This window comes from Actinokineospora sp. NPDC051303, from assembly GCF_055586285.1.
Genome location: NZ_JBVJIN010000006.1, coordinates 1 through 115,343 on the forward strand (window position 1 = coordinate 1; position 115,343 = coordinate 115,343).

Consider the following 115,343-nt stretch of genomic DNA (forward strand, 5'->3'; position numbering starts at 1 on the left):
CCCCCCCCCCCCCCCCCCCCCCCCCCCCCCCCCCCCCCCCCCCCCCCCCCCCCCCCCCCCCCCCCCCCCCCCCCCCCCCCCCCCCCCCCCCCCCTGCCCTACACCCGTTGCGCCGGACGAGGTTCCGGTGCCGGAGTCAGCCTGCCGGACCGGGCCAGCGCCCGGACCGACCCGGCGCACAGCAGCCCCAGGCAGGCCAGGGCCACCCACGGCAGCCACGACAGGCCCGCGGCGCGCGCCAGGTCGAGGGCCGTGCCGGTGAGCAGGTTCCCCAGCAGGATGCCGACGCCGACGATCGTGTTGTAGAGGCCGTAGTGCGTCGCGACTAGACGGTCGCGGGCCAGCGTGACGATCATGTCCAGCTCGAACGGGAACACCACGATCGTGCCCAGCGCCAGCAGCGCCGCGCTCAGCAACAGCGCGGCCGAGGGCAGCACCGGCGAGGTCCACGTGCCCGCCGAGGTGAGGGCGGGCGGCACGAACGCCGCGCCCATCAGGGCCACGCCGGTGATCAGGCTGCGGGTGGGGCCGAGCCTGCGGGTGAACCAGGCCGTCACCTTCAGCTGCCCCGCGATCGCGAGCCCGCCGGACACGACGAACACGGCGGTGACCAGCACCGTCCCCGCCGTCGCGTCCCCGGCTATCCGGCGGGCCTCCAGCGGGAGCGCCAGATACACCTGGAACGACAGCACCGATGAGCCGATCATCGCGGCCGCGAACAGCAGGAACGGGCGGTTGGCGAGCACGGACTGCCAGACCGCGGTCACCGGTTCCCGCTCCGCCGCCTGTTCGGCCTTGGCCGAGGGCAGCGCCCTGATCTGCAGCCCGGTCAGCACGGCGAACACCGCGGCGGCGACCAGGCAGGTGAGCCGGAAGTCCACCGCGGTCAGCGCCAGCCCGACGACCGGCCCGAGCAGGACCCCGGCCTGGTAGAAGACGTTGAACAGGGCGAACGCCTCGACCCGCCGGGCGCCGGAGTCGTGCGCGAGATAGGCCCGCACCGCCGGGTTGAACAGCGCCCCGGCGAACCCGGTCGCCACCGAGGCGACCAGCAGCGCTGGCACCGCGTCGGCGATCCCGAGCAGCGCGAACCCCGCCGTGCGCAGCGTGCAGCCCGCCACGATGAGCGGCTTGTAGCCGATCCGGTCGGCGAGCGTGCCGCCGATGAGGAACATGCCCTGCTGGGCGAAGTTGCGGACCCCGAGGATGAGCCCGACCGTCCATCCCGCCAGCGCCAGGTCGCCGGACAGGTGCACCGCCAGGTAGGGCATGAGCATGTAGAAGCCGAGATTGATGGTGAGCTGGTTGAGCAGCAGCAGCCGCGTCGCGGCCCCGAACGACCGGTAGCCGGAGAGAATCCCGGTCACGTGCCCGCCCTCTCGCCGGGAGCGACGACGGTGGCGCACCGGGTCCAGCGGGTCACCACGCGGTCCGTCGGCCGGTCCAGGTGGTCGGGCTCGCTGGGCGGCGGGCCGTCGAGGAGGCCGTGCGCGGCGCAGAACTCGTCGTTGTAGACCGTGTCGAAGTACCGGAGCGGGCCGTCGGGGAACACGGCGGCGATCCGGGTGTGCGGGTCCGCTGTCCTGGCCAACCACCCGGCGACCAGAGCGACCGCCCCGACGCTCCAGCCGCCGCTGGCGTGGTGGGACGCCGCCAGCGTCCGGCACGTCCACACGGCCTCGGCCGGGGCCACCCAGTGCACCTCGTCGAACGCGGCGCGGTCGACGTTGCGCGGGTGGATGCTGGACCCGAGCCCGCGCATGAGCCGGTGCCCAGCGGGCTGCCCGAAGATGGTCGACCCGACCGTGTCCACGCCGACGAGCCGCAGATCCGGGAAGTGCTCCCGCAGCTCCCGCGCGATCCCGGCGGAATGCCCCCCGGTGCCCACCGAGCACACCAGCACGTCGATCCGCCCGAGCTGTGACACCAGCTCCGCGGCCAGCGGCGCGTAAGCCGCCACGTTGTCCGGGTTGTGGTACTGGTCCGGGCAGTACGCGCCCGGGTTCGCGGCCATGATCGACCGCACCCGCGCGCGCCGCGCCTCCTGCCAGCCGCCCACCGGGTGCGGCTCGGTCACCACCTCGACCCGGGCGCCGTACGCGCGCAGCATCCGGTGCAGGATCGGCTCCAGCCCTGGGTCGGTCACCAGCGTGACCGGGTGGTCGTGGACGATGCCCGCCAGGGCCAGGCCCAGGCCCAGCGTGCCGCTGGTCGACTCCACGATCATGGCGCCCGGCCGCAGCTCGCCCCGGGCGCGCGCCTGGGCGACCATGTGCAGGGCGGGCCGGTCCTTCATCCCGCCGCCGGGGTTGAACGCTTCGAGCTTGGCCCAGAACCCCCGGCCCGCCGGGGACAGCGGCCGGTCCACCCAGAGCACCGGGGTGTTGCCCACGGCGTTCGCCGGGGTGCGGCAGGTCGCGGCGGCGGGCAGCACCGGCGCGGGCCCGCCCAGGAATGGGGGCACGGTTGTGGTCATCGTGATCTCGATTCCAAGGTTTTCCGCCCCAACGCGCGGGCGGAAGCGAACGTGACAGGCCGCTCGGCATCGTCCGAGACGCGGATCGCGCGTCGGTCGAATGCCGTGGCCCTGTCAGCTCCGCGCTATCGAGATCTCGATCAGTAAGTCGCGCCCGGAGAGCACCGTCCCGCGCTCGACGCGCGCGGGCAGCCCCGGCCGGGCCACCGGGTGGCTCACGGGCGCGGGCAGGGCAAGGGCGGGGAGGTCCGCGCCCGGGTCGCCGGTCTGCGGGCCGCGGGGGGCCGCGCACACGGCGTCGGCCGCCGGGTGGTGCTCGTCGTGCCCGGAGGCCCCGCAGTCGTGGTGCCAGCCGGTCTGGGCCGCGGTGGGGTGCGCGCCGGGGACGCCGTCGCCGATCGGGCAGCAGGCCATCAGGAGGGCGATCGCCACCGCGACGAAGACACGGGTGATCACCGTCCGCCGCCGGTGCCTGCTGGCCGGTGATGCCCCCACTCGGCCAAACGTACCAGTGGACGGTCGGCGGCGGCGCCGACGTGTCGCGCGCCTCAGTGGACCCGGAGACGACCGACGGCGGCCGCGTTGATCACGGTCCAGTGCCGGGTCAAGATCACTACGGCCGGGGTCTGCGGTTCGGTCACCGGCAAGAAGATGACGTGGCACACCGTCACCGGCTGCCGCTACAACCTGTCCGGCGGCGGGGTCGGGTGGGGCGCGCGGGCGCGGTGGATGGCGGTGACGATGTCGAACGCCCAGTCGGCGGGGTGCTGGGCGTCCAAGAGGGCGCGGAGACCGTCGGCGTGGGCGCGCCGTTGGTGTGGGGTGAGGCTGAGGGCTTGGTGCAGGACGTCAACGAGGTCGGTGGGGGAGTGGGGGTCGGTCAGCAGGGCGGCTGGGCCGAGCTGGGTGGCCGCGCCGGTGTGCCGGGACAGGACCAGGACGCCGGGCGGGTCAACGGCCGCCTGCGCGGCGATGAACTCCTTGGCGGTCAGGTTCATCCCGTCTTGCAGGGAGGTCACCCAGAAGACATCGGCGGCGAGGTAGTGGTCGACCACTTCGGCGAAGGGCAGGCTGTGCGGCAGGTAGTCCACGGGGCGCCAGTCCGCGGTGCGCCAGGCGTTGTTGACCTCGGCGACGCGGCGTTCGAGGGCTCGCCGGGTCGTGTCGTGGGCGGTGATTCCCGGTTCCGGCGGCGGGCACACCAGGCGGAACCGCAACCGTCCGCGTAATCGGGGGCATCGGGTGAGCAGCGCGTCGACGGCGTCGACCTTCCGCACCGGGGCTTTGGCGTAGTCCAGCCGCTCGACGGCGAGCACCAGCGGTGAATCCGGCGGTCGGACGGGCTGTTTTCGGGCGCGGGCCAGGGTTTCGACGGCAGCGCGGTCCACCCCCAGCGGGTGCACGCCGACGCGCGGCTGCCGGGCGGAGCCGGAGAGCGTGCGGCGGAAGTGGTCGGCGAAGACCAGGGTGTGGAATCCCGCCCAGTCAAGGCATTCCAGGGAAGCGCGGATCTCGGCGGCGACGGGCAGCGCGGCGAAGACTTCCGGTGGCGGGAAAGGGGTGTGGTGGAACAGCCCGATCCGCAGGTCTGGCCGAGCCTGGCGGAGCAGGCCCGGGGTGAGCCAGAGGTTGTAGTCGTGCAGCCAGACGGTCGCCTCCGGCGCGGCCAGGGCGTTGATGTGGTCGGCGAATCGGGCGTTCGCCCCGCGGTAGCGCGCCCAGGCGTCCGGGTCGAACCGCAGTCGCCGAGGCTGGGACATCAGCACCGGCCACAGGATCTCCTTGCAGGCACGGTGGAAGTACCCGGCCCACTCGGCGCGGCTCATCGGCAGGAACGACAGCGGCATCCCGGTGTCGTGTCCGTCGAGGCGGGCGGTCGACGCCGAGGACCCCAGGACCGCTGCCGTGGCCCAGACGGCGTTCGGGTTTTCGGTGAACACCGTGCGCAGTGTCGGCAGAATGCCATTGGGGCTGGTGGGCGGCTGCCATCCGGTCGGGGTCCAGGTCACCGGCGGACGGTGGTACCCGATCACCAGCGGGTGGTCGCCGTCCACCCAGCCCAGTTCCCGCAGGGCGCGGAGAATGCCCGCCGCGCCCGGCTCGGCGGGCCGGTGGACCGCCGCGTCCTCGGGAGCCGCGGCGAGCAGGGCGGGCTCGGCGTTGCCGACCAGCACGCCGTGCGCGCCGAGCTGGAACATCGACAGGTCGTTCATGGTGTCGCCCGCGACCAGGACCGAGGACAGCGGCCACCGGTGTTCGTCGGCGAGAACGGCCAGGGCATTGCCCTTGCTCGCTTTCGGGGGCAGCACGTCGAAATAGCGGTCAGCCGAGTACAGCCATGCGCAGCCGAGCGCCCGCACCGCGGCGGTGAGGTCCGGAGTCAGGTTTTCCGGCGCGAGGTGGAACGAGCAGCGCCCGTCCTGCGCGATTCCCTCCTGGTAAACCAAACCCGGGAAGTGGCCCAGCGCGGCCCGCACTCGTCGGGCTCCCGGCCAGCCCGCCCGCAGCACCCGGCGCAGCTTCGTGACCGGCCGCAGATCCGCGCCGTCGATGACGCTCGCCCCGACATCGGCGATGATCCAGCGCGGCTTCGGCACCAGCGGGTCGCGCAGCAGCGGGCGCACCGAGGGCAGCCCGCGGCCGGTCGCGAAGACGACCACGATCTCGGGGCGCCCGGCCAGCGCGGCGCGGAGCCGGTCCCGATCGCGCCGGTCGCCACCGAGAAGCGTTCCGTCGAGGTCCGTGACCAGAACTCGCAGCACCGCGCACCCCCGACCGGCCCACCGGGTCTCGCCGCGCGCCAGCAACGGCTCCGGCGACGCGACCAGCCAAGATCAAGAGGACTTTACCAGGGCGGACTCGCGGGCAGGCGGTGATTTTCAAGGCCGCCGTCGACGGACGGACGCGGGTGCCGGACGACCGGCTTGGGAACCCGGGAAAGCCACCGCGGCAACCCGGCGATGTCCAGGGCGGCGCGGGAACCGGGGCCGGTGGTCGCGGCGGCGCCGCAGGCGACCGCGGTGGCCAGGCAGTCGGGAAGGTCTTGCCCGGCAAGGTAAGCGTGGACGAAACCGGCGTCGAAGCAGTCGCCAGCGCCGGTGGTGTCGGCGACGGCGGCGACCGGGGCGGCGATGTCGTAGCGCGTGCCGCCCCGGACCGCGGTCGCGCCGTCACCGCCGCGTTTGACGACCACCGTGTCCACGAGTCGGGCCAGGGCTTCCAGCGCGCCGTCGAGCGTGGCCGCGCCGGTCAGACGCACCGCCTCGGCCAGATTGGGGACGAAGACGTCCACCAGGGCGAGGACTTCGCGCACCGTGGGGGTGTCGAGCGTGGCGGGGACGTCCTGGCAGTCCATGACTACCCGAACCCCGGACCGGCGGGCCGTCTCCAGCGCGGCCACCACGTCCGCGCCGTAGCGCAGCAGCGGCAGGAAAAGCACCCGCGGCCGGTGCGCCCGCAGCAGCTCGGCGAGCGGCCGCGAGCCGACCGGGTCCTGATAGCTGACCATCGCCCGATCCCCGGAATGCGACAGCACCGCCGTGACGCTGCGCACCGGCCGCGGATGGTGCCGGAAGCCGCTCTCGTCCAAACCTTCTTCCCTGGCCGCGGCGAGCACGTGCCCGCTGAACAGGTCGTCGCCGAAGTCGGCTGCCCACACGACATCCCGCCCCAGCCTGCGCAGCGCCATCACGACGGTGAAAGCGCCGCCGGGCACCAGATCCAGCGCCCCGGCGAAGGTCTCGCGGCCGGGGCGCACCGCCCCGGACACGCCCCGGAAAATCAGATCGGCGAAATAGGCGCCCACCACCAGCACCTCGCGATCGTGCGACACGCTGTCGACAAACGCTCCGTCCCCGGGCGTCCATCCGGCATCGCCTGGTTCCATGTGCCCTCCCCGCCCAAAGGATCTTCGAGAGCCTAGTGGCGCGCGCCTGGTAATGCCGTGCCGTCCCCCATCGACATGGTTGCTGACCAAGAGATCGGACTGGGGGACACATGAAGTGGCGGATCGTGCTGGCAGGCGCCCTGCTGGCGCTCGGCGGCTGCACGGCGACGGTGTCGGGCGCGGCCGTGCCGAACGAGGCGGCGAGCGCCGTGGCGCTGCGGGTGAGCGGGCCGGACGGCGGGCTGGGCGACCTGCGCTCGGTCGACCTGTGCGGCCTGATCGATGGGGCCGCGCTGCGTGAGCACGCGCGGCACAGCAACGTGAAGTCCGGGTCGATGGACTACTGCGCGCTGTTCGTCCGGGTGGCGGGAATCGACGCGCGGGTGGTGGTGGCGCTGGAGGGGGCGGGGCCGGACCTCAACACCCGCGACTTGACCCGCCGGGACTGGCTGCCCGGCGCGCTGCGGGTGCGCGAGCCGCACGACGACATCTGGGGCGGCTGCGAGACGGCGATGGTGTTCGCGGGCAACAACGGGATGCTGACCTTCGGGGCGCAGACCGAGCCGGACGAGGACGGCGAGCCGTCAGTCGACCCGGACAAGCTCTGCGACCTCGCCGACGCCGCGCTCAAGGGCGCCGCCGGGATCATCGCCGGGGACAAGGTCAAGCGCGTCGACTACGCCGACAACTCACTGGCCTATGTGGACCCGTGCAGGCTGCTGACCGACCCGCAGTTCAGGGAAGTCATGCCCTATGCCTACGGGTCGTACCGGAGCCACTTGGCCAACCACCGCTGCACCTGGGGCTACTCCGGGGACGTCGAGGTCTCCATGGAGATCAGCGACTGGCCGCTGGCCGAGGACTACCTTCCCGAGGCCGTGGCGGGCCGCGAGGCGTTCGTGTCCCGATGGCAGGACGACGAGTTCGACCGCTGCGAGGTCGTCACCGCGCACATCGAGCGGCAGCCGGGCACTCGGGAGACCGCGTCGGTCTACGTGACCGCGGACATCGGCGAGGCCGATCCCTGCGGGCCCGCCAAGGCGATCGCCGCGATCGTGTTTCCGCAGTTGCCCAAGTCGCCATGACGGCTCCTCGTTCGGCCGGGTGCTTAGCCTCCGCGCACATCGGCGCTTAAGGCCGCTGTGGCTCCATCAGGACGCCGCATCGCCCGAGCGAGGAGCCGACCGTGGTCACGACCGAAGCCAGAACCAGCCGCTGGGTCGTGCTGGTCCTGATGGGCCTCGCGCTATGCGTGGTCGTCCTCAACAACTCCGCCCTCAACGTCGCTATTCCCGCGATGATGCGCGGCCTCGGCGCCGATTTGGCCGAGGTCCAGTGGATCGTGGACAGCTACTCCGTCGCGTTCGCCGGGCTGCTGATCGTGGCGGGTGTCTGGTCCGACCGGTGGGGCCGCAAGCGGCTCACGCTGGGCGGGCTGGTGGCGTTCGCGGTGGCCTCGCTGGTCGCGGCGATGGCGACGCAGGCCTGGCAGCTGATCGCGGTGCGCGCGGTGCTCGGCGTCGCGGCGGCGTTCGTGATGCCCGGGACGCTGTCGATCCTGCTGCACGCCTTCGACCGGCGCGAGCGCGCCACGGCGATCGCGGTGTGGAGCGCGATCGCCGCGCTGGGCGTGGCGGTCGGGCCGGTCCTGGGCGGGCTGGTCGTGGACGACATCGGGTGGGCCGCGGTGTTCCTGCTGAACGTGCCGCTGGTGGCGGGGGTCGTGATCGCCAGCGTGTTCTTCGTGCGGGAGTCCGCTGACCCGGCGGCGCGGCCGACCGACCCGGTGGGCGCGGTGCTGTCGGTGCTGGCCATCGGCGGGCTCGTCTACACCGTGATCGAATTCGGCGCGGACGGCCGGGTCGGCTTCACAGTGGCGGTCGGCGCTGTGGTGACCGCGGCGGCCTGCGTCGCGTTCGTCCGGCGGCTGCGCACCGCGCCCTACCCGCTCATCGAGCTGGCCCTGCTCGGCGACCGGCGGTTCGCCGGGTCGGCCCTGGGCAACATGCTGATGTTCTTCGGGCTCGCGGGCTCGCTGTTCGTCCTCACCCAGCGGTTGCAGGTCCAGTTGGCGATGAGCCCGTTCCAGGCGGGCCTGGCGATCGGGCCGGTCGCGCTGACGGTGCTGGTCGGCACGGCGCTCTCGCCGCGGCTGCGCGGACTGCTCGGGGTGGCGGCCACGGTCGGCGCGGGCATGACGCTGTCCGCCACCGGCATCGCCGTGCTCGGCTTCTTCGGGCACGACTACCCGACGATCGCGGTGGGGCTCGCCGCGGTCGGCGTCGGCTTCGGCGTGGCCAGCCCGGTCGCCACCGACGTGCTGGTGTCCAGCCTGTCCGACGACCGGGCCAGCTCCGGCTCCGCGGTCAACGACACCATGCAGGAGCTGGGCTGGGCGCTGGGCGTCGCGGTGGTGGGGGCGATGCTCAACCGGCTCGTCGCCGACCTCGGCGACCGCGAGACCTTCGACCACGCCGCGGCGGTGTCGCTCGGGGTGGCCGCGACGGTGACCCTCGTCGGCGCCGCGCTGGCCGCGCGCCTGCTCCCGCGACGGCTGGAAAGCGCGCCCTAAGCCGCGCATCAGCCGTTCGGACGACGCTGAAGCGCGCCAGCCTGGACACGAATGGAGCAGGACATGCAGTGGGAGGATATCTACGTCGCGGGACTCGGCGTGTATCTGCCGCCACCCGCCACCGCGGCGGACGCGGTCGCCGCGGGCGCGTACGACGCCGAGGAGTTGGCGGCCAACGGCATCACGTCCGTGCTGGTCGAGCCGGAGCTGGCCGGGCCGGAGATGGCGGTGCTGGCCGCCCGCGACGCGATCACCCACTCCGCGGTGAACGTCGCCGACATCCGCCTGGTCTTCCACTCCAGCCTCTGGTACCAGGGCGTGGACATGTGGCCCGCCGCGTCCTACGTCGCCCGCCACGCCGTGGGCGACCGGGTCGTCGCCTTCGACCTGCAGCAGCAGTGCAACGCCGCGGTCAGCGGCATGGACCTGGCCGCGTCCCGGCTGGTCTTTGAGCGGGGCGGCGCCGCGCTGCTGACGACCGGCGACCGGTTCTGTCTGCCCGGGGTGGACCGCTGGCGCACCGAGCGCGGCCTGCCCTACGGCGACGGCGGCGCCGCGATGCTGCTGTCCACCGAAGGCGGCTTCGCGAAGCTGCTGTCGACCGCGACGGTGGCCGACAACGGCCTGGAGCAGGTGCTGCGCGGCGAGCGGTTCCACGACGCCCCCCAGCCCGGCCCGCTCGACCTCACCAGCCGGATCAGCCACCACTTCGCCAACCACGGCGGGATGCGCGCGGCCACCACCCGGCTGGCGGACGCGGTGAAGGGCGCCATCGCGGGCGCCCTGGCCGAGGCGAAGACCGACTTCGCCGACCTGGCCGCCGCGGTCATCCCGGCGGCGGGCCGGGCCAAGCTGGACTGGCAGCTCAGCCAGTTGGTCGGCCTGCACGAGGACCAGACCACCTGGTCGTTCGCCCGGACCCACGGCCACTTGGGCGCGGGCGACCAGTTCGCCGGGCTGCGGCACCTGATCGTCACGGGCGTGGTCAAGCCGGGCGACCGGGTCCTGATGGTCGGCAGCGGCGCGGGCCTGACCGCGACCAGCGCCGTGTTCGAGATCCTCGACGGCCTGCCGGAGGCGACCGAGCGGACGTGGCCGCAATGAGGACGGCCACCGAAACCATGCCCGCCGAGACGATGACCGCCGAAACCTTGCCAGCTGAGACCATGACCGCTGAGACGATGACCGCGGAAACGTTGGCAGTGGGGAAGACCTCGGTGGGCGTGGGGACAGCGGTGCTGTCGCCGACCGCGCGCGGGGTCGCCGGGATTCTGGACGACGCGGCGCGCCGCGCCCCCGACGCGGCGGCGGTCCGCGACGCCGCGGGGGCGTGGACCTACGCCGACCTGCACACCGCGGCCAGGGCCGTGGCGCGCTCGCTGGCCGAGGCCGGGGTGCGCCCCGGCGACCGGGTGGCGCTGTGCTCGCGCAACCGGCACGAGCTGGCCGCGGTGGTGTTCGGCGTGCTGCGCGCGGGCGCGGTGCTGGTGCCGCTGAGCCCGCACCTGCCGCCCGCAGCGCTGGCCGGGGTGGTCGAGGACGCCGAGCCCACCGCGCTGGTCGCCCCGGCCGCCGCGCGGCCGGACGTGCCGTGCCCGGTGCTGTCGCTGGAGGAGATCGTCGCGGGTGACGGGCCGGACGCGCCTGCCCACGTCGCGGGCGAGGACACCGCGATGCTGATCTACACCTCGGGCAGCACCGCCGCGCCCAAGGGCGTGGTGTGCCCGCATTCCGCGGTGGTGTTCGCCGCCCGCGCCATCGCCGCCCGATTGTCCTATATGGACACGGATGTGGTGCTGGTCGGTTCGCCGATGTCCTTCGACTACGGCCTCTACCAGGTGCTGCTGGCCGCGCTGGCGGGCGCGGAACTCGTGCTCGCCGACGCCGACGACCCGATCGGGATGCTCAAGACGCTGCGCGAGACACGGGCGACCGTCCTGCCGATCGTGCCCTCGACCGCGCGGATGCTGGCGAAACTGGCCCGCCGCGGCGCGGTTCCCGACCACGTGCGGATGTTCACCAACACCGGGGCCGCGCTGACCGCGGCCGACATCGCCGAGCTGCGCGCGGTGTTCCCGAACGCGGCGATTGTGGCTATGTACGGGATCACCGAGTGCAAGCGGGTCACCATCGCCGAGCCCGATGTGGACCGGCGCAAGCCCGGCTCGGTCGGCACCGCGCTGCCCGGCACCGAGGTCCGCGTCCTCGGCGACGACGGCGAACCTGTCCCGCCGGGCACGGTCGGGGAGATCACCGTGCTCGGCCCGCACGTGATGGCGGGCTACCGGGGCGCGCCCGAGCTGACCGCGCAGCGCTACGACACCGACCCCGCCACCGGCGAGCGCAGGCTGCGGACCGGCGACTACGGCCACCTCGACGCCGAGGGCCACCTCTACTTCCACGGCCGCCGCGACGACCAGTTCAAGCGCCGCGGCGTGCGGGCCAGCCTGGTCGAGGTCGAGGCCGCCGCCGCGCGGGTCGACGGCGTCGCCGCCGCGGCCGCGCTGCCCCCGGAGGGGGAGTGGGACCTGGACCTGGTCGTGGTGTCCGACCGCGACGGCGCCGCCGTCCTGGCCGACCTGGCGGCCCTGCTGGAACCGGCGAAGGTGCCCGCGCGGTGCCACCGGATCGACGAGTTTCCCTTGACGGCCAACGGAAAGACCGACAAGAAGCGGCTGCGCGCGCTGCTGCGGACCGGGAGCCCCCAGTGATCGACGCCGAGCGGGCCGCCGCGCTCATCGCGGACTACGGAAGCCCGATGTACGTCTACGACCTCGACCGGGTGCGCCAGGCGCTGGCCGACCTGCGCGACACCGTGCCCGTCGGCGCGACGGTGCTGTACTCGCTCAAGGCGAACCCGCACGTCGACCTGGTGCGGACGCTGCTGGCGGGCGGGTGCCAGGCCGAGGTGTCCTCGTCCGGCGAACTCGCCACCGCGCTCGCCGCGGGCGCCGACCCGGCGGAGATGTTCTACACCGGACCGGGAAAGACCGCGGTCGAGTTGCGCACGGCCATCGCCGCCGGTGTCGGCACGTTCAGCGTTGAGTCGCTGGTGGACCTGCGGCGGGTCGCCGAGGTGGCCCGGTCGCTGGGGCGGGTGGTCGACTGCGCGCTGCGGGTCAACGGGGCCGAGGCGCCCGGCGGCGCCGGGATGCGGATGACCGGCGAGGCGTCGCAGTTCGGCGCCGACGTCGAAACGCTGCTGTCGCACCGGGACGCGCTGCGCGTGGTCGCCGGGGTGCGGCTGGCGGGATTCCACTTCTTCCCGCTGACCAACGCCTACGACGAGGACAGCCTCGTCGCCGAGATGCGCGGCTCGATCGCCACGGCGGCGTCGCTGGCCGAGTCGCTGGGGATCGAGGTGCGCGTGCTCGACCTGGGCGGCGGGTTCGGCTGCCCGTTCGCCAAGGAGGGCGAGCGGCCCCGGTACCCGGGACTGCGCGAGCCGGTGTCGGCGGCGCTGGACGAGCACTTCCCCGCGTGGCGCTCCGGCGGGACCCGGGTGTTCTTCGAGAGCGGGCGGCACCTGGTGGGCGACAGCGGGACCCTGCTGTGCACGGTCAGCGACGTCAAGGACAGCCGGGGAAGCCGGTTCGCGGTGCTCGACACCGGGATCAACCACCTCGGCGGGCTGTCCGGGATCGGGCGGCTGCTGCCGCTTTCAGCGACCGCCCTGCCGTTCGCCGCCGATGCCGCCGATGACGAACCGTCGCCCGCGGTGAAGACCCGGCTGGTGGGGCCGCTGTGCACCCCCGCGGACACGCTCGGGCGCGGCGCCGCCGACGTCCCCCCGGTCCGGGTGGGACAGACGCTGGCGATCCCCAACGTGGGCGCCTACGGGGCCACCGCCAGCCTGATCGGCTTCCTCAGCAGGCCAGCGGCGGCCGAGGTCGTGGTCAGCGGCGGGGCGGTCGTGTCCGCCACTCGTCTGTGTCTGGTTCGGGAACCGATCGTGAAGTCCATGGAGGCTGAGATGGAGACCGCTGTGTGGGATGACCGATTCGTGGCCGTGCTGACCGAGGCGCTGCCGCGGCTGTCATCGGTGAGCGCCGAGGCCAGCCTGCGGGCCGCCGGGCTGGACTCGCTGGCGCTGGTGGACCTGTTGGTGCGCTTGGAAGAGACCTACGACGTGACGATCTCCGACGACGACCTGAGCCAGGAGGCGTTCGCCACCCCCGCCTCGCTGTGGGGGGTCGTGTCGGCCGCCCTCGCCCGCTGAGCGTTCGCTGGAGGCCGCTGGGAGCTGGGTTGGCCGCACGGCGCTGTGCGGCCGATCCGGCTGCGGGTCTCTAGGACACCGCGACGTCGGCCATCGGGTCGGCCATGGGCCGGTCCAGGGCCGGGTCCGCGGCCAGGACCGCTTGGTGGAGCTGCTGGATCGGCCTGCACGGCTCGACCCCCAGCTCCTCCCGCAGCCGCCGCCGCAGCTGGCGGAAGCAGTTGAGCGCGTCGGCCTGGCGCTCCGACCGGTAGAAGGCCAGCATGAGCTGCCGGTAGAACGTCTCCCGCAGCGGGTAGTCGTGGACCAGGCGGATCAGCTCGGCGATGACGGCCCGGTGCCTGCCCAGCAGCAGATCGATCTCCAGCCGCAGCTCCAGGGCCGCGACGTACTCCTCGTCCAGACAGGTGGCGAACACGCCGAGCATCGGGCCCTCGGTCAGCCCGGCGATGGCCGGTCCGCGCCACAACCCGAGAGCCTGGCGGACGGCGCGGTCCGCGGTGCGCAGGTCGCCGCTGTCCAGCAGCGTCCGCGCCTGGGTGAGCAGGGCGTCGAACTCGTGCTGGTCGAGTTCGGCTCCGCCGAGCCGCAGCAGGTAGCCCGGGCCCTCGGTCACGATCGTGGCCTGGCGGTCCGGGGCGGTGCCCTCGGACAGGCGGTTGCGCAGTTGCGCCATGTAGACGTGCAGCGCGCCGCGGACCTTCGCGGGCGGCTGGTCGCCCCAGATCTCGGTGATCAGGCTCTGGGTGGACACCACCTCGTCCACCCGGGACAGCAGGGCGGCGAGCAAGATTCGCTTCTTGCTCGCACTGGGTAAGAGAGAACTTCTCGTTCCGTTAACGCAGACGTCCACCACCGAAAGTGGACCCAAAACCTCGAACCGCACGCATACCCCCTGTGTGACGTCCTGTGGTTGTTGTCGGCTATTTATCCTTACACGAGTCAGCCACCTGATGAATGGTCGTCTCAGATTTCCGCTGACCGTTACCTCCCGGTTCCGCGAATGGCCGCGCTGTTGGTCTGAACGGGCGAAAGAGTAGTGGTCACCACCCCTATCGCCGCTGCTCACCAGGGGCTACGGCGCGGTTAAGCGCGGCTTTAGCCCCAGTGTCAGCGCTGCCTTGGCCATCCCGACTAGTATGGGCGACAACCGGGAGGTGGCGCGTAAATATATCGAATATATCGGTCGGATTTCCGCTTCCCTGGCGTCGGTGACCGCCGCTTCACGGTTGTCGCTTTCCCCGGATTCCGTCGCGGCGGGCGTTCTCCCGCCGCCGATCGCCGATGGTGCTCCGGCTCGCGGTGCTCTACCGTGTCCCGAGCAGCGGTCGGTTCCCGCCGAGCGGAAACCTGCGCGGCAGCTCCCCGTCTCCCTTTCCGACTACCGCCGGAGTGCATCCGTGACCGATCTCGCGCACCGCCGCCGCCACCCTGGTTGGCTGGCCCTGGCCGGGTTCTGCGTCGTCTTCGCCGCGTTCGAGGCCATCAAGCACCGCGGCTGGGTCATCCCCCTCGCCGCGGTCGGCGCCGCCCTGCCGTTCGTGCCGGTCGCCGTGCTGCGGCACTGGGCGCCGCCCACCGCGGTGCTGGTCGCGTTCACCGTCCTGCCAGAGTCCAACACCCAGGCCGCGCCCGGCTTCACCCTCGGCCTGGCTTGGCTGGCGCACGTCGCGATCCAGCGCGGCACACGCCAGCGCGTCACCTCGGGACAGCGGTGACCAGCGGCGGAATCCGTTGGCATAGCGCCGCATAAGCCTCGGCTCAGCCTGTTCGGGAACCATGGAGCGGCCAGACTCCGCGCGAGCCCAGGAGAGCCGATACATGGACGCCGAGACCGCCGTCGACACCCCAACGACCGGCTGCCCGAGGCACTACCCGTTCCACCGCCCCTCGGCGACGGAGATGCCGCCGGTGTACGCCGAGTTGCGCGAGCAGGACCCGGTCGCCCAGGTCGTGCTGCCCAGCGGCGACCTCGGCTACATCGTCAGCCGCTACGACGACGCCAAGCTCGTGCTCGCCGACCCTCGGTTCAGCCGGGCCGCCATGGTCGCCGAGGGCGCGCCCAAGCTCACCGCGGCCCCGATGCCGCCGAACAGCCTGTTCTCCACCGACCCGCCCGAGCACAGCAGGCTGCGCAAGCTGGTGATGGGCGAGTTCACCACCCGCCGGGTCCGCGACCTCGAACCCCGCATCCAGGAGCTGACCGACGCGCTGCTGGACGAGATGGCCAAGGCCGACGACCAGCGGACCGACCTCAACGTCGCGCTGGCGTTCCCGCTGCCGGTGCAGGTGATCTGCGAGCTGCTCGGCGTGCCGTTCGAGGACCGGGAGAAGTTCCGCCAGTGGTCCAACGCGATCGTCGCGCTCACCACCCTCACCGCCGAGGAGATGGTGCAGCAGCGCATGGAGATGGCGGGCTACATCCACGAGCTGATCACCCGCCGCCGCGAGGAGCCGGGCGAGGACCTGCTCAGCGCGCTCATCAGCGCGCACGACGAGCGCGACGCCCTCGACCACGCCGAGCTGATCGTCATGGCCATGACCATCCTGGTCGCGGGCCACGAGACGACGGTCAGCATGATCGGCGCCTGCGTGCTGACCCTGCTGCGCAGCCCGGAGCACCTGGCCCGGGTCGTGGAGAACCCCGACGTGGTCGGCGACTTCGTTCCGGAGCTGCTGCGGATCAACCCGATCGGCGACGGCGGCCCGATGCGGATCACCCTGACCGACGTGGAGATCGCGGGCACGGTGATCCCCAAGGGCAGCGCCGTGCTGGCCGCGGTCTGCTCGGCCAACCGCGACCCCGAGGTGTTCGAGCGGGGCGAGGAGTTCTACCCCGACCGGGCGCAGAATCCGCACCTGGCGTTCGGCTTCGGCATCCACCACTGCCTCGGCGCCGCGCTGGCGATCGCGGAGCTGCGGATCACGATCAGCAGCCTGTTCCGCCGGTTCCCCACGCTGCGGCTGGACACCGACGTGGCGAACCTGCGGATGAAGCAGGGCATGCTGGTGCACGGCTTGGAATCCCTGCCCGTCGCCTGGTAAGCGCGACGGCAGACAGCGGCCCCGGACCACGCGTCCGGGGCCGCTGTCGTCGCAGCTTGTTCGGGTGTGGAAGGTCAGGCCACGGAACGGATTCGCAGCACCAGCGCGCCGCCCGCGATGGCGACCAGTCCCGTCACCACGTACAGGCCCGGGTAGCCCGCGACCGCGAGCACCGGAACGGCCAGGGCGGGCGCGAGGATCTGCGGGGCGGCCGCGGCGATGGCGAACACCCCCAGGTCCCGGCCGGTATCGGCGGCCGACGGGAGCACCGAGGCGATCACCGCGAGGTCGACCGCGAGGAACGCGCCGAAGCCGACGCCGACCACGGCCGCGGCGCCGATCGCCACCGGCCACACCGGCGCGACGGCCATCGCCAGGGCGCCGATTCCCATGAACAGCCCGCCCGCGGCGACGAACGCGCGGCGGCGGCCCGCCCGGTCGGACCAGCGGCCAGCCGCCAGCGCGGAAGCCATGGCGCACAACACCGTCACCGCGGTGATCACCAGCGCGGCCCGCTGCGGGTCGGCGACGCGCATCTCGTCGCCCAGGTAGTACAAGAGGTACTGGGTGATCATGGCGAAGCCCAGCATCACCAGGAACCGGCTGGCCCAGGCGAAACTCAGGTCCGCGGTCCAGCGCACCCGCGCCCGCGCCGCCCGCGGCGGAGCCGCTTCGGTCGGCTCGTGCCGCCCGCCGAGGAACGGCAGCACCGACACCGCCGCGACGACCGCGCACGCGACATAGCCCGCGGCCAGATCGACCACGACCCGGTTCACCAGCACCGTGCCCAGCAGCGCGCCGAGCATCTGGGTCATCCCGGCCCACCCGGCGACCATCCCCAGCTGCGGGCGCGGCACCCGGTCCGGGATCGTCGCGACCAGCCCGGCCTGCACCGCGGCCAGCCCGAGCTGCGCGACGATCCAGCCCGCCAGCATCGACGCCGCGCCGTCCGCGCCCGCCAGCCCCAGCAAACCCGCCGCGGCGACCAGCATCCCGCCCGCCACCCACGGCCTGCGCCTGCCGAAGCGGGACCGGGTCCGGTCGCTCACCGCGCCCAGCAGCGGCACCGCCACCGCGGTCACCGCCGCGCCGAGGCCGAGCGCCAGGCCGAGCAGCGCCTCCTTCTCGGCCGGGGCGAACACCTCCGCCTGCCGGGCGAGCTGCACCTGCGCGGGAGTCAGGAAGGCCAGCCACATTCCGGTGCTGGCCACGACGTAGCGCGCCGTCCAGCCGCGCCCCACGGGCGGGCGGACATCGGGGGCCTGCGCCGCCGTCACGGTGTGGGTCATGGGACAACGATCGGGCACCGCGCCTAAGTTCCGCTGAAGCACCGACTCTTGGATGACCGTCGGGTGAACGTCCCCGCACGCGCCCCACGGCACGCATCCCAGCCGACATCATGAAAGCGACTGGCCGACCAGAGGAAGGGCGTCGTGGTCCACACCGCGCAGAACACTGACAGCAACCAGAACACTGATGGCGCTGGGAACGGCGCCGCCCGCGGCGCCCCGGTGCTGCTGGCCGTCGCCGGGCTGCTGTTCGCCGCCTACCCGGCGACCCGCCCCTACCGCGACGAGACGACACTGGACGGCGCGGCCGCCATGTCGTCGACGGCGTGGACGCTCGCGCACACCGCCGCGATGATCGGCTTCATCCTGCTTCCGTTGGCCCTGCTGGGCTTACGCGCCGTGGTGGGCGGCACCCGAGGCGAGGGCCCCGCCGCAGCGGCCTTCGTCACCGCCCTGTTCGGCGCCGGGCTGACCCTGCCCTACTACGGCGGCGAGACCTTCGGCATCAAGGCGGTCAGCCAACTGGCCACCCAGCACGCCGCCCCCGCCATGCTCGCCCAGACCGAGACGGTCCGCCTGGACCCGGCCCCGGCGGCGTTCTTCCTCGTCGGCATGCTCCTGCTCGGCGCGGCCGGGGTGCTGACCGCGGTGGCCATGAGCCGATCCCGCCGGTTCCCCGGGTGGGCGGCGCTGCCGTTCGCGGCGGGGCTGGTCCTGTTCATCCCGCAGTTCTTCGGCCCGTCCGCCGCCCGCATCGGCCACGGCCTCCTGCTCGCCGTGGGCTGCTGGGTCCTGGCGTGGGCGCTGTCGCGCGGCAAAGCCTGAGTCCCCGCCCATTCCACGCAGTGCCCCGGCGGACGCCCGGGGCGCTGCTGTTTTCGGTGTCGGCGGGCGGTTTCGGATATTCCGGACACGGTAATGGGTGTCGGAATTATGGGTGACCACTTCATCGCCACCCGCTGACGCGTCGGTTTTCCACAGCGAATCGACCATGATCGAGATATCGGGCCCGCATGGGACCCGATTGCTGCCAATGGGTGAAACTGCTGCCATCTCCTTCGCTGTGAGCTGCGACTTTGCCCTAAAGGGCGTCACCCTGTGCGATGTGTCACCTTCCAGCGGCCCGGACTCGCAGGTAGTTTACAAAGCGGTAACGGGGGCTCTCTGCCGCTGCCCGGCCGCTGTCGATGGGGTTCGACGGCGTGTGGTCCGGGTCAGGGCATTTCGTGAATATCGAGGGGGAACAGTCATGTCCGGGTGCCTCGCCGCGGCTTAGCGGTGGGGAACAGCGTTGTCTAATCGTTTTGTTCGCCTCATCGTGGCCAAGGAACAACGCGCAGGTGTGGGGGTATTGACTTGTCGGAAAACCAGGCGCTGCACGACTTGAGCAGCCTGATAGACCTCGTCCGCTCACGGCGGGTCGACGGGTGGGAACCGTGGCTGGACCGGGAAGAAGACGACGGGCGGGAGGGCGCGCACGCGCTCCTGCTCCTGTTGCACCACGGTGAATCCGTGCCCGCGGCCTCGGTCGACGGCGCGACGACGCGGTTGCTGGTCGACGCCGGTGTCTGCGAGGTGAACGGCGATCGGCTGGTACCGGCCAGGTTCCGCGTCACCGCCTTCCGCGGCCTGGTCGTCGCGGCGGACCGCGACTACGGGACCGGCGGGGACGACGTGCACGTCGGCAACGACTCGCTCCGCTACACCGCGGCGGTGCTGAACGCGGCGCCGCGCGGGCGGGTGCTCGACATCGGGTGCGGCTCGGGAATCGCCATGCTGGCCGCGGCGCGCACCGCGGACGACGTGCTCGGCGTGGACATCCTCGACAGCGCGATGGCGGCCACCCGGGCGTCGGTCGCGCTCACCGGCCCGGCCGTCCCTTGCCAGGCGATGCCCGGGAAGTTCCAGGATCTGGATGTCGACGGCGTCGACTGCGTCACGGCCAATCTGCCCGGCGTGCCGGTTCCGCCCGGCCTGGCCTATCCGGCCGCGGGCGCGGCGGGGGCCGATGGTCTGGACCTCATCCGGGCGTTCTGGGAGTGGTTCGCGGCGCGGTCCACGGCGGGGCGGCTGGTGATGCGGTTCCAGTCCCTGGGCAGCGCCGCCGCGCCATCGGCGCTGCGGGAACTCGACCGCATCCTGCCCGGCGACGCCGACATCACCGTCGTGACCGACTCGTCCGTGCCGGTCGTGGTGCGCAACGCCATCACCGCCGTGCGCGCCGCGCAGCTCAACCCCGGGCGCACGCTGGCGGAAGTGCTCGATCTCCTCCAGCGGGAATGCCTCGACCGGGGCGAGAACTATTACCACTGCTCGACTCTGCACGTGACGCGCGCCGGTTCCGGCGCCAGGAACCATCTTCGGTACGGGGCAGACCACGGGCCGGACACCCGGCACCGGGCGGGCACGGAGACGGTCTCGGACGCGGCGGTCATGCTGGCCGCGGCGAACCGGCTGCGCGAGATGCCCGACGAGTTCTGGTCGGTCGACGGCGCGCGGACCATGGACCTGCTGGCGGACGACCTCGCCGAAGTGCGCGCGGAGTTGCGGAACGGGACCAGTCCGGCGGAACTGGCCGAGAAGCTGGGCGGCCCGGAGTCCCCGCCGCGGCAGGCCGCGCTGTGCCTGGCGCTGTCGCTGGTGGCGAGCGTCCTGCGCGACCGAAACGCGTTGGCAGCCCACGACAACGAGCCCGCGGCGCCCGCCGGGCCCGGCGGCGCGTGGAAGTCGGTGCGGAAGTCATGACGGGAACCTGGGAAGTAGTCGACTCCATCGACCAGGTGGCCGCCGCCGACTGGAACCGGGTGGTGTCCGGGGCCGGTGGTTCCGTTTTCCACAGCCACGAATGGCTCAGCTCCTACGAGAAGGCCCCGCCCGCGCCGATGTTCGCCGCGCGGCACCTGCTCTGGCGCCGCGACGGGGAAATCCGGGCGGTGGCGCCGATGTACGAGGTGGCCGAGGACCCGCACTACACCGGCTACGGCCCCGACTACGGGTTCGACCACGACATCCTCCGCACCCGGATGCTGGTCGGGCACTCCTGGTACTCGTACTTCAACGGGATCTGCTCGCTCGACCCGGCGGACGTGGTCGCGCCCGGCCTGGTGGCGACCATGAGCGAGGTCGCGGAAGACCTGGGCAGCCCGCTCTACGGATTCCCCGGCATCCCCGAAGGCGACCCGCTGTGCGCCGAACTCGCCGCGCGCGGGTTCACGCCGATGTACACCGAGGCCACCAGCGGTGTCGACTTCGTCGGCTCGGCGGACGAGCACGTCGCGGCGCTGCGACCCAAGGTGCGCCGCGAGTTCGGCAGGCTGGTGCGCAAGGCCGAGTCGCTGGGCGTGCGGGTGAGCTTCGACATCGAGCCGGACCACCTCACCCGGTTCGCCAAGCTGGTCGAGGACGTCTGCGCCCGGCACGGCGTGCCGTCGATCAACCCGCCGGAAAGCCTGCGCAGCATCTTCACGCACCTGCGCGACCAGGTGCACTTCGCCACGGTGTGGAAGGACGACACGCTGCTCGGCGGTTTCGTGCTGCTGCACCACGATTCGACGCTGTACGCGTGGATCGCGGGCCTGAACTACGAGCACCACAAGGAATACGGCACCTACTACCTGCTCTACGCCCACACGCTGCGCCTGGCCGAGCGGCTGGGCGCGCGCCGGATCGAGATGGGCCGCAGCATGTACGGGTTCAAGGTGCGCATGGGTTTCCACCCGCGCCTGCTGGTGTCCTGGTTCCGGGCGGGCACCGCGGCGGGGGCGGCGATCCTGGGGGAGGGCGCGGTCGTGCTGGGCCGCGCCGCCCGCACCCGCGAGCGGATCGCCGAGGCGTACGAGGCGAACAAGGACGTCCCGCCCGACGATGTCCTTGGCGCGCCCCGGTTCGCGGCGGCGGCGGAGGTGCTCGGGTGAGCGCGTGGTGGCGCCGGTGGCGGACCGCGCTGCTGGCCGGACTCGTGCTCGGCGTGCTTTTCGGTGTGGTGGAAGGGTTCTCCATCTTCTACACCGCGTTTGTGGTCGACCTGCGGCTGGACGCGGCCGACGCGTCCGGGATGTACGCGACCTATCTGCTGGCCAGCTTGGTCGCCGCGCCGGCGGCGGGCCGGATCGTCGCGCGGGTTGGCGCGCGGCGGGTCGTCGCGGTCATGTTCCCCGCCTTCGCGGTCGCGGTCTCCGCGTGCGCGCTGCTGGACAGCCTGTGGCAGTTCTATGTGGTCTATGTGCTGGTGCTGGCCACCGCGACGACCATGCTCGTGGTCGCCAGCCAGGTGCTGATCACCGCTTCCTACGACCGGGACCGCGGCAAGGCGACCGGCATCGCGTACGCCTGCCTGGGCGTCGGCGACTTCGTGTTGTTCACCATCTTGGGCTCGGTGGTGGAGGAATTCGGCTGGCGCTCGGGCTATCTGGTCGGCGGGGCCTTCGCGCTGCTGGGCGCGGCGGTGTTCGTCTGGATGAGCCGGGGTGTCACCGAGGCCGCGCCGGAGCGGGCGCGGGAAGCCGCGCCTGCCGCGCCGCGCAAGCTGCCGCTGACCAGTCCCGTGCTGTGGCTCGCCTGCGCCGCCGCGCTGACCGCGAGCGTGACCGACTTCTTCACCTTCCAGACGATCGTTCCTTACCTGGCTTCGGAAGGCTGGGGAACGTCGCTGTCGGGCTTCCTGCTCGGGCTGACCGGGTTGAGCTACGCGGCCGGGCAGTTGGCGGGCGGGGCCATTTCCGACCGCTGGTCGCGGGAACTGGTCGCGGCGGGCGGCGCGGCGGTGTTCGTGGTCGGGCTGGTCGTGCTGTGGGCGCTGCCCGCGCTGCCGCTGCTGGTGGGCACGATCGTGCTGCTCGGGTTCTCGGTGGGCGCGATCGTCGGCTGCCGCGTCGCCGCGGTGGGCGACCTGTTCGCTGGCCCCGGACTGAGCCGGGTCACCGGTGTCGTGCAGGTGGCCAGCGCGGTGGGCTCGGCGTTCGCGACCTGGCTCGGCGGCCTGAGCTATTCGCTCAACGGGAACTACGCGCTGAGTTTCATCGTCGCGGGCTGCTGCGCGGGCGCCTGGGTCGTGACGCTCACGCTCGCCGCGCCGCGCCGAGCCCGGCGGGAACGTCTCACCAGGACGGAACCCGCCGTCGTCTAGCGACCGAATCGGTAAACCTGAGGGGGATTGCGCGTGGAAGTCGAACGGGACCATGGGCTCCACAGTGGACGGATCGGGGTCGCCGAAGCCCTCGACACGGACTGGGCGGCGTGGCGGGGCGACGTCGACCTGGTCCGGGTCGTGGACCCGGCCCCGGAGTCGTGGCCGGGGCTGCTGCGGGCGGGATTCGTCGTCAAGCCCGCCTGGATCACCTGGCTGGCCCCGGTGGGCGAGTCCGAGTCGGCGTTCCTGGACCGGCTTTCGGTCAATGAGCGCCGAAACGTCCGGCTGGGCCTGCGGTTCGTCGCCGACCGGGGCATCGAACTGCGCACGGTCGCGCCGCTGGCCGACGAGTCCTTCGACGCCTTCCTTGGCCTGTACGACCGGCAGATCGCCGCGATGGCCCACGGCGTCCCGTTCGCCCGGCGGCAGCGGGCCGACCTGCTGGCGCACGGCGAGGACTACGTGCTGGTGCAGGCGTTCGACGGGGACGCCCTCATCGGCTGCTGCGTGTGCTGGAAGCGGCCGGACGTGGCCACGCTGCAAATCCGGTTCGTCACCACCGCGCCGGACGGCAGGCAGCACCGGGTGGTGCGGGCCATGTACCTGCGGGCGTTCCAGATCGCCCGCGACCTCGGCTACCGCGACGTCTCCCTGGGCACCGACCCCGCCCTCTACGGGCACATCGCCAAGCCCGGGCTGTTCGGCTTCAAGAGCAGGCTGGGCTTCAGCCCCGTTCCGGCCCGGATGTTCGCCTCCGACGACGATCCAGACGAGGCGGTCCGGGTGCTGCGCCTGGGCACGCTGACCGATCCGTCGCTCGTGGTCGCCTATCACCTGGCCGCGGATCACGTCGAGCCTGTAGACGAGAAGACACCGCTGCGTCTGGAAATCTTTACCGGCGATCCAGAAGTCGACACCAATCCGTTCCGCGCCGATTTCCTCGCCGAGATCGGTGTGCGGCACCTGATACGGCAAACCGGTGAATGATGTGTCTCACCTCAGGTTTCGTCCATGTTTCTGATATTCTGAGTCGGTAAGTGTCGGGGATGGCACACCATCAGGTAATCGCACTCGGCGGCCGGGCGAAGTCCGGCGCGGAGTTTGCATCCAATTTTCTTTTCCTTCAGGGGGATTGCTGCGTCATGCGTGCTGATTCGAGTGTCAACCCGAGGGTGGAGACCGACGCCACCCACCCCTTCTGGCATCGGGACCAGCCCACGACCCGGGCGTTTCGCGTCGACCCGGACCACGCCGGGCTGCGCGCGGCGTTCCCGGCGTCGTGGCGGCAGTTGGTCGAGATCAAGGCGTTGCTGGACTGCTACGCGATGGTCGACTCCGGAATGCGCCATTCGGAAAGCGACAGCCGTGACAGCGTGCGGCTGGAGTTCGCCCGGCGCGTCGCCGGTCTGCTGTGGGCGGTCGCGGACATCGAGCGGCGGGCGGACCGGCCGGGCCTGGCCGAGACCGTCGCCGACACCGCCGAGCTGTTCGCGATGCACGCCGCGACCGGCGAGTGGAAACCGTTCGTCATCGAGCCGCCGACGAGCGGGCAGCCGTGGTTCTACTGCGGTCGGCTCAGCACCTGGAGCCCACGGTCCACTTCGGACCCGCTGAGCCTGCTCATCGTGGTTCCCGACGACGCCCGCCAGCAGGTGCTGACCCGCGCCGACCTGGCCTTCGACACCATGCGCTCGGCCGCGGCCTCGGCGTTGGGCGGTCCGGCCGAACTGTCCGACGAGAAGCCGGACATGCACGTCGGGCAGCTGGTGCTCGCCGGTGGGGAGTCGGCGTTCGGGCACAAGAACTTCGCCCACTTCTTCCCGCTGGAGACCCCGAGCGCCTCGGTGCTCGGCAGGGACTTCACCGTCGTGTTCGACAACGTGTTCCAGGAGCGGGTCGGCCAGTGCTCGCTGCCGCTGCTGCGCAAGGTGCTCGGCGCGGACGCGGGCCTGGCCGAGCACTCGCCCACCGCGCTGGTCGACAGCCTGCTGGTGTGGTTCCGCGGGCACGACCTGGGGCACTTCTGGCGGCGGAGCGCGCGGGTGGAGGACATCGGCGTCCGCGCGGAACTGGGCCCGTTCATGGGGATGGCGCTGGAGGAGACCTACGCCGACTGCCACGGCATCCTCGCCGCGGCCGAGCTGGTCGACCACACCACCCTCGGCGTGGCGTTCTGCGCCGAGCAGATCAGGTACCTGTCGCGGCGGGAAACCGACTTCGCCGACAGCGTCGCCGCGACCCTGGAACTGGGCTGGCTCGCCCGGCGCGGGATCACGGTCCCGTCGGCGTCGGGGGCGTGGGTGGCCGAGGCGCTGCCCGCCATCGCCGAACTCGTCCGCGTTCTCCACGCGACCTTGTGGGAAGGGGACCGCGGCGGTCTTGACGAGATTTACGCCTCGATTTCCGCGGGCCGTGCCGCGGCGGCCAGGTTTGAATCTGACCTGGACTGCTATCCCACGGATTTGTCGTACGTGTTCGCCTGACCGCTGATTCGGCCGGAATCGGCCCGTGCGCCCCGAGGCGCGCGGGCCGATTCGCCGCGCCCTGTTTCCGAGCCGACGAATGGATGCCGACTGTGTGCGCTGCGCGCTCTTTCGATGAGTCCGCCCGCCCCGCGGTGATTGTCGATCCATTCTCCTCCGGCGCCGAACTCGCGCCCGCGTTCACCCGCCTGGGCACGCGGGCGGTGGCGGTGGTCTCGTCCGCCGCGGCGGAAGCCGCCCCCGCCCCGGGGGGCGCCCACGACCGTGAGCCCGACAAACCCCACCGCTGGCCGGTTTGCCATATCCGCACCGTGGTCACCAGGCCGCGTCCGAGCAGGACGATCGCGAGTCCCGTGAACCCCACCGCTGGCAGACCGATCACGCGCGTCCGGTGGGTGCCACGCGCACGAACAGCACGCAGCGAATCCCGCGAGCACACCCGCCAGCCGACCCGTCACGCCCATACCGTGGGCGCCACGTCGCGGACGAACAGGACGACCGCGAGCCCGGCGAACACCAGTGCGGAGACACCGGTCAGCACCGCCTGCCCGCGGACGCCGACGCGCTTGCCGGAACGCGCCACCCCGTAGGCGATGGCGGCCTCCAGGCCCGAAGCGACCACGAACCAGGTCGCGGTGAACACCACCAGCCCCGGCCAGCCGCCCAACTCCTGCGCGCGCAGCATGCTCGGGGTGCCGGTCGCGACCCAGAAGGTCCAGGTCAGCGGGTTCGCCAGGTTGCTGGCCACGCCCTTGAAGAACGCCCAACCTTCGACCGGCTTCGGCGCGCCGCCGCGCCAGAGCATCCGGCTGTCGAACACCGCCTGCGCGGCGAAGACGACAAACAGGACCACCCCCGCCAGGCTCACCCACATCCGGGCCGACACGATCGCCGACAGCACCCACGCGAACGCCAGGGCGGGCAGCAGCAGGATCAGGTCGGCGGTCGCCGAGCCGAGGATCACCCGCAGGCTCGCGCCGAACCCGCGGGCCGCGGCCTCCTGGAGGATGGTGACGAAGATCGGCCCGACCGAGAGCGCCGCTCCCACGCCGAGCAGCACGCCCAGTCCCAGAATCTCGCCCATCACGCCTCGCTTTTCGACACGGGGGAGGACGGCACGGGGGAGGACGGCACAGCCAGGTGCGCGCCCCCGCGGATTTCCTTCACCGTTTGCAGGACGATCGACGACACCGTCCTGGTCACCCCGGGCAGCGCCCTGATCTCGGCGAGCAGCACCCGCAACTCCTGAGGCGAGCCGACGCGCACCTTCGCCACGTAGCTGTCCTCGCCGTCGACGTCATGGCATTCCAGGACGGCCCCGCTGCGCTCCACATAGGACTCGAACGGCTCCTGCTCGTCCGGCGAGGCCGTGGTGCCCACCCGGATGAAGGCGACCAGCGCCTGCCCGAGGCTTTCGGGGGCGAGGATCGCGCTGTAGCCCTGGATCACACCCTCGCTCTCCAGCCGCTTGATCCGCGCGTACACCGAGGGCCCGCTCAGCCCGACGGCCTTGGCCAGGGCGGCCTGCGTGCTGCGTCCGTCCTCCTGGAGCAGCGTCAGAAGCCGCAGATCGATGTCATCCAGCTGTGCCATGTAATCGTAAGCCCCTTACCCTGACAGCCTAAGTATGTTAGGTGCAGATTCTATGTAGCCTACAGGTTGTCGTGTCAAGGCCGTCTGGCTCACAGGAGCCGCGCCCAGGGCGTCGCGGGCCCGACGGCGGCGACCCGGCGTCGGCGACCGGTCGGGCGGAGCTGATTGGTGATCCGATGCGACCGAAAAGTGATCAATGAAAAGTCGACAATCTGTCACGCCGGACAATGTCCATCTCCCTATGCCGCCGTCATTGAATGGGGGCCGGGGTGGATGACACGTGGGGGTGAAACCGTGCCGGTGGACCTTAGCGCGGTGTCGGGAACAGGCGTGGAGCGGTACCGTCCCCAGAGGATGAGGGTTTCCGGCCGCGACGTGGCGCCGGGATTCGTCCGCGCGGTCCTTTGTCGATGGCGCTCGCTGGCGAAGAGGGCGAAAGGTGATGTCTATGTCCCGGAATTGGCCCGCGTGGGCTCGCACGATGGTCTCCCGCGGAATCTACTCTCGCCCCCGACTCAGTCAGGAGCGAGTGCGTCGAGCGGTCGCGGGAAAGACAGTGCTGATAACCGGGGCGTCGCGGGGAATTGGCCGGGAGACGGCATCTCGATTGGCCGCCGCGGGCGCCCACGTCCTCGTCGCCGCGCGGAGCGAGTCGAATCTGCGGGAACTGGAAGAGGAGATCCGGGCCGCGGGCGGTGAGGCGACCGCTTATCCGGTCGATCTTTCCCAGCCGGAACTCATCGACGAGATGGTCGACAAGGTGTTGGCCAAACACGCCAACGTCGACATTCTCGTCAACAACGCCGGGCACTCCATTCGCCGATCCGTCGACCTGTGCTACGACCGCTATCACGACTTCCAGCGCCTGACCGCGGTGAACTACCTGGGCCCGGTGAAGCTCACCCTGCGGCTGCTGCCGGTCATGCGGGCCGCGGGCGCGGGCAAGATCGTCAACGTCTCCACCTTCGCCATCCGGACGCCGCCCTACCCCAGGTGGGGCGGCTACCAGGCGTCCAAAGCCGCCTTCGACGTGTGGCTGCGCGGGATCGGCCCGGAGGTCCGCGCCCACGGTGTGCGGGTCTGCACGGTCTACATGGGCGCGGTCGACACCGCCATGAGCGCGCACACCCCCAATATGCATCGCCTGCCCGCGCTCGCCGTCGCCGACGCCGCCGGAATAGTGTGCGACGCCGCGGCGGGAAATCGGCGCGCGCTCGGCCCGTGGTGGTGCGCCCCGCTGGAAGCTGGGTCGCTCTTTGTCGGCCGCTCGCTCGACGCCGTGTTCAGCAGGCTGTACCAGCGCAGCAATGACACCGACGCGGCTCGGCGCGCCATTCTCTGAATCCCCCTGTACTGACGATGACCGTGCGCGCGGGCTAGCCGCTGGCCGGAACGATTTCGTGAACAGCGCCGGGCATGGCGTGGGAAGAGGTGCCGATGAGTGAACCAGTCGCCATTGTGGGGTTTTCCTGCCGGTTTCCGGGCGGCGTCACCAGCCTGGACGCGCTGTGGTCGGCGTTGCGGGCGGCGCAGGACCTGGTCACCGAAGTGCCGCCGGACCGGTTCGACGCCGCGTACTTCCTGGACAAAAGCCCGCAGCGCCCGGGAAAGACGTACTCAGCGTTCGGCGGGTTCCTACACGACATCGCCGAGTTCGACGCCGACTTCTTCCGGATTTCCCCTCGGGAAGCCAGTCGAATGGACCCCCAGCAGCGGCTGCTGCTCGAAATGGCGGTGGAGGCCCTTGACGACGCCGCCATCGATCCCGCCAGCCTCGCCGGTTCCGAAACCGGCGTGTTCATCGGCACCAGCGCCCCGGACTACGGCGGCTTCCAGGGCTGCAAACCGGAGACCATCGACGCCTACAGCCCCAGCGGCCTCGCGCTGAGCATCACCGCCAACCGGGTGTCGCACTTCCTGGACGCGCGCGGCCCCAGCATGGTGGTGGACACCGCCTGCTCGTCGTCGTCGGTGGCGCTGCACCAAGCGTGCGAGAGCCTACGCCGGGGCGAGAGCGAGATGGCCCTGGCAGGCGGCATCCACGTGCTGCTCAGCCCGTTCAACTTCGTCGGCTTCGCCAAGGCGCAGATGCTCTCGCCCACCGGCCGCTGCCAGACGTTCTCGGCCAACGCCGACGGGTATGTGCGCGCCGAAGGCGGCGGCGTGGCGGTGCTCAAGCCGCTGTCGGCGGCGCTGGCTGCCGGGGACCGCATTCACGCGGTGCTGCGCGGCACCGGCATGAACAACGACGGCCGCACGATGGGGATCGCGCTGCCCAACGCCGAGGCGCAGGAGGCGCTGCTGCGCCGGTTGTACGACCGGTGCGAGATCGACCCGGGCCAGGTGGCCTACTTCGAGGCGCACGGCACCGGCACGCTGGTCGGCGACCCGGCCGAGTGCCAGGCGATCGGCCGGGCGCTGGGGGTGCGCCGCACGGCCGGGCCGCTGCCGGTCGGGTCGGTGAAGAGCAACCTCGGCCACCTCGAACCCGCGTCGGGCATGGCCGGGCTGGCCAAGGCCATGCTGGTGCTGCGCCACCGGGCGATACCGGCGTCGCTGCACGCCACCCCGCTCAACCCCGAGATCGACTTCGCCGGATTGGGCTTGGAGCCGGTCACCGACCTGCGCCCGCTGCCGGAGGCCGACGAGCCGGTGGTGGGGGTCAACTCGTTCGGGTTCGGCGGGGTCAACGTCCACGCGATCCTGTCCTTGCCGCCGTCCGCCGATCCCGATCCCGACCGGTCCCGCCCGCGGCACGAGATCGAGAGCGGCACGGGCGCGGAGGCGCTGCCGTTCGTCGTCTCGGCGCGCGGCCCGGCGGCGCTGGCCGAGGCCGCGCGGCTGGCGGCCAAGCGCCTCGCGGGCGCGGACCCCGCCGAGTTCCCCGACCTGTGCCACACCGCCGCCCGCCGGGCGCGCCACGATCACCGCATGGTGGCGCTGGCGACCACGCTCGCCCTGGCCGCGGCGCAACTGGAGTCGCTCGCCGAGGGCGAGGCGGTCGCGGGCGCGGCCGTGGCGCGCGGCGCGCACCACGGCAATGTGGCGTTCGCCTTCTCGGGCAACGGCTCGCAGTGGCCGGGGATGGGCGCTGCGCTGTGCGCGGAGAACCCGGTGTTCCGCGCTGCGGTCGAGGAGATCGACGCGGTGTTCGCGCCGCTGCTGGGCTGGTCGGTGCTGGCCGAACTGCGCACGGCGGAGGACACCGGGCGGGCGGCGCTCACCGAGTTCGCCCAGCCGATGCTGTTCGTCCTCCAGGCCGGGCTCGTGCGGGTGCTGGCCGCCGAGGGCGTGGTCCCCGGTGCGGTGATCGGCTACAGCGGCGGGGAAGTCGCCGCGGCGTGGGCGGCGGGCGCGCTGGACCTCGCCGACGCGGCCCAGATCCTCATCGGCCGCAGCCGCGCCCAAGCCGCTACCGCGGGCCTGGGCGGCATGGCCGCGGTCGGCTTGTCGCCAACCGAGGCCCGCGCCGTGCTGGCCAGGTACCGGGGCCTGCTGGAGATCGCCGCGATCAACGGCGACCGCGACGTCACGATCTCCGGGGACATCGTCGCCCTGACCGACCTCGAACGCGACCTCGCCGCGGACGAGGTCTTCGTTCGGCGGCTGGACATCGATTACGCCTTCCACAGCTGGCAGATGGACGCCGTCGAGCAGCCGCTGCGGGCGGCGCTGGCCGGGCTGCGGCCGACCGCGACCCGCATCCCGATGATCTCGACCGTGACCGGCGAGCCGGTCCACGGCGCCGAACTCGACGGCGACTACTGGTGGCGCAACACGCGGCTGCCTGTCCTGTTCGGCGCGGCCGCCACCGCGTTGGCCGAGGAGCGGTTCGACATCGTGGTCGAGATCAGCCCGCACCCGGTGCTCGGCAGCTATCTGCGCCGCGTGACCACAGCCGAGGGCCGATCGGTGGTCCCGATCGCCGCCATGACCCGCCAGGGCGACGCGGCGAGCGTGGGCGCGACCGTCAGCGCGGCGGTGCTCGCCGCGTCTCCCCGGGCGGCCGTGGCCGAGCACTTCCCCCGGCCCGGCCGGGTGGTCGACCTGCCCGCGTACCCCTGGCAGCGCGAACGGCACTGGCACGGCGACCCCGGCTGGTGGCCCGGCGGCAGCGCCGAGCACCCGCTGCTCGGCCGCCGCGCGTCGGTGGCCGAGCCCACTTGGGAGGGCGAGATCGGTTCGACGCCGAGCGCGTGGCTCGCCGACCACCGCATCGGCGAGACGGTGGTGGTGCCCGCCACCGCGTACGTGGAGATGGCGCTGGCCGCTGGCCGCCGCGCGCTGGGCGCCGCGGTCGAGCTGGCGGACCTGCAGATCACGTCCCCGTTCGTGCTGCCCGGCGAGGGAGACGAGCCGCTGCCCCGGGTGCAGACCTCGGTGTCCGACGAGGACGGCGTCGTGCGGGTGGCCAGCAAGCCGGTGGGCGACGGGCAGTGGCGGGTGCACGCCCGCGGCCGGGTGCGGCACCGGGTCGGGCCCGCGCCCGCGCCGGTCGACCTGCAGGCCGTGCGCAACCGGCTCGGCCACCGGCTGCCCGTCGCGGAGCACTATGGCTACGCCGCAGGCGCCGGACTGAATTACGGGCCCGCTTTCCGAGTTGTCGATGACCTTCCCTACGACCCCGCCACCGGCGAGGCGCTGTCCGCCTACACCTATCCCGGCCCGGTCGACGGGTTCGAGGCGCACCCGGCCATCCTCGACGGCGCGCTGCAGACAGTGCTGCCGCTGCTGCGCGACGCCGCGCACGGCCAGGCGTTCATTCCGATCGGCGTCGGACAGGCCAGGGTCTGGGCCGCGCCGACCGCGGAGGGGTTCGCCCATGCCCGGCTGCGCGCCTTGGGCGAGGTGGAGGCCGTCTTCGACGTCGACGTCCTCGACCAGGACGGCGCGGTCGCCGTGGAACTGCGCGAGTGCAGGCTGCGGCGGTTCCCGGTCGACAGCGCGGTGCCGGTCGAGCACGTCAGCACGGTCCTGCGGGCCGCGCCGACGACGGACGACACCGCTCCCGCCCCGCTGCCAGGCACACCCAGCGACATCGTCCGCGCGGCGGGTCCGGAGCTGACCGCGCTGATCGGCGCGGACCCCGTGCCGGGAGATCGCGCTGGTCTGGCCGATTTCGCCTGTGAGTGCAGCGCGCACTTCGCGGTGGCGGCGTTCCTCCGGATTCTCGGGGCGGAGCCGGTCGTCAGCGTGCGGACGCTGACCGAGAACGGGGTGACGGCCGAGCACGCCCGGTTCGTGACCTTCCTGGCCGGGCTCGCCGAGGACCACGGCCTGCTGCGGCGGCTCCCCGACGAGGCGGAGGAAGCGCGGTGGATGGTCATCGAGCGACCAGACCCCCTGGCCCTGTTCCGCGCACAGCATGGCGAGCAAGGGGGCATGCTCGCCGATCTGACCCTGCGTGGCCGCAGCGGGCTGCACCTGGCCGACGTGCTCACTGGAAAATGCGATCCGCTCGACATGCTGTTCTCCGGCACCGGCATCGACACCCTGGAGCACTACTACTCCGATTTCCCCCCGATGGCCGATGTGAACCACCGCGCCGCGATCCTCGTTCGCCAGCTGGTGAGCGCCGCGCCGTCGGACCGGGTGCTGCGGGTGCTGGAACTGGGCGCGGGCACCGGCGGGACGACAGCCGCGGTGCTGCCGGTGCTGCCGCCGGACCGGACCCACTATGTCTTTACCGACATCTCGCCGGTGTTCTTCCCCCGCGCGCAGCACCGGTTCGCCGCCTACGACTTCATCGACTACCGCGCCCTTGAGCTAAACCGCGACCTCGATAAGCAGGGGTTCGGCGCGGCCGGGTTCGACCTGGTCATCGCGAGCAACGTGCTGCACGCCACCAGCGACCTGCGCGAAGCCCTCGGCCAGGTCCGGTCGCTGCTCGCGCCGGGCGGGTATCTCCTTGTGGCCGAAACGCACCGGCCGGACTTCCTCCTGCCGGTCTTCGGCCTGCTGCCGAGCGCGTGGCAGTTCACCGACACCGACCTGCGGCCCGACACGGCTTTCCTTGCGCGCGAACGGTGGTCCGAGGTGATCGCCCAGGCGGGATTCGCCGATGTGGTCCGGCTCAGCGCCGTGCAGCACGCCGACGCCGACGACATGTCAGTGCTGTTCGCCCAGCGTCCGCCTTGTCCGTCGCCCGTGCCCGACCTGCCCGGGGTGCCCGATCTCGGCTGGTTGATCCTCACCGAAGGACCCGGTGAGGAGGACTTGGCCCAGGCCGTCGCGGCCAGGCTGGCCGCGACGGGATCGCCTGCCTCCGTGCAGCGGGTGCCCGACGATCCGGAGGACTGGACGCCTTCGGTGCCAGAGACCGGGACGACAGTGTGTTACGTCCTCATCCTCGACGCCGACAGCGCCGAGGACGCGCTGGCTGCGACCGAGGTGACCATTCGCCGGGCAATGACGCTCAAGGCGGTGAGCGGCCGCTGCGCGGACCTGCCCGACGGGCGCGACGCCCACCTGTACCTGGTCACCCACCCCAGCGGGGCACTGCCGCACCCGGAGCGGCCGCTCGCGCCACTGCACGCCGCCGCGTGGGGCGTTGCCCGCACCCTGGCCAACGAGCTGCCCGACCTCGGCAACACCCGGATCTCGCTGCACCGCTCCGCGGACCCGGACGCCGACGCCCACCGGCTCGCCGGGGAGCTGTTGGCCGCGCAGGGCCAGGACAGCGACGAAGACGAGATCGTGCTGGGCGAAGGCGGCCGGTTCGTGCCCCGGCTCGTGCCCGCCGCGCCGCCCACGCGGCTGCTCACCCCGGCGGACGACCTCCCGTACCGGATGGTGGTGCGCGAGCACGGCATGGCGTTCGACCTCGCGTTCGTCGCCGCTGATCACCCGGACCTCGGACCTGACGAGGTGCGCGTCGAGGTCCGCGCCGCCGCGCTGAATTACCGCGATGTGCTGTGGGCGCTGGGAATCGTGCCCGTGGACGCGCTGGAATCCGGGTACACCGGATCGATCGCGGGCGGCTCACTGGGCATCGAGTGCGCGGGCGTGGTGGTCGAGGTGGGCAGCGCGGTCACCGCGGTGGTCCCCGGCGACCGGGTGCTGGCCATCGCGCCCGCCGCGTTCGCCTCGCACGTGGTCACCAGGGCGGACCTGGTGAAGCGCATTCCGCCGTATCTCGGCTTCGCCGAGGCCGCCACCTTGCCTGCGGCGTTCGCCACCGTCTACCACAGCCTGGGCACGATCGCCCAGCTCAGCGCGGGAGAGACGGTGCTGATCCACGGCGCGGCCGGGGGAGTGGGGCTGGCGGCCATCCAGCACGCCCGGCACGTCGGGGCGCGGGTCATCGCCACCGCGGGCAGTGCGGAGAAACGGGACTACCTGCGGCTGATCGGCGTCGAGCACGTGCTGGACTCCCGCAGCCTGGAGTTCGTCCACCAGGTCCGCGCCATCACCGACGGGGCCGGGGTCGATGTGGTGCTCAACTCCCTCGCGGGCGAGTACCTGCGGCGCAGCCTCGACCTGGTGCGTCCCTACGGCCGGTTCATCGAACTGGGCAAACGCGACCTCTACGAGAACAAGCGGCTGCAGATGCGCCCGCTGCGCAACAACGTCATGGTCATGGGCGTCGACCTCGACCAGGCGCTGCTGACCCACACGGAACTGGCGTCCGGCACGCTCGACCAGATCGTCCAGCGGATTGATGACGACGTCTACCAGCCACTGCCGCGGCGCGTCTTCCCCGCGAACCGGATCACCGATGCCTATCAGCTGATGCGCCATTCCCGGCACATCGGCAAGATCGTCATTGATTTCACCCACCCGGTCACCGTCGAATGCCCGCCGCGGCCGCCGCGCCTGTCGGCCGAGGGCACCTACGTGGTCACCGGCGGAACCGGGGGGTTCGGCGCGGCCGCCGCCGAGTGGCTGGCCGAGCGGGGAGCCAGGAAGATCGCCCTGGTCAGCCGCCGCGGCGCGCGGGCTCCGGAGGCCGAGGAAACCGTCGCCCGGCTCGCCGCCCGCGACGTGGCGGCCCAGGCCCACGCGGTCGACGTGACCGATCCGGCGGCGGTGGCCGATCTGCTGTCCACTTTGGACAGCAGTGGCCATCCGGTGCGCGGCGTGCTGCACGCGGCGATGGTCCTCGACGACGATCCGCTCGGCGAGCTGGACCCGCGCCGCTTCGCGACGGCGCTGGCGCCGAAGCTCACCGCGGGCTGGATTCTCGACACCCTCACCCGCGACCGCGAAGTGGACCTGTTCCTGGCCTTTTCCTCCGCCGCGGCCGAGGTCGGCAACCTTCGCCAGTCCAACTACGTGGCGGGCAACCTGTTCCTGGCCGCGCTGGCCCGGCATCGCCGTGCCTGCGGTCTCCCCGGCGCCACCGTGGCCTGGGGCGCCATCGGCGAGGTCGGCTATGTGTCCCGCGACGAGGAACTGAGCCGTGTGCTCGACCAGTTGGGATTCCTGGCCATCAGCCCCGCCGACGCGCGCGCGGCCTTGGATGCCCTCGCCGCGGGCGAGGACCCCGCGCCGATGGCGGTGCGCGCCGACTGGAACCGCCTCGCGCGGCTGATTCCCGACCTGGAGACCTCGCCGCGGTTCAGGTACTTCAACTTCGGCACGGTCTCCGAGAACGACGAGCGGATCGAGGAGTTCCGCCGCGCGCTGTCCACCGCGGGCAGCGCGGAGGAAGCGGCCGAACTGATCGAGAACGCGATCATCGCCCTCGTCGCCATGGTGCTGCAGATCCCCGCCGAGCGCGTCGACCGGGAACGCAGGCTCGACCAACTGGGCATCGACTCGCTGATGGCGGCGGAACTGCTGGGAAAGTTCCGCGCCCACTTCGGCAACCAGCTCTCCCCGATGGACCTCATCGGCGGCGGCAACATCAGCAGCCTGAGCAGGCTGATCGTTCGCCGTCTCGGCAATGGCCTCGCCGCCCCGGTGGAAGGGGGTGCCAAGATCGGAGAACCCAGTGATGTCACTGATGTCAGTGATGTTGCTGATATCGCTGACATCACTGTCGTCGCACAACCAGGTCCACTCACGATCGCCCGGAACGCGGAAATCGAACCGCGAAAGCCCGCGGCGACCGTCTCGGCGGAAGTGTGAACTCCGCCTTTGTCGCATGTGGACCAATCCGACCTTTTTCAGGAGGTAGTGATGAATCAAACCGATGACCAACCGGGCGGCCTCAGGGTGCGCACAGCCCTGCTGGCCGCCGCGTTGGCCGCGGGCGCCGTGCTGGCCGGGGCCGCCACCGTGATCGGGTTTCCCGAGCGGGCGCAGGCCGCGGCCGAGGCGACCAAGCCGCGGCTGGTGTGCAGCGGAACCGTGCGAGCCCAGTTCAGTCCCGCGGTCACCTCCCTGCCCAGGGAAATCCAGGGCTCTGGTGTCGGGACGCTGGACAACTGCTACTCGCCCGACCATTCCGCCGACGGTCTGCGGTCGGCCAAAGTGGAGTTCACCGGCTCCGGGCGGGCGAGCTGCGTCCAGCAGCGCGTCGACTCCGGCCAGGTGCGCATCACCTGGTACGCGAAGACCCAGCAGCGAGGCAAGGTCGTGGGCACGACCGTGATCGAGAACATCGACGAGCAGTCGGTGGAAAACGACAACCAGGCCGCCCGGCACGTTTTCGCCGAGGCGACCGGCCGGGCGACCGAGGACAGCGCGGTCTTCCCCGGCGAGTCCGCCCGGGTCAGCGGAAACGCGCCCAACACCGGTCTGTGCCCGCTTTTCGGGATCAGCGACGGAACGGGAACCGTGACCGCGGTTTTCGGGGTCCCGGCGTCCTGAGGGTGGTCTGATCTGTGCGAATGGTCAACGGCGGTCCCCGGTTCCCGGGCGGCGTCCACACCGTGGTGCGCGCGCTCGGGACCGGGTCTGCCCGCCGCCCGAAACTGGTCATCGGCCTGTGGGCCGCCGCGGTGCTGCTGTCGCTGACTCTGCTGCCGCACCTGTTTGGCGCCCTGGGGACGCTGCCGCTGCGGGTCGCCGACTCGGACTCGGCGACAACCGGCGAGGTGCTGTCGCGGACCTTCCCGGAACTGGGCGACGAGCAGATGATCGTGGTTTTCCATTCGGCGGAAATCACGTCGCAGGACCCTGTTTTCCAACTCGCGGTGTCGGCTGGCTCGGCCATGCTCCGCGCGCAACCCGGGGTCAGCGCCGTCCAGGCCGACCCGCCGATGGCCCGAGGGCACCTCGACCCACGCACCGCGTACGCCCTGGCGGGCCTCACCGGCGACGACAACGCGCGCGCCGCCGCGGTGCCCGCGCAGCAGGCGGCGCTGCGGCAAGCCACGGCGGAGGCGTCCCAGGGCAAGGTCCACGCGTCGCTGGTCGGCGTGTCATCGATCTTCGTGGACCTGCGCGACATCGACATGGCCGACCTGCGCCGGGCGGAAAGCGTCGCGCTCCCGATTGTCGCGGTGATCCTGCTGCTGGGCCTGGGCGCGGTCGGCGCGACGGCGCTGCCCCTGGTGTTCGGCGGCATGGTCGTCGCCGTGGGCGTCGGCCTGCTCTCACTCGTGTCGTTCGTGGCGCCCACCAACACCCTCGTCCTCACCCTCGCCGTGATGACGGGCTGGGCGCTCGGGCTGGACTACGCCATTCTCATGCTGCTGCGCTACCGGCAGGAGATCAGAGCCCGCCGAACCCACGACGAGGCGATCGCCACCGCGACGTCCACGGCCGGGGTCACCGCGTGCGTCTCCAGTCTGGCGATCGCGCTGTGCTCGTGCGGACTGCTGTTCGTCAGCTCGGACATCTTCCGCGACTGCTTCGTCGGCGTCGTCATCGTCGCCGCGGTCACGGTGGCCGCCGCCCTGACGTTGATGCCCGCGCTGCTCGGCCTGGCGGGGCGCTGGCTGGACCTGGGAACCCTGCCGTGGCGGCGGAAAAACGCGGCCGACACGGGAGCGCGCTGGACCCGCTGGGCGCACCACCTCATGCGGCGCCCATGGCGCTACCTCACGGCCGCGACCGTCGCGCTGGCCCTGGCCGCGGCGCCCGCGCTGGACTTCCGGCTGGGACTGGACCTCGACCGCCCCGCGATGGGCGCCACCGACTCGGGGCAGGGTTTCCTGCACATCGAAGAGGACTCACTGCCCGGACTCACCGCGGCGTCCCAGATCATGCTGCCGCGCCCCGCGGGCGCCCCCGCCCCGGACACCGCGCCGCTCACGGCCGCGCTGCTCGCCGACCCCCGCGTCGTCGACGTCTTGGTCCTGGACAACGGCGAAGACGCCACCCTGGTCAACGTGGTCCCCACCCTGCCCGTCGACTCGCCGGACACCACCGCGTTCATCACCTGGCTGCGAACCATGGCGCCGAACCACCTGCCCCCCGGTCAGCCGGTGGGCGTCACCGGCCCGGCGGCCACTGTGGCCGACCTCATCTCCGAGGTCACCGGGAAAACGTGGTGGATCATCGGCTTCGTGCTGGTCATCTCGGCGCTGTTCTTGTTCTTCTGCTTCCGCAGCCTGGTGATCCCACTCAAGGCCATCGTGATGAACTTCCTGTCCGCCGCGGCGACCTTCGGTTTGCTCACCCAGGTCTATGAAGTCGACTCGACCGGGGTGCTCAACTTCTACCTCCCCGTGGTCACCTTCGTCACCCTGTTCGCGATCTCCATGGACTATGAGATGTTCCTCATGCGCCGCATTCAGGAGCATTACCGCGAACATGGCGACAACCGGATCGCGGTGGCCGCGGGGATGCGGCAGACGGCCCTGCCGATCACCCTTGCCGCGAGCGCCATGGTGACGGTTTTCGCTGCTCTGCTTACCGCTGACCGCATTGAGATCCGGCAGATTGGATTTGCTCTCGCGGTGGCTGTCGCGATCGATGCGACGGTGGTGCGGTTGGTGTTGGTTCCGGTGATGTTGCGGCTGTTTGGGCGTTACAACTGGTGGCTTCCTTGGTGGTTGGCTCGGTTGTTTGGTGAGTCTGTTGGGGTTGTTGGTGAGGTTTCGGGGCGGGAGGTGCGGGCGCGGGAGGGGGTGGCTCGGTGATTTGCTGGGGCTGCTCTGGGTCTGTCTGCTCGATGGGGTGGAGTGGTTTCTTTGGGGCCCCTACGAAGGAAGATCCCGTCGTGGGAAAGACGGGTGGGGAGCCTTCGGCCCCACGACCACGGCGAGTTTAGGGATCTTCCTTCTCCCCCAAAGAAACCACTCCACCCCATCGAGCACCTGGCAGGGTTACGTGCGGCCTGGCAGGGGGTGGGTTCGCTGCTCATTTCGCCCCATCGAGCACTGGGCGGGCGGTGGTTCGGCTTCGTGGAGGGCGGGTCTGCTGCTCTTTGCTTTGGCCCATTGGGTATCTGGCAGGAGCGGGGTTATCGGGTGCGTGGGCCCAGGATGGGGTCGGACTCGGTTAGGCCGATGTCGCTGGGGGGTTGGCGGTCGCCGAAGACGCGGTGGTGTTGGGTGGCTCGTAGGGTTAGGTGGGCTTCTGCGGGTTTGGGGAAGTTGTGGCGGGTGCGGGCTTCGGTGGGGGTGAGGGTTTCGGGGGTGGTGGGTGGGATGTTGAGGAGGACTGGGGCCACGATGGGGACAGTTGAGGGGGACAGCAGGTGCAGGGCGGCTAGTTGGAACCAGCGGCTGAGTCGGCTTAGGCGGAAGGAGATTCGCATGACCGGCACGATTAGCGCGTCCAGCAGGCGGCTTTGGTGGATTCCTGCCATGTCGCGCATCCAGTGGGGCATGGTGGCGATGGTGGCTATGCGCAGGGCGGTGGTGGTGATCAGGGTCCCGGGCCAGTACACGGGGGGCATGGGGGGCAGCATCGCCTCCGCGTGCAGCAGGTGGTCCATTGTGGACTGGGCGACTGGGGAGCCGACCAACTGGGGGCGCATCCACTCGAAGTAGGTGCGCACGCTGTCGCGGTCGTGGGGGATGTCGGCGGGGTCGCAGGTTTGCAGTTCGGCCGCGGTGGCGCAGTCGGCCCAGTAGCGGGCCTCCTCGTCCGGGGTGAGTTTGCCGGGGCCGTACTTCTCGTAGGCGTAGAGGATCGAGTGCCAGGCGGTCATGTGGATCCACAGCTGCGAGTCGGGGTCGTTCGCGTCGTAGGGCTGGCCGCTGCCCGGTTCGATGCCGATGCCGATGGAGTGGACCTTGACCAGCACGTCGGCGGCCTTCATGGTGTCGCGGGTACCCGCGAACGCCACCATCGCGAAATAGCGCAGGGTGCGGTCGTAGCGGGTGCGCGGGCGGGTGCGGATCGCTTTGGTCGCGTCGACGGAGGCGACCAAAGCGGGGTCCAGTTCCTCGACCACGACGGCGCGCTGGAAACCCACGGTGAGCGAGGTCGGGTAGGTCCAGACCTTCCAGGTCACCGAGTCGGGGCCGAAGAAGCCGTGGTCGGCGTGTGGCGGGATCGTGGAGCGGGCGGACCGGGCCAGCGTCAGCAGGCGCCCGATCGACGGGGGAGCGTCGGACTTCGCGCCGGTCACCGCGGTCAGCACCGGCAGCGCCACCCGCAGCAGGCCGAGCAGCAGCAGGCCGACCGCGCCGGTGCCGAGCAGGACCACCACGGACAGGGTGAAAACCCACGCGGACGGCGACTGCCAGCGCACCTCGTCGCCGTAGTAGAGCACGCCCGCCAGGGCGAGCACCCCGAACGAGACCAGCGCGGCCAGGCCGACCGCGGCCCGCCGCAGGTCCCCGCCGACGGTCGCCTGCAAGATCACCAGGCCGATCACGACCATCAGCACGGACAGCTGGCGCAGGTCCAGCGCGCTCACCGGCCACGGCCACCACGACCCGAACATTTCGGGGCGGGCGAAGAACGCCGCCCCGGCGGCCAGCAGCCCGGCCCCTTCGAGCCCGGCGACGAACCGCGCCCACCCGGGCATCGGCGCGGTGCGGTCCCCCTCGTCCTCCCGGCGGCTGAGCTGCGGCGGCAGCGTCACCACCGTGAGCAGCAGCGGCACGACCCCGAGCGCGAACAGCCACAGGTCCGCGACGGGCACGCTCAGCGAGGCGATGTCACGGGGCAGGTGCAGCTCGCCGCCGTGCGAGTTGACCGCGAGCATGGTGCCGCAGGCCAGGACGAGCGGGACGAAGGCCGCGATCCGGGCGTTCGCCCAGCCCGGCTCCAGCGCGGCCAGCGCGAACAGCACCACGGCCGCGCCGAACCCGGCCCCCAGGGTGGTGGCCGTGAGCGGGCTCGCCGTCGTCCACGCGAACCAGACATCCGTCGCGCCGCTGCCCGCGTACAGCGCCAGAAACGCCGCCCCGCACACCAGCGCGAACGGCGCGAACAGGCCGTCGCGCACGGCCGGTCGCAGCGCCTTGCCCGCAGCCTCCGGCGCGCGCAGCCTGCGATCAGAACGGTCTTCAGTCGATCCTACGTACATGGCGCCTCCCGGTGGGCCACCGAGTGTGGCAGGCAAACCCGCAGGTAGGGAACAGGAACGCCACAATTCTTACTGCGCCGTAGTGTTTGTGGCCGGGGATCGTGGCCGTCGTGACAAGTGCCGGGAAGGTCGGCAGGGTTCCCGGCCGGGTCGCCGCTCAGGGACCGAACCAGCGTTGGACGGCCGCGCGCAGGGTGACCGGGTCCGGGTGGGCGTCGCTCGACGCCCACGCCACGTGCGAGTCCGGGCGGAGCAGGAGCGCGGTGACGTCGGTGTCCGCGGTGGCGCGCACGGCCTCGACGCCGTCCGCGCGCAGGCCGCCGGTTTCGGTCAGGTCGATCAGCAGCGGCCGGGCCCGCCTGGCCAGCTCGGCGAGGCGGACCACGCCGTCTGGGGTGCGCAGGTCGAGGTCGGGGGCGAGCCACCCGGCGAGCGGGTGGGCGTCCTCGGCCACCGGGTAGCGGACGTCCGCGCCCGCGACGAGGTCGGCGACGGCCCGGGTGACGCCCGGCTGGGCCAGCAGCTCGCCGAACAGTCGGCGCAGGCCGGTGACGTCGTCGCCGGGGGCGAGCAGCGCCGCCTGGGCCTGCGCGAAGGTGACGGCCCGGTCGGCGGCCGGGCGGCGCTCGGCCTCGTAGGTGTCGAGGACGTCGGCGCCGCCGTTGACCGCCGCCGCGAGCTTCCAGCCCAGGTTCACCGCGTCCTGCATGCCGATGTTGAGGCCCGTGCCGCCCGCGGCGAACACGTGCGCCGCGTCGCCGACGAGGAACACCCGGCCTGCCCGGTACCGGTCGGCGACCCGGGTGTTGCCGCCGTCGATGCGGCGCAGCGCGTGCGGCCCCTCGCCGGTCGGCGGGCCAAGCGGGACATCGACGCCCAGCACCCGGCTGACACTGGCCCGCAGCTCGGCGAGGGTCACCGGCTCGGCGGACGCCGGGGCGTCCCACTCGACAGTCGTGACCAGGGGCGGGCGGCCGGGGAGCGGCGCGTGGGAGAAGCCGCCGCGCGCGGTGCGGAGGGGGACGAACGGCAGGATCGGGTCGTGGCCGGGCACGGTCAGCGCGCCGGTCGCGGGGTCGAGCCAGTCCGCGGGCAGGGTGGCGTGCGCGGTGCGGCTGGTGGTCCGGTCGTGGGTGACACCGGGAAAGCCGATGCCCGCGGCCTTGCGGACGGGGCTGTGCGCGCTGTCGGCTCCGACGACGTATCGGGCGCGCAGCCCGTAGGTCCCGGCGGGGGAGTCGACGGTGAGGGTGACGCCGTCCTCGTCCTGGGCGAGCCCAGCGAACTCGTGCCCGCGGCGGATGTCGGCGCCGAGTTCGTTCGCGCGTTCCTCCAGAACCCGCACGGTGGTCGCCTCGGGCACCGGGAGGGTGTGGACCGGGCTGTCCGCGATCACGCTGAGGTCGAGCGGCATCGCGGCGAACATGAAGTAGCCATTGTTGGGCCGCGGCGGCCCGGGGTGGCCACTGAGCGGCTCGAACAGCCCGCGCCGGTCGACCACGCGCACGACCTGCCCGACGAGACCGTTCGACCGAGGCTCGTCACCGGGTTCGGCGCGCCGCTCCAGCACCACCGGCCGGACCCCACCCAGCGCGAGTTCACAGGCGAGCATCAGCCCGTTGGGCCCACCGCCGACGACAACCACATCCACATCCACGTTGGCGTTCCTCACGTTCGTGCGGGGTCGGGTGCCCCGGCGCGGTTTTGGTTGATGACCTCGCGCAAAGCCGATCCGATTGGCCGAATGTCGTCCAGTGCGAGTTGGCGGGTGAGCATTAGCCGTTGGGTCTGCCGCCGATGATGACCGCATTGGGTGGTTCGCTGTGGGGCCCTGGTGGGTGCCTGTTTGGGTGGTTCGCCTTGATTTGGGGTCCCTCGAAATGGGCCTGCGCGGGTTAAAAGGCGGGGCGAAGGAACCCCACCCGCGCCGCGAGTTTAGGCCCATTTCCCCCAAATCAAGGCGAACCACCCAAACAGGCTGTTGGTCTTGGCCCGTTGCTTTGGTGGTGGGCTGGGCAAGGCGGGAGGTCGGCGCCCGATGGGCTTGTGCGGCCAACCTACCTCGCCCAGTTCCCGCAGAAGCCCGAGTGGTTCACGGTCATGTTGGCGTTTCTCATTTCTGTGCGGGGTCGGGCGCCCCGGCTCGGAGCTGGCAGAAGACTTCGCGCAGCACGGGCCCGATCGGCTGGGTGGGGTCGCGCGACCAGTGGGCCAGTGCTGTGCCGAGTCCGGCGCTGACCATGGCGGCGACGATCCGCGGGTACAGGTCGTCCGCGGTGGTGCCGGTGCGGGCGGCGACGGCGACGGTCAGCTCGTCCTGCGCGGCGGCGTGGGCGCGGAACACCTCGTGCTGGATCGCGGGCTCGGCGAGCAGTTTCCGTAGCGCCGTGGGATACCGGTCGTCCGGGATTGGCGTCGCCGCGGGCTCGAACTGGGCGACGACCGCGTGGGTGAGGGCGTCCCAGAGCGGTTCGTCGGCGGGCCGTTCGCGCAGTGTCTCGGCGATGCGCTGTCCGCGCGCGACGTGGGTGGCGACGACCGCCTCGGCCTTGTTGGCGAAGTAGTTGCGGAAGGTGCGCTCGGAGACGTTCGCCGCCGCGGCGATGTCCGCCACCGACACGTTGTCCAGCCCGTGCGCCAAGGCGAGTCGGATCGTCGCCTGGCTCAGCGCGAGCCGGGTTTCCCGCTTCTTGCGTTCGCGCAACCCGTCGTCGTCCGTGGCCATGCCACCCAGGCTAGCCAAACTTGCCGACTCTGCAAAGTTTCCGATTCGGAAAGTTTCAGCCCTGGCGGGACACCCGCACCATCTCCGGCCGGTCCACGACCTTGATGCGCTCGCGGCCGTGCGGCTCGCCGAGCGCCCGCTCGTAGGCGTCGAGATTCTTCCAGCCCTGCCAGGTGGTGAACTCGATGCCGCGCTGGTCCAGGAACGCCACCACCGCGCCGGGGTCGGGCTGGGCCGCCGGGCGCAAGGTCGGGGCGTCGGCCAGCAGGGACGCCACCGTCTCCGACGAGCAGCCCTTGGTGTGGCCGATGAGGCCGATCGGGCCGCGCTTGATCCAGCCGGACACGTAGACGCCGGGCACCAGGTCGTCGTCCATGTCCAGCACGCGGCCCCTGCTGTGCGGGACGGTGCCGGAGACGTGGTCGAACGGCAGGTCCGCCAGGTGCGTCGACAGGTAGCCCACCGCCCGGTACACGGCCTGGACGTCCCAGTCGTGGAACACCCCGGTGCCGCGCACGTTCCCGTCGCCGGTCAACTCGGTGCGCTCGGTGCGCAGGCCGGTGACCTTGCCGTCGGCGCCGAGGATGGCGGCCGGGGCGTGGAAGAAATGCAGGTGCAGCCTGCGCGGGCGGTCGCCGATGTCGCGGATTGCCCATTCCTGCAAGGTTTTGACCACCATGTCGACCTGCTTGGAGCCGCGGATGGCGGCCAGCGAGCCCGCGTCGAACTCGATGTCCGCCGGGTCGACGATCACCTCGACAGTGGGCGAGTGGTCCAGTTCCCGCAGTTCCAGCGGGGTGAACTTGGCCTGGGCTGGCCCGCGCCTGCCGAACACGTGCACGTCGGTGACCGCGTTGGCGGCCAGGCCCGCGTGGACGTTGTCCGGGATCTCGGTGGCCAGCATCTCCTCGGCGGACTTGGCCAGCACCCTGGCCACGTCCAGCGCCACGTTGCCCGCGCCGAGGACGGCCACCGAGCGGGCGGTGAGCGGCCAGGTGCGCGGCACGTCGGGGTGGCCGTCGTACCAGGAGACGAACTCGGCCGCGCCGTGGCTGCCGTCGAGGTCGACGCCCGGGATGTCGAGGGGCCGGTCGTTCACCGCGCCGGTGGCGAAGACGACGGCGTCGTAGAACTGGCGCAACTCCTCCAGTTTGAGGTCCGTGCCGTAGTCGATGTTGCCGAACAGGCGCACGCCCGGCTTCTCCAGCACGCGGTGCAGCGCGTCCACGATGCCCTTGATCCGGGGGTGGTCGGGCGCGACCCCGTACCGGATGAGGCCGAACGGCGCGGGCATCCGCTCGAACAGGTCCACGCTGACCCGCGCCCCGGACTTGACCAGCGCGTCGACGGTGTAGATCCCGGCGGGACCGGCGCCGACCACGGCGACGCGCAGGGGACGGCTCACCGGGCGCTCCTGGGGTTCTGGTGGGAGGAGATCACGCAGCAATACTAAGGTAAGGCTAGCCTTAGTTGAAGGTGATCCCGCTTACCAGGCGCCTCAAGCCGCGGTGGCGGTGATGTGCCGCAGGGTCGGCACGCACGTCGCGAACAGCGTGTTCGCCCAGTCGCGGGACAGCCGTTCCCCGACGCCGATCACGGACATGCCCGCGGCCTTGGCGGCTCGGGCGCCCACGACCGTGTCCTCGATGGCGATCGCCTCATGGGGGTCGGTGTCGAGCAGGTGCAGGGCCGCGCGGTAGGGCTCCGGGGCCGGTTTGCCCTCGGTCACGTCGTCGGCGCTGATGAGGATGTTCGGGTCCGCGATCCCCAGCGAGCACAGGCGGCGGGTCACGACGTGGCGGCTGCCGGAGGTGACGATCGCCGTCGCCCGCCGGGGGACGCTGCGGTACAGCTCCAGCGCGCCGGGCATCGGCGGGGTGTCCGCGGCGAGCTCGTACTCGATGCGCTGGATCTCGCCCGCCTCGGTCTCCGGGTCCAGGTGCGGCGCGGCCATCCGGACGAACTCGACGTCGGTGAGGGAGCGCGACGCCTCGGCCAGGCCTGCCATGCCGATCCGCCTGCTCGCCGCCCAGTGGGTCACGGCCCGGTCGATGTGGTCGTGCGAGTCGGCGAGCACGCCGTCGAGGTCGAAGCAGACCGCGCGGCAGCGCAGCTCCAGCGTGCCGATCCGGAGCAGGATGCCGGTGCGCTCGGAAGTCCCCAGGTTGTTGTTCATTCGACGGTCACACTCTTGGCCAGGTTGCGCGGGCGGTCGACGTCGCGGTCGAGGATGGTCGCCGTGTGGTAGGCGAACAGTTGCAGCGCCACCCCCATCACGATGTGGTCGAGCAGCGGGTGGATGGCGGGCAGCCGGATGGTGGTCGCGCCGAACTCGCAGGTCTGGTGCTGGGAGAACACCACGACGTTCCCGGCGCGGGCCTGGATCTGCGAGACCAGGGTCGCGTCCTGGTTTCCGCTGTCGTCGTTGGCCGCCACCACCACCGACACGTGCTCGGGGTCGACCAGCGCGAGCGGCCCGTGCTTGAGCTCGGAGGACTGGTAGGCCTCGGCGTGGATGTAGGAGATTTCCTTGATCTTCTGCGCGCCCTCGCGGGCGACCGGCCACGACGCGCCCCGACCGAGGTAGTACATGCTTCGGTACGCGTGCACCGATTCCGCCGCCGCCCGGATCTCGGCCTCCTTGCCCGCCAACAGGTCCGCCAGGATCGTCGGCAGGATCGGCAGCGCCAGGTCCAGTTCCAGCAGCTCCACGGATCTCGCGCCGTAGTCCGCGCGGGCCAGCCACGCCGCCAGCGCCAGCCCGGCGATCTGCATGTTGGTCACCACCTTGGTCGAGGCGACCGACACCTCCGCGCCCGCGCGCAGGTGGATCGACGCGCCGCTGTCGCGGTCGAGGCTGGAGCCGACCACGTTGACGAACGACAGCGTCTGCACCGGGTGCCGCCGCAGGTACCGGTGGGCGTGCAGGGTGTCCAGCGTCTCCCCGGACTGGCTGATGAGCACGTAGAGGCAGTCCGGCTCGACCACCGGGCGCCGCTGGATGAACTCCGCCGCGGGCTCGGCCGCGGCCGGGACGCGCGCGAGATGCTCCACAAAGGACGCCGAGACTTCGCCAGCGTAGTACGACGATCCGCACCCGAGGAAGCGGACGCGTTTGATCGCGGCGCGGTCGAGCGCGGCGCTCCAGTCCGCGGGCGAGCCGGGGGCGATCGGCGAGAACAGCGCGGCGATCGCCGCCCGCGTTGTGCTCGGCTGGTCGTTGATCTCCTTGAGCAGGAAGTTCGGGTAGGATCCCTTGCCCTGCCAACCGGATTCCCGGCTCGCGGGCTTCCAGTCCCGCCCGGCGGGAACGGCGGTGGTGACGGTGACGACCTCGCCGTCGAGGATGTGCGAGTAGTGCGTGCACTCGCTCGCCAGCGCGGCCCGGTCGGAGGCGATGTGCACGGCGCGGCCGTCGATGCCGATGAGCAGCGGGCTGCCGTTCGCCGCCGCGATCAGCGTGCCGGGCAGGTCCGCGGCGATGACCAGCACCGCGTAGTCCCCGTCGACGCGGGCGAGGACAAGGCGCAGGGCCGCCTCGGTGTCGGCGCCTTGGCCGCGGTGCCAGGCGACGAGGTGGGTGAGGACTTCGCTGTCGGTGTCCGAGACGGCGCTGACGCCGAGGCCGTCGAGTTCGCCCCGCAGTTCCGCGATGTTGCGAATGGTTCCATTGTGGACGATGGCGATGGACCTGTCGTAGCTCAGGTGCGGGTGCGCGTTGCGGGTCGACGGCGCGCCGTGCGTCGCCCACCGGGTGTGCGCGATCCCGGACCCCGCGACGGGGTCCGGCGGCAGCGCGGCCGCCAGCGTGGCCACCGAGCCGACGGACTTGCGCACGTCGATGCCGCCCGCCGCGTGGATGGCCATCCCGGCGGAGTCGTAACCCCGGTACTCCAGCCGCTCAAGCGCGGTGGTCAGGGCCTGCCGGATGTCGTTGATTCCTGTGATTCCTGCGATTCCGCACATGTTCTCACTCGTTCTCGTGGTCAGGCCGGGAGATCGGGCAGTGTCGGGCCGGAATGGTTGACGGGGAAGTACTCGGGGACCCGGAACGCCTCCGCGGCCGCGGCGCCGCACTGGAGGCCGCGCAGCGCCGCCTGTTTGACGACATAGTCGAGGTAATCCGTGCCGTCCGTGCAGCGCAGCCAGTCGTTCTGGCTCCGGTGCGCGCGAAGCATGTCGAGCTTGGTGTCCAAGGTGTCGGAGATGTCGACCCAGCGCTGCGGGGTGGCGCCGACGAGCGCCAGAGTGTCCATATGGAACACAGCGGGGAGTGACTCGATCGCGGCGCTCGCGGTCCGCTGCAACGGAGACGCGGCGAGTTGGAGGCTGTTGAGCGCGATCGCCGCCGCGGCCCGGTGGTCGGGGTGGTAGTCGTGCGGATCGGGGATGACCAGGACGTCGGGCCGGAACGCCCGCAGCACCTCGGCGAAGGCGACGCGAGTCCGCGGGCTGTCGAACAGGAAGCCGTCCGGCTCGCCGAGCAGGAACAGGCGGGCGTCGAGAACGCCCGCGGAAAGCTCGGCCTCACGCGCCCGCACCGCCGCGATCTCCGCTTTGTCGCCATCGGGCGCGCCGAGATCGCCGTTGGTCAGCACGCAGATCCCCACGGTGTGGCCGTTTCGCCGGTAGCGCGCGAGAGTTCCCGCGCAGAGGATTTCCACGTCGTCGGGGTGCGCGCCGACGGCCAGCACGTTCACGCGGGCACCGCCAGGCCGACCAGCTCGCCGAGGAAGCGCAGTTCGGCGTGGAAGTGCGAGTCCGGCAGGAAATGGGCGCGGGTCCGCTCCCGCGCCGAGGCGCCGATGGCCCGGCTCGTCTCGGGAGCGGTGATCAGCTCCGTGATGGACAGTCCGAAGTAATCATCCGGGTCGGGCAGGTCGACGGTGCGCCCGTAGCGGGAATCGGGGATCTGCGTGGTGATGCCGCCCACGCGGGTCGCGACGACGGGCCGCGCCTTCCACAGCGCTTCGGTGACGGTCAAACCGAATCCCTCCGATCGGCTTTTCTGGGTCACGACCGCGGCGTGCCGCTGGGCCGCGTTGACCACCCGGGCGTTCGCCGCCGAATCCGCGGTCGGCAGGCAGCACAGCTGGACCCGGGACCGCACGGCGGCGGGCAGCCGGTTCCAGTGCTCAAGACACCGCCGGAAGTACTCGGCCGCTTCCGGGTCGTCGGCCACCCCGTCGACCTGTGGCCCGATGAGGCTCAGGTAGGCGTCCGTCGCGGGCGCGACGGTCCGCGCGAAGCTGTCCATCACCCCGACCATGTCCTTCACCGAGTCCCACCGGGACACCTGCACGACCATCGGGATCTCCGGCGCGGGCGCGGGGCCCTCCCGCACGACCAAGAGGCCCGGGACCTGGCCGGGGTCCCGCGCCCCGGCTCCCGCGAGCAGGCCCCACCCAGCCAGCAGAGACCGCGCCTGGTTCTGCGAGAGCGCGTTGTTCTTCGCCGACATCGGGTCGATGAACGGGGTGATCGCCGCGCTGGGCAGACCGCCCCCGCCCGCGAGGACGACGTCGCGGAAGTGCGGCTGGGTGGTGATGATCCCGCGCGCCCGCCGCAGGAACGGGGCCAGGAACGCGCTGGAGCGGACGGTGTGCTCGTTCGGCTCGTCCGCGCCGTTGTGCGCCCGCCACACGGGAATGGCGCCCAGTTCGGCGACGTGCTCGCACAGGCCCGCCGTCTGCGGGTCGTGCAGGACCACCACGTCGCCGGGCCGGACGTGCCGCCCCAGGTCGGCCGCGGCGTCCCGGCTGACCCGGCGGAACTGGTCCGCCTGCGCCACGCCGAGCGGCCCCCGGTCGCCCGCGACGCCGGAGATCCCGTTGTCGATTCGTTTGGTGGTGGTGAAGAAGTCGGTGTCCGCCTCGATCACGAGCCACCGGACGTCGATGCCCAGCGCGTGCCCGTAGCCCAGGATCGGCCTGAGCATCTCGGCGACCCCGCCGCCGTCCGAGGTGGAGTTGACGTGCCACACGGTGGGCATGGCCGCCGCCCACCTGGCTCCCGTCGCGTCGAGGCGGTCCGCGCGCTCACCGGTCAGGCAGGCGCGCAGCCCGGCCAGCGAGTGCTGGCCGACCGCCACTTCACGCAGGCGTGCCGATCTCATCGTTGCCCTCCTTGTCGCCTGCTGGGAGCAGGGCGCACGTGCGCGTCGAGATGGCGGGTGGCCAGCGCGGTGGTCGCCGCGGCGGCCAGCCCGATGATCGCGATGGTGGTTGTGAGGCCCGCTTCCTCGGCCACCACGCCGACCAGCGGCGGGCCCGCGAGGTAGGCGAGGTAGCCGACCGCGCTCACGCTGGCGGTGGCGGTCGCGACCGCGTGCGGCATCCGTTCCGCGGCCACGGACATGGACAGCGGGAACACCGGGCCGAGAGCCAGCCCGATCACCGACACCGCCGCGAACGCGCCGAGCGCGCTGGGCTGGGCGAGCCCCACCGCCAGGGCCGCCGCGATCGTGGTCGCGGACCAGCGCAGGACGGTCCGCTGCCCGAACCGGGCCACCACGGCGTCGCCGAAGGACCGGGACACGAACATGGCGACGCTGAACGCGACGACGGCCGCCGAGCCGAGGTCCACCCCGCCCGCGAAGTCGCGGGCGACGAGCAGCGCCGACCAGTCGGTGACCATGCCCTCCACGAGCAGCCCGCTGACGGCGATCGCCGCCACCGCGAGGGGGAGCGCCGCGATGCCCCGCAGCGGTGACATGGTCGGCGCCGCGGTGTGCTCGGCGGCGGATGGGGAGGTGCGCGGGAGCGTCGGCGCCGCCACGGCCAAGAGCACCAGCAGGATCACGGCGACCGTGGCGAAGTGGGCGAGGACGCCCGCGTCCAGGTTCGTGGCGAGCGTGCCGCCCGCCGCTCCGAAAAGGACACCGAGGCTGTAACCGCCGTGCAGGCGCGAGATCACCGACGGCTTGTCCGGGGTCTGCCGCTGGAACTCGATGCCCGCGGTGTTCATCGCCACGTCCAGGCACCCGCTGGCCGCTCCGAGCAGCATGAGCACGAGGCCGAGGGACACCCCGTCCCTGGCCGCGGCGATCAGCGGGAGCAGCCCGGCGAACAGCAGGCTGGAGCCGACGCACAGGCCGCGGACGCTGACGAACCGCATCAGCCAGCCGGTGCCCAGCAGCGCCGGGACCGAACCGGCGGCCACCCCGAACAGCGCCACGCCCAGCGCGGCGTCCGAGAGCCCCAAGGCGGCTTTGACCTCGGGGATGCGCGGCGCCCAACTGGACAGCACGGCGCCGTTGAGGAAGAACACCAGCCACAGACTGGTGACGTGGTGGGTCGAGCGTGGGGTTCTTCTCATCAAAGCGCCTCGCGGCCGCCCTGACGGGAATGTTCGACGGCCCCCGGACGGTCAGGAACCGCTGCGGCCCGAATCCGGGCCACCTCTTCCTGCCTTGATCACAACACACTTATTTCGCGTCCGCAAGGACCGTCCACTGGTGAACTGAGTCACCGCGCCGCAGTCGGGTGGGAGCATAAAATAAACGTCAAAGATGAACGCCGTGTGAACCAGTGTGGACGGACTTGGACGATTTCCGGGATGGCGCGTTTGCCCGGATTTTCGCTTGTGTGGCAAGAGAAGTCGATCTAGCCACAGTGGACCTTCGTCGCGCGGCGCGCTCTCGACCCTCCGCATCGCGCCGATTACCGCTCGTGTGGCCACGTCGGAGTGGTGGTGTCCACGCCGTGGCCTGCGGCTGAATAATCGGCGCGCCAAAGATCATCGAGGGTGGATACGTAGATAGACGTATGTCCCATTCGTCGTGAATCTGTTGATACTCCGGGCAAGCGCACAACGCGAATGTCCACAAAGGAGATCTTCGGATGAAGAAACACCTCATGCTGCTCGGCGTGGTCGTCACCATGGCCGCCTTGGCGCCCACCTCGACGGCCGCGGCGGCGACCGACTGCTCGTCGGTGTCGACGGGCTGGGCCGCGCGCGGCCCGTTCGCGGTCGCCGTCGAGACGGACGCGCCGGAAACCACCGTCTACCGCCCGGCGGGTTTGAGCGCCTGCGGCACCTACCCGGTGATCCTTTGGGGCAACGGCACCGGGACGGGGCCCATCGCCTACGACGGGCTGCTGCGCCAACTCGCCTCGCACGGGTTCATCGTCGCCGCGGCGAAAACCGCCAACGCGGGCAGCGGCCAGGAGATGCTGGCGGGCCTGGACTACCTGGCGAAGCGGAACAGCACACCCGGCGACGTCTACGCGGGCCGGGTCGACCTGACCAGGGTCGGCGCGACAGGCCACTCGCAGGGCGGCGGCGGGGCCATCGCGGCGGGCGCCGACCCCAGGGTGGACACCGTGGCGCCCATCGAGCCGGGCCCCCTCGGCGACGTGGCGAAGCTGCACGGCCCCGCGTTCTTCCTCGCCGGCCAGGACGACAACATCGTCTCGGCGAGCATGCTGGTCTACCCGCGCTACCAGCGGACCGACCAGGTCGCGGCCATCTACGGCGAGTTGGCGGCCGCGACGCACATGACCGCGACGGGCAACGGCGGCGGCTTCCGCGGCCCGGTCACCGCGTGGTTCCGAGCCCGACTGCTCGTCGACAAGCGGGCCGCCGCCGAGTTCGCGGGCGTGAACTGCGGATACTGCGCCGCGGACATCTGGTCCCGCTTCGAGCGCAACGCGAAGGCGGGCGGCTAACCGGAAACCGCGGCCCGGCGACGGATCGCACAGTGGGCGGGGTGTCGTTCCAGTCCGCGGGGAACGACACCCCGCCCCGGGCGCGCGGTCAGCTCGTCACGATGGGCAGGACCTTGAGATCCACATAAGCCTTGTGCAGGGAGGAGATCCCGCTGGGCATCGAGGTCTGGACATAGTCGGGCTGCCGGGGCGTCCGCGAAGGGCGGCGCCGGTGACCTTGTCGCTGGTCGAGAAGCTGACCGTGTCGCCGTCGGTGTGGCGTGGTGCTGGCGGTGTGCGTGACGGTCTGTTTGGCGGTGGCCTCCGCGCCGCCGGAACAACACAGCGGATCTGGCCGAAAAGCACCGCAGGCCGACGCCGATGGCGGTCAGGGCGCCACCATTGTGTCGCACGGAAAAACCCCTCTTTTGGTGGGAAATCAGACATTCACCGCGATGTGCCGATTATTTTCCGAGGCGCCCCGCGGTGTTCCCAGGCTAACTGTGGGCGACCGAATCGAAGCGATCCGCGATCGCTGAAGATCGGACTATTTCCTTCGCCGCACGAGGTACGTACCCCGCGTGGGTCACTCCGCTTCGATTACGTACGGCGAAATTGTTCGCGGCGCGTTTACCGACTGGCTCGCAGCGTCCCGCTGGGCGGTCGCCCAGGCGGCGATCTGGACCCGGTTGCCCAGCCCCAGCTTGCCGAGAATGTTCTGCACATGCGTCGTGGCCGTGCGTGGCGAGATGAACAGGGCGGTCGCGATGTCCCGGTTGGTGAGCCCCTGGGCGATCAGGCCGGTGATCTCCAGTTCGCGCTTGGTCAGTTCCGGTCTCGGCCCTGGCTGGATTCCGGTGTCTCCGGAGTGCTGGGCGAGTGCGCAGTCCCTGGCCTGCGCCGCGGTCATCGCCCGCCCCTCGCCGAACGCGACGGTGAACGGCTCCGCGCCCAAGGCCGCCCTGGTCCGGTCCAGGTGCTTGCGGTGCTGCCGGGGGAGCGCGCGCTCCGCGGCAACGCCCAGACTGGCCCAGGCCGCCGCCGCGGCGCCGAACAGGCGGGCCGCCCTGCGGTGGTCGTCCTGGCTGGACGCGACCCAGGCGAGGACTTCGAGGAAGTACGCCCGGCCGAACGGGCTGCCGATCGCCTCGGCGTCGACCAGCCCGTCCCCGGCCGCCGCGGCCGCCCGGTCGGCGTCGCCGGACAGCAGTTCCAGGGTGGCCAGCCCGAACAGGGCGACCGGGCGGTAGCCCTCGCAGCCGGACTCGCACAGCGCGGCCATCTGGTGGATCGCCGCGCGGCCGGTGCTCAGGTCGCCCGCCAGCGCGGCGGCGACCCCGTGCAGGAACAGCGGGTACACCTGCCCACGGCGCAGGCCCCGCGCGCCGAAGATTCGCGCCGCCGTCGCGGCCAGCGCGGCCGCCCGGGGGTCGCCGCGCAGCAGCGCGTGCAGGCTGCGCGCGGAGATGACGTGCGCGAGCAGCAAGTCGTCGCCGTCCTCGACCGCCGGGTCGCCCGCCTGGTCCAGCAGGGCCTGGGCGCCGTCGAGGTCGGCCTGCCAGAGGGCGTGCAGGGCGGCGGCGCACAGCGCGTACGCGCGGTCGGGGTTGTCCGGCGGGGTGGCGGCCAGCGCCCGCTCCAGCCACAGCCGCGCCTGGTGGCTCAGGCCGCGAAGCTGCCAGTACTCCGGCAGCCGCGCCGCGATGCGCAGCGCGACCGCCGACTCGCCGGGCTCGGCGAGCGCGGACTCCAGCGCGGCCCGCAGGTCCGTGTCCTCCAAGCGGAGCAGGGCGATCCAGTCCCGCTGCCGGGGGCCCGCCCACTCCGCGTCGGCCCGCGCGGTGAGCCGGTCGATCCGGTCGAGGCGCCGCCGCGCCACCCGGGCGCGGTCGCCGCTGGCCGCGAGCCGCTCCTGGCCGTAGCGGCGCAGCGGCTCCAGCATCCGGTAGCGCGCCGTGCCGCCTTCCTCGTCGGCCCGGGTGAGCACCGACTTGCCCAGCAGACTGTCGACCAGGTCCAGCACCATGTCCGCGGCCACCCCGTCGCCCGCGCACACCTCGACCGCGGCCTCCAGGCAGAAGGAGCCGCGGAACACCGAGAGCCGTGCCCACACCGCGCGCTCGGCCTCGGCGCACAGGCGGTGGCTCCAGTCGACGGCGGCCCGCAGGGTCCGGTGCCGGTCCGGCCTGCTCCGGCCGCCACCGGCCAGCACGTCGAAGCTGTCGGCGAGCCATTCGTCGATCTGCCGAGGGGACAGCACCCGCAGCCGCGCGGCGGCCAGCTCGATGGCCAGCGGCAGCCCGTCGAGCCTGCCGCACAGCCGCCCCACGTGGACCAGGTCGTCCGCGCCGATCGGGACCGACGGCGACACCGCGGCCGCCCGGTCGAGGAACAGCCGCACCGCGGCCCAGTCGGCCAGGTCGGCGCCCGCTGGCGCGTCGGGCGCGGGCGCGGGCAGGGGCCCGACCACGAGCACCCGCTCCCCGTAGACGCCCAGCGGCTCCCGGCTGGTCGCCAGCACGCGCGTCCCCGGGCAGGAGCCCAGCACGGCATCGGCGAACTCCGCGCAGGCGGCCACCAGGTGCTCGCAGTTGTCGAGCACCAGCAGCGCGCCCCGGTCGCGCAGCGCGTCGAGCACCAGGTCCAGGGTGGGGCGCGCCAGCCGCAACGCCCCCGCCACCGCCTCGGGCAGCTGGGCGGCGTCGGTCAGTCCGGCCAGCTCCACGAAGACCGGCGCGGCCCCGGGCTGGCCCCGCCAGCCGTGACAGGCTTGCCTGGCCAGCCGGGTCTTGCCCACCCCGGCCGGACCCACCAGGGTCACCAGGCCGCACTCGGCGAGCAGGAGATCGATGTCGGCCAATTCGCGCTGCCGCCCCACGAAACTGGTCAATGCGACGCGGTCCAGGCTGGCTCGATCGTGCGGCATGACCACACATTCGGTCATTCGCGGCGCGGGCGCATCGACAGAACTACGTATGCGAACCGGCCACAGTGGAGTGTCGATCATCGGCGCCGTCGCGAAATCCCGGCGCGAGATATCACCCTATTCGCACCTGCGCGGAATGGCTCCCGGCGGCCGCTCAGCCCGCCGTCAGCTTGACGAGCCCCGGCCCGCCAAGCTCGTCAAATGCCGTCCGCCGACCGCACACGGCCAGCAGCAGCGACAGCGCCGACCCGGTCACCTCCGGGCCGTCCCCGATGGACACGTCGGCGTCCGTCGCCGTCAGCCGGACGCGGGCGGTGAGCTCCCGGGCTCCGCCGAACGCGGCCGGGGTGCGGGTCTGGAGGCGCAGGGACCTGACCACGGCCTCGCCCGGGTACGCGCGGGTGAGACCGAGGGGCCGACGAATGTCCTCGCCGTGGACGATTTCCTCGACCAGTCTGCTGTCCAGCGGCGCGGGCGGGGTCGACGTCCGCGCCGCCACCGCGCGCAGCAGCGCCAGCGTCTCCCTCGGCGCCGCGCCGCGCGAGCGCGCCACCCCGCGCGCGTTCTACCGGTCGAAGTCGAACCGCGCGCGGGCGAGGCCGAGCACGAACCCGACCCGCGTCGTCCGGGCGGTGTCGACCAGGTGGGCCGCCACGTCGTGCACGGTCTACCCCGCGCACAGCGACGGCACCTCCCACCGCCGGTCATCGACACCGGCGAGGTCATCGATCAGCGCCGCACGCTCGGCGTGCACCATCGGCCAGATGTCGTCCCGCACCACTTCCCCCCCATCGCCCGCCCGCGTGAGCGGGTGCGGACAGTGTCCACCGTGGTCGCTCACGGACTCCGCCCGCGCGGTTATTTCGGGTCGAGCACGAACACCGGGATCTGCCGGTCGGTCTTCTCCTGGTACTCGGCGTAGGACGGGAAGGCCGCCACGGCCCGCTCCCACCACTGGGCCCGCTCGGCCCCGTCGACCTCGCGGGCGGCGTACTCCCTGGTCACGGTCCCGTCCTGGAGGCGGAACTCCGGGTGCGCCTTGATGTTGTAGTACCAGGTCGGGTGCCCGGCCGCGCCGCCGTTGGACGCCACCACCGCGTACCGGCCCTCGTGCTCCACCCGCATCACCGGGGTGTAGCGCAGCTTCCCGGATTTCGCGCCGCGCAGCGTCAGCAGCACCACCGGCGACCCGAGGACCTTGATCCCCTCGGTGGTCCCGGTCTCCAGGATCTTCTTGGTCTGGTCCTGCACCCAACTCGTCGGGCTGAATTCCACGGTTTGCTCAGACATGTCCACTCCGAACGCCTCCCTCGTCGCCCTTGTTCCCGGGTGGACGCCGCGCCCGGCGAAGTACGCCGAAAAAAGTTCCGGCGGGATGTCGAGAACCCGGCGGCGGCGTCGTCCCAGGACCGAACGCGGCCATAATGGGCCCGTACCGCACGAGGAGAGAACACCATGGCCAAGTACCTGCTGCTCAAGCACTACCGGGGCGCGCCCGCGGCGGTCAACGACGTGCCGATGGACCAGTGGACCCCGGACGAGGTCTCGGCCCACATCCAGTACATGAACGACTTCGCCGCCCGGCTGGAGCGCACCGGCGAGTTCGTCGACGGCCAGGCGCTGTCCCCGGAGGGCACGTTCGTCCGCTACGACGGCGAGGGGCGGCCGCCGGTCACCGACGGCCCGTTCGCGGAGACCAAGGACCTGATCGCGGGCTGGATGGTGATCGACGTCGACACCTACGAGCGGGCGGTCGAGCTCGCGGGCGAGCTGTCCGCGGCCCCGGGCGCGGGTGGCAAGCCGATCCACGAGTGGCTTGAGCTGCGCCCGTTCCTCAACGCGCACTCGACCACCACGGAGTAACCGGTGGACGAGGCCCTTCTGCGGGCGCTCACCCCCACCGTGATCGGGGTCCTCGGCCGCCGCGGAGCGGACTTCGCGGCGGCCGAGGACGCCGTGCAGGACGCCCTGGTCGAGGCCCTGCGGGTGTGGCCGGAGGACCCGCCGCGCGACCCCAAGGGCTGGCTGGTCACGGTGGCCTGGCGCAAGTTCCTCGACGCCACCCGCGCGGACGCGTCCCGGCGGCTGCGCGAGGAACGCGTCGAGGCCGAGCCCCCGCCCGGCGAGGGCGGTGCGGTGGACGACACGCTCGCGCTGTACTTCCTGTGCGCGCACCCGTCCCTGACCCCCGCCTCGGCCGTCGCGCTCACGCTGCGCGCGGTGGGCGGCCTGACCACCCGGCAGATCGCGCGGGCCTACCTGGTGCCGGAGACGACCATGGCCCAGCGGATCAGCCGGGCCAAGCGGACCGTCTCCGGCGCCCAGTTCACCCAGCCCGGCGACGTGGGCACGGTGCTGCGGGTGCTGTACCTGGTCTTCAACGAGGGCTACTCCGGCGACGTCGACCTCGCCGCCGAGGCGATCCGGCTCACCCGCCAGCTCGCGGCCAAGATCAACCATGCGGAGGTCGCGGGCCTGCTCGCGCTCATGCTGCTCCACCACGCCCGCCGACCGGCTCGCACCGACTCCGACGGCAGGCTCGTGCCGCTGGCCGAGCAGGACCGGAGCCGGTGGGACACCCGCATGATCGCTGAGGGCGTCGACGTGCTCCAGGCCGCCCTCGCCCGCGACCGCCTGGGCGAGTTCCAGGCCCAGGCCGCCATCGCCGCGCTGCACGCCGACGCCCAGACGGCCGAGGAGACCGACTGGGTGCAGATCGTCGAGTGGTACGACGAGCTGGTGCGCCTCACCGACAGCCCGGTGGCCCGCCTCAACCGGGCCGTCGCGGTCGGCGAGGCGGACGGCCCGCGAGCGGGCCTGGCCGCGTTGGCTGAACTCGACCCCGCCCTGCCCCGGCACACCGCCGTCGCCGCGTACCTGCGCGAACGCGACGGCGACCCGGCCACCGCCGCTCGCCTCTACGCCGAAGCCGCCCGAGCCGCCCCCAGCGTCCCCGAACGCGACCACCTCACCCGGCAGGCCGCCCGCCTCAACGCGCTATTGCGCGGCTGAGCCCGCTTGGCCGCGCAGCAGCCGCCAGCACAGGTAGGCGCACACGCCCATCGCCGGGGCGCCGCCCAGCAGAGTGGCGGCGATGCCGAGCGGGGTGATGTGCCCGGCCAGGTAGAGCGGCACCAGCACCGCCGTGGCGACGACGTACTTCGCCAGGAAGATCGCCGTGCACGCCTGATAGCGCCGCCGCCGCGCCGGATCTCGGCGCCAGCCGGACCGCTCGCCCCGGGCCGCCCCCAGCACCAGCCCGACCACCGGCCACCGCGCCAGCATGGACACCAGGAACACCGCGCCCCCGCCCACCTGCGTGAGCACGGCGGGAAGATAGAAGTCGACCGCCTGCCCGGTGCTCCCGGCCAGCACCGCCGAGACCCCCACGACGACCAACCCGGCCGCCGCCTGCCAGTACTTCCGGTCGGAACGCATCCGCACCACCGCGAACACCACCACACCGCCAACCGCCACCAGCGCGGACGTCAGCACCTGACCGGTCAGCAGATAGGCGACCAGGAACAGCACCCGCGACGCCGCGCCCTCGGCGACCGTCCGCCAGCCGCCCACCGCGGCGAACAGGGACAACGACTTCTGCGTTAGCAGGTGGAAGGTCACGGCCACCTCATTTCTGCGGTTGCCTGCCCGCTCATGCGCCGGCCTTCGCCGCGACGGGGGAAAAGCTGGTTCGGCATCGAGTCTTCGTACGCGTCGATCGCGTTGGGCAGGGATAACGACTTCTGGGTCAGCAGGTGGAAGGTCACGGCCACCTCATTTCTGCGGTTGCCTGCCCGCTCATGCGCTGGCCTTCGCCGTGGCGGGGGGAAAGCTGGTTCGGCGCATCGAGTCTTCGTACGTGCCGATCGCGTTGAGCAGGGATAACGACTTCTGGATTAGTAGGTGGAAGGTCACGGCGACCTCATTTCTGCGGTCGTCTGCCCGCTCATGCGCTGGCCTTCGCCGTGGCGGGGGGAAAGCTGGTTCGGCGCATCGAGTCTTCGTACGTGCCGATCGCGTCGAGCAGGTCGCGCCTGCCGCGGTGGGCGTCGACCAGGGCAGCGCAGAGGTCGTGCGCGTCCCGCATCGCCAGGTTGCCGCCGAATCCCGGGGCTGAGTGGATGGCGTCGCCGATGAGCGTCACCGGGCTGGCCTGCCACGCGGGCATCGGCGGGATCAGCCCGATCCGCAGCGCGACCGTGACCTCCGGCCACGCTCCGGCGACGACCGACCGCAGGGCCGAGGGCAGCGCCCCAGCCGCCTCCTGGGCCTGGCGCCACGCCGAGCCGGGCCGCTCCCGCGTGCTGGGCAGCGCCCACATCACATAGTCCTCGACGTCGACCGCGCTGGGACTCAGGTCGGGCAGCAACCGCCGCCGCGCGGCCGCCGGGGGCTCGGTGAACCGCAGCACCCCCAGCGCCATCGCCGTGTTGCGCACGCTGGCCGGACTGTCGCCGACTAAACCCGGCAACCCGGTGTCCGCCACGGCCCGCAGCGGGGTCGCGCCCATGAGCACGCGCCGCCCGGTGTCGACCACCCGCACGTGCGGCAAGCGTTGGCGGCGGACCGCCGAGCCGATCCCGTCCGCGCCGACCAGGACGTCCGCGGTGTCCGTGCCGCCGTCGGCGAACCACGCCCGGACCCTGCCGTCGGCGCGCCGCTCGAACCGGGTGAACTCCGACCCGAACCGGACCACGTCCGCCAGCCCGGTCAGCAACACCGCGCGCAGCAGCGGACGGTGTGCCTGCCGACCAGGCCGCGCCCGACCCGCCACCCCATCGGCGGGCCGAGAGCCGACGACGATGAGCGCTCCGTCCACTTCGGACAGGGTCAGGGTCTGCCCGCGCGGCCCGCCCATGGTGGCCTCGGCCATCGCGGCGTGCGTGGGCGGCAGACACCCCCGCAGCGCCGAGGCGCCCCGGTCATCGATGTGCAGGCTGACCCCCTGCGGGCGTCCCAGCGCCGTGTCCCGCTCGTGCACGGCGACGTCGATCCCCGCCCGGAGCAGCCCGTGCGCCAGCGTCAGGCCGCCCAGACCCGCGCCGACCACCATCACCCTCATCCCGTGGACCCCTTTCTTCACCACCCGATGAAGAACACTGTACGGCAAAACTCCACCGGGTGATGAAGTAAGCGGTGTTAGACTCCGGCGGCCATGACCGAACAGGACTCCCACCGCCGCCCCGGCCGCTGGCGGTCCGGCGCGGAGAGCAAGCAGCGAATCCTCCAGACCGCCCGCGACCTGTTCGGCCAACACGGTTACCGGGGCACGACCGTGCGCGCGATCGCCACCGCCGCCGGGGTCGACCCGGCGATGGTGTTCTACTTCTTCGGCACCAAACAGGGCCTGTTCGCCGCTGCGGCCGAGATGTCCGCCGATGTCCCGCCCGCCATCGAGTCGATCTTCACCGCGGGCCTCGACGCCATCGGCGAGCGCATCGTCCGCACCCTGCTGGAGAACGTCGACCGGTCCGACCGCACCCCCCTGGTGATGCTCACCAGATCGGCCCCCACCGACGACCGCTCCGAAACGCTGCTGCGCGAGTTCATCGACCGCGAGATCACCGACCGCGTCGCGGCGATGCTCGACACCCCCGACGCCGCCCTGCGCGCGGGCATGGTCAACGTCCAGATCCTCGGCCTCGCGGTGGCCCGCTACATCGCCCGCATCGAGCCGATCGCCTCAGCGCCAGTCGAGGAACTGGTCAGCCGGTTCGGCCCACTCGTGCAGCACTGCCTGACCGGGCCGCCCCCGCCGCCGCACACCTAGCCGCGCGGCGGTCGCCCGTGCTCGGCGGTTCGGCGCAGCAGGGCGCGGTGGGTGAGCGCGTTGACAATGCGCTGCCAGGCCGGTGACGCCTCGGAAATCCGGGAGACGACCAGCTTCAGGTAACCCGGTCGGCCTCCGGCTCGTTCGTGTTCGATCTCCCACGCGTCCAGGTCATCGATGAGCCGGTCAAGGCGCGGGTCGTGCGGCTCCCAGTCGACCGCCTGATCGCAGGCGAGATACAGGCGCGTCGTCTCGGGCTCGTCCAGGCTGGCGTTCTTCTCCCGCACCCGCTCCGGCACGGCGCTCGGATCCAGTGCCCGCAGCAGAATCCACGAGTCGCGTTCGAGCAGCACCCGGCGCTCGCTGACGCCGAGACCGCGCATCCGGTCCAGGACGGCGACCACTTCGGGCGGCAGGAAAAGCCGTTCGCCACCAGCCAGCTCGGCGATCCGGTCGCGGTATTCGGTGAGCTGGTCGATCTTGCGCCGCAGGTCGGCGTCGATGTCGGCGATGGCCGAGGCGAACTCGGCGGGCTGGGCGTGCAGCAGCGCGTCGATCCGGGCCAGCGGAACACCGGCGTCGGCGAGGGTCTTGATCCGGATGAGGTCCACCGCGGCCCGCGCGCTGTAGCGGCGGTAACCGGAGGCGTCGCGCTCGGGCTCGGGCAGCAGGCCGACGTGGTGGTAGTGGCGGACGGCGCGCACGGTCACGCCCGCCGCCGCCGCGAGCTGGCTGATCGTGAGCACCGTCCGCCTCTTGGCCTGGGGAAACATAGTTGCCCCCGAGTCTAGGGACGAGCCACCCGGTCCACGACGTCGCGAACCGCTTGGACCACGGCGTCGGGTCGGTCGAAGCAGAGCCGGTGGTGGAGGGTGTCGGTAAGGACGCGCTGTTCCCCGCGCGAGACCGCGCTCACCAGGGCCGCGTCCATTCTCAGCCGGCCTTCCCGCAGCTCGCGCGAGGTCAGCGCGTCCTGGGCGGGATCGGCGCCCACCACACTGAGAACGACCACCGGAACGTCCGGAATGCCCGGCCCGCCCCGCAACTCGGCGGCGATTTCGGCCAACCGGCCGCGCTCGGCGACCCCGGCCCGAACCCAGTCGTCGCGCTCATGGGCGTCGATCAGCGGCTGCCGCACCTGCTCCGGGTAGCCCGCGAGCAACTCGCGGCGCATCTCCCGCAGTCGCCGAACCTGTTCCGCGCTCGGCGGCGGCATCCGCTCCAACGCCGCAAGGCCCAGCGCGGGCGGCAGGAAGTCGTCCCAGTCCCGGTGCAGGCCATCCAGCCAGACCAGCCCCGTCACGTCCGCGGGAAACAACTGCGCGAACCGGTGCGCGTAGAAGGCCCCCAGGGAATGCGGAACAAGAACGTACGGGCCCGCCAGACCCTGCCCCCGCAACACGTCCCGCAACTCGGCGGCGACCGCGCGCGCGGTGCGCGGCAGGGGGAGCGGATCGCTGTAGCCGGTGCCGCCGCGGTCGTACACCACGGCGGTGGTGAACTCCGAAACCCCTTCCGCCACACCAAAATAGTCCAACCCGACCGCCCCAGCCCCCGGCAAGAACACGACTACAGGTCCACCGCTGCCCGACCGGCGCACGTAAACACGGCGCCCGTCGATCTCCTGAAACCCACCGACCGGCGGCACGGGCCGAGTCGGGATAGCGCTGTTGTCCGTCACCCGGCCAGCCTCCAACCCTGACGCAGGGTCAAGGTCAACCCCACGCCGTCCGAGGGGGAATAGCGGCGGTCCAGCTCGTGTTTGAGGGTTCAACTACCTTGAGGGAGCTGGACATGGGCTACGAGATTCTGGGCACGCGGCAGGAGCCGACCTTCGGGCTGGACACCTTCGGCGAGGTCGCCGACGGCGCGGACGGGCAGCCGGTCAGCCAGGCGGAAGCGATCCGCCAGGTGGTGGCCGAAGGGGTGCTCGCCGACCAGGTGGGGGTGGACTACTTCGGCGTGGGGGAGCACCACCGGGCGGAGATGGCGGTGTCGTCGCCGGATGTGGTGCTGGCCGCGATCGCGGGGCGGACCGGGCGGATTCGGCTGGGCACCGGGGTGACGGTGCTGAGCTCGGACGACCCGGTCCGGGTGTACGAGCGGTTCGCCACGTTGGACGCGGTGTCTGGTGGGCGCGCCGAGGTCACCCTGGGGCGGGGCTCGTTCACCGAGTCGTTCCCGCTGTTCGGGCACTCGCTCGCCGACTACGACGTGCTGTTCGCCGAGAAGCTGGACCTGTTCACGCACCTGCAGGAGGAGAAGCCCGTCACCTGGACCGGCACCGTGCGGCCGCCGCTGGAGCAGGCGCAGGCGTACCCGGTCACCGAGTCCGGCCGCCTGCCCGCCTGGGTCGGCGTCGGCGGCACACCGCAATCCGTGGTGCGGGCAGCCGCGTACGGGCTGCCGCTGGTGCTGGCGGTCATCGGCGGGTCCCCGCAGCGGTTCGTCCCGCTGGCCGAGCTGTACCGGCGGGCGCTGACCGAGGCGGGGCGCCCGGAGCTGCCGGTCGCCATGCACAGCCCCGGGCACATCGCCGAGACCGACGAACTCGCCGTGGCCCAGCACTTCCCGCACCACCAGGCCGCCTTCGCCAAGATCGGCGCCGAGCGCGGCTGGGGCCCGATGTCCCGCGCCGACTACGACGCGATGGCCGGACCGGGCGGCGCGCTGTTCGTCGGCTCCCCGGAGACCGTCGCCCAGAAGATCGCCTGGGCCACGCGCACCCTCGGCCTGTCCCGCTTCCAACTCAAATACAGCACCGGAGCCCTGCCCCACGACCAGCGCCTCAACTCGATCCGCCTCTACGGCGAACAGGTCGTGCCCCGCGTCCGACAACTGCTCGCCACGTGAGTTTGTGGTGAGCCTGCGGAAGAGAGAGCCGTCGTCCGGTCACCAGCCGCGTGCCGGACTCGGCCTCCCGCGCTCCACGATACGAGCGGGCGCAAGCCCGGAAACGCGGTCGTCAGCGGAATGAGATCGCCTGTTTGACCTGCTCGCTGGTGTTGGTGTCATGGGCGATGATCTCGCAGCCGCCGTCGGTTTTGCAGTCGTAGGTTTCGGCTCCCCACGTCAAGTTCCGGTACACCGTCGCGGTGGCGGAGGCGTTTCCGTTGGCGTCGATGACCGGGTAGCCGATGATGTAGCAGCTCCCGCTCACGGTGCATTCGAGCAGCAGCGCCTGGGCGGTGGGCGTCATGCCGGTGACCGCGATGTCGACTCGCTGCTCCTCGGCGAGGTTTGTCGTCGGTGTCACCGTCAGCGTGGCTGCGGTCGGCTGTGCTGCGGCCGTGCCGCCAGACAGCACCGCGCCCGCCACGGAAACCGCGGCGAGGACCATCAGCTTGGTGGATGTCATGTGATTTCCCCTCGTAGTCAGCACCGGTGTCGGTCTTCTCCGACCAGGCCGGTGCGAACTGTTTATGCTGGTTCGGTTGTCAGGCACCGCGAACCGGGCGGCCTGACAGCACGATGCTGACAACGGCGTCTGGCTCTGGGGGAGTTGATCGTCGGTGCCGCGTGCGGAGAAGGCGCTTGTCCGCGACGGCTCGCCGCTGGTGGAGTTCGCGGCCGACCTGCGGCTGTTGCGGTCGAAGGCGGGCACGCCCTCCTACCGCGAGATGGGCAGGATCGCGCACTACTCGGCGACGACGCTGTCCGAGGCGGCGGCTGGGCGGAAGCTGCCCAGCCGGGAGGTCGCGCTCGCCTACGTTCGCGCGTGCCAGGGCGACGAGGCCGAGTGGGACGACCGGTGGCGGGCCGTGGCGGCCGAGGTCAACGGGCGCTCCGTCGTGGCCGAGCCGGTCGAGCACCCGGCCGGGGCGCCCTACATCGGGCTGCGCGCGTTCGGTCCGGACGACGCGCACTTGTTCTTCGGTCGGGAGCGGCTGGTCGCCGAGGTCGTCGGCGGGCTGGAGCGCCTGCGGCTGGTGCTGTTGTTCGGCGCGTCCGGCTCGGGCAAGTCCTCGGTGCTGCGCGCGGGGGTGGCGCCCGCGCTCGCCGCGGCGGGCGCGGCGGTCGTGTCGATCACGCCGGGGCGGCATCCCGTCGAGCGCTGCGCGGTGCGGCTGGCGGCGCTGCTGGGCAGCACCCCCGGCGCGGTGATGGACGAGTGGCGGCGCGACGACCGCGGGCTGCACCGGCTGGTCTGCCAGGCGCTGGCCGAGCGCGACACCTCGATGGTGATCGTGGTCGACCAGTTCGAGGAGGTCTTCACCCTCTGCGCCGACGAGGACGAGCGCGCCCGGTTCGTCGCCGCGCTCACCACCGCGGCGAACACCCCGGACAGCCGGTGCCGCGTGGTGCTCGGCGTGCGGTCGGACTTCTTCGCGCACTGCTCGGCGTTCCCGGAACTGCTGGCGGCCATGCCGGACGGCCAGGTCGTCGCCGGGCCGATGAGCGCCGACGAGGTGCGCCGGGCCGTGGTAGAGCCCGCCAGACTGATGCGCTGCACCGTGGAGAACGCGCTGGTCGCGGACCTGATCGCGCAGGCGTACGGGCGGGCGGGGGTGTTGCCGCTGCTGTCGCACGTGCTCTCGCGGGTGTGGCGCGGCCGCAGCGGGAACCGGCTCACCCTCAGCGCCTACCAGGCCGCGGGCGGGCTCGACGGCGCGCTGAGCCGCACCGCGGAGGACGTGTTCACCGGCCTGGATGACGCGCAACGGCGGGCGGCCAGGGCGATGTTCGGCAGGCTGGTCGCGCTCGGCGAGGGCACCGAGGACACCAAGCGACGGCTGGAGGTCGCCGAACTCGGCGACGACCCGGACATGGCGGTCGCGCTGGAGGCGTTCACCGCGGCGCGGCTGCTGGCCAGGGACCGGGACGGGGTGGAGATCGCCCACGAGGCGCTGATCCGGGCGTGGCCCCGGTTGCACGGCTGGCTGCGCGAGGACCGGGACAGCCTGCGCCTGCACCGCCAGCTCACCGACGCCACCGACGAGTGGGATTCGCTCGGCCGGGACGCGGGCGCGCTGTACCGGGGCGCCCGGCTGGCCCTGGCCCTGGACTGGGCGCGCCGGGACGGCGCCGCGCTCAACGCCCGCGAACGGCGGTTCCTCCACGCCAGCCAGGCCGCCGAGGCCAGCGGCGCCCGCAGGCTGCGCAGGTTGGTCGCGCTGCTCAGTGTCGTGTCGCTGCTCGCGGTGACCACCACGGCGTTCGCGGTGTGGGCGGAGCGGACCGCCGCGGCGCAGCGCAACACCAGCCGTGCCGAGATCGTGGCGGGCCAGGCCATCGCGCTGCGGCCGGCCAACCCGGACCTCGCGGTCCAGCTCGGCCTGGCCGCCTATCGGCTGGCCCCCTCCGCCCAGACCCGCGACGGCCTGCTGGGCACGCTGCCGCTGTCGGAGGTGAGCCACGCCAGTGAGGTCATCGCGATCGCGCTGAGCCCGGACGGCGCGACCCTGGCCACCGGCAGCGACGACGGGATCGTCCGGTTGTGGGACATCGCCGATCCCAGGAACCCAACGCTCACCGCCACCCTGACCGGGCACACCCAGTCGGTGACCTCGGTGGCGTTCAGCCGGGACGGCCGCATTCTGGCCACCGCGAGCGACGACCGGACCGTGCGGCTGTGGGACGTCGGCGCCCGCGGGCACCCGCCGCTGTCCGTGCTGAGCGGCCACTCGGAGGCGGTCGCCTCGGTGGCGTTCAGCCGGGACGGCCGCGCCCTGGCCACCGCGAGCCATGACCGCACCGTGCGGCTCTGGGACGTCGCCGATCCCCGCCTGCCCACCTCGCTGACCACGCTGTCGGGCTTCGCAGAAGCGATGTACGAGGCCGTTTTCAGCCCGGACGGCCGAACCCTGGCACTGGCGGGCGACGAGTCCGTCATCCAGCTCTGGGACGTCGCCGATCCCGCCCGGCCTGCGGCGCTGGCCACCATCACCGGCCACGAGCAGGGCGTGCACTCGCTGGCGTTCAGCCCGGACAGCCGCACCCTGGCCTCGGGCAGCGACGACCGCACGATCCGGCTGTGGGACATCGGCGACCCCCGCCGCCCCGCGCACCTGGCCACCCGCACCGGCCACAGTGACGGCGTGTACGCGGTGGCGTTCAGCCCGGACGGCCGCACGCTGGCCTCCGCGGGCGACGACCGCACCGTGCGGCTGTGGGACGCTGCCGATCCCCGCCTGCTGACCGCCCGGCTCACCCTGTTCACCCACACCGACGCGGTGGAGACGCTGGTCTTCAGTCCGGACGGGCAGACGCTGGTCACCGGAAGCTGGGACAGCACGGCCCGGCTGCTCGACACCGACGCCGACCGGGCCATCGCGCACGCGTGCGACCGCGTCCGGCACACCGTCACCGAAGGCGAGTGGGAGCAGTACTTCCCGGGCCTGCCCTACGACCCGCCCTGCCCTCGCTGACGCCCTGCCACCCGTTGTCCGGACTGTGTTGTCAGGGGCCCAGAACCCCGGCGCCTGACAACCCGAACGGTCTACACAGGTCGTGCTGGTGTCCCGATGATCTGCCGGGGGCGGACACCAGCCCGGTATCGACGCTTCCGGCGCGGAATGCCAAACGACAAGGAGACCGATGCATCTGAAGAAAGCGATAGCGGTCAGCGCGGCCACGATTTTCCTGACCGGGGGCCTCGCCGCCGCGAACGCGAGCGCCGACACCGGGGCGCGGGCGCCGGCGATCACGGTGCTGGCCGCCGACTGCTTTGTCGACGTCGACCGGGCCAACTTCCGGCGGACGCCAGGCGGTGTGATTCTCGGCACCGTCGGCCGAGGCCAGGGCTTCTTCATGTACGACCAGCTTGACGACTGGTACCGGGGCGACCTGTGGGGCGGCGAGCGGGGTGTGTGGATGCACTGGTCCGTGCTCGGCCCGCCCTGCGGTGACTGACCCGCCGCTTCGCTGATCCCACGGGGGTCTGCCGGGTGATTGACGGGTCCCTCCGACGTCGGAGGGCTGGAGGGACCCGTTTCGCGGATTTACGCCGAAATACCGCGCAGCCGCACGGACGTCATAGTCGACCAATTCATGTGAATCGCCCCGCGCTGTCGGGCTCCGGAGTCACGCCAATTGTGAGCAATGCTCGATTCTCCCCTTCGTCATCGGCCGATCGGTGGTCGAATTCACCCGGTTGTCGGGCATGACGGATACTGCGTTCGCGTGCCAAGGTGATCTCTTGTCCACAGGGGGCCTGGTGGGCGAGATCCATCGGTTTGCCTGGGGAGGGGCGGAAACGGTGCCGCACAGAACGCAGCCCGCTCGCGAGTCGGTCGGCGATCTGCCGGAAAAGCTGGCCAGGATCGCCGAGACCCGGGATTGGACCGCGCTCGAAGCGCTGTGCGACCAGCATATTCTCGCCGTGGAAGGGGAACTCGCGGCTCAATTGCTTGTGGTGCTCAGTCAGGTGCCGGAGGAGGAGTTGCGTGCCCGGCCGCGGTTGATGTTCTCGTGGATCGGGGCCTACTACGCGAAGAACCAGCCCCAGGTCGGCGAACTCCGGCCCTATCTGCGCCACTACACCGAACTCGGCGCCCGCTTGGCGGCGACGATGGACTTCGCGGGGGAGACGTCCGCGGCGACGCTCGTCACGGTCGGCACCGCGGCGATGATCGGGCTGCGGATGCGCGGGGCGAGCGCGGAAGCCGAGGAACTGGGCGAGCGCCTCACGACCCGCGCCGACCGGCTTGGCGCGCTGCCCGGGGCGGAAGCGGAGCCGCGGCCGGGGTGGCTGGCCATGCAGCGAGGGCTGACGCGGTCGCTGATGGACGATTTCCCGGCGGCGGTGGGGTTGTACCGGCAGGCGTACGAGCGCGCGACGGTCGAACCGGAAACGGCGGCCACCGCCCTCAACGCCGCCGCGAACCTCGCCATGATCTACGGGCATCTCGGCCACGGCGACCTCGCCCGCCAGTGGCTGGACCGGATGCGGGGCTTCGCCTCGCCATCGGAGCGGGTCCGGTTCCTGCTCACCGTGGGCGGGACGATCGCGCGGGGCTGGGACGCGCTGGACCGCTACGACGAGGCGAATCTCGCGGAGTGCCTGGAGACCACCGGGGACGGCTCCAAACAGCTGGAGGTCTGGCCCTTCGTGGCGGCGCTGGTGTTCGCGCACGGGCTGTGCCTCGGCGACACGGCGACGTCGCTGGCCCAGCTCGGCACGCTGCCGCTGCGCCACGCGCCCGAACTCGTCAGCGCTGGCACGGCTTTCCGGGTGATCCGCCGCGCCAACGTCGACCTGCTGATCGCCACCGGCCAGGCCACCCGGGCGCTGCGGCTGATCAAGGAAGCCGACCCGCAGGGGACCTGGCTAGCGCTGCCCTTGGCCCGGCTCCGCCTGCTCAACGGGGAGTACGAGGTGGTCCGCGCGATCGCGTCGCGGATGTCCTGGCACGACACCACATCGCGTCGCGACGCCCGGCAACTGCTGCTGCTCAAGGCGATCGCCGCGCTGCGCATGAGCGACGAGGACGAGGCCCGCCGGTCGCTGGCGCTGGTCCGCCGCGTGCGCCCGCCGGACGAAGTGCTCTCGCTCGCCGCGCTGCCGCCCGCCGATCGCGACGAGGTGATCCGGCTGGGCGACCTCCCGCTGACCGACGACGCGACGCGGCGCCTGGCGCTGGCCCGACCGGTGTTCCCCGACCGCGTCGAACTGGTGGAGCTGACCAACCGGGAGCAGGTGGTCCTCGCCGAACTCGACGCGGGCCTGACGATCGGGGAGGTCGCGCGCAAACTTGTCGTGTCCGTCAACACTGTGCGCACACAGGTGAAAAGCGCCTACCGCAAGCTCAACGCGTCCAGCCGCGATGCCGCGCTGATGCGGGCGTACGAACTTGGCGTGCTCTAACGGAAAAGCGTCGAGCCGAGCGGGCGGTGCTCGTCAAACCCCGGGAGGATCAGGAAACTGGCGCTGGCGGTGGTGGTGGTGAACGGCAGCAGCGCGTCGCCGTTGTCCATGCGGGTGAGAGTGCTGGTGAAGGTGCGGATATCGTTCTGGAAACTGATGAAGAGCAGGCCGGGCGCGGGTTCGTCGATGCTGTAGGAGCGGCGCAGCATGAGGCCGACGCCGACTGCGGTGGGATGTGCCCGGCGCAGGTGGGCGTCCGCCGCGATGAGATAGCGCCCGTCCGGGGTTTTCGCGCCGAGATCGGGATCGGCGGCGATGGCTCCGCCGGAGAGGGGAGCGCCGGTCTCCCGGCGTCGGCCGAAAACCGCTTCCTGGTCGGCCACCGGCAAAGCGGCGAACCGCGGCAGGTCGAGTTCCATGCGGCGGAGCACGGCGATGGCGCCGCCCGCGACCGGAGCGGGCCCGGCCAGCCACAGGTCGCGTTGCTGCTGGGCGGTGGTGTGCGGGCCCACGATGCCGTCGATGAAGCCGAACGCGTTGCGCGGCGCGGTGATGCCCTGGTCTACGGGAACGGTCGAACCCCGGCGCCCGGCCTGCCGCCAGCGCTCGCGCGCCCGGTCACCCGCCTGGCTCAGCAGCGCCGCGGCGACGACCGGGAGGACGACGGCGTCGCTGGCGCACACCTGGATCAGCAGGTCGCCGCCGCGCGCTGACGGGGCGATCCGCTCGCGGGAGAACTCCGGGAGATCCACCGCGCCCGGCAGGGCAGGGTCGGCCAGGCGCACCAGTCGGGGGCCGACGCCGATTGTCACGGTGAGATCGCCCGGCGGCAGGCCCAGCAGTCGGGCGTCGGTCCCGGCGGCGAGCGCGCGGATGGCCGCGCCGAGTTCGGCCAGCAGCGGGCCCACCGCGACCCCGTCAGCGAGGTCGGCCACCACGGCGAGCAGGTTGGGCTGGGCTTCCTGGGGGAGCGTGATTCCGGCCTGGTACTGGCCCGTCGGCGGCACCGGCGCGGGGGTGGCGGGCGCCTGCTGGGCGGAGCCCGGCTCGCACCCCGCGGTGAGGCCCGCGGCCAGCACGGAAGCGCCCGCGCCGAGAAACGCGCGGCGGGACGGGTGGTTTTCGGCTCGGCGCACGGGGTGAGAGTGCCAGATTCGGTCTGCCGCAGGCGAATCCGGCGGCCATGCCAGACTGAGCCCATGCGTCGTCTCGGTCTTGCTTTGATTGTGGTTTCGCAGGCACTGGTCCTGGCTGGTTGCGCTGACGATTCCGGGGTGGGGCAAGGCACTCGACCGGCGGGCGCGAACGTGACGATCCGGGTGCCCGCCGACGCCCCGACGATTTCCGCCGCGGTGGCCCTGGCCCAGCCCGGTGACCTTGTCTTGATCGCGCCGGGCGACTACCGCGAGTCGGTCAAGGTCGACAAGGCCCAGGTCACCCTGCGCGGCGAATCCCGTGACACGGTTGTCATCGACGGGCAGACGCGGCGGCCGAACGGCATCGTGGTCACCGCGCCCGGAGTGGCCGTGGAAAACCTGACGGTCAAGAACAACACGCAGAACGGCGTCCTGGTCACCGGTTCGGCGAAGGCGGCCACCGGCACCCCGGGCCACGACGGCTACGACACCGGCGACGAGCCGGTCACCTTCCTGAAGTCGTTCCTGGTCTCCCATGTGACCGCCACCCGCAACGGGCTGTACGGCATCTACGCGTTCTCCGCGCAAGACGGGGTCATCGAGCACTCCTACGCCTCGGGTTCGGCCGACTCCGGAATCTATGTGGGGCAATGCAAGCCCTGTCGCATCGTGGTGCGGAACAACATCGCCGAACTCAACGCGGTCGGCTACGAGGGCACCAACGCCAGCGGGGACATGTACGTGGTCGGCAACCGCTTCGTCGGCAACCGGGTCGGGCTCACCACGAACTCCGACCACCAGGAGAAACTGCTTCCCCAGCAGGGTTCCCACGTCGTGGGGAACCTGATCGCGGCGAACCAGCAGGAAGCGACGCCCGAGCAGGCGGACGGCGGGTGGGGCGTCGGCGTCGGCATCGACGGCGGCAGCGACAACCAGGTCGTCCGCAACCGCATCGACGGCAATGCCACCGCGGGCCTAGTGATCACCGCGACCGCCGACATTCCGCCGAACGGCAACCAGATCGTGGACAACACCTTCACCGCCAACGGCGTCGACGTCGGCTGGACGTTCCCCACCACCACTCAGGGACGGGGAAACTGCCTGCGCGGCAACGAACTCACGACGACGGCGCCCGCCACGCTCGCGGCGACCTCGGCCTGCCCGGTCGCCGACCAGTCGCCGTCCGGCACGTGGGCGAATCCGCGGCCACCGCGCGGCATCCCGTTCACCGAAGTCGCCGCGCCCGCCCCACAGCCGGGATTTCCCCACCCTGCCAGCGGCGCCACCGCTGTTCCGGCCGTTCCCGCCCTGCCGGATGTCGCGCTGATCCCGCTGCCGCCCGCGTCGCTGCTGGCCGATGCCGCGCTGGTGCGGGCTACCGCGTCGGGGTGACCCCGGGCGCCTGCTGGACCGGAAGGTAGGGGTGGGTGTCGAAATCGATGACCACCGGTCGTGGCTCGGAAGCCACGTCGGCCTGAACGCGGTGCATCGCGCCGTCCGCGTCGATCCAGTAGCGGACGTTTCCCGCGGTGTCGGGCCGCGCGCGGGCGCCCGGCCCGGACATGACGTCGACCTCGCGGCCGCGCACCTGGTCGTGACCGACCCAGGCGGCGCCGTTCTGCGGCAGCAGTTCGGCGTTGTCCGGCCGGTCGCTGCCCAGGGTGAGCGCGATGAGCAGCGCGCTGTCCAGCGAACTGCCGGAGGTGCGCAGCGGGCGGCGGTGCCAGGCGGATTCGGGCGGTGCCGCGGGCGCTTGCGGCGGGGCGTCCGCCATCGGGTGGACGAACACAGTGGTGGTGTTCCACTGGATCAGGCCGTCGCTGGACGTGTCGCGCCCGGCGCCGCGCACGACCGCGTAACCGAGTTTGGCCCGGTAGTCGATGGACCCGGTGATGGTCAGCCCACCCGAGGCGGTCGGCACGGTGATCGTCACCGCGCGCCCGCCCGCCTCGTGGTTGCGGAACCGCGCGATCGCCAGCCGGTTCACCTCGTCCGAGGTCAGCGGCCGAGGACCGGCGGGCTCGGCGAAGGGATCGATGACCAGGAGCGCGGCCACAGCGACGGCCGCGACGCCGACGGCGATCGCCGCCCAGCGCGGAAGGCGTTGCCACGCTTGCTTTCTGCGCACGCGGCGGAACGCTAACAGGTTCCCGGATTCACCCCATGATTCACCCGGCCATCCGGCCCGACCGGCGACGCCGTTCTGGTTGTCTGTGACGGTTCACCACGACTTTCAGAGGGGACTGCGATGAGCCGGAGAGCCCGGACGCGGATGGGTCGATCGGCTTGGGTGGGATTGGCCGGTCTATTGCTGGCGAGCAGCGGCCTGACGGGGGCGACGGCCGGGACGGCCGCCGCGGCGGCCGACGACGGCACGCTGACGGTCCAGGTGCTGCGGGACTTCTTCGGCACCGGTATGATCAACACGACGATGGACGTGCCGCAGCAGGGCATGCACGTGGACATCTCCGATCCGGAAGGCGGACTGGTCACCGGAACTACGGACGCCACCGGCAAAGTCGTGGTGCCGCCGTCCACCGAGCTGACCGGGGGCCACTACCGCGTCGATGTCACCGTTCCCGCGCCCTACAGCGAATATCTGCGCGCGGCGCCCGCGTCGACGGCGGCCAACCACTTCGACAGCTTCACCACCTTCGTGGACGTGTCGGACGGCAAGAACGACTCGGTGATCACCGGGGTCTGGAACCCGGCCCACTACGCCCTGCCGGATTCCCGGTATTTCGTGCCGGTGCAGAGCGGCGCGGGCGGAACGGACACCCGGGCGCTGGTGGCGTTCGGCGTGAACACCCGCGGCACGTGCCCGGACACTGTCGCCTGCCCCACCACGCTCGCCACCCAGGCCCAGGTGGGCACGACGTTCGGGCTGGCCTACGACAAGGACCGGCGCAGGCTGTTCCAGAGCGCCTTCGCCCGGCGGCACGCCCTGTACGGCCCGGAAGGCGGGGACGCCATCTACACCGTCCCGGCCGACGGCGGCGGCGCGCCCACCCTGTTCGCCAAGGTGCCCGGCACCGCGGTGACGCAACACGACACCGGCAACATGATCAAAGACGCCGGGTTCACCGGCGCGCCCGGCAAGGAAAGCATCGGCGGCCTGGCCCTGTCGGAGGACGGCGCCACGCTGTACGCGCTGAACCTGTTGACCCGGAGCCTGGTCAGCTTCGAGGCGACCGGGGCCACCGCCGCGGCGCCCGCCGCCACGGTGCCGGTCCCGGACCCGGGCTGCGCCGCGCCCACCGACTGGCGGCCGTTCTCGGTCACCGCGCACGACGGCGCTCTGTACGTCGGTGGCGTGTGCAGCGCGGAAAGCACGCAGAACCGCGCGGACTTGAAGGTCGTCGTCTACACCTATGACGGCACGCGCTTCACCACGGTGCTGACCCAGACCCTGACCGGTGAGCGCGGCGAAGTCCTCGCGGGCCGGTCCAGCGACCAGACTCACCACTGGAACCCGTGGAACACCGACCTGGCGACCTGGGACAAGCACGACGTGTCCGGCGGCGGCGCGGTGATCGATCCGCAGCCGCAACTGGCCAGCCTGGCCTTCACCCGCGAGGGGTCGATGATTCTCGGCTTCCGCGACCGGCTGATGGACGTGGTGGGCTGGGGCGGGCTGGACCCGCGGCCGGGTGACAACTCCACCGAGAACGGCTTCTCCGGTGGCGACATCACCATGGCCTGTGTCAATCCCGACGGCGGATATTCCTGGGAGGGCACCGGAAACTGCCCCGACCACGCCGACGACCTCAACCACGGCAGGCAGCGCCCCAGCGTGGTCGAGTACTTCCCGGGCGACTACTTCTCGCAGCAGGGCCCCGCGGGGCTGGCCGCGCACCAGGAAGCCGCGCAGGGGTCGGTCGCCTACATCCCGCAGCTGCAATGGGTTGTCAGCACCCAGATGGACCCGACCATCCACGTCGCGGCGGGTGGGGCGGGCTTCTACAACGTCGCCACCGGCGAGGGCCCGGGGAACAACCCGTCGGCCAACGCCTACGAGTTCGTCGGCCCGAACCAGAACGGGTTCGGCAAGGCGGGCGGGCTCGGGGCGATCGCGTACCAGGCGGCGAACGCGCCGATCCAGATCGGCAACCTGGTGTGGTTCGACGGCGACCGCAACGGCGTCCAGGACCCGGCGGACGTGCGGCTGCCGGACGCGACGATCGACCTGTTGGACGCCACCGGAAAGCGGGTCGCGAGGACCAAGACCGACGCGGCGGGCGAGTACTACTTCGGCGGCGTCGGCGCCGCCTACGAACTCACCCCCGGCGCGCGATACACGGTGCGGTTCAACGTCTGCACCGCGGACACCAGCAAGGTCGCGGGCCAGCCGCCCGCCACCGACCTGCGGTTCACCCTGCCCCAGACCGGCGACGACCGGGTGCACGATTCCAATGTGGACCCACCGACCACCGGCCAGTTGTGCGACGGGCAGGCCCCCGTCACCGCCCCAGCCAACCCCGGCGAAGTAGACCACACGATCGACGCGGGCGTGCACATCCCAGCACCGCCGACCAGCACCACGCCGCCGCCCACGACCTCAGCGCCGACGACGACCGCCCCGCCGTCAACCCCGCCCCCGACCACGGCGGTCCCGCCCAAGCCCCAGGGTTCACTGGCCACCACCGGCGTGTCCGGCCTACCGTGGCTGACCCTCCTCGGCGTCCTGGTCCTCGCCGCGGGCGCGACCTTGGCCTTCCTGAGCCGAAAACGCCGCGCCAAGCAGAACTGAGCCCGACTCCGCCCGCCCGCGATCCCAGCCTCGCGGGCGGGCGGTCCCAGGCTCGGTCCGGGAAGAGCGCTGAATGCCCCAATGGGAGCCCGTTGCCAGGTCGGGCCGCGGTCAGGCGGTTGTAACACCGGACCTCCGCCGAGCGAGTCACGGGTGACCGCCTGTCGCGTCCAGTGGGGAGCCGAAGTGGAATCCGGGAAAACTGGTTATGTCCCGCCGCCGCGCGATGTCAAGGAGTGGTTGGCGCTGCTGGGGATGCTCCTGCTGACCTTCGTGGTCGTCGCCATCCCCGGCGGACTCGTCGGCAGCGTGATCGCGGTTGCCACCAAGGCGTCGGAAGGCGAGCAGACCGCCTACGTCATCGGCTCGGTCGCGGTCCTGTTCCTCGCGGGCGCGGTGAAAGTGGTGCGGGAGGACATCCGCGACCACGCGATCAAGCACCGGCCGGTCAAGCCGCGCAAACCTTCCTCCGGGAGCTGGAGCCCGCCATTCGGGACGGCCGCGTATTACCTGAAAGAAATCAACGACCGCCAGAACCGGGGAAACCTGTGACCGTGATCCATGTTCACCTGCCCGGTGTGCGAGTGCCGCGGTCTCACGGCGCCCCCGTATGAGAACTGGCCGCCAAGGGATGGAGTCCAACTCGACCCGCCCTACGAGCGGCAGCTAGGGAGGCCGTCGTATGAGGTGTGCCCGCGATGTGGCTTCGAGTTCGGCAACGACGACAACCCGGGCACCGGCGCGCCGACTTCCTTCGCGGACTACCGGGCGGAATGGATAGCCGACGGAGCCCCCTGGTTCGATGACGGCGCTGGGGCCTGACGCTGTGCGGTCACCGTCCTCATTCGGCGATCGCGCGTAGTCCTTCGATGTCGAGAACGCGGATATCGCGGTAGCCGAGCCGAATCAGTCCGGCTTCCGCGAAGGCGCGCAGCACTTTCTCCGCGGTCGGCAGGCGGATGCCCGCGAGCGCGGCGATATCGGCCTGGGTCAGTGGGGCGCCAAGATCGATGCCATCGGCGTGTTCGCGCCCGTAGGTTTCGGCGAGGCTGAGCAGGATGCGGCTCACCCGGCCGCGGGGGTCGAGGGCCGCGATGGCCAGGCGCCGTTCGTTCGACCAGCGGAAGCGGTCGCTGAGCACCGCGGCGATTCCGATGCTCACCTCGGGCTGGCGGACGAGGAACGCGCGCAGCGCGTCGGCCGGGATCGCTCGGGCCGTCGTCGGCGCGCATACCACGGCGGTCGCCGAACGGGGGCGGTCACTGAGCACCGACATCTCGCCCACCAGGTCGCCGCCGACTCGGATGGCCAGCAGGGACTCGCGGGCAGTGTCGTTGGCGATCACCTTCACACAACCGCTCACCAGTAGGTACGCGGTCAGGCCCGGCTCGCCTTGGCGCAGGATCACGCGGCCGGGGGTGAGGCGGATGCCGGTGCCCGCCTCCAGCAGCGCTGATCTCGGTCGCGGCTCCAGTCTGCCGAGCAGGGACGAGGTAGGCCAGTTCACTGGTCCTCCTGGTGGTCGCGGACGCGGCTGCGGTCCAGTGCCCGGGTGGCCAGGGTGGCGCCCAACGTCGTCGCCACCTGGACCAGCATCGTCACCAGTGCCTCGATCATCTTGCGCTCCTTCGCCGTCGAGAGCCAGCAACGCCGACTCTGCCGACCGCGGCGGCCGCAAACCCCTGACAGGTATGACTTTCCGGCATTCCTTATCGCTACCGGATCGCGTCAGCGAGTCGGGTGGACCGTCGGGGGCACCAACCCGCACTCACCACTGAGAGGCACGATGAGATCCCTCTTGACCGCCCTGCTCCTGCTCGTCGCGGGAGCCACCGTGGCCGACGCCGAGCCCGCGCGCCCGCGGGTCGCGGCGGCCGCCGCGAGCGATGCCCGGGCCTACGCCTGGAACTTCGACGCGAACGCGCCGCTGAACCAGTGGCACGCGCTCAGCGGCGCGTACTCGTTCAACTCGACCGGCGCGGCCAACCACGCCAAGCACAACGGGACCGGCTGGTACACCGTCTGGTTCCCGGGCGTCCCCGCGATCGGCAGCACCGTCCACGTCACGGCTTACGGCGGTGACGACAACTACTGCACCGTCGACTGGTGGCGCGCCCCGTCCGGCGTCAGCGGGACCGATGTCGACGTCCGCTGCTTCACCAGGTCCGGCGCGCCCGCCGACTCCCGGTTCACCATCAGCCAGACCTACCGGGGCACGGGCGCGGGCGCGTACCTGTGGGCCAACGCGGTCGGCACCCCGTCCACCGCCTACCAGCACAACTCCACCGGCGGCGTCAACACGGTGAGCACGTTCGGCACCGGGGCCTACTCGGTGCGCCTGCCCGGCCTCGGCGGCGCGGGCGGCCACGTTCAGGTGACCGGCTACGCCGCGGACGGCCGCTGGTGCAAGGTCGGTGGCTGGGGCCCGAGCGGCGGCGCGCAGAACGTGACAGTCCACTGCTTCACTGCGGCGGGCGCCCCCGCGAACGCCCAATTCACCTTGACCTACCTGGAGAACACCAACCTCTTGCTCGGCCCGCCGTCGACACCGTCTGGCTACGGGTGGGTGTCCGACACCGGCGGGCTCGCCCCCTTCTACGCCTACGACACTAACCCCGGCGCGGCCACCACCGTGTCCCACTGGGCCTCGGGCGGCTACAAAGTGCGCTTCCCGGTCGACCTGGCCCGCGGGCTGGCCCACGTGACCGCCTACGGGGCGGGCAACCAGCGCTGCAAGGTCGCCTACTGGACCAGCGCCGACGGCGTGGCCGTGGACTGCTACCGGCCGGACGGCGGCTACACCGACGCCTTCTTCGACGTCGCCTTCGTCGGCTGAGCCGAATGACGCCGCGGGCTGTCACCGCATCGGCGCAACATGGTCCACGAGGTGTCACACCGGGAGCCGGGTGGGCGATGGTGACAGCGATGAGATGGCCCGCGGCGTCGTTCCTGGGTCGGCTGCCCCGGCCGATCCGCGCGGCCCTGCTCGAACTGGGAACCGAGGTCGCCCTGCCAGCGGGCCGCCGGGTTCTGCGCCAGGGCGAGCAGGGCGACTTCGTCTACCTCCTGCTGACCGGCGCGGTGAAAGTGTCCGGAGTGGACGGTGACCGGGAATCGCTGCTCTCGATCCGCACCGCGGGCGACGCGGTCGGCGAGATGGCCGTGCTGCTGGGCTGCCCGAGGACGGCGACCGTGGCGACGTGCCTGGCCACCAGCGCCCGGGTCGTCCCCGGGGCCGAGTTCCGCACGTTCCTGCACCACCACCCGAGGGCGGCGTTCGAGGTCGCGGGGATGATGGGCGAGCGGCTGCGCTGGGCCAACGACCGCAGGATCGACTTCGCCTCGCACGACGCGGGCACCCGCATCCGCCGCGTCCTGGTGCACCTGGCCGAGACCCACGGCCGTGCCTGCGCCGAGGGACGGGACTTGGGCGCGCCGCTGACCCAGGAGGACATCGCCTCGTTGGCCGGGGTGCGGCTCACCACCGCGGAGAAGACCTTGCGCGTCCTCGCCCGCCAGGGCCTGCTCCGGCTGGGCTACCGCAGCGTCGTCGTGGTGGATCTCGACGCTCTCCGCGCCGCTTAACCGAATCCCGTACTGGTACGGAGTCCCCGCCGCCGCACTGCGCCACGGTGTCTGGCATCCGCAGACGAGAGGACAAGCGCCATGGACCACTCCTACACCCGCTACCTGTGCCTCGCGGTCGACGCCGAGGGCTACAGCCGCCGGGACGACCGCGGCCAGTCCGTCCTGCAGCGCGACCTGGTCGCCGTCCTCGACGCCGCCGCGGCTGCCGCGGGCCTCGACCGGAGCCGCTGGCACCGGCAGGGCAGCGGCGACGGCGAGATGGCGCTGATCCCCGCCGACGAGCCGGAAGTGGCCGTGGTGCAGGACTTCGCGCTGGCACTGGCGGATTTGCTTTCCGGCGGTCGGTTGCGGCTGCGGCTCGCTGTCGACCACGGGCTGGCCGACGTCGCGGCCAACGGCTTCGGCGGCCAGTCGCTGGTGGGCGTCTCCCGCATGGTCGACTCCCCGGCTGCGCGGGAAGCCCTCAAGGCCGCCGAGGGCGCAAACCTCGTGCAGGTCCTTTCCGACCGCCTGCACACCGATCTCGTCGTCGGCGGGCACGTCGCCTCGGCCGCGGAGTTCCAGCCGATCACGGTCGAGGTCAAACAGTTCAACGCCAAGGCGTGGTTGCGGGCCCCGGGCGCCCGCCTGCCCGGGCAAGCCGCTGAACCGGAGAAGCGGCGCGAGCCCGGCGGGCAGAGCTTCGACGCCCGGTTCGCCGGGCCGGTCACCATGAGCGGCGGGGTCATCGGCATCCAGAACGACTGGTGACCCATGGCCAAGCCCCGGCTGTTCACCAGGGTCGAGCAACGCGTCGACATCCAGTTCAACGCCCCGGTCGAGGTCAGCGGCGGCGTCATCGGCATCGCCAACCGGACGGCCCGCGCGCCCAAGACCGCGGCCGAGGCCGCCCGGGTCCTGTTCGGCCCGCCCCGCGTCCCCGGCCCCGACCGGCCCAGCGCCTGGCTCGACCCGCGCGCGGACGTGCTTCCGGTCGTGCCCAGGCCCGAGGTCGAGGCCTTGGTCGCCTGGCACAGCGCCGAGCGCTCCCGGCCGGTCCGCCTGGTCACCGGCGCGGGCGGCCAGGGCAAGACGCACTTGGCGATTCGCGTCTGCCAGGCCGTTCGCGGCCGCAGGACGCTCGCGGGCCTGGTCGTGCCGGGTTCGGCCGAGCGGTCGGACCAGGTGCGGGCCGCGGTTCGCGCTCTGGGCGGGTCGCGGGGGAAGGGCGCCCTGCTCGTCGTGGACTACGCCGAGGCGCACCAGCGGTTCGTGACCGACCTCGTCGAGGAGGTCGCCGCGTCGGCCGCGCCGGTCCGTGTGCTGCTGCTCGCCCGCTCCGTGCCGCATTGGTGGCGCGACCTCGGTGACGGTCCGCTCGCGCACCTGGTCGACGCCGATCCCGTGCGCCTGCTCGCGCTGTCCGAGTCGGTGTCCACGGCCCCGGCCCTCTGGGCGGAAGCCGTCGAGGTCTTCGCGCGAAGACTCGGCCGCACTCCCGACACCACCCGGCCGCCGGGCCCGTTCGCCACGACGCTCGACCTGTACGCCTCGGCCCTGCTGCGCGTCCTGGAGCCCGACAGCGCGGCGGACGACCCGTTGTCGGGCATCCTGCGCCACGAGCGGGCCGCCTTCCACGCCGCCGCCCGCCGCGCGGGCCTGGACGAAGGCTCCTGGCGGGACCTGGCCGTGTCGCTGGCGTTTCTGCGCCGCCCCGACACCGTCTCCGCCGGGGCTGACCTGCTGCGCCGCGTCCCCGACCTGGCCCACTTGGACGACGGCCGTTTGCGTGCCACCGCGGGCGCCCTCGCCGCCGCCTACCCGGGCGACCACGCCACGCTGTGGCAGGCCCCTCGGCCGGACCGGCTGGCCGACACGCACCTGCTGGCCACCGCCCAGAACTGCCACACCGACGGCGACTGGGACGAACACGTCCTCGCCGTGTGCCGCACCGACGACCAGGAGACCGCCGACCACGCGGCCCAGGTCCTGGTGCGCACCCTGTCCACACCGGGCGCGGACCGCCACTATCCCGTGGGGACGCGCCGGATTCACCGGTCCATCGAGACGCTGGTCCGCGCCTGCCCCGCTTATCTGCCGCCGTTGGTCCGCCTGGACCCGGTGCGCCACAACGACCTCATCACCGAGCAGATCGCGCGAGCCCCGGTCGAGACGGTCGAAGACATCGACGCGGACCTGCGCGCGACCGGCTCCACCACCTCTCGCATCGCCATCGCCGTCGCGGTGTCGCGTCGCTTGGTCGAGCAGGCCCCGACCGCGCGCGACCTGACCGCCCTGAGCACTCGACTGGCCGAGGCGGGCCAGCACGCCGAGGCCCTGGAAGCGGCCCAGCACGCCGTCGAGCACACGGCCCGCCCTGCTCATCCGGACGGCCGTGCCCACGCGGACAGCCGTTCCCACACGGCCCGTCCTGCCCACACGGACAGCCGTGCCCATACAGACAGCCCTGACCGCGCGGACAGCGCCGACCACACGAACAGCCAGGACCGTGCGGACGCGTTGACCGCGCTGTGCCACCGGCTCGCCGAGCACGACCGCCCCGCCGCCGCGCTCGCCGCCGCGGTCGAGGCGGAACGCCTGCGCCGGGCCGCCGGACCGGAGGTCCACGGCTACGCCCTGCACAACCTCGCCCTGCGGTTGGCCGAAGCGGGCAAGCTGGACGAGGCCGTCACCGCGGCGAGCCAGGCCGTCGAACCGTTGCTGCGAGCCAAGGACACGCCCCGGCTCGCCACCGCCCTGCTCGGCCTGGCCAGGGTTCTTGACGCCGCGGGCTTCCCGCACCGCGCCGTCGCCCCCGCCGAGAAAGCCGTGGCGCTGCTGCGCGACCTCGCGGCGGCCAACCCCGACGGCTACCTGCCGACCCTGGCCGCCGCGGTGCTGTCGCTGTCCCAGCACCTCTCGCCCCCGGGCCGCACCCGCCCACCGGCGCGCGCCATCGAGTTGGCGACCGAGGCCGTCACCGTCTACACAGGACTTGCGGCGGCCAGTCCCGCCGCGTACCGGCCCATGCTGGCCGACGCCAGGATGAACCTGGGCCTGCGCCTGGCTTTCGCGGGCCGTTCCGGGGCCGCCGCCGAGCTGGACCGCGCCGTCGACCTGCACGCCGCCCTCGCCCAGACCGACCCGGTCGCGCACCGCCCCGCCCTCGCCGCCGCGCTGACCAACCTGACCCTGCTCCGCGCCGCGGAAGGGGTGGTGGCGGTGGGGCAGGCCGAGCAGATCGTGGCGCTGCACCGCGAGCGCCCGCGCCCCGGGGCCGATCTCGCCGCCGCCCTGGCCAACCTCGGCTACCTCCGCGCGTTGGCGGGCGAGCACGAGTCCGCCCGCGCCGCGACGGCCGAGGCGGTGGCCGCCTACCGGGAGCTGCTGGCGGCCGAACCCAGTGCGCTGCACCAGGTCTGGCTCGCGGACGTGCTGCTCGACCTGTCCGTGCGTCAACTGTCCACTCAGGATGCCCGGGATCTGGTGGTCGAGGCTGTCGGCCACTACGCCGACGTCGAGGGGGAATGCCCCGACACCGCTCGGGAGCGGTTCCGGACCGCCGTCGCGCTGCTCGACGCGCTGGACGGGAAGCGGCGCCCGCCCAAGGACGCCGACCTGCCGTGCAGGCGCTGGCGCGAGGCCGTCGTGCGCGTTCCCCTGCCCGGCGTCGCGCTGGCCGTCATCTGGCGGACCGACCGGGCGCCCCGGCCGGACGCCGCTCGCACCGCCCGCGATGAGCTCCTCGGCCTGACCGGCCGGGGTAGCGCGCCGCCCAGCGCCAAGCCGGTCGGTCTGCTGACCGCCGCGACCCGCCCGGTGACCCGGATCGTCGGCGACCTCGTCAACGAGGTCAAACGGGCTGCCCGGCACTCCTCGGTGGAGCCGGTGGTGCAGTTCGCCCAGGCCAATCCCGCCGCGGTGGCCCGGGTGGTGGCGCTGATCGCGGGCGTCGCCCTGCTGGTCTCGGCCGCGAGCCCCGACCCGGGCCCGGCCGACCGGGTCGAGTCGGCACCGCCCCCGTCGACGGCGTCGTCCGGCCCGGAGGAACTCGGCGGCGGGGAACCCGACGTTGGGGGAATCGACGCTGGATCGCCCCCGCCCACGTCCACCCGGCCGTCGTCCACGCCGTCGCTGGAAGCCGAACCCGTGTTGAACGCGGTCGCGCCGCCCCCGCCGGAGACGCCCCGCCCGGGCGATCCGGTCACCCGGCCCGACCCGCTACCGGGGGACCAGGAGGAGCCGGTCTTCGAGCCGCCCGGACCCGACCGGCTCACCATCGACGTGTCGGCGATGTCCTACCGCGCTTACCGCGTCCCCGACGTCGACCCGGCCTGGCGCGACGGCCGCCGCCCCCAGGGCCACGACCTGCCGCCGGGCCGCCACCGGCTCCAGTTCGCGTCCCAACACGAGTTCTGGTTCACCGTCGACGCGGAAGACCGCGTCGACTACGACCCCGCCATGGACTCGTTCCTGAGTGGGCGTGGCTCGACCACCCTCACCGTCCTCGGGCAGCCCCTCACGATCGACTACCGGGACACCAGCTATCCCGCCTTCCACGTCGCCGAAACCGACGCGCTGTGGCGGGACAGCCGAACCAGCCAGGAGTACCGGTTCATCCCGGGCGCTTACCAGGTCGTCACCTCGACCGGCTCCAGCGCCGTGCCTTTCACCTTCACGCCGACCGGCCGCGTCGACTACGCCCCCGCGCTCGACCCGGTCCTGCGCGGCCGCGGCGACACCACCCTGCGGGCCGTCGGCGCCCCCACGGCCGTGGACGCCCGCACCAGCGACCACGCGTCCTTCCGCGTCGCCGGTGTGACCGGGTGGGCGCCCGTGACCGAGGTCGCTGCCTTGCGGCTCCTTCCCGGCGAGCACCAGGTGGTGCTCGGAACCGGCCAGGTGGCCCACACCTTCGGCACCGACGTCCGAGGACACGTCGACTACGCCGCCGCGCTCGACTGGGTGCTCGACGGTCGCGGCACGGCCACGCTGGTCGTCCTCGGCCAGCCGAAGTGGGGTTACGCGCGGGCGGCTTTCCCACCGGGCTTGAACCAGTGGGGCACCTGGAAGCAGAATCCGGCCACCGCGAACCGGGCCGCCGAGATCCACCACGGCTCACCGGGCCAGTACACCGTCCGGTTTCCCGCGCTGGCCAGTTCCCGGGCCGTCGCGCACGTCACCGTCAGCGGCAGCGACCAGCCGGTGTCCTGTGTGGTCGTCGACAACCACCCGGACGGCGCCGACCAGGTGGTCGAGATCAGCTGCCACGACTCCAAGGAAAAACCCGCGGACACCCAACTCGCGGTCCTGGTCACCGAGCCCCGCGCGAAGGTCGCCACCCTAGACACCGCTACCGGCCTCGGCGCGGGCGGCGCCGTCCAGGCCTTGGGCACCGGCGAGTACGAGGTGACCGCTCCCGGTCTTTCGACCGGCGGTTACCCCCAGGTCACCCCGCGCGGAAAGGACAGTCGCCGCTGCCACGTCGCCGACGTCGCCCCGGGCGCGCGCCTGCGGATCTCCTGCACCACGCTCACCGGCGTCCCCGCGGACACCGCTTGGGCGCTGTCCTACGCCGACGGCACGACTCTCACCGCAGGCCCCGGTTCCTACCTGGTGACCGAAGGAGCCCACGGCGGCGTCGGCCACGCCTACAACTCGGCCGGGGGAGCGGTGAAGGTGTCCTGGCTGACCACGGGCCGCTACCGGGTCGGCGTCAAAGGCGTGGGCACGCACGGCGACACCGTGCAGGTGACGAGCGCGGACTCCCGCCCGGGCGACTGCCACGCCGCGCACTGGAGCGCGGACAACCAGGGGGAGAACGAGGTTTGGGCGGACGTCGTCTGCCACACCCCCGGCGGCGCGCCCGCCGACCGCCGCTTCGCCCTGGCGACCCTGCGGATGCCCGGGGCCACCCCGACCAGCAACCTGCGCGCCCTCGACCCGGGGCCGCACCCGCCGGGACCGAAATGGGGCTACTACCGCGTCACCACCCCGCCGACACCGCGGGTCGAGACCACCCTGCACCCCTACTTCTCCTGGTCGACCTGGACCCGCCGGTTCCCGATCCTGACCGCGCGCTGGGCCAAGGACCCGACTGTCACCCACACCGACCCCGGCCGCTACCGGGTTCGGCTGCCCGGCATGGCCACCTCGGCCGGGCTGCCGCACCTGACCCCCTGGTACGACACGACGAACACCTGTGTCCTCACCGGCAGCGCGAGCGACGGCGGCGACCAACTCGCCGACGTGGCCTGCTTCGACCCGGGGGGCAAAGCAGCGGACACCCGCTTCACCGTGTTCATCGGCGAGCCCAGCGCGGGTCCCACCCCGATGCTCGTCGCCCGCGCCGCGGACAGCACGCGCACCGGGCCGGGGGAGTACGTTGTGGCCGGACTGGGCGCGACCGGCCATGTCCAGCTCACCACCATGGGCGCGACCCCCACCCGCTGCCACCCGACCGGTGACCGGGTCCGCTGCCTCGACATCGCCACCGGCGCGCCCCGTGACGCCGACTGGCACCTGACCCGCGTCGAGGGCAGTCCCCTGCATCACGACCCCACGGCCGAGGGCACGATCCTGACCACGGACGGCACGGCCATCGTCTCCTTCCACGACAGCCGAGGCGCCCCGCCGACCCTCCGGCACGAAGGCGTCGGCGCGTACCGGATCATCGCGCCGACCGCGGGCCTGGCCCCCGACTACCCGGCCGACGGCTTCCTGGTGACCTCGCTCTCCCCGGCCACCTGCGCTCCCAGCGGGTGGAACGTGTCCACCCCGGAAGTGGTCGTCCACTGCCACAACCGCGGCGGCACGCGAACCGACGCGCCGTTCACCCTCGCGTACCTCCGCACCCCATGACGGCCGGGGCGGGGCGGGGCCTGGGCGCGGACCAGCGGGCGGAGCCGTCCTTCGTGGATGGTGTCGGGGGTGGCCCGGGGTCGTCCGGTGGCGGCAGCGCGGCGCTGTGACCTGGGCGATGATCCGATAAACCGGCCCGGAAGGACAGCCGGGGTCGGGCATCATCGTCCGCATGCGCCAGCCGGACAAGCGTTACCACGTCATCGTGCTGTCGAACTTCGCTCGGGGGTTCGACAAGTACGCGCTCGCCTACGGCAAGGCAGGCATCCCGGAGAGCACCTATCCGGACCGGTTCCACCTGCTGGCGCGCGACGAAATCGGCATCGGGGTCGGCAAGGCGCGGCGGCTGCTGGACCGGCTGGCGATCCCGGGCAACCGGCTGCTCGCGCTGGAGACCGCTGTGGACGCCGCCGCCCTGTCGCCCAACGAGGTGACCGGGCTGGGCAGGGTGCTCCACGCCGAGCGCATCCGGCTGTCCGCGGTGTACGAGCTCGACGGGGCCAGTGACGAGGTCGCGCTGCGGCCGACCACGGTGGAGGACGCGATGGCGGCGTCGCTGGGTCTGCACGTCGGCGCGGTGCGCGGCTACGCCGACGTGCGGCCCCGTGCGGTGTCGGTGCTGCCGATCGCCTCGGCCTGTCAGGCGCGCTGCTCGTTCTGCTTCTCGGCGGCGTCGATCTCCAGCGACCAGCCCGCGGCCAAGGTCGACCGGGACACGGTGTCGGCGTGGCTGGCCCGCGCCGACCAGGCTGGCGCCGAGCGGGCGGTGATCACCGGCGGCGGCGAGCCGACACTGCTCCCGGCCGACCAGCTCGACTGGCTGGTGGCGGCCTGCGCGGAGCACTTCGACAAGGTCGTCCTGATCACCAACGCGCACGTCCTGGCCAAGGGCGGCGACGACGACCGGGCAGCCCGGTTGGACGCGCTGGCCTCGGCGGGGCTCAGTGTGCTGGCGGTGTCGCGCCACCACCAGGACGACCTGGTCAACGAGCGGCTGATGGGGCTGCGCACACCGGTGGACGAGCTGGTCCGCGTCTGGGGCGCGCGGCGCGACCGGTGGCCGGGCCTGCGGCTGCGGCTGATCTGCGTGCTGCAGCGCGGCGGGGTGGCCGACGAGCGAGGCGTGGCCGACTACCTGTCGTGGGCGGCCGGTCTCGGCGTGGACGAGGTCTGCTTCAAGGAGCTCTACGTCTCGACCAGCACCGAGTCGGTCTACTTCGACCGCACCGCCAACACCTGGAGCCGCGACCATCAGGTGTCGCTGTCGGTGGTGACGGGATTCGCCGAGCGGCACGGCTTCGCGGTGGCGAGCAGGCTGCCGTGGGGCGCGCCGATCTACCACGGCCGCTGGGGCGGCCACCCGCTGCGCGTCGCCGCGTACACCGAGCCCAGCGTGCTCTGGGAGCGCACCGAGGGAATCGCGCGCAGCTGGAACGTGATGGCTGACGGGCGCTGCTTCGCCTCGCTGGAGGACCGGGCCAGCGAGATCAGCGCGACGGTCGCGGCGGGTGTGGCGTGAGGTTCAGCGAGTTCCAGTCTTTCCGGGAGGAGCTTTCGCGCCGCGAACCGGGCCTGCTCGACGCCGCGGAGACCAACGTGTACCGCGCGCTGGGCTCGCTGCGGCCGGAACCGCCCGCCGCGTCGGAAACCACCGTGCACCGGTGCGACCTCGCCCGCGCGTGGCTCCAGCGGTACGGCCTGTCCGCCGAGCTGTCCCGGCGGGCGCTGGTGAGCCAAGGGGTCCGGCATGGACTCGGCCTGGTCTTCGACTGGCTGCGGGCCGAGCGGGCGGCGCTGTGGCTGCCCGCCGACGTGTACCCGGTCTACTTCGACCTCGCCCACGCCGCCGGTCTCACCCCCGCCAGGTACCCGACCCTGCCGGAACCGGTCCTGCCCGCCGCGCGCCCAGGTGACCGGCCCGAATACCTGCTGGTCGCCAACCCGTGGAAACCGCTGGGGCGCTTCATCACCGACGCCGAGCGCGACGCGCTGCTGGCGTGGCTGGACCAGTCGCCGGGGCGGCGCGTGCTGATCGACAGCGTGTACGACCTGGGCACGCCGTTCCACCCGAGCACGCGGCGGCTGCTGGACACCGGTCAGGCGGTGCTGCTGCACTCGGTCACCAAGGGGTGGCTGTGGCCGCGCGCGTTCGGTGTCGTGCTGCTGGGGACGGACGCGGACGAATTGGCCACCGCGCTGCGGGCGCAGTCGCCGACCCAGCAACGGCTCAACCTCGCCCACCACCTGCTGACCGAGCACGCCGATGTTCCCCGGCACGTCGCCGGGGATCTCGCCGGACGGGCGGAGCGGCTGTTCGCCCGACTGCCGAGCGCTGTCCGGTCGGCGATCCCCGCGTCGGCGCGCGCGTGCCCCGGCAACTACTTCTTCCCCGTCGACATCCCGCCCGCCGTGCTCCGGCACGAGCACGGCGTCCTCGCGCTGCCCGCCAGCGTCTTCGGCGCGAGCACCTGGTCCGGCGGCATCCTGACCAGCCTGTCCGGCGCGTTCGCCGCGCCGTCGGAGGGCGCGGCGTGACACCGCTCGAAGACATGGCCGTCTACGACGACGCGGCCTTCTACGACCAGGAGTTCGCCGGGCGCGCCCACGACATCCCGTTCTTCCTGCGCCACGCGGCCCAGGCGGGCGGCCCGGTGCTGGAGGTCGCCTGCGGCACCGGCCGCATCACCCTGCCGATCGCGCGGGCGGGCGTCGACATCACCGGACTCGACGTGATGCCCTCGATGCTCGACCGCGCACGCCGCAAAGCGGCCGACGAACGGCTCGCCGTCGACTGGCTGGCGCAGGACTGCCGCGACATCCGCGCCGACCGGCGGTTCGCCCTGATCTTCTCCGCCACCAACGCGATGCAGCACCTGCACGATCTGGACTCGGTCCACGCTTTCCTGGTCTCGGCGGGAAACGCGCTCCAACCGGGCGGCGCCCTGATCGTGGACGTGTTCAATCCGAACGTCGCCAAGCTGTCCCGCACGCCAGCGGAGTCCTATCACCACAAGACAATCGTGGACAGCGCGGGCACGGAACTGGAGGTGCGGGCCAGGACGCGGTACGACGCGGCGGCGCAGGTGCTGCGCTTCACCCTGGACTACCTGCGCGACGGCGATTCGGTGCGCACCAAAGAGGTCAGCATGCGCTGCTTCTTCCCGGAGGAGCTGCTGGCGCTCTGCCGACTCGCCGGTCTCGACGTCGTCCGCCGATACGGCGACTACGACGAGTCGCCGTTCACCGGAGCCTCCCCGAAGCAGATCCTGTTTTGCCGCAAAGGCGCGGCGGTGTAAACGGGATCGCGCGACCTCGGCAACTAAGGGTGTGAGCGAGACACTGGAAGGACCGGTGGCCGACCAGGCGCGGCCGCCACAGCATCCCCCGCCCAAGAGCAGGGCAGGCGCCGCGGCCGAGTTCGAGAAGGTTTATCGGGCGCACGTCGGCACGATCACCGCGTACTTCGCGCGAAGAAGCGCCGAGCCGCAGACGGTGGCCGACCTGACCGCGGACACGTTCGTCCAGGCGATCACGTCGTTCGGCACGTTCGACCCGGCCAAGGGCACCGCGCGGGCCTGGCTGATCGGCATCGCCAGCCGGGTGTTCGCCCGGCACTGCGCGGCGCACAGCCAGCGCAGGGACAGCGCGCTGCGGCTGGCCGGGCAGCGGGCGCTGGACGCCGACGAGCTCGGCGACCTGGTGGACCGCATCGACGCCGAGCAGGCGGGCAGCGCCCTGCTCACCAGACTGGCCGAACTGCCCCGGCTCGACCGCGAGGTCGTGGAGCTGGTGGATCTAGTCGGCCTACGCCCGAAGGAAGCCGCCGACGCGCTGGGCGTCTCGGCGGGCGCCGTGCGCATCCGACTGTTCCGGGCTCGGACGAAACTACGGAAATCAGCGGAGATGACTCAGTGATGACCAAGTTCGAGGATCAGCTTTTCGACGACCTGATGCGCGTCCACGGTTCCGCGCTCGACACCGTCCCGGCGGTTCGGGGGCGGCGTGGCGTCGGCCGCCCGCTGGGCATCGCGGGCGCGGCGCTCGCGGTGGCGGGCGCGGTGGCGCTGAGCAGCACGCTGCTCACCGGAGCACCCGCCGCCTACGCGGTCACCAAGGACGCGGACGGCAAGGTGACCGTGTCGATCGCCGACATCACCGGCGTCGCGGGCGCGAACGAGGAACTGCGCAGGCTGGGCGTGCGCGCGGTCGCCGTCCCGACCCGCGCCGGATGCGTCGACGTCGGCTCCCTCCCGGTCGACACCAGCGCCCCCAGCGCCCCCACCGAGTCGGTGGTGGACGAGACGGCGAACGGTGCCACAGTGACCTTCGACGCGGCGGGCATCCCCGAGGGCAGCACCCTGCTGCTGTCGGCGGCCACCCCCGCGGGCGGCGTCACCCTGAGCATGGCCCTGATCAAGGGCGCCGCGCCGGACTGCGTGAGCATGCCCGCGCTGCCCCCACTGGACCACGACTCGGCAGGCGAGCGCGCCGTCGACGTCCAGCCGGGAAAGCCCGCGTCCGGCCACACCGAACAGGGCGGCAAGTGAACCGTCGATAACCGGGGGAATGCCCTGGGGTGAGCGCCGCGCGTCGCCCCAGGGCGCTCCAGCGCCGAGCGCTGCGGTGAAGCGGCGAAGCGGTGTTTCCCAATACTCCGGTGTTAGCGCGTATGTCTCCTTATATCGCCGAAATAGATTAGTGATCTAGGCCATTCTGGGCGGGGGTGTGATCCAGGTATCGTGACCAGTGGGGAAGGGGGCGCGGTCACGGTGGATCGCGAGGGGCCACCGGTCGACCGCGCACAGCTCATTTCGGTGCGGATCGCACTGAGTCGCCGCTGTCGACGTGGCGTGGTCTGGTCGGATGACCATCCGAAACGTGCCCGTTTCCAGGCCGATCGTCACTGGACAGAGCGGAACGGGGGCTGTTTTGCGCGTGCGCATACTTGGTCCGATCGAGGTCACGGGGGACTACGAGCCAGTCGTGCTCGGAGGGCTCAAGCAGCGGGCGACATTAGGGGTGCTCGCGCTCAACGCCAACCGCGTGGTTCCGGTGACCGCGATCGCGCGGTCGCTGTGGTTCGGTGACCGCGCGCCGTCGTCCGCCCGCAAGATCGTGCAGAACTCGGTGTGGGCGCTGCGCCGCACGGTCACCATGGTGCCGGGGCTGTCGTTGATCACTCGCAGCCCCGGCTACCTCTTATCCGTGCCCGAGGACGAGATCGATCTGGGGCGCTTCCGCGCGCTCGCGGCCGCGGGCCGGGAGCGGCTGGCCGAGCGCCGCCTGCAGGAGGGCGCCGAGCTGCTGCGGCAGGCGCTGGCCCTCTGGCGCGGACACGCCTTGGCCGACGTGGAGGAGGCGGGCCTGGACTGGCCGGAGCTGGTGACCTTGCGGGACAGCAGGCTCGACGCGATGGAGGACTTCTTCGACGCCCAGCTCGGCTGCGGCATGCACCGCTCGGCGCTGTCCGAGCTGACCCTCGCCGTCGAGGAGCACCCCACCCGCGAGCGCCTGGTCGGCCAGCTGATGCTGGCCCTCTACCGCTGCGGCAGGCACCAGGAGGCGCTGGCGGTCTACCGGGGGCTGCGCGCCTCCCTGATGGAGGAGCAGGGCCTGGAGCCCAGCCGGGCGCTGCGGGACCTGGAGCAGTCGATCCTCGCGCACGACCCCGACCTCGCCCACGTCGCCACCGGCGTCCCGGCCGCCGCGATCACGGTCGTCGGGCCCGCCCGGGCCGAGACGGCGGCGCCCGCCGCGCCGCTGATCCCGACCCCGAGGCCGGTGCTGAACCCGGTCGCGGCCGACCACGCCGGGCCGGGCGCGGGCGCCGCGGCGCGGGCGGAGCGCGAGACCGCCAGGACCGTCGCCGACGTGCTCGCCGCAGAGCGCAAGGACATCAGCGTCCTGATGGTGCGGGTGGCCCCCGCCGACACGGTCGCGGGCGACGTCGAGGACGTCGCCGCCGCCGTCGGCCGGGCCGCGGGCGTCGTCGCCGCCGAGGTCGCCAGGCTCGGCGGCGCGGTCTCCGGCACCGCGGGCAACCTCACCGTCGCCTACTTCGGCCTGGAACGGATACGGGAGGACGACCCGGAGCGTGCCGTGCGCGCCGCCGTCGCCGTCCGCGACCGGCTCGACCCCGCCGCCGTGGTCGTGCGCGCCGCGGTCGCCAGCGGCGAGATCCTGCTGCGCCACCAGGGCGACGGCGACGCCGCCGTCGCGGGCGCCGTCGTCGACAACTGCCACGCCCTGCTGGACTCCCAGGCCGGTTCCGGCATCCGGGTGTGCGGGCTGACCTGGGAGTGCTCGTCGGCCGCTGTCGTGTTCGCCGACGCCCCGCGAAGCCACGGCGGTCCCGACTCGGACGACCGGGGCCGGGTCGCCCTCGCCGTCCGGGCGCAGCGGCTCGACCCGCACGTGGCCCCGCTGCTGGAGCGCGACCAGGAGCTGGCCGAGCTGTGGCGCACGCTGGAGTCCACCGCCCGCACCCGCCGCCCGCACCTGGTGACCGTGGTGGGCGAGCCCGGCCTGGGCAAGTCGCGCCTGGTGGTGGCCGAGTTCGGCAGGATCGCCGCGCGAGACGCGGGCCAGGTCGTCCACTTCACGCAGGCCGACAGCTTCGGCGCCGACGACGACCTCGGCGCGGCCGCCCAGTTGCTGCGCGCCCACTGCGGCGTCCGCGCCGGTGACGACCGCGCCGTCACCGTGGACAAGGTCGCCGCGGCGGTGAGCGCGCTCACGGGTTCGGTCGAGGACACCGGGTGGCTGCTGGCCCGCCTGCTGCCGCTGGTGCTGTCCACGGAGCCGGGCGGGCACCCCGTTGGCGAGGTGGTCACCGCGGTGTGCCGAGTCCTGGAGGCCGCCGCCGCCCGGCAGCCGCTCGTCGTTGTCGTCGACGACGCGCACCTGGCCGGGGACGCCCTGCTCGACCTGCTGCGCACGCTGGCCGAGTCGGTGAGCCCGGTGCCGCTGATGCTGGTCGTGGCCGCCCGGCCGGAACTGCTGGCGCGCCGCCCCGACTGGACCGCGATCCGCGCGCCGGGCAAGACCATCCGCCTGGAGCGCCTCTCGGACGGCGCCGTGGAGCGGCTGACCGAGCAGCTGGGGGTCGACCATGGGCTGCACGTGGACAAGACCGCGATGGACGAGGGCGCCGCGGCCGACGCCGACCGGTTCTGCGCGGCGCTGACGTCGGTCGTCGCGGGGAACCCGAGGTGGGTGGTGGAGTTCGCCCGCCTGTTCTGGGACACGGTCGAGGAGTACCTGCAGCAGGCCGTCCCGGCCCAGAAGTCGGGCGGGTGCGCGATCGACGCGGGGGCCAGGCTGGTCCCGCACTGGGTGCAGCGCGTCATCGCGGCCCGCCTGGACACGCTGTCCGCACCCGCCAAGGCCGTGCTGCGCGCGGCGGCGGTCATCGGCGACCGGGTCCGCGCGGGCGCCGTCGCCGCCCTGGCCGACTGGGAGCCGGGCTGGGTGGCCGAGCGGCTGGACGAGTTGGTCGCCGCGGGCGTGCTGGTCCCGGTCGACGGGCGCCGGGCGGAGCGGGTCCTGGCTTTCGGCAACCCGCTGATCCGGCACATCGCCTACTGGCAGATCCCCCGTGCCCGGCGCGCCGACATGCACCGGGCGGTGGCGACCTGGCTGCGCGCCAACACCCCCGACGACCTGACCGCCCTCGCCGAGCACTACGGGCAGGCGATGGCCGGGCCGGAGGCGGGCGCCGAGGTGGCCGCCGAAGCCAAGCAGGTGTTGCTGGAGTCCTCCCGCGACGCCGTCGAGCACGGGGACTTCCGCTCGGTCGCCGAGCACTACGCCCTGATCAACAATCCACGCGCGGCCTGGTACCCGGCGCGCCTGGACCGGGTCATGCTCGACTGGTGGGCGATGTTGAGTTCGGTGGACCAGGTCATCGACCTGCTGCCCAGGGCAGGCGCGGGCTTCCAGTACGCCGACCTGGCGGCCGCGGAGCCGTGCGGCGCCGCCCGTGAGGGCTGAGCGGTCGGCAACCGCTCAGCCCCCTACGCGGTCAGCGCTGTTCGAGCCCGAGCAGGGCGGCCAACGCGCCCGGCGCGGTGTCGCCGGTCCACGGCGTCGCCGAGACCAGCGGGTGCCCCTCGGGCAGCGGCACTGCCCCGTCGCCGGTCACCGCGGCGATGTCGGGGGCCAGCGCGGGCAGCAGGCCTGCCAGGACCGCCCCTGCCGCGCCCGGCGCGGCCAACGCGACACAGCCCAGGGCCGCCACCGTCGGCACCAGCATCGCCAGTTCGCTGACCAGCGCGGCCTGGTCGCCCGCCGCGAGCCCCGCCTCGGTGGCCAGCAACGGGAAGATCACCAGCGCCACCCGCGCGCCGTCGGGACCGGGCACTCCGATCGGCGGCAGCGGAGCCATCACCCGGTTGGCCGCCGCACGGGCCAGGATCGCCTCGGCGGTCTCCACCGGCAGCCTGCCGAACGCGGGGTCGAACCGGCGCAGCGCCTCGGCGTCCGGGAACGGCGTCAGGTACCCGACGACGACGTCGGCGGCCGGAGCGGGCGGCTGCTCGCCGCGGTGCTGGACGACGTCCCCCCGCAGGGCGCCGAGACCGGACAGCGGGTGCGCCAGGTGCGCGGTGTCCTGGGCTCGCACGACCTCGCACGCGCCCCGCAGACCGGTTTCGATCTGGGTGATCTCGGCGTCGGTGAGGTGGATCGACGGCGCCAGCCGCAGCGTGGTCACCGCGCTGCCGGTGGGCTGGGTGCGGATGTTGTGCGCGTGCAGCAGGTACGCCGACAGCACGTAGCCCAGGGTGCCGGTCAGCGACCGGTCGCGCAGGAACGGCGCGGCCGAGCCGGACTGGTCGGCGAACTCGATCCCGAGGAACAGCCCCCGCCCGCGCACGTCGGCGACGACGTCCGGGTAGTCGGCCCGCACCCGCTCCAGGGCGGCGCGCAGGGCGGCGCCGCGCTCGGCCGCGCTCCGGTACGCGGCGCCGTCGTCGGCTTCGAGCATCTCGACCACCTCGGCGCCGATGGCGCTGGAGAACCCGTCCTTGGCGAAGGTCGAGCTGTGCAGCAGTTCGAACTCCCGCCGGTAGTGCGACTGGCGCACCAGCATCGCCGAGATTTTCGCCAGACCGCCGCCGAGCGCCTTCGACAGCACGTAGTAGTCCCCGCGCAAGCCGATGCCCGTCGCGGCGAGCAGGGCGCCGGTGCGGCCCATGCCGCTCTGGATCTCGTCGACGATGACCGGGGCGCCCGCGGCGTCGGCCTCGTGCCGCAGCGCCTGGGCGAACGCCGCGTCCACCTCGTGCACGCCGCCCTCGCCCTGGATGGGCTCCACCAAAAACGCGCCCACGGTCGGGAACGGCCGCTCGACCACCTCGACCCGGCCGTTGGCCACGGTCAGCGCCAACGCCGAGCGCCGCGCGTCGGCGACCGCGGCCTTGAGCGCGGCCGGGTCGTTGCGCGGGACGAAGCGGGCCTGCCCGGCCAGGCCCGCGAACGGGGCCCGGAAGGCGGGGTTGTGGGTGAGCTGGACGCTGCCCATGAGCTTGCCGTGGAAGCCGCCCTCGACGGCGAAGAACACCGGGGCAGCGGCGACCAGCTGTTCGTTGTGCTCGGCGACCGCCGACGCCAGGGCCGCCAGGGACGCGTCCTCGGCCAGGTCGAGCGCGGTCAGCGCGGACTCGGCGGGCTCGGCGCCGCCCGCGGCCACCCGGGTGTTCTCGGCGGCCACCCCGGCCATCAGCGTGGTGATCGTGATCTGGCGGACCAACTCCGCGTGCTTGACCGCGGCCTCGATCGCCTCGGCTCCGCTGTTGCCGAAGACCGCGAGATAGGGCTCGTCGTCGCCGTGCTCGCGGCGGATCGCGGCGTTGAGCGCCGCGGCGAGCCGGGTGGCCTCCGGGCGCGGGGAAAACTGGGCGAGCACGGGCACCCCCTCGGCCAGCAGTTCGGTCGCCCGCGCGACCAGGCGCGGGTGGTTGTGCCCGAACAGCAGTGAGCCGAAGCCGCCGGAGCAGTCCAGCACCGGGATCTCGGCGCCGTCGGCGCCCCGGCGGAACAGCGTGTTCCCGCTCGCCCGGACGTAGTCGACGTCGAACCCGATAGAGATCAGCAGGTCCCGCAGGTACGGCTCGGCGAACTCACCGGATGGGCGCGCTGACTCGGTTGCCATTGGTGTCTCCACGTTCTGGTGCTCGGCGCGCCGCACGGACGCGGTAAGGGGATGCCGCCACGCTAGGCCGAGCCTATTCGGGACCGGTAAAAATGCCTCCAAAATCCGTCCACGAACTGTTCTGAAAACGTCCTTAAACAGTTGATTACCGCTTTGAGGACATTCTCGGGGCCGGGCTGGATACGTTTGTCGAGGCGGTGCTTCTCTGCGGTGGAAAGGGTCCCCATGTCGAGCGAGGCGAAACTCCGCGACGCCCTCAAGCAGGCGATCGCGGGCACCCGCGCAGCGCAGCGCAGGCTGCGTGAGGTCGAGGACGCGGCGGCTGAGCCGATCGCGATCGTCGGCATGGCCTGTCGCTATCCGGGCGGCGTCAGCACTCCGGAACAGCTGTGGGACGTGGTCAGCCAGGGCGTCGACGCGGTGACGGAGTTCCCCACCGACCGCGGCTGGCCCGCCGACCTGCACGACCCCGACCCGGACGCGGCGGGCAAGTCGCTGACCCGCCACGGCGGTTTCCTCGACCGGGCCGCCGACTTCGACGCCGACTTCTTCGGCGTGTCCCCGCGGGAGGCCCTGGCGATGGACCCCCAGCAGCGGCTGCTGCTGGAGGTCGCGCACGAGGCCGTCGAGCGCGCGGGCATCGACCCCGCCGCGCTGCGCGGCACCCGCACGGGGGTGTTCACCGGCGTGATGTACCACGACTACGCCACCCGGGTTCGCCGCGTGCCGCGTGAGCTGGAGGGCTATGTCGGGTACGGCAACGCGGGCAGCGTCGCCTCCGGCCGCATCTCCTACACGTTCGGGTTCGAGGGCCCCGCGGTCACGGTGGACACGGCGTGCTCGTCGTCGCTGCTGGCGATCCACCTGGCCGCGCAGTCGCTGCGCCGGGGCGAGTCGACCCTGGCGCTCGCGGGCGGTGTCACGGTGATGGCCACCCCCGCCACCTACGTGGAGTTCTCCCGGCAGCGGGCGCTGTCGCCGGACGGGCGCTGCAAGCCGTTCGCCGACGCGGCCGACGGCACTGGCTGGTCGGAGGGCGCCGGTCTGCTGCTGCTGGAGAAGCTGTCGGACGCCAAGCGCAACGGCCACCCGATCCTCGCCGTCGTGCGCGGGTCCGCGGTCAACCAGGACGGCGCCTCCACCGGCCTCACCGCCCCCAACGGGCCGGCGCAGCAGCGGGTGATCCGCGACGCGCTGGCCGACGCCCGGCTCACCGCCGCCGACATCGACCTGATCGAGGCGCACGGGACCGGCACCCGCCTCGGCGACCCGATCGAGGCGCAGGCCCTGCTGGCCACCTACGGCCAGGACCGCGCGGAAGGCCGTCCGGCGTGGCTGGGCTCGTTCAAGTCCAACGTCGGCCACACCCAGGCCGCGGCTGGCGTCGGCGGCGTGATCAAGGTTGTGCTGGCGATGCGGCACGGTGTGCTGCCTAGGACGCTGCACGTGGACGAGCCGTCCCGGCTGGTCGACTGGGACGCTGGCGACGTGCGGCTGCTAACCGAGCAGCGCGCCTGGCCGGAGACCGGCGCCCCGCGCCGGGCCGCGGTCTCGTCGTTCGGCGTCTCGGGCACCAACGCCCACGCCATCATCGAACTCTTCGACGCGGCCGACGAGCGCGCCGACGAACCAGCCCAGGTCCCGGCCGCGCTGGCGTGGCCGGTGTCCGGCCGCGACGCGGGCGCCTTGCGCGACAACGCCTCCGCTCTGCTCGCCTTCGCTGAGAACTCGGCCGACAGCGCAGCCGACATCGCCGCGGCGCTGGCCGCCCGGCCCGCGATGGCCCACCGCGCCGCCGCGGTCGGCGCCGACCGGGACGCGCTGCTCGCCGCGCTGCGCGACCTGGTCGCGGGCCCGCCCGTGCCCGCCGCCCTGGACGCGGCCGACCCGGTGTTTGTTTTTCCGGGTCAGGGGGCGCAGTGGGTGGGGATGGCGGTGGAGTTGCGTGGGGTGAGTCGGGTTTTTGATGAGTCGTTGGTGGAGTGTGGTGCGGTTTTTTCGGGTTTGGTTGATTGGGATTTGGATGAGGTGTTGTCGGGGTGGGGGGTGTTGGATCGGGTTGATGTTGTTCAGCCGGTGTTGTTTGCGGTGATGGTGTCGTTGGCGCGGGTGTGGGAGTCGTTGGGGGTTCGGCCTGGGGTTGTGGTGGGTCATTCGCAGGGTGAGATTGCTGCGGCTGTGGTTGCGGGGGTGTTGTCGCTTGAGGATGGGGCGCGGGTGGTGTGTTTGCGTTCTCGGGCGTTGGGGGCGGTTACGGGTGTTGGTGGGATGGTGTCGTTGGGTGTTTCTGGGGTGGTTGCTGGGGGTTTGGTTGGTCGGTGGGGTGGTCGGGTTTCGGTTGCTGCGTTGAATGGTCCGGCTGCGTGTGTGGTGGCTGGTGATGTGGATGCGTTGGATGAGTTGGTGGTCGCGGCTGAGGGGGAGGGGGTGCGGGTTCGGCGTGTTCCGGTGGATTACGCGTCGCATTCCGCACACGTCGAACGCATCAAGGATGAATTGGCCGAAGCCCTGGCCGGAATCACTCCGAAAGCGGGAACCGTGCCGCTGGTGTCCACGGTCACCGGCCAACTCATCGACGGCACCGCGATGGGCGCGGATTACTGGTACGAGAACCTGCGTAATCCCGTCCTGTTCCACCCCGTCGTGGAAAGCCTGGTCGCCCAGGGGCACCGCGCGTTCGTCGAGGTGAGCGCTCACCCGGTGCTGACCATGGGCGTCCAGGACGTCCTCGACGCCGCGGGCGGGGGCTCCGCCGTCGGCACCCTGCGCCGCGACAGCGGCTCGCTCGCCCAGGTCCTCACCTCCGCCGCCGAGCTGCACAGCCGCGGCGTCGCCATCGAGTGGCCGCTGCCCGCGAGTTCCCGCCCGGTGGCGCTGCCCACCTACGCGTTCCAGCGCACCCGCTACTGGATGACGGGCGCGGCTGGGGCCGACGCGGGCGGGCTGGGCCTGCGCGAGGTCGGGCACCCGCTGCTCGGCGCGGCCGTGCACCTCGCGGGCCGCGACGAGATCGTCTTCACGACCGCGCTGACCGCCGACGCCACCGGGTCCGCCCCGCTGCACGGAGTCGACGTGCTGCCCTCGGCCGTGCTGGTGGAGTTGGCCGCCCGCGCCGGGGCGGAACTGGGGCTGGGCGCGGTCCGCGAGCTGACCACGCGCGCCCCGCTCGTGCTCCCCGAGTCCGGCTTCGTCCGGTTGCAGGTCTCCCTCGCCGCCCCCGAACCGGGCGGGGACCGCCAAGTGCGGGTGCATTCGCGCGCCGACGACGACAGCCCGTGGGTCGCGCACGCCGAGGGCGTCCTGACCGCCGACGACCAGTCCGCGCCCGCCGCGATCACCGCGTGGCCGCCCGCGGGCGCCGTCCCCGCCGACCTGGACCTGGCCGACGACGCCCTCGACGCCCGCGGCGTCGGCCACGCCGCCTCGGCCCAGGCGGTCACCGCCCTGTGGACCACCCCAGCAGGCGTGGCCGCCGAGCTGCGTCTGCCGGAGGCGGTCGCCACCGACGGCTACGCGCTGCACCCGCTGCTGTGGGACGCCGTCGCCCGGCTCGTGCTGGGCGCGCACGCCGACGGCTCGGTCGTCGGCACGTGGCGCGGGGCCCGTCTGTTCGCCACCGGCGCGGACGTCCTGCGCGTCGAGGCGACCAGGTCCGGGGACGGCTACGCCGTGCGCGGCCACGACGCCGCCGGTGCTGCCGTGCTCGACATCGCGGCCGCCGTGCCCGCCGCGGTCGAGCCCAGCGAGGTGCATGCCCGCGCCGCCACCGACTCCCTGTTCACCATCGAGTGGGAGCCGGCCGCCACTCCCGACGTCGGTTCGGCCGTCGCGCCGGAGGAAACCTGGGTCACCCTCGACGTGACTCGCGCGGCCGACTGGGCTGACGCGGCGGCCGCCGCCCCGGTCGCCGTCGCCGCCCTGACCCCCGCCCCGGGTGTCCGCACCGCGGCGGTAGCCCTCGACCTGCTGCGCGCCTGGATCGCGGACGAGCGGCTGGCGGACACCCGGCTGGTCCTCACCACGACCCTGGCCGCCGGGCCGGACGCCACCGACACCGACGCCACCGCCGTCTGGGGTCTGGTGCGTTCGGCGCAGAACGAGCACCCGGGCCGCTTCGTTCTCGTTGACCTCGACGGCGACCCCGCCGCGGCGTCCGCGCTCCCGGCCGTCCTCGCCTCCGGTGAGCCGCAGGCCCGCGTCCGCGGCGGCCAGATCACCGCCCCCCGGCTGACCCGCGTGGCCGGGGGCGCCGCCCCGACCTGGTCCGGCACCGTGTTGGTGACCGGCGGCACCGGGGCGCTGGGCGCGCTGGTGGCCCGCCACCTCGTCACCGAGCACGGCGTGCGCGGCCTGGTCCTGGTCAGCCGGGCGGGCATGGACGCCCCCGGCGCCGCCGACCTCGCCGCCGACCTGACCGCGGCGGGCGCCGCCGTCACGGTCGCCGCGGCCGACGCCGCCGACGCCGACGCGCTCGCCGCGGTCATCGACGCCCTCCCCGCCGACACCTCGGTGACCGCCGTGGTGCACGCCGCCGCCGTCCTCGACGACGGGCTGCTCGCCGACCTGACCGTCGACCGGCTCGACGTCGCCCTGCGGGCCAAGGCTGACTCCGCCTGGGCGCTGCACCGCGCGACCGCCCACCTCGACCTCGACGCGTTCGTGGTGTTCTCCGCCCTGGCGGGCGTGCTCGGCACCCCGGGCCAGGCCGGGTACGCCGCGGCCAACGCCGCCGTCGAGGGCCTGGCCTGCCACCGCGCCGCCCTCGGCCTGCCCGCGACGGCCATCGCCTGGGCGCCCTGGGCGCTGCCGACCGGGGTCACCGGCGACTGGGGCGCGACCGAGTGGGCGCGGCTGTCCCGCGCGGGTTTCGGCCCGATCACCGCCGACGCTGGCCCTGCGCTGCTCGACGCCGCGGTCGGCAGCGGCGCCGCGGTCGTGGTCGCCGCTCCGCTCGACGCGGTCGCCGCCCGCGCCGCCGCCGCCACCGCCCCGCTGCTGCGCGGCCTGTTCCCCGCGACGAAACGCCGCGTCTCCCGCACCGCGCAGGCCGGGGGCCCGCTGCTGTCCCGGCTGGCCGCGATCGCGGCGGCCGACCGGCTCGCCGAGGTCCGCTCGGTCGTGCTGGCCGAGGTCGCGGCCGTGCTCGGCCATCCCGACCCGGCCGCCCTGCGCCCCGACCGGCCCTTCGCCGATCTCGGGTTCGACTCGCTGACCGGAGTCGACCTGCGCAACCGGCTCGCCGCAGGGACCGGCGTCCGGCTGCCCGCATCGATGGTGTTCGACTACCCGACCCCGGACGCGCTGGCCGAGTTCCTGCTGTCGGAGGCGCTCGGCTCCGAGCGGGAGACCGACACCGTCACGGCCACCGCCCTGTCCGACGAGCCGATCGCCATCGTCGGCATGGCGTGCCGCTATCCCGGCGGCGTCGCCTCCGCGGACGATCTGTGGCGGCTCGTGCTCGACGGCGCCGACGCCATCACCCCGTTCCCCACCGACCGCGGCTGGGACACCGACGCGATCTACGACCCGGACCCCGACAAGTCCGGCACCACCTACACCAGGCACGGCGGGTTCCTCGCCGACGCGGCGCTGTTCGACGCCGACTTCTTCGGCGTCTCACCGCGCGAGGCGACCGCCATGGACCCGCAGCAGCGGCTGCTGCTGGAGGTCGCGTGGGAGTCGCTTGAGCACGCGGGCATCGACCCGGCCGCGTTGCGCGGCAGCCGCACCGGGGTCTTCGCGGGCGTCGCGGGCCAGTCCTACGTGGGGGTCGACGGCGGGCCCGAGGAGTTCGAGGGCTATTTCATGACCGGCAGCCTGGGCGCCGTCGCGTCCGGCCGGGTGTCCTACTCGTTCGGGTTCGAAGGTCCGGCGGTCACGGTGGACACGGCGTGCTCGTCGTCGCTGCTGGCGATCCACTTGGCGGCGCAGTCGCTGCGCCAGGGGGAGTCGACGCTGGCCCTGGCCGGTGGCGCCACGGTCATCGGGAGCCCGTTCTCCTTCATCGAGTTCGCCCGCCAGCGCGGTCTGGCCGCGGACGGCCGCTGCAAGCCGTTCGCGGAGGGCGCCGACGGCATCGGCTGGTCGGAAGGGGTCGGTCTGGTCGTGCTGGAGCGGTTGTCGGACGCGCGCCGCAACGGCCACGAGGTGCTGGCCGTGTTGCGTGGGTCCGCGGTCAACCAGGACGGCGCCTCCAACGGCCTCACCGCGCCCAGCGGCCCCGCGCAGCAGCGGGTCATCCGCCAGGCGCTGGCCAACGCCCGGCTCGCCCCGCACGAGGTCGACCTGGTGGAGGCGCACGGCACCGGCACCCCGCTGGGGGACCCGATCGAGGCCCAAGCCCTGCTCGCCACCTACGGCCGCGACCGCGACCACGGCCGCCCGCTGCGCCTGGGGTCGCTGAAGTCCAACATCGGCCACCCGGCCGCGGCCGCTGGCGTCGGTGGCGTGATCAAGGCCGTGCAGGCGCTGCGGCACGGCGTCATGCCGCCCACCCTGCACGCCGACACCCCGTCGACGCTGGTGGACTGGACGGCTGGCTCGGTCGAGCTCCTGGCGGAGGGCGTCGCCTGGCCGGAGACGGGCGCGCCGCGCCGGGCCGCGGTGTCGGCGTTCGGCGTCAGCGGCACCAACGTGCACGCCGTCCTGGAGCAGGCGCCCGCCCGCGCCGAGACCGAGCGCGGCGAGACCCCGCCGGTCCTGCCGCTGGTCGTGACCGCCCGGTCGGCGCGGGCACTGGGCGAGCGGGCCCGCGATCTGGCCGAGCTGCTGGAGCGGCGCCCCGAGGTCGCCCTCGCCGACCTCGCCACCTCGCTGGCGACCACCCGCTCGATTCTGGAGCACCGCGCCGTCGTCGTCGCGGCCGACCGCGACGACGCCGCGACAGCGCTGCGCGAGCTTTCCACCTCCGGTGCCCGGACCACTCCGGCGACCCCGGCTGATCCGGTGTTTGTTTTTCCGGGTCAGGGGGCGCAGTGGGTGGGGATGGCGGTGGAGTTGCGTGGGGTGAGTCGGGTTTTTGATGAGTCGTTGGTGGAGTGTGGTGCGGTTTTTTCGGGTTTGGTTGATTGGGATTTGGATGAGGTGTTGTCGGGGTGGGGGGTGTTGGATCGGGTTGATGTTGTTCAGCCGGTGTTGTTTGCGGTGATGGTGTCGTTGGCGCGGGTGTGGGAGTCGTTGGGGGTTCGGCCTGGGGTTGTGGTGGGTCATTCGCAGGGTGAGATTGCTGCGGCTGTGGTTGCGGGGGTGTTGTCGCTTGAGGATGGGGCGCGGGTGGTGTGTTTGCGTTCTCGGGCGTTGGGGGCGGTTACGGGTGTTGGTGGGATGGTGTCGTTGGGTGTTTCTGGGGTGGTTGCTGGGGGTTTGGTTGGTCGGTGGGGTGGTCGGGTTTCGGTTGCGGCGTTGAATGGTCCGGCTGCGTGTGTGGTGGCTGGTGATGTGGATGCGTTGGATGAGTTGGTTGTCGCGGCGGAGGGGGAGGGGGTGCGGGTTCGGCGTGTTCCGGTGGATTACGCGTCGCATTCCGCACACGTCGAACGCATCGAAGAGGAATTGCTCCGGCAGCTCGATGGAATCACGCCGCGCGCCGCGCGGATTCCGATGGTGTCCACTGTGACCGGTGAACCGATTGACGGCACCACTATGGGCGCCCGTTATTGGTATGAGAATCTGCGCAATCCGGTGCTGTTCCACCCTGTCGTGGAGAACTTGGTCGCCCAGGGGCGGCGCGCGTTCGTCGAGGTCAGCGCGCACCCCGTGCTGACCATGGGTGTCCAGGACACGCTCGACGCCGCGGGCGGCGGGATCGCGGCGGGCACGCTGCGCCGCGACCAGGGCGGCCTGGCCCGCCTCCTGGAGTCGGCTGGCGAGCTGTTCGCCCACGGCGTCGCCGTCGACTGGGGAGCGCTCACCATGGGCGGCCGCCGGGTCGAGCTGCCGTCGTACCCGTTCCAGCGCGAGCGGTTCTGGATGCCCCGCCGCGACACCGGCGCTCTCACCTCGTTCGGCCTCGAACCGGTCGGGCACCCGCTGCTCGGCGCCGTCGTCCCGGTCGCCGCCGCGGACGGGACGGTGTTCAGCAGCCGCATCGGCGTCGCCACCCACCCGTGGCTGGCCGACCACGCCGTGCTCGGCACCGCCATCCTCCCCGGCGCCGCCATGGTCGAGATGGCGCTGCGCGCGGGCGAGGAGGTGGGCGCCCCGGTGCTGCGCGAGCTGGTGCTGAGCGGCCCCATGGCCATCCCCGCCACCGGCGCGCTGCACGTGCAGGTCGTGGTCTCCGGCGAGACGGCGGGTGCCCGCACCGTCTCGGTGCACTCCCGCGCCGACGCCCGGTCCGCGTGGAGCCTGCACGCCGAGGGCACGCTCACCGTCGAAGACGGCGTCGAGCCTGGAAACCTGCCCTGGCCGCCCACGGGCGAGCAGGTGCCGATCGAGGGCGTCTACACCGAGATGGCCGAGCGCGGCTACCACTACGGTCCCGCGTTCCAGGGCCTCACCAACGCCTGGCGCGGCGACGACGGCGCCCTGCTCGCCACCGTCCGGCTGCCCGAGGAGGTCGCCGCGGAACACCGGGCGTTCGGGGTGCACCCCGCCCTGCTCGACGCCGCGCTGCACGTGTCGGCTTTCAGCTCGGACCAGGGCGCGGTGGGTCCGCGCGCGCTGTTCGAGTGGCGTGGCGTCCGCCTGCACGCCACCGGCCCCGCCGCCGTCCGGGTGGAACTCACCCCCCGGGACAAGGACTCGGTCGCGCTGCGACTGTCCGATGAGACCGGCGCGCCGGTGCTCACCGCCGAGGCCGTCGTGCTGCGCGAGATCACCGCGGCCCAGCTGACCGCCGCGCGCGACACCAGCCCCGTGCACGGCGTCGACTGGCTCCCGGTCGACCTCGTCCCCGGCGCCGTCCCGCGCTGGGTCGCCCTCGGCGAGCCCGCCCTGCCCGAGCTGGCGGGCTCCGAGGTCATCGAGGTCACCGAGATCGCCGAGATCGCCGCCGACCGCGAGGCCGTGGTCGCCGCCGCGCCCGACGCCGTGCTGCTCGCCGTGGCGGGCGGCGCGGACCCCGGCCCGGCCGCCCAGCGCGCCACCGCGCTGCGGCTGCTGGCCGTGCTGCGCGACTGGCTCGCTGACGAGCGCCTCACCGACATCCCGCTGGTCGTGGTGACCCGCGGCGCCGTCGCCGCCGACGGCGAGCCCATCGCCGACCTCGCCGCCGCGGGCGCGTGGGGGATGGTGCGGGCCGCGCAGGCCGAGCACCCCGGCCGGTTCGTGCTGGCGGACCTCGACGGCGACCCCGCGTCGGCCGCCGCGTTCGCGGGCGCGGTGGCCACCGGTGAGCCACAGCTGCGGCTGCGGGCGGGCGCGGCGACCGCGCCGCGCCTCGTTCGCCTCGCCGCCCCCGAGCACCCTGCCGCGCCGGACTGGTCGGGGGAGGGGACGGTCGTCATCACCGGCGGCACCGGAGTCGTCGGCGCGGCCATCGCCCGCCACCTCGCGACCGCCCACGGCGCCAGGGACCTGCTGCTGCTCAGCCGCCGCGGCCCCGATGCCCCCGGCGCGAGCGCGTTGGTCGCCGAGCTGGCCGAGGCGGGCGCGCGCGCCGAGGCCGTCGTCTGCGACGCCGCGGACCGCGACGCCCTCGCCGGGGCGCTGGCGGGCCGCCGCGTCCTGGGCGTCGTGCACGCCGCGGGCGCCCTCGACGACGGCCTGCTCACCGCGCTGACCCCCGAGCGGCTCGACGCGGTCCTGCGGCCCAAGATCGACGCGGCCTGGAACCTGCACGAGCTGACCGCGGGCCATGACCTGACCGCGTTCGTCCTGTTCTCCTCGCTCGCGGGCCTGGTCGGCAGCCCGGGCCAGTCGAACTACGCCGCGGCCAACACCCTGCTCGACGCGCTGGCCGCGCACCGGGCCTCGGTCGGCCTGCCCGCGTCCGCGCTGGCCTGGGGCCTGTGGGAGCAGACCAGCGAGATGACCGGCGGCATGAGCCGGGTCGACCTGGACCGCTTCGCCCGCACCGGGTTCAGCCTGATCTCCGCCGCCGAGGGCGCGGCCCTGTTCGACGCCGCGCTCGCCTGCGGCCGCGCCCTGTCGGTGCCCACCGGGTTCGACCCGGTTGTCGCGCGCGCCGCCGGGGCGGTGCCGCCGCTGCTGCGGGCCCTGGTCCGGGGGCCGGTCAAACGCGCGGCCGCGGTCGCCGCCGGTGGCCTGGCGGGCACGCTCGCCAACCTGCCGCCGGGGGAGGCCAAGGACGCCGTGCTCGCGGTCGTCCGCGCCGAGGCCGCCGCCGTCCTTGGCCGCTCGGGCACCGCGTCGGTCGCGGTCGACCGCCCGTTCCGCGACCTGGGCTTCGACTCGCTGACCGCGGTCGACCTGCGCAACCGGCTCACCGCGGCCACCGGGGTGCGCCTGCCCGCCACCCTGGTTTTCGACCACCCGACGCCGGTCGAGCTGGCCGAGCACCTGGTGGGCGAGATGACCGGCGGCGCGACCGCGACCACGGCGGTCGCGGCCACCGCGGCGGTGGACGACGACCCCATCGCGATCGTCGGCATGGGCTGCCGCTTCCCCGGCGGGATCGACTCGCCCGAAGACCTGTGGGCGCTGCTGGCCGAGGGCCGCGACGCCGTGTCCGCGTTCCCCACCGACCGCGGCTGGGACCTGGCCTCCGTGTACGACCCGGACCCGGAAAAGGCCGGAACCAGCTACGTCAACGAGGGCGGCTTCCTGCACGGCGCCACCGGGTTCGACGCCGGGTTCTTCGGGATCTCCCCGCGCGAGGCCGTCGCCATGGACCCGCAGCAGCGCCTGCTGCTGGAGGTCGCCTGGGAGACCCTGGAGCGCGCCGGGGTCGACCCCGCCGCCCTGCGCGGCAGCCGGACCGGGGTGTTCGCGGGGGTGATGTACCACGACTACGCCAGCCGCGCCGAGATCTCGGCCACCGACACCGAGGGCTACCTGGCCAGCGGCATCGCGGGCAGCGTCGTGTCCGGCCGGGTGTCCTACTCGTTCGGGTTCGAGGGTCCGGCGGTCACGGTGGACACGGCGTGCTCGTCGTCGCTGCTGGCGATTCACCTGGCGGCGCAGTCGCTGCGCCAGAGGGAGTCCACGCTGGCCCTGGCCGGTGGCGTGACCGTCATGTCGACGCCCGCGATGTTCATCGAGTTCTCCCGGCAGCGCGGCCTGGCCGCCGACGGCCGCTGCAAGCCGTTCGCCGCGGCGGCGGACGGCACCGGCTGGTCCGAGGGCGTCGGCCTGGTCCTGTTGGAGCGGTTGTCGGACGCGCGGCGCAACGGCCATGAGGTGCTGGCCGTGTTGCGCGGGTCCGCGGTCAACCAGGACGGCGCTTCCAACGGCCTCACCGCCCCCAACGGGCCCTCCCAGCAGCGGGTCATCCGCCAGGCCCTGGCCAACGCGGGCCTGACCACCGCCGACGTCGACCTCATCGAGGGCCACGGCACCGGCACCACCCTGGGCGACCCGATCGAGGCGCAGGCCCTGCTGGCCACCTACGGCCAGGGCCGCCCCGCCGACCGCCCCGCCTACCTGGGGTCGCTGAAGTCCAACCTGGGCCACACCCAGGCCGCCGCGGGCATCGGCGGCGTGCTCAAGGCCGTCCTCGCGATGCGCCACGGCGTGCTGCCCGCCTCCCTGCACGTGGACGCGCCCTCGCCGTTCGTGGACTGGTCGGCGGGCGCGGTCCAGGTGCTGGACAAGGCGCTGCCCTGGCCGGAGCTGGACCGCCCGCGCCGCGCCGCGGTGTCCTCGTTCGGCATCAGCGGCACCAACGCCCACGTCGTCATCGAGGGCGTGGACCCAGTCGAGCCCACGCCCGCGGGCCCGGTCGCTGATCTGCCCGTCGCCGCGTGGCCGCTGTCGGCTCGCGCCCAGCACGGCCTGGCCGCCCAGGCGGCGCGCCTGCTCGCCGCCGTCGCCGACGGGGGCGAGCTGGCGGGCGCGCGGGCGGAGGACATCGGCTTCTCCCTGGCCACCACCCGCTCCGCGCTGCCGGTGCGCGCCGTGGTGCGCGGCTCCTCGCGCGAGGAGTTGCTGGCCGGGCTCGGCGCGCTGGCCGCGGGCGCGCCGGAGCGGGTCGACCCGGGCGCGCTGGCGCTGCTGTTCAGCGGCCAGGGCGCGCAGCGCGTCGGCATGGGGCGCGAGCTGCACGCCGCGCACCCGGTCTACGCCGAGGCGTTCACCGCCGTGTGCGCCGCCTTCGACCGGCATCTGGCGCGGCCGCTCGGCGAGGTCGTGTTCGCCAAGCCCGGGTCAGACGACGCGGCGCTGCTGGACCAGACCGCCTACACCCAGCCCGCGCTGTTCGCGGTGGAGACCGCGCTGTACCGGCTGCTGGCCTCCTGGGGCGTGCGGCCGGACATGGTCGCGGGCCACTCCATCGGCGAGATCACCGCCGTGCACGTCGCCGGGGTCCTCGACCTCGATGACGCCGCCGCCCTGGTGGCCGCGCGCGGCGCGCTCATGCAGCGGCTGCCGCCCGGCGGCGCGATGGTCGCGCTGGAGGCCACCCGCGACGAGGTCGAGGCGCTGCTCGCCGGACACGCCGGGACGGTGGACATCGCCGCGGTCAACGGGCCGCGCGCGGTCGTGGTCTCCGGTGACGAGACCGCGGCGCTGGACATCGCCGCCGAGCTGGCCTCCCGCGGCCGCAGGACGCGGCGGCTGGCGGTCAGCCACGCCTTCCACTCCCACCACATGGACCCGATGCTCGCCGAGTTCGCCGAGGTCGTGGCGGGCCTGACCTTCCGGCCGCCCGCCGTCGCGGTGGTCTCCTCGGTCACCGGCCAGGTCGCCGACCTGGAGAGGCTGCGCTCGGCGGAGCACTGGCTGCGCCACGCCCGCGGCGCCGTGCTGTTCGCCGACGCCGTCAGCGCGCTGGGCGCCGCCGGTGCCACCGGATTCCTGGAGGTCGGCCCGCAGGGCGTGCTGACCGCCATGGTCCGCGACGTCCTCGACGCCGACGGCGTGACCGGATACGCCGCCGCGCCCGCCATGCGCAAGGGACGCGCCGAGACCGACACCGTGGTCGAGGCCCTCGGCGTCGCCTACGCGGTGGGCTCCACTGTGGACTGGGTGGCGTTCCACGCGGGCACCGGCGCGCGGACTGTCGCGCTGCCCACCTACGCGTTCACCCACGAGCGCTACTGGCTGGACCCGGCGCCCGCCGCCGAGCGCGCCGGGGCGGGCATGACCGCCACTGGGCACCCGCTGCTCGGCGCCGCCCTGCCGGTCGCGGGGTCCGGCGAGGCCGTGTTCACCGGCCTGCTGTCCCTTCGGGAACAGCCGTGGCTGGCCGACAACGCGGTCCTGGGCGTGCCGGTGGTGTCGGAGGCGGCGCTGGCCGAACTGGTGCTGCGGGCCGGTGACGAGGTCGGCGCGCCCGTGCTGGCCACTTTGGACACGGCGGTCCCGGTCGTGCTGCCCAAGCAGGGCGCGCTGCGCCTACAGGTGACCGTCGGCGCCGCGGCCGAGGACGGCGCCCGCGCCGTCGCGGTGTTCACCCGGCCGGACGGGGCGGACCTGGCCTGGACCGAGCACGCCCGGGGCGCCCTGGCCCCGGACCGGGGCGGCGACGCTGCCCCGGCGCCGTGGGCGCCGAGCGGATCGTCCGTGCCGCCGGAGTCCGTCGCCGAGCGGCTGGCCGCGCTGGGCCGTGACCTCGGGCCGGTCTTCACGGGAACCACCTCCCTGGTCCGAGGCGAGCAGACGCACACCGAGGTCGCCCTGCCCGACGGCGCCGACGTCGATGGCTTCGCGCTGCACCCGGCGCTGTTGGCGACCGCCCTCGCGCCGCTGCTGGCCGAAGCCCCGGCGCTGGCGGGCGTGGTCGGCTGGCGCGGGCTGCGCGTGCACGCCACCGGCGCGCGGTCGGTCCGCGCCCGGCTGACCCCGACCGGCGACGGCGCGCGGGTCGTGCTGTTCGGGGCGGACGGCGGCGTCGTCGCCACCGTCGACCGAGTCGTCGTCGCCCCGGTCGATGCGGCCGCGTTCAGCCGCGCCACCACCGACGAGCGGCTGCACACCGTCGACTGGGCCGAGGTTGCGCTCCCGGCGAGTCCGCCGGTCGCGTGGCTGGCGCTCCCCGGCTTCTCGGCGGAACCACCCGTGTCCGCCGAGGCGGCCGAGTCAGCCGAGTCAGCCGAGCCCGCCGAAACCGTGTTCTTCGCGCACCTGGCCACTGAGGGCAAGGAGCTGGCCGCGGCCGTCGCCGAGGCGTTCGCCCTGCTGCGCCGCTGGCTGGGCGACCCCGCCGCGGCGGGCGCCCGCCTCGTCGTCACCACGGCCGGTGGTCCGCCGCCCGACCAAGATCCGGTGCGCGCCGCCGTGTGGGGCGTGCTGCGGTCGGCCCAGTCCGAGCACCCGGACCGGCTCGTCGTCCTCGACGTCGACGGCCACCCGGCTTCCACCGCGGCCCTGCCCGCCGCGCTGGCCTCCGGTGAGCCCGCCCTGGTGCTACGCGCCGGTGCGGCCACCGCGCCCAGGCTGGTCCGCGCCGTCGCCGCGACCGGCGAGGTCCCGCTCGACGGCACCGCGGTCGTCATCGGCGGCACCGGCCGCGTCGGCTCCGCGGTGGCCAGGCACCTGGTCGCGCGGGGTGTGCGCAGGCTGCTGCTCGTTAGCCGCAGGGGCGCCGCCGCCCCCGGCGCCGACGCGCTCGTCGCCGAGCTGGCCGAGTCCGGGGCGCACGTCGAGGTCGTGGCCTGCGACGCCGCCGACCGCGCCGCGCTCGCCCAGGTCCTGGCCGCGGTGGACGCCGAGCACCCGGTGACGGCGGTGGCCCACGCGGCGGGCGGGTTCGCGGACGGCCCGGTCGACGTGCTCACCGACGAGCAGGTCGACCGCGTCCTCCGCGACACCGCCGCCCCCGCGTTCGCCCTCCACGAGCTGGCGCCCGACGTCCGCTGGTTCCTGGTGGTCACCTCCAGCGCCGGGGTGCTGGGCACGCCGGGGCGGGCCAACGCCGCCGCCGCGGCCGCCGCCCTCGCGGCCCTGGTTGAACAGCGACGCGCGGCGGGCCTGCCCGCTTCCGCGCTGGTGCTCGGCCCGCTGGCCGACGCGGTCGGCGACCGGGAGGCCGCCCGCCTGTCCGCGCTCGGCTTCACCACCCTGCCGACCGCGGACCTGCCCGACCTGATCGCCGCCGCCGCGGCGGGCCCGGTCGTCGCCCTCGGCCTCGACCACATCGTCCTGCGGACCGCGCAGCGGCTGCCCGCGGTGCTGCGCGGCCTGGTTCGCCCCGTCCGCCGCGTCGCGGCCCCGGCCGGTCAGTCGGCCGCCATCACCGCGCTGCCCGAGGCCGAGCGGCACCGGGTCGTGCTGGACCTGGTCCGCGGCGCCGTCGCGGGCGTCCTCGGGCACGGCTCCGCCGCCGCGGTCGGCCCGGCCACCCCGTTCCAGGAGCTGGGCATGGACTCGCTGACCGCGGTCGAACTGCGCAACCGGCTCGGCGCCGAGACCGGTGCGGCGCTGCCCGCGACCTTGGTCTTCGACAACCCCAACCCCGCCGCGATCACCCGGTTCCTGCTGGCCGAGGTGTTCACCGAACCGGGCGCCCCGTCCGTCCTCGACGAGCTGGACCGGGTCGAGGCCGGGCTGCGCGAGCTGGCCGACGGCGCCGCCCGGGCCAGGGCCGTGTCGCGGCTGCGCGCGCTGCTGGCCCGCTTCGACACCCCGGCCGGGGACACCGCCGACAACCCCGACGACGCGGGGGCGGGCATCGCCCAGGCGTCCACCGCCGAGCTGCTCGACCTCATCGACAACGAACTGGGCCGCGCGATCGGGTGACCCCCGCCGCCCCGCCGAGAACCACCAAGAGGAGCACCCCGTGGCACGCGAAGACGAGCTTGTCGACTACTTGAAATGGGTCACCGCCGACCTCAAGCGCGCCCGCGCCCGGATCGCCGCCCTGGAGTCCGCCCGCGACGAGCCCATCGCGATCGTCGGCATGGCCTGCCGCTATCCCGGCGGCATCGCCTCCCCGGAGGACCTGTGGCGGGTCGTGGCCGACGGCGTCGACGCGATCACCGAGTGGCCGTCGGACCGCGGCTGGGACCTCGACGGGCTCTACGACCCCGATCCGGCGGCGCTGGGCAAGACCTACACCCGCAGCGGCGGCTTCATCGACGACGCCCCGCTGTTCGACGCGGACTTCTTCGGCGTCTCACCGCGGGAGGCGACCGCCATGGACCCGCAGCAGCGGCTGCTGCTGGAGGTCGCGTGGGAGGCGGTCGAGCGGGCGGGCATCGACCCGCACTCCCTGCGCGATTCGCGCACCGGAGTCTTCGCGGGCGTCGCGGGCCAGTCCTATGTGCACCTCGACGGCGGCCCGGCCGAGCTGGAGGGCTACCTGGCCACCGGCGGCCTCAACGCCGTGGCCTCCGGCAGGCTCTCCTACACCCTGGGCCTGCGCGGCCCCTCGGTCAGCCTGGACACCGCCTGCTCGTCGTCGCTGCTGGCGATCCACCTGGCCGCCCGGTCGCTGCGCGAGGGCGAGTCCACGCTGGCGCTGGCCGGTGGCGCCACGGTGATGGGCACCCCGGGCGGGTTTGTCGAGTTCTCCCGCCAGCGCGGCCTGGCCCCGGACGGGCGCTGCAAGTCCTTCGCCGCCGCCGCGGACGGCACCAGTTGGGCCGAAGGCGTCGGCCTGCTCGTGCTGGAGCGGCTGTCCGACGCCTACCGCAACGGCCACCCGGTGCTGGCGGTCGTGCGCGCCACCGCGGTCAACCAGGACGGCGCGTCCAACGGCCTCACCGCCCCCAACGGCCAGGCTCAGCGCGAGGTCATCGAGGACGCGCTCGCCGCGGCCGGGCTCGGCCCCGCCGACATCGACCTGCTGGAGGCGCACGGCACCGGCACCCGGCTGGGCGACCCGATCGAGGCGGGCGCCCTGCTCGCCACCTACGGCCAGGGCCGCGGCGACGGGGAGCCGCTGTGGCTGGGGTCGTTCAAGTCCAACGTCGGCCACTCCCAGGCGGCGGCAGGCGTCGGCGGAGTGATCAAGGCCGTGCAGGCGATGCGGCACGGGATCATGCCGCGCACCCTGCACGTGGACGAACCGTCGCCGCTGGTCGACTGGTCGGCGGGCGCCGTCGAGCTGCTGCGCGAGCCCCGCCCCTGGCCCGAGGTCGGGCGGGCGCGCCGGGTGGCCGTGTCGTCCTTCGGCGTGTCGGGCACCAACGCGCACGCCATCATCGAGCAGGCCCCTGAGGTCGAGCCGGAGGAGCGGGCCGCGGAACGTCAGCCCACCGTGCTAGCCCTGCCGCTGTCGGCGCGCACCTCGGCCGCGCTGCGCGCCCAGGCCGCTCGCGTCTCGGCCCTGCTGAAGTCCGACTCCGGACCGGATCCGCTGGATGTCGGCTTCTCGCTGGCCACCGGGCGCGCCGACCTGGAACGCAGGGCTGTCGTGCTCGGCGCCGACCGCGCCGAGCTGCTGGCCGGACTCGCCGAGGCCGCCCGCGCCGACCACCCGGCCCCCGAAGTCCTCGCCCGCACCGCGGACGACGTCGTGTTCGTCTTCCCCGGCCAGGGCGCGCAGTGGGTCGGCATGGCCCGGGCGCTCATCGCCGAGAACCCGGTGTTCGCCGCCGCCGTGGACCGCTGCGCCAAGGCGCTGTCCGCGCACGTCGAATGGGATCTGGTCGAGGTGCTCTCCGACACCGACCCGAGCCAGCTGGAGCGGGTCGACGTCGTGCAGCCCGCGTTGTGGGCGGTCATGGTGTCGCTGGCCGAGCTGTGGGCGTCGTGGGGGGTCAAGCCCGCCGCCGTGGTGGGCCACTCGCAGGGGGAGATCGCCGCGGCGTGCGTCGCGGGCGCCCTGTCGGTCGAGGACGCGGCCAAGGTCGTCGCCCTGCGCAGCCGGGCCATCCGGGCCATCGCGGGCGCGGGCGGGATGCTCTCGGTCCCGCTGCCCGCCGCCGAGGTCGAGCGTCGGATCACGCCCTGGGGCAGCCGGATCTCGGTCGCCGCGGTCAACGGGCCCAACGCGGTGGTCGTCTCCGGCGACACCGCGGCCCTGGACGAGGCGCTGGACCTGCTGGTGGCCGACGGCGTGCGGGCCAAGCGCGTCCCGGTCGACTACGCCTCGCACTCCGCGCACGTCGAACGCGTCCGCGACGACGTCCTGACCGCCTTGGCTGGCATCGAGCCGCGCCCGGCCGCGGTGCCGCTGCGCTCCACCGTCACCGGCGAGCCGCTGGACACCACCACCATGGGCCCGGACTACTGGTACGAGAACCTGCGCCGCACCGTCCTGTTCCACCCCGCGGTCGACGCCCTCGCCGAGTCCGGGCACCGGGTCTTCCTGGAGGTCAGCCCGCACCCAGTGCTGACCGTGGGCGTGCAGGACACCCTCGACGGACACGGCGGCGGCCTCGCCGTCGGCACTCTGCGCCGTGACGAGGGCGACACCGCGCGCGTGCTGCTGACCGCGGCCGAGCTGTACCGCCACGGCGTAGCGGTGGACTGGTCCGCCCTCTACGCCGACAGCGGCGCCACCACCGTCGACCTGCCCACCTACCCGTTCCAGCGCCGCCGCTACTGGATGACCCCCGGCAACCGCGAGACCGGCGCGGGCGGGACCGGTCACCCGATGCTGGGCACGGTGCTGCGCCAAGCGGGAGCCGACGCGGCCGTCCTGGTCGGCAGGCTCGCCCCCGCGGACCACCCGTGGCTGGCGGTGACCGATGGCCGCGCGCTGTTGCCGCCCGCCGCGCTGCTGGAGTTGGTCACCCGGGCGGGCGACGAGTTCGGCTGCACTCTGGTGCGCGAGCTGACCGCGCACACCCCCGTCCTGGTTCCGGCGCGGGGCTCGGTCGAGCTCCAGGTCGCGGTCTCCGGCGCCGACGAGCACGGCGTCCGCGCGGTGAGCGTCCACTCGCGCCCCCGCGGCGCCGACTCCTGGACCGAGCACGCCACCGGGTCCCTCGGCCTCGCCGCCGCCGTCCGCGGCGAGCCCGTCGGGTGGCCGCCGGGCGC

At 72.8% G+C, this 115,343-nt stretch carries 70 protein-coding genes and 2 pseudogenes (1 of these 72 running past the window's edge); 41 read left to right on the forward strand and 31 right to left on the reverse strand.

Annotation, left to right across the window (positions count from 1 at the left end; all coding sequences use genetic code 11):
- Positions 1-98 precede the first annotated feature (98 nt).
- The 5 genes from ACZ6SD_RS06530 to ACZ6SD_RS06550 form a co-directional block, all read right to left on the reverse strand.
- Complete coding sequence (locus tag ACZ6SD_RS06530; RefSeq protein ID WP_465315898.1) at positions 99-1,367, reverse strand: MFS transporter; 1,269 nt, start codon at positions 1,365-1,367, stop codon at positions 99-101.
- On the reverse strand, positions 1,364-2,476 hold the full coding sequence (locus ACZ6SD_RS06535; RefSeq protein WP_465315899.1) for a PLP-dependent cysteine synthase family protein: 1,113 nt from the start codon (positions 2,474-2,476) through the stop codon (positions 1,364-1,366). Before ACZ6SD_RS06535 ends, ACZ6SD_RS06530 begins: the two co-directional genes overlap by 4 nt.
- 114 nt (positions 2,477-2,590) lie before the next feature.
- Positions 2,591-2,971 carry a hypothetical protein gene (locus ACZ6SD_RS06540; protein ID WP_465315900.1) on the reverse strand — a complete coding sequence of 127 codons (381 nt, stop codon included), beginning with the start codon at positions 2,969-2,971 and terminating at the stop codon, positions 2,591-2,593.
- 185 nt (positions 2,972-3,156) lie between these two features.
- Complete coding sequence (locus ACZ6SD_RS06545; protein WP_465315901.1) at positions 3,157-5,238, reverse strand: trehalose-6-phosphate synthase; 2,082 nt, start codon at positions 5,236-5,238, stop codon at positions 3,157-3,159.
- Between the two features lie 83 nt (positions 5,239-5,321).
- Entirely contained in the window at positions 5,322-6,362 is a 1,041-nt protein-coding gene (locus ACZ6SD_RS06550) for a carbohydrate kinase family protein (protein WP_465315902.1), read from the reverse strand.
- A 110-nt stretch (positions 6,363-6,472) separates the two neighbouring features.
- Between ACZ6SD_RS06550 and ACZ6SD_RS06555 the strand changes: the two genes are divergently transcribed.
- The 5 genes from ACZ6SD_RS06555 (at position 6,473) to ACZ6SD_RS06575 (ending at position 13,153) form a co-directional block, all read left to right on the forward strand.
- Positions 6,473-7,447 (forward strand): DUF3558 domain-containing protein, encoded by a 975-nt coding sequence (locus tag ACZ6SD_RS06555; RefSeq protein ID WP_465315903.1) that lies wholly within the window; start codon positions 6,473-6,475, stop codon positions 7,445-7,447.
- A 101-nt stretch (positions 7,448-7,548) separates the two neighbouring features.
- Positions 7,549-8,934, forward strand: a complete 1,386-nt coding sequence (locus ACZ6SD_RS06560; protein ID WP_465315904.1) for an MFS transporter — start codon at positions 7,549-7,551, stop codon at positions 8,932-8,934.
- A 63-nt stretch (positions 8,935-8,997) separates the two neighbouring features.
- Positions 8,998-10,038: a ketoacyl-ACP synthase III family protein gene (locus ACZ6SD_RS06565; RefSeq protein WP_465315905.1), complete on the forward strand. Its 1,041-nt coding sequence runs from the start codon at positions 8,998-9,000 to the stop codon at positions 10,036-10,038.
- Entirely contained in the window at positions 10,035-11,645 is a 1,611-nt protein-coding gene (locus ACZ6SD_RS06570) for a class I adenylate-forming enzyme family protein (protein WP_465315906.1), read from the forward strand. The genes ACZ6SD_RS06565 and ACZ6SD_RS06570 overlap by 4 nt, the downstream gene beginning before the upstream one ends.
- Entirely contained in the window at positions 11,642-13,153 is a 1,512-nt protein-coding gene (locus ACZ6SD_RS06575) for a phosphopantetheine-binding protein (protein ID WP_465315907.1), read from the forward strand. Before ACZ6SD_RS06570 ends, ACZ6SD_RS06575 begins: the two co-directional genes overlap by 4 nt.
- Positions 13,154-13,223: 70 nt before the next feature.
- Here the strand turns inward: ACZ6SD_RS06575 and ACZ6SD_RS06580 are convergent, their stop codons facing one another.
- The gene (locus tag ACZ6SD_RS06580; protein ID WP_465315908.1) at positions 13,224-14,222 is read right to left on the reverse strand and encodes an AfsR/SARP family transcriptional regulator; all 999 of its coding nucleotides are present in this window, start codon (positions 14,220-14,222) and stop codon (positions 13,224-13,226) included.
- A 331-nt stretch (positions 14,223-14,553) separates the two neighbouring features.
- Between ACZ6SD_RS06580 and ACZ6SD_RS06585 the strand changes: the two genes are divergently transcribed.
- Complete coding sequence (locus ACZ6SD_RS06585) at positions 14,554-14,871, forward strand: hypothetical protein (RefSeq protein ID WP_465315909.1); 318 nt, start codon at positions 14,554-14,556, stop codon at positions 14,869-14,871.
- Between the two features lie 103 nt (positions 14,872-14,974).
- Entirely contained in the window at positions 14,975-16,198 is a 1,224-nt protein-coding gene (locus ACZ6SD_RS06590) for a cytochrome P450 (RefSeq protein ID WP_465315910.1), read from the forward strand.
- A gap of 74 nt (positions 16,199-16,272) precedes the next feature.
- Here the strand turns inward: ACZ6SD_RS06590 and ACZ6SD_RS06595 are convergent, their stop codons facing one another.
- Positions 16,273-17,487: an MFS transporter gene (locus ACZ6SD_RS06595; protein WP_465315911.1), complete on the reverse strand. Its 1,215-nt coding sequence runs from the start codon at positions 17,485-17,487 to the stop codon at positions 16,273-16,275.
- A gap of 144 nt (positions 17,488-17,631) precedes the next feature.
- Between ACZ6SD_RS06595 and ACZ6SD_RS06600 the strand changes: the two genes are divergently transcribed.
- The 6 genes from ACZ6SD_RS06600 to ACZ6SD_RS06625 all read left to right on the forward strand — a co-directional run bounded on the left by ACZ6SD_RS06600 (position 17,632) and on the right by ACZ6SD_RS06625 (position 25,098).
- Positions 17,632-18,312, forward strand: a complete 681-nt coding sequence (locus tag ACZ6SD_RS06600) for a hypothetical protein (RefSeq protein ID WP_465315912.1) — start codon at positions 17,632-17,634, stop codon at positions 18,310-18,312.
- A 531-nt stretch (positions 18,313-18,843) separates the two neighbouring features.
- Entirely contained in the window at positions 18,844-20,232 is a 1,389-nt protein-coding gene (locus ACZ6SD_RS06605) for a methyltransferase domain-containing protein (protein ID WP_465315913.1), read from the forward strand.
- Positions 20,229-21,401 (forward strand): GNAT family N-acetyltransferase, encoded by a 1,173-nt coding sequence (locus tag ACZ6SD_RS06610; RefSeq protein ID WP_465315914.1) that lies wholly within the window; start codon positions 20,229-20,231, stop codon positions 21,399-21,401. The genes ACZ6SD_RS06605 and ACZ6SD_RS06610 overlap by 4 nt, the downstream gene beginning before the upstream one ends.
- Positions 21,398-22,612: an MFS transporter gene (locus tag ACZ6SD_RS06615; RefSeq protein ID WP_465315915.1), complete on the forward strand. Its 1,215-nt coding sequence runs from the start codon at positions 21,398-21,400 to the stop codon at positions 22,610-22,612. The genes ACZ6SD_RS06610 and ACZ6SD_RS06615 overlap by 4 nt, the downstream gene beginning before the upstream one ends.
- 33 nt (positions 22,613-22,645) lie before the next feature.
- Complete coding sequence (locus ACZ6SD_RS06620) at positions 22,646-23,602, forward strand: GNAT family N-acetyltransferase (protein ID WP_465315916.1); 957 nt, start codon at positions 22,646-22,648, stop codon at positions 23,600-23,602.
- Positions 23,603-23,757: 155 nt separating this feature from the next.
- Positions 23,758-25,098, forward strand: coding sequence for a hypothetical protein (locus tag ACZ6SD_RS06625; protein ID WP_465315917.1), 1,341 nt, complete (start codon positions 23,758-23,760; stop codon positions 25,096-25,098).
- Between the two features lie 454 nt (positions 25,099-25,552).
- On the opposite strand, the gene ACZ6SD_RS06630 is transcribed toward ACZ6SD_RS06625, so the two are convergent.
- A complete protein-coding gene (locus ACZ6SD_RS06630; protein WP_465315918.1) occupies positions 25,553-26,182 on the reverse strand; it encodes a LysE family translocator in 630 nt (209 codons plus the stop codon).
- Positions 26,182-26,691 (reverse strand): Lrp/AsnC family transcriptional regulator, encoded by a 510-nt coding sequence (locus tag ACZ6SD_RS06635; protein WP_465315919.1) that lies wholly within the window; start codon positions 26,689-26,691, stop codon positions 26,182-26,184. The genes ACZ6SD_RS06630 and ACZ6SD_RS06635 overlap by 1 nt, the downstream gene beginning before the upstream one ends.
- A 529-nt stretch (positions 26,692-27,220) precedes the next feature.
- On the opposite strand from ACZ6SD_RS06635, the gene ACZ6SD_RS06640 reads away from it, so the two are divergent.
- From ACZ6SD_RS06640 to ACZ6SD_RS06655, 4 genes are all read left to right on the forward strand, one after another.
- A complete protein-coding gene (locus ACZ6SD_RS06640) occupies positions 27,221-28,033 on the forward strand; it encodes an SDR family NAD(P)-dependent oxidoreductase (protein ID WP_465315920.1) in 813 nt (270 codons plus the stop codon).
- 95 nt (positions 28,034-28,128) lie between these two features.
- Entirely contained in the window at positions 28,129-35,763 is a 7,635-nt protein-coding gene (locus tag ACZ6SD_RS06645; RefSeq protein ID WP_465315921.1) for an SDR family NAD(P)-dependent oxidoreductase, read from the forward strand.
- A 51-nt stretch (positions 35,764-35,814) separates the two neighbouring features.
- Positions 35,815-36,447: a hypothetical protein gene (locus ACZ6SD_RS06650; RefSeq protein ID WP_465315922.1), complete on the forward strand. Its 633-nt coding sequence runs from the start codon at positions 35,815-35,817 to the stop codon at positions 36,445-36,447.
- 20 nt (positions 36,448-36,467) lie between these two features.
- Complete coding sequence (locus ACZ6SD_RS06655) at positions 36,468-38,666, forward strand: MMPL family transporter (RefSeq protein ID WP_465316049.1); 2,199 nt, start codon at positions 36,468-36,470, stop codon at positions 38,664-38,666.
- A 323-nt stretch (positions 38,667-38,989) separates the two neighbouring features.
- Here the strand turns inward: ACZ6SD_RS06655 and ACZ6SD_RS06660 are convergent, their stop codons facing one another.
- The 9 genes from ACZ6SD_RS06660 to ACZ6SD_RS06700 all read right to left on the reverse strand — a co-directional run bounded on the left by ACZ6SD_RS06660 (position 38,990) and on the right by ACZ6SD_RS06700 (position 51,053).
- Positions 38,990-41,011, reverse strand: a complete 2,022-nt coding sequence (locus tag ACZ6SD_RS06660; protein WP_465315923.1) for an oxygenase MpaB family protein — start codon at positions 41,009-41,011, stop codon at positions 38,990-38,992.
- A gap of 157 nt (positions 41,012-41,168) precedes the next feature.
- Entirely contained in the window at positions 41,169-42,668 is a 1,500-nt protein-coding gene (locus ACZ6SD_RS06665; RefSeq protein WP_465315924.1) for an FAD-dependent monooxygenase, read from the reverse strand.
- Between the two features lie 456 nt (positions 42,669-43,124).
- The gene (locus ACZ6SD_RS06670) at positions 43,125-43,736 is read right to left on the reverse strand and encodes a TetR/AcrR family transcriptional regulator (protein ID WP_465315925.1); all 612 of its coding nucleotides are present in this window, start codon (positions 43,734-43,736) and stop codon (positions 43,125-43,127) included.
- Positions 43,737-43,791: 55 nt separating this feature from the next.
- A complete protein-coding gene (locus tag ACZ6SD_RS06675) occupies positions 43,792-45,141 on the reverse strand; it encodes an FAD-dependent oxidoreductase (RefSeq protein WP_465315926.1) in 1,350 nt (449 codons plus the stop codon).
- Between the two features lie 93 nt (positions 45,142-45,234).
- Positions 45,235-45,912 (reverse strand): HAD family hydrolase, encoded by a 678-nt coding sequence (locus ACZ6SD_RS06680; protein ID WP_465315927.1) that lies wholly within the window; start codon positions 45,910-45,912, stop codon positions 45,235-45,237.
- Positions 45,909-47,702 carry a glutamine--fructose-6-phosphate transaminase (isomerizing) gene (gene glmS / locus ACZ6SD_RS06685; protein ID WP_465315928.1) on the reverse strand — a complete coding sequence of 598 codons (1,794 nt, stop codon included), beginning with the start codon at positions 47,700-47,702 and terminating at the stop codon, positions 45,909-45,911. Before glmS ends, ACZ6SD_RS06680 begins: the two co-directional genes overlap by 4 nt.
- A gap of 20 nt (positions 47,703-47,722) precedes the next feature.
- The gene (locus ACZ6SD_RS06690) at positions 47,723-48,436 is read right to left on the reverse strand and encodes a PIG-L deacetylase family protein (protein ID WP_465315929.1); all 714 of its coding nucleotides are present in this window, start codon (positions 48,434-48,436) and stop codon (positions 47,723-47,725) included.
- Positions 48,433-49,851, reverse strand: coding sequence for a glycosyltransferase (locus ACZ6SD_RS06695; protein WP_465315930.1), 1,419 nt, complete (start codon positions 49,849-49,851; stop codon positions 48,433-48,435). Before ACZ6SD_RS06695 ends, ACZ6SD_RS06690 begins: the two co-directional genes overlap by 4 nt.
- On the reverse strand, positions 49,848-51,053 hold the full coding sequence (locus ACZ6SD_RS06700; RefSeq protein WP_465315931.1) for an MFS transporter: 1,206 nt from the start codon (positions 51,051-51,053) through the stop codon (positions 49,848-49,850). The genes ACZ6SD_RS06695 and ACZ6SD_RS06700 overlap by 4 nt, the downstream gene beginning before the upstream one ends.
- Positions 51,054-51,577: 524 nt before the next feature.
- On the opposite strand from ACZ6SD_RS06700, the gene ACZ6SD_RS06705 reads away from it, so the two are divergent.
- Positions 51,578-52,405, forward strand: coding sequence for a poly(ethylene terephthalate) hydrolase family protein (locus ACZ6SD_RS06705; protein ID WP_465315932.1), 828 nt, complete (start codon positions 51,578-51,580; stop codon positions 52,403-52,405).
- Between the two features lie 260 nt (positions 52,406-52,665).
- Entirely contained in the window at positions 52,666-52,923 is a 258-nt protein-coding gene (locus ACZ6SD_RS06710; protein ID WP_465315933.1) for a hypothetical protein, read from the forward strand.
- A gap of 47 nt (positions 52,924-52,970) precedes the next feature.
- Here the strand turns inward: ACZ6SD_RS06710 and ACZ6SD_RS06715 are convergent, their stop codons facing one another.
- From ACZ6SD_RS06715 to ACZ6SD_RS06725, 3 genes are all read right to left on the reverse strand, one after another.
- The gene (locus ACZ6SD_RS06715) at positions 52,971-55,310 is read right to left on the reverse strand and encodes an ATP-binding protein (protein ID WP_465315934.1); all 2,340 of its coding nucleotides are present in this window, start codon (positions 55,308-55,310) and stop codon (positions 52,971-52,973) included.
- Positions 55,311-55,464: 154 nt separating this feature from the next.
- Entirely contained in the window at positions 55,465-55,863 is a 399-nt protein-coding gene (locus ACZ6SD_RS06720; protein WP_465315935.1) for a maleylpyruvate isomerase mycothiol-dependent enzyme family protein, read from the reverse strand.
- A gap of 305 nt (positions 55,864-56,168) precedes the next feature.
- Positions 56,169-56,600 (reverse strand): nitroreductase family deazaflavin-dependent oxidoreductase, encoded by a 432-nt coding sequence (locus ACZ6SD_RS06725; protein ID WP_465315936.1) that lies wholly within the window; start codon positions 56,598-56,600, stop codon positions 56,169-56,171.
- A 165-nt stretch (positions 56,601-56,765) separates the two neighbouring features.
- Here ACZ6SD_RS06725 and ACZ6SD_RS06730 point away from each other — a divergent pair, with 165 nt between their 5' ends.
- Positions 56,766-57,173: a YciI family protein gene (locus ACZ6SD_RS06730; RefSeq protein ID WP_465315937.1), complete on the forward strand. Its 408-nt coding sequence runs from the start codon at positions 56,766-56,768 to the stop codon at positions 57,171-57,173.
- Between the two features lie 3 nt (positions 57,174-57,176).
- Entirely contained in the window at positions 57,177-58,322 is a 1,146-nt protein-coding gene (locus tag ACZ6SD_RS06735) for an RNA polymerase sigma factor (RefSeq protein WP_465315938.1), read from the forward strand.
- Here ACZ6SD_RS06735 and ACZ6SD_RS06740 read toward each other — a convergent pair.
- The 3 genes from ACZ6SD_RS06740 to ACZ6SD_RS06750 all read right to left on the reverse strand — a co-directional run bounded on the left by ACZ6SD_RS06740 (position 58,308) and on the right by ACZ6SD_RS06750 (position 60,372).
- The gene (locus tag ACZ6SD_RS06740; protein ID WP_465315939.1) at positions 58,308-58,931 is read right to left on the reverse strand and encodes a DUF3159 domain-containing protein; all 624 of its coding nucleotides are present in this window, start codon (positions 58,929-58,931) and stop codon (positions 58,308-58,310) included. The genes ACZ6SD_RS06735 and ACZ6SD_RS06740 overlap by 15 nt on opposite strands.
- Positions 58,928-59,077 (reverse strand): hypothetical protein, encoded by a 150-nt coding sequence (locus tag ACZ6SD_RS06745; RefSeq protein ID WP_465315940.1) that lies wholly within the window; start codon positions 59,075-59,077, stop codon positions 58,928-58,930. Before ACZ6SD_RS06745 ends, ACZ6SD_RS06740 begins: the two co-directional genes overlap by 4 nt.
- 179 nt (positions 59,078-59,256) lie before the next feature.
- Positions 59,257-60,372, reverse strand: coding sequence for an FAD-dependent oxidoreductase (locus ACZ6SD_RS06750; protein WP_465315941.1), 1,116 nt, complete (start codon positions 60,370-60,372; stop codon positions 59,257-59,259).
- Positions 60,373-60,465: 93 nt separating this feature from the next.
- Here ACZ6SD_RS06750 and ACZ6SD_RS06755 point away from each other — a divergent pair, with 93 nt between their 5' ends.
- Positions 60,466-61,080 (forward strand): TetR/AcrR family transcriptional regulator, encoded by a 615-nt coding sequence (locus tag ACZ6SD_RS06755; protein ID WP_465315942.1) that lies wholly within the window; start codon positions 60,466-60,468, stop codon positions 61,078-61,080.
- Here ACZ6SD_RS06755 and ACZ6SD_RS06760 read toward each other — a convergent pair.
- Positions 61,077-61,826: a MerR family transcriptional regulator gene (locus ACZ6SD_RS06760; protein WP_465315943.1), complete on the reverse strand. Its 750-nt coding sequence runs from the start codon at positions 61,824-61,826 to the stop codon at positions 61,077-61,079. The genes ACZ6SD_RS06755 and ACZ6SD_RS06760 overlap by 4 nt on opposite strands.
- Positions 61,827-61,867: 41 nt before the next feature.
- Complete coding sequence (locus ACZ6SD_RS06765; protein WP_465315944.1) at positions 61,868-62,761, reverse strand: alpha/beta fold hydrolase; 894 nt, start codon at positions 62,759-62,761, stop codon at positions 61,868-61,870.
- Positions 62,762-62,874: 113 nt separating this feature from the next.
- Here ACZ6SD_RS06765 and ACZ6SD_RS06770 point away from each other — a divergent pair, with 113 nt between their 5' ends.
- On the forward strand, positions 62,875-63,933 hold the full coding sequence (locus ACZ6SD_RS06770) for an LLM class flavin-dependent oxidoreductase (protein WP_465315945.1): 1,059 nt from the start codon (positions 62,875-62,877) through the stop codon (positions 63,931-63,933).
- 112 nt (positions 63,934-64,045) lie between these two features.
- On the opposite strand, the gene ACZ6SD_RS06775 is transcribed toward ACZ6SD_RS06770, so the two are convergent.
- A complete protein-coding gene (locus ACZ6SD_RS06775) occupies positions 64,046-64,438 on the reverse strand; it encodes a neocarzinostatin apoprotein domain-containing protein (RefSeq protein WP_465315946.1) in 393 nt (130 codons plus the stop codon).
- Between the two features lie 154 nt (positions 64,439-64,592).
- On the opposite strand from ACZ6SD_RS06775, the gene ACZ6SD_RS06780 reads away from it, so the two are divergent.
- From ACZ6SD_RS06780 to ACZ6SD_RS06790, 3 genes are all read left to right on the forward strand, one after another.
- A complete protein-coding gene (locus ACZ6SD_RS06780) occupies positions 64,593-67,448 on the forward strand; it encodes a WD40 repeat domain-containing protein (RefSeq protein WP_465315947.1) in 2,856 nt (951 codons plus the stop codon).
- Positions 67,449-67,617: 169 nt separating this feature from the next.
- A complete protein-coding gene (locus tag ACZ6SD_RS06785; RefSeq protein ID WP_465315948.1) occupies positions 67,618-67,932 on the forward strand; it encodes a hypothetical protein in 315 nt (104 codons plus the stop codon).
- Positions 67,933-68,278: 346 nt separating this feature from the next.
- A complete protein-coding gene (locus tag ACZ6SD_RS06790; protein ID WP_465315949.1) occupies positions 68,279-69,886 on the forward strand; it encodes a helix-turn-helix transcriptional regulator in 1,608 nt (535 codons plus the stop codon).
- Here the strand turns inward: ACZ6SD_RS06790 and ACZ6SD_RS06795 are convergent.
- Positions 69,883-71,022, reverse strand: coding sequence for a Dyp-type peroxidase (locus ACZ6SD_RS06795; RefSeq protein ID WP_465315950.1), 1,140 nt, complete (start codon positions 71,020-71,022; stop codon positions 69,883-69,885). The two genes, ACZ6SD_RS06790 and ACZ6SD_RS06795, sit on opposite strands and share 4 nt — an antisense overlap.
- A gap of 63 nt (positions 71,023-71,085) precedes the next feature.
- Between ACZ6SD_RS06795 and ACZ6SD_RS06800 the strand changes: the two genes are divergently transcribed.
- On the forward strand, positions 71,086-72,414 hold the full coding sequence (locus ACZ6SD_RS06800) for a right-handed parallel beta-helix repeat-containing protein (RefSeq protein ID WP_465315951.1): 1,329 nt from the start codon (positions 71,086-71,088) through the stop codon (positions 72,412-72,414).
- Here ACZ6SD_RS06800 and ACZ6SD_RS06805 read toward each other — a convergent pair.
- Complete coding sequence (locus ACZ6SD_RS06805) at positions 72,398-73,150, reverse strand: hypothetical protein (RefSeq protein ID WP_465315952.1); 753 nt, start codon at positions 73,148-73,150, stop codon at positions 72,398-72,400. The two genes, ACZ6SD_RS06800 and ACZ6SD_RS06805, sit on opposite strands and share 17 nt — an antisense overlap.
- A gap of 120 nt (positions 73,151-73,270) precedes the next feature.
- Between ACZ6SD_RS06805 and ACZ6SD_RS06810 the strand changes: the two genes are divergently transcribed.
- A complete protein-coding gene (locus tag ACZ6SD_RS06810; RefSeq protein ID WP_465315953.1) occupies positions 73,271-75,772 on the forward strand; it encodes an SdrD B-like domain-containing protein in 2,502 nt (833 codons plus the stop codon).
- A gap of 153 nt (positions 75,773-75,925) precedes the next feature.
- Positions 75,926-76,324 (forward strand): hypothetical protein, encoded by a 399-nt coding sequence (locus ACZ6SD_RS06815; protein ID WP_465315954.1) that lies wholly within the window; start codon positions 75,926-75,928, stop codon positions 76,322-76,324.
- A gap of 289 nt (positions 76,325-76,613) precedes the next feature.
- Here ACZ6SD_RS06815 and ACZ6SD_RS06820 read toward each other — a convergent pair whose 3' ends face one another.
- Positions 76,614-77,279, reverse strand: coding sequence for a Crp/Fnr family transcriptional regulator (locus ACZ6SD_RS06820; RefSeq protein WP_465315955.1), 666 nt, complete (start codon positions 77,277-77,279; stop codon positions 76,614-76,616).
- A gap of 291 nt (positions 77,280-77,570) precedes the next feature.
- Here ACZ6SD_RS06820 and ACZ6SD_RS06825 point away from each other — a divergent pair, with 291 nt between their 5' ends.
- The 10 genes from ACZ6SD_RS06825 (at position 77,571) to ACZ6SD_RS06870 (ending at position 94,192) form a co-directional block, all read left to right on the forward strand.
- Positions 77,571-78,608, forward strand: coding sequence for a hypothetical protein (locus ACZ6SD_RS06825; protein ID WP_465315956.1), 1,038 nt, complete (start codon positions 77,571-77,573; stop codon positions 78,606-78,608).
- An 89-nt stretch (positions 78,609-78,697) separates the two neighbouring features.
- A complete protein-coding gene (locus ACZ6SD_RS06830; RefSeq protein WP_465315957.1) occupies positions 78,698-79,357 on the forward strand; it encodes a Crp/Fnr family transcriptional regulator in 660 nt (219 codons plus the stop codon).
- 81 nt (positions 79,358-79,438) lie between these two features.
- The gene (locus tag ACZ6SD_RS06835; RefSeq protein ID WP_465315958.1) at positions 79,439-80,110 is read left to right on the forward strand and encodes a hypothetical protein; all 672 of its coding nucleotides are present in this window, start codon (positions 79,439-79,441) and stop codon (positions 80,108-80,110) included.
- A 3-nt stretch (positions 80,111-80,113) separates the two neighbouring features.
- Positions 80,114-86,200, forward strand: a complete 6,087-nt coding sequence (locus ACZ6SD_RS06840; RefSeq protein WP_465315959.1) for a hypothetical protein — start codon at positions 80,114-80,116, stop codon at positions 86,198-86,200.
- A gap of 172 nt (positions 86,201-86,372) precedes the next feature.
- The gene (locus ACZ6SD_RS06845) at positions 86,373-87,719 is read left to right on the forward strand and encodes a radical SAM protein (RefSeq protein ID WP_465315960.1); all 1,347 of its coding nucleotides are present in this window, start codon (positions 86,373-86,375) and stop codon (positions 87,717-87,719) included.
- A complete protein-coding gene (locus tag ACZ6SD_RS06850; protein WP_465315961.1) occupies positions 87,716-88,735 on the forward strand; it encodes an aminotransferase class I/II-fold pyridoxal phosphate-dependent enzyme in 1,020 nt (339 codons plus the stop codon). Before ACZ6SD_RS06845 ends, ACZ6SD_RS06850 begins: the two co-directional genes overlap by 4 nt.
- On the forward strand, positions 88,732-89,496 hold the full coding sequence (locus tag ACZ6SD_RS06855) for a class I SAM-dependent methyltransferase (RefSeq protein ID WP_465315962.1): 765 nt from the start codon (positions 88,732-88,734) through the stop codon (positions 89,494-89,496). The genes ACZ6SD_RS06850 and ACZ6SD_RS06855 overlap by 4 nt, the downstream gene beginning before the upstream one ends.
- A gap of 31 nt (positions 89,497-89,527) precedes the next feature.
- Positions 89,528-90,115 carry an RNA polymerase sigma factor gene (locus ACZ6SD_RS06860; RefSeq protein ID WP_465315963.1) on the forward strand — a complete coding sequence of 196 codons (588 nt, stop codon included), beginning with the start codon at positions 89,528-89,530 and terminating at the stop codon, positions 90,113-90,115.
- Positions 90,115-90,747, forward strand: a complete 633-nt coding sequence (locus tag ACZ6SD_RS06865; protein ID WP_465315964.1) for a hypothetical protein — start codon at positions 90,115-90,117, stop codon at positions 90,745-90,747. Before ACZ6SD_RS06860 ends, ACZ6SD_RS06865 begins: the two co-directional genes overlap by 1 nt.
- A 388-nt stretch (positions 90,748-91,135) precedes the next feature.
- Positions 91,136-94,192: a BTAD domain-containing putative transcriptional regulator gene (locus tag ACZ6SD_RS06870; protein WP_465315965.1), complete on the forward strand. Its 3,057-nt coding sequence runs from the start codon at positions 91,136-91,138 to the stop codon at positions 94,190-94,192.
- Positions 94,193-94,223: 31 nt separating this feature from the next.
- Here the strand turns inward: ACZ6SD_RS06870 and ACZ6SD_RS06875 are convergent, their stop codons facing one another.
- The gene (locus tag ACZ6SD_RS06875; RefSeq protein WP_465315966.1) at positions 94,224-96,353 is read right to left on the reverse strand and encodes an aspartate aminotransferase family protein; all 2,130 of its coding nucleotides are present in this window, start codon (positions 96,351-96,353) and stop codon (positions 94,224-94,226) included.
- Positions 96,354-96,578: 225 nt separating this feature from the next.
- On the opposite strand from ACZ6SD_RS06875, the pseudogene ACZ6SD_RS06880 reads away from it, so the two are divergent.
- Together ACZ6SD_RS06880 and ACZ6SD_RS06885 are read left to right on the forward strand one after the other, a co-directional pair.
- Positions 96,579-112,154: pseudogene (locus ACZ6SD_RS06880) on the forward strand (SDR family NAD(P)-dependent oxidoreductase); the annotation flags it as partial.
- A gap of 79 nt (positions 112,155-112,233) precedes the next feature.
- Positions 112,234-115,343, forward strand: a pseudogene (locus tag ACZ6SD_RS06885) (thioester reductase domain-containing protein) (its annotated part continues 3,094 nt past the right edge of the window); the annotation flags it as partial.

Bases quoted from the DNA above. Each gene is read 5' to 3' on its own strand.
- ACZ6SD_RS06535 (WP_465315899.1), bottom strand. From the start codon at position 2,476: ATGACCACAACCGTGCCCCCATTCCTGGGCGGGCCCGCGCCGGTGCTG.
- ACZ6SD_RS06550 (WP_465315902.1), bottom strand. From the start codon at position 6,362: ATGGAACCAGGCGATGCCGGATGGACGCCCGGGGACGGAGCGTTTGTC.
- ACZ6SD_RS06555 (WP_465315903.1), top strand. From the start codon at position 6,473: ATGAAGTGGCGGATCGTGCTGGCAGGCGCCCTGCTGGCGCTCGGCGGC.
- ACZ6SD_RS06565 (WP_465315905.1), top strand. From the start codon at position 8,998: ATGCAGTGGGAGGATATCTACGTCGCGGGACTCGGCGTGTATCTGCCG.
- ACZ6SD_RS06570 (WP_465315906.1), top strand. From the start codon at position 10,035: ATGAGGACGGCCACCGAAACCATGCCCGCCGAGACGATGACCGCCGAA.
- ACZ6SD_RS06590 (WP_465315910.1), top strand. From the start codon at position 14,975: ATGGACGCCGAGACCGCCGTCGACACCCCAACGACCGGCTGCCCGAGG.
- ACZ6SD_RS06595 (WP_465315911.1), bottom strand. From the start codon at position 17,487: ATGACCCACACCGTGACGGCGGCGCAGGCCCCCGATGTCCGCCCGCCC.
- ACZ6SD_RS06610 (WP_465315914.1), top strand. From the start codon at position 20,229: ATGACGGGAACCTGGGAAGTAGTCGACTCCATCGACCAGGTGGCCGCC.
- ACZ6SD_RS06625 (WP_465315917.1), top strand. From the start codon at position 23,758: ATGCGTGCTGATTCGAGTGTCAACCCGAGGGTGGAGACCGACGCCACC.
- ACZ6SD_RS06630 (WP_465315918.1), bottom strand. From the start codon at position 26,182: ATGGGCGAGATTCTGGGACTGGGCGTGCTGCTCGGCGTGGGAGCGGCG.
- ACZ6SD_RS06635 (WP_465315919.1), bottom strand. From the start codon at position 26,691: ATGGCACAGCTGGATGACATCGATCTGCGGCTTCTGACGCTGCTCCAG.
- ACZ6SD_RS06645 (WP_465315921.1), top strand. From the start codon at position 28,129: ATGAGTGAACCAGTCGCCATTGTGGGGTTTTCCTGCCGGTTTCCGGGC.
- ACZ6SD_RS06650 (WP_465315922.1), top strand. From the start codon at position 35,815: ATGAATCAAACCGATGACCAACCGGGCGGCCTCAGGGTGCGCACAGCC.
- ACZ6SD_RS06655 (WP_465316049.1), top strand. From the start codon at position 36,468: ATGGTCAACGGCGGTCCCCGGTTCCCGGGCGGCGTCCACACCGTGGTG.
- ACZ6SD_RS06660 (WP_465315923.1), bottom strand. From the start codon at position 41,011: ATGTACGTAGGATCGACTGAAGACCGTTCTGATCGCAGGCTGCGCGCG.
- ACZ6SD_RS06670 (WP_465315925.1), bottom strand. From the start codon at position 43,736: ATGGCCACGGACGACGACGGGTTGCGCGAACGCAAGAAGCGGGAAACC.
- ACZ6SD_RS06680 (WP_465315927.1), bottom strand. From the start codon at position 45,912: ATGAACAACAACCTGGGGACTTCCGAGCGCACCGGCATCCTGCTCCGG.
- glmS (WP_465315928.1), bottom strand. From the start codon at position 47,702: ATGTGCGGAATCGCAGGAATCACAGGAATCAACGACATCCGGCAGGCC.
- ACZ6SD_RS06695 (WP_465315930.1), bottom strand. From the start codon at position 49,851: ATGAGATCGGCACGCCTGCGTGAAGTGGCGGTCGGCCAGCACTCGCTG.
- ACZ6SD_RS06700 (WP_465315931.1), bottom strand. From the start codon at position 51,053: ATGAGAAGAACCCCACGCTCGACCCACCACGTCACCAGTCTGTGGCTG.
- ACZ6SD_RS06705 (WP_465315932.1), top strand. From the start codon at position 51,578: ATGAAGAAACACCTCATGCTGCTCGGCGTGGTCGTCACCATGGCCGCC.
- ACZ6SD_RS06715 (WP_465315934.1), bottom strand. From the start codon at position 55,310: ATGCCGCACGATCGAGCCAGCCTGGACCGCGTCGCATTGACCAGTTTC.
- ACZ6SD_RS06725 (WP_465315936.1), bottom strand. From the start codon at position 56,600: ATGTCTGAGCAAACCGTGGAATTCAGCCCGACGAGTTGGGTGCAGGAC.
- ACZ6SD_RS06730 (WP_465315937.1), top strand. From the start codon at position 56,766: ATGGCCAAGTACCTGCTGCTCAAGCACTACCGGGGCGCGCCCGCGGCG.
- ACZ6SD_RS06750 (WP_465315941.1), bottom strand. From the start codon at position 60,372: ATGAGGGTGATGGTGGTCGGCGCGGGTCTGGGCGGCCTGACGCTGGCG.
- ACZ6SD_RS06755 (WP_465315942.1), top strand. From the start codon at position 60,466: ATGACCGAACAGGACTCCCACCGCCGCCCCGGCCGCTGGCGGTCCGGC.
- ACZ6SD_RS06770 (WP_465315945.1), top strand. From the start codon at position 62,875: ATGGGCTACGAGATTCTGGGCACGCGGCAGGAGCCGACCTTCGGGCTG.
- ACZ6SD_RS06775 (WP_465315946.1), bottom strand. From the start codon at position 64,438: ATGACATCCACCAAGCTGATGGTCCTCGCCGCGGTTTCCGTGGCGGGC.
- ACZ6SD_RS06785 (WP_465315948.1), top strand. From the start codon at position 67,618: ATGCATCTGAAGAAAGCGATAGCGGTCAGCGCGGCCACGATTTTCCTG.
- ACZ6SD_RS06800 (WP_465315951.1), top strand. From the start codon at position 71,086: ATGCGTCGTCTCGGTCTTGCTTTGATTGTGGTTTCGCAGGCACTGGTC.
- ACZ6SD_RS06810 (WP_465315953.1), top strand. From the start codon at position 73,271: ATGAGCCGGAGAGCCCGGACGCGGATGGGTCGATCGGCTTGGGTGGGA.
- ACZ6SD_RS06830 (WP_465315957.1), top strand. From the start codon at position 78,698: ATGAGATGGCCCGCGGCGTCGTTCCTGGGTCGGCTGCCCCGGCCGATC.
- ACZ6SD_RS06835 (WP_465315958.1), top strand. From the start codon at position 79,439: ATGGACCACTCCTACACCCGCTACCTGTGCCTCGCGGTCGACGCCGAG.
- ACZ6SD_RS06840 (WP_465315959.1), top strand. From the start codon at position 80,114: ATGGCCAAGCCCCGGCTGTTCACCAGGGTCGAGCAACGCGTCGACATC.
- ACZ6SD_RS06845 (WP_465315960.1), top strand. From the start codon at position 86,373: ATGCGCCAGCCGGACAAGCGTTACCACGTCATCGTGCTGTCGAACTTC.
- ACZ6SD_RS06865 (WP_465315964.1), top strand. From the start codon at position 90,115: ATGACCAAGTTCGAGGATCAGCTTTTCGACGACCTGATGCGCGTCCAC.
- ACZ6SD_RS06875 (WP_465315966.1), bottom strand. From the start codon at position 96,353: ATGGCAACCGAGTCAGCGCGCCCATCCGGTGAGTTCGCCGAGCCGTAC.